This is a genomic window from Arthrobacter sp. YAF16 (genome assembly GCF_052113385.1).
Lineage (GTDB): Bacteria > Actinomycetota > Actinomycetes > Actinomycetales > Micrococcaceae > Arthrobacter.
On sequence record NZ_JBFRDC010000006.1, the window covers coordinates 57,114 to 172,456 of the forward strand.

General features: G+C 68.6%; 97 protein-coding genes and 4 tRNA genes (1 of these 101 only partly in view). 43 read left to right on the forward strand and 58 right to left on the reverse strand.

Annotated features, from left to right (window positions below; all coding sequences use genetic code 11):
* Window positions 1–22: 22 nt before the first annotated feature.
* From AB4Y91_RS12550 to AB4Y91_RS12570, 5 genes are all read left to right on the forward strand, one after another.
* Window positions 23–93 (forward strand) — tRNA-Cys (locus AB4Y91_RS12550).
* A 41-nt stretch (window positions 94–134) separates the two neighbouring features.
* Window positions 135–209, forward strand: a tRNA-Val gene (locus AB4Y91_RS12555).
* A gap of 56 nt (window positions 210–265) precedes the next feature.
* Window positions 266–338: transfer RNA gene (locus tag AB4Y91_RS12560), tRNA-Gly, on the forward strand.
* Window positions 339–388: 50 nt separating this feature from the next.
* Window positions 389–463, forward strand: a tRNA-Val gene (locus AB4Y91_RS12565).
* Window positions 464–622: 159 nt separating this feature from the next.
* The gene (locus AB4Y91_RS12570; protein ID WP_175321703.1) at window positions 623–889 is read left to right on the forward strand and encodes an antitoxin; all 267 of its coding nucleotides are present in this window, start codon (window positions 623–625) and stop codon (window positions 887–889) included.
* A 166-nt stretch (window positions 890–1,055) separates the two neighbouring features.
* Here the strand turns inward: AB4Y91_RS12570 and zapE are convergent, their stop codons facing one another.
* Complete coding sequence (gene zapE / locus AB4Y91_RS12575) at window positions 1,056–2,093, reverse strand: cell division protein ZapE (protein ID WP_441418800.1); 1,038 nt, start codon at window positions 2,091–2,093, stop codon at window positions 1,056–1,058.
* A 216-nt stretch (window positions 2,094–2,309) separates the two neighbouring features.
* Between zapE and AB4Y91_RS12580 the strand changes: the two genes are divergently transcribed.
* The 3 genes from AB4Y91_RS12580 to ybaK are packed head-to-tail and all read left to right on the forward strand — an operon-like array spanning window position 2,310 to window position 4,265.
* Complete coding sequence (locus AB4Y91_RS12580; protein ID WP_441418801.1) at window positions 2,310–3,227, forward strand: sulfurtransferase; 918 nt, start codon at window positions 2,310–2,312, stop codon at window positions 3,225–3,227.
* A 57-nt stretch (window positions 3,228–3,284) separates the two neighbouring features.
* Window positions 3,285–3,755 carry a SufE family protein gene (locus tag AB4Y91_RS12585; RefSeq protein WP_441418802.1) on the forward strand — a complete coding sequence of 157 codons (471 nt, stop codon included), beginning with the start codon at window positions 3,285–3,287 and terminating at the stop codon, window positions 3,753–3,755.
* Between the two features lie 9 nt (window positions 3,756–3,764).
* A complete protein-coding gene (gene ybaK / locus AB4Y91_RS12590) occupies window positions 3,765–4,265 on the forward strand; it encodes a Cys-tRNA(Pro) deacylase (RefSeq protein WP_441418803.1) in 501 nt (166 codons plus the stop codon).
* 20 nt (window positions 4,266–4,285) lie between these two features.
* Here ybaK and AB4Y91_RS12595 read toward each other — a convergent pair whose 3' ends face one another.
* Window positions 4,286–5,608 carry an alpha/beta hydrolase family protein gene (locus AB4Y91_RS12595; protein ID WP_441418804.1) on the reverse strand — a complete coding sequence of 441 codons (1,323 nt, stop codon included), beginning with the start codon at window positions 5,606–5,608 and terminating at the stop codon, window positions 4,286–4,288.
* Window positions 5,609–5,711: 103 nt separating this feature from the next.
* On the opposite strand from AB4Y91_RS12595, the gene AB4Y91_RS12600 reads away from it, so the two are divergent.
* From AB4Y91_RS12600 to AB4Y91_RS12640, 9 genes are all read left to right on the forward strand, one after another.
* Entirely contained in the window at window positions 5,712–6,203 is a 492-nt protein-coding gene (locus tag AB4Y91_RS12600) for a hypothetical protein (protein ID WP_441418805.1), read from the forward strand.
* Window positions 6,204–6,217: 14 nt separating this feature from the next.
* Window positions 6,218–6,760, forward strand: a complete 543-nt coding sequence (gene msrB, locus AB4Y91_RS12605; RefSeq protein ID WP_441418806.1) for a peptide-methionine (R)-S-oxide reductase MsrB — start codon at window positions 6,218–6,220, stop codon at window positions 6,758–6,760.
* A 148-nt stretch (window positions 6,761–6,908) separates the two neighbouring features.
* Window positions 6,909–8,330: a DUF6421 family protein gene (locus AB4Y91_RS12610; RefSeq protein WP_441418807.1), complete on the forward strand. Its 1,422-nt coding sequence runs from the start codon at window positions 6,909–6,911 to the stop codon at window positions 8,328–8,330.
* Complete coding sequence (locus AB4Y91_RS12615) at window positions 8,327–9,088, forward strand: SDR family oxidoreductase (RefSeq protein WP_441418808.1); 762 nt, start codon at window positions 8,327–8,329, stop codon at window positions 9,086–9,088. Before AB4Y91_RS12610 ends, AB4Y91_RS12615 begins: the two co-directional genes overlap by 4 nt.
* A gap of 35 nt (window positions 9,089–9,123) precedes the next feature.
* Window positions 9,124–10,227 (forward strand): threonine aldolase family protein, encoded by a 1,104-nt coding sequence (locus AB4Y91_RS12620; RefSeq protein WP_441418932.1) that lies wholly within the window; start codon window positions 9,124–9,126, stop codon window positions 10,225–10,227.
* A 69-nt stretch (window positions 10,228–10,296) separates the two neighbouring features.
* A complete protein-coding gene (locus AB4Y91_RS12625) occupies window positions 10,297–10,941 on the forward strand; it encodes a DUF3000 domain-containing protein (protein ID WP_441418809.1) in 645 nt (214 codons plus the stop codon).
* Between the two features lie 63 nt (window positions 10,942–11,004).
* Entirely contained in the window at window positions 11,005–12,408 is a 1,404-nt protein-coding gene (locus AB4Y91_RS12630) for an HRDC domain-containing protein (protein ID WP_441418810.1), read from the forward strand.
* A gap of 138 nt (window positions 12,409–12,546) precedes the next feature.
* Entirely contained in the window at window positions 12,547–13,818 is a 1,272-nt protein-coding gene (locus tag AB4Y91_RS12635; RefSeq protein ID WP_441418811.1) for a thiolase family protein, read from the forward strand.
* On the forward strand, window positions 13,815–15,980 hold the full coding sequence (locus tag AB4Y91_RS12640) for a 3-hydroxyacyl-CoA dehydrogenase NAD-binding domain-containing protein (protein ID WP_441418812.1): 2,166 nt from the start codon (window positions 13,815–13,817) through the stop codon (window positions 15,978–15,980). Before AB4Y91_RS12635 ends, AB4Y91_RS12640 begins: the two co-directional genes overlap by 4 nt.
* 88 nt (window positions 15,981–16,068) lie before the next feature.
* Here the strand turns inward: AB4Y91_RS12640 and AB4Y91_RS12645 are convergent, their stop codons facing one another.
* The 12 genes from AB4Y91_RS12645 to AB4Y91_RS12700 all read right to left on the reverse strand — a co-directional run bounded on the left by AB4Y91_RS12645 (window position 16,069) and on the right by AB4Y91_RS12700 (window position 31,227).
* Window positions 16,069–16,419, reverse strand: coding sequence for a VOC family protein (locus AB4Y91_RS12645; protein ID WP_441418813.1), 351 nt, complete (start codon window positions 16,417–16,419; stop codon window positions 16,069–16,071).
* Window positions 16,420–16,514: 95 nt separating this feature from the next.
* Window positions 16,515–18,095, reverse strand: coding sequence for an ABC transporter ATP-binding protein (locus AB4Y91_RS12650; protein ID WP_441418814.1), 1,581 nt, complete (start codon window positions 18,093–18,095; stop codon window positions 16,515–16,517).
* Window positions 18,071–18,823: an energy-coupling factor transporter transmembrane component T gene (locus AB4Y91_RS12655; RefSeq protein ID WP_441418815.1), complete on the reverse strand. Its 753-nt coding sequence runs from the start codon at window positions 18,821–18,823 to the stop codon at window positions 18,071–18,073. Before AB4Y91_RS12655 ends, AB4Y91_RS12650 begins: the two co-directional genes overlap by 25 nt.
* Window positions 18,824–18,826: 3 nt before the next feature.
* Window positions 18,827–19,663 (reverse strand): ECF transporter S component, encoded by an 837-nt coding sequence (locus AB4Y91_RS12660; protein WP_441418816.1) that lies wholly within the window; start codon window positions 19,661–19,663, stop codon window positions 18,827–18,829.
* Between the two features lie 124 nt (window positions 19,664–19,787).
* Complete coding sequence (locus AB4Y91_RS12665; protein WP_441418817.1) at window positions 19,788–20,804, reverse strand: nucleoside hydrolase; 1,017 nt, start codon at window positions 20,802–20,804, stop codon at window positions 19,788–19,790.
* Between the two features lie 44 nt (window positions 20,805–20,848).
* Complete coding sequence (locus AB4Y91_RS12670; protein ID WP_441418818.1) at window positions 20,849–21,826, reverse strand: aldo/keto reductase; 978 nt, start codon at window positions 21,824–21,826, stop codon at window positions 20,849–20,851.
* 54 nt (window positions 21,827–21,880) lie between these two features.
* The gene (locus tag AB4Y91_RS12675) at window positions 21,881–22,099 is read right to left on the reverse strand and encodes a hypothetical protein (protein WP_441418819.1); all 219 of its coding nucleotides are present in this window, start codon (window positions 22,097–22,099) and stop codon (window positions 21,881–21,883) included.
* Window positions 22,100–22,180: 81 nt separating this feature from the next.
* Window positions 22,181–22,738 (reverse strand): hypothetical protein, encoded by a 558-nt coding sequence (locus AB4Y91_RS12680; protein ID WP_441418820.1) that lies wholly within the window; start codon window positions 22,736–22,738, stop codon window positions 22,181–22,183.
* Window positions 22,739–22,832: 94 nt separating this feature from the next.
* Complete coding sequence (gene dxs, locus AB4Y91_RS12685) at window positions 22,833–24,806, reverse strand: 1-deoxy-D-xylulose-5-phosphate synthase (RefSeq protein ID WP_441418821.1); 1,974 nt, start codon at window positions 24,804–24,806, stop codon at window positions 22,833–22,835.
* Between the two features lie 141 nt (window positions 24,807–24,947).
* On the reverse strand, window positions 24,948–27,761 hold the full coding sequence (locus AB4Y91_RS12690; RefSeq protein WP_441418822.1) for an aconitate hydratase: 2,814 nt from the start codon (window positions 27,759–27,761) through the stop codon (window positions 24,948–24,950).
* Window positions 27,762–27,907: 146 nt separating this feature from the next.
* Window positions 27,908–29,254: a class I SAM-dependent RNA methyltransferase gene (locus AB4Y91_RS12695; protein WP_441418823.1), complete on the reverse strand. Its 1,347-nt coding sequence runs from the start codon at window positions 29,252–29,254 to the stop codon at window positions 27,908–27,910.
* Window positions 29,251–31,227, reverse strand: coding sequence for an APC family permease (locus tag AB4Y91_RS12700; RefSeq protein WP_441418824.1), 1,977 nt, complete (start codon window positions 31,225–31,227; stop codon window positions 29,251–29,253). Before AB4Y91_RS12700 ends, AB4Y91_RS12695 begins: the two co-directional genes overlap by 4 nt.
* 154 nt (window positions 31,228–31,381) lie before the next feature.
* Between AB4Y91_RS12700 and AB4Y91_RS12705 the strand changes: the two genes are divergently transcribed.
* The gene (locus AB4Y91_RS12705) at window positions 31,382–32,053 is read left to right on the forward strand and encodes a potassium channel family protein (RefSeq protein ID WP_441418825.1); all 672 of its coding nucleotides are present in this window, start codon (window positions 31,382–31,384) and stop codon (window positions 32,051–32,053) included.
* Complete coding sequence (locus AB4Y91_RS12710; RefSeq protein ID WP_441418826.1) at window positions 32,054–32,824, forward strand: potassium channel family protein; 771 nt, start codon at window positions 32,054–32,056, stop codon at window positions 32,822–32,824.
* A gap of 61 nt (window positions 32,825–32,885) precedes the next feature.
* On the opposite strand, the gene AB4Y91_RS12715 is transcribed toward AB4Y91_RS12710, so the two are convergent.
* The 4 genes from AB4Y91_RS12715 to dut all read right to left on the reverse strand — a co-directional run bounded on the left by AB4Y91_RS12715 (window position 32,886) and on the right by dut (window position 35,313).
* Window positions 32,886–33,590 (reverse strand): DUF3159 domain-containing protein, encoded by a 705-nt coding sequence (locus AB4Y91_RS12715; RefSeq protein WP_441418827.1) that lies wholly within the window; start codon window positions 33,588–33,590, stop codon window positions 32,886–32,888.
* On the reverse strand, window positions 33,587–33,994 hold the full coding sequence (locus AB4Y91_RS12720; RefSeq protein WP_441418828.1) for a hypothetical protein: 408 nt from the start codon (window positions 33,992–33,994) through the stop codon (window positions 33,587–33,589). Before AB4Y91_RS12720 ends, AB4Y91_RS12715 begins: the two co-directional genes overlap by 4 nt.
* A complete protein-coding gene (locus AB4Y91_RS12725) occupies window positions 33,987–34,703 on the reverse strand; it encodes a DUF3710 domain-containing protein (RefSeq protein WP_441418829.1) in 717 nt (238 codons plus the stop codon). Before AB4Y91_RS12725 ends, AB4Y91_RS12720 begins: the two co-directional genes overlap by 8 nt.
* A gap of 79 nt (window positions 34,704–34,782) precedes the next feature.
* On the reverse strand, window positions 34,783–35,313 hold the full coding sequence (dut, locus tag AB4Y91_RS12730) for a dUTP diphosphatase (RefSeq protein WP_441418830.1): 531 nt from the start codon (window positions 35,311–35,313) through the stop codon (window positions 34,783–34,785).
* A 120-nt stretch (window positions 35,314–35,433) separates the two neighbouring features.
* Between dut and AB4Y91_RS12735 the strand changes: the two genes are divergently transcribed.
* Entirely contained in the window at window positions 35,434–35,919 is a 486-nt protein-coding gene (locus AB4Y91_RS12735) for a DUF3093 domain-containing protein (protein WP_441418831.1), read from the forward strand.
* Between the two features lie 57 nt (window positions 35,920–35,976).
* On the opposite strand, the gene AB4Y91_RS12740 is transcribed toward AB4Y91_RS12735, so the two are convergent.
* On the reverse strand, window positions 35,977–36,276 hold the full coding sequence (locus AB4Y91_RS12740; RefSeq protein ID WP_138769577.1) for a DUF4193 domain-containing protein: 300 nt from the start codon (window positions 36,274–36,276) through the stop codon (window positions 35,977–35,979).
* 324 nt (window positions 36,277–36,600) lie between these two features.
* Between AB4Y91_RS12740 and sepH the strand changes: the two genes are divergently transcribed.
* Window positions 36,601–38,022 (forward strand): septation protein SepH, encoded by a 1,422-nt coding sequence (gene sepH / locus AB4Y91_RS12745; protein ID WP_441418832.1) that lies wholly within the window; start codon window positions 36,601–36,603, stop codon window positions 38,020–38,022.
* A 25-nt stretch (window positions 38,023–38,047) separates the two neighbouring features.
* Here the strand turns inward: sepH and AB4Y91_RS12750 are convergent, their stop codons facing one another.
* From AB4Y91_RS12750 to AB4Y91_RS12760, 3 genes are all read right to left on the reverse strand, one after another.
* Complete coding sequence (locus AB4Y91_RS12750; RefSeq protein ID WP_441418933.1) at window positions 38,048–39,253, reverse strand: alkaline phosphatase family protein; 1,206 nt, start codon at window positions 39,251–39,253, stop codon at window positions 38,048–38,050.
* Between the two features lie 79 nt (window positions 39,254–39,332).
* Window positions 39,333–40,076, reverse strand: a complete 744-nt coding sequence (locus AB4Y91_RS12755; RefSeq protein WP_441418833.1) for a DUF5998 family protein — start codon at window positions 40,074–40,076, stop codon at window positions 39,333–39,335.
* A 33-nt stretch (window positions 40,077–40,109) separates the two neighbouring features.
* Entirely contained in the window at window positions 40,110–42,857 is a 2,748-nt protein-coding gene (locus AB4Y91_RS12760; protein ID WP_441418834.1) for a bifunctional acetate--CoA ligase family protein/GNAT family N-acetyltransferase, read from the reverse strand.
* 110 nt (window positions 42,858–42,967) lie between these two features.
* Between AB4Y91_RS12760 and AB4Y91_RS12765 the strand changes: the two genes are divergently transcribed.
* The gene (locus AB4Y91_RS12765) at window positions 42,968–45,490 is read left to right on the forward strand and encodes a DNA gyrase/topoisomerase IV subunit A (RefSeq protein ID WP_441418835.1); all 2,523 of its coding nucleotides are present in this window, start codon (window positions 42,968–42,970) and stop codon (window positions 45,488–45,490) included.
* Between the two features lie 1,236 nt (window positions 45,491–46,726).
* On the opposite strand, the gene AB4Y91_RS12770 is transcribed toward AB4Y91_RS12765, so the two are convergent.
* Window positions 46,727–47,110 carry a VOC family protein gene (locus AB4Y91_RS12770; protein WP_441418836.1) on the reverse strand — a complete coding sequence of 128 codons (384 nt, stop codon included), beginning with the start codon at window positions 47,108–47,110 and terminating at the stop codon, window positions 46,727–46,729.
* Between the two features lie 64 nt (window positions 47,111–47,174).
* Between AB4Y91_RS12770 and AB4Y91_RS12775 the strand changes: the two genes are divergently transcribed.
* Window positions 47,175–47,693 carry a DinB family protein gene (locus tag AB4Y91_RS12775; RefSeq protein WP_441418837.1) on the forward strand — a complete coding sequence of 173 codons (519 nt, stop codon included), beginning with the start codon at window positions 47,175–47,177 and terminating at the stop codon, window positions 47,691–47,693.
* A 42-nt stretch (window positions 47,694–47,735) separates the two neighbouring features.
* Here the strand turns inward: AB4Y91_RS12775 and AB4Y91_RS12780 are convergent, their stop codons facing one another.
* Genes AB4Y91_RS12780 through AB4Y91_RS12795 form a run of 4 tightly spaced genes read right to left on the reverse strand, consistent with a single transcriptional unit; the run spans window position 47,736 to window position 54,944 of the window.
* Window positions 47,736–48,725, reverse strand: a complete 990-nt coding sequence (locus AB4Y91_RS12780; RefSeq protein WP_441418838.1) for a GNAT family N-acetyltransferase — start codon at window positions 48,723–48,725, stop codon at window positions 47,736–47,738.
* Window positions 48,726–48,746: 21 nt separating this feature from the next.
* Window positions 48,747–52,256 (reverse strand): thiol reductant ABC exporter subunit CydD, encoded by a 3,510-nt coding sequence (gene cydD / locus AB4Y91_RS12785; protein ID WP_441418839.1) that lies wholly within the window; start codon window positions 52,254–52,256, stop codon window positions 48,747–48,749.
* Between the two features lie 6 nt (window positions 52,257–52,262).
* Window positions 52,263–53,312: a cytochrome d ubiquinol oxidase subunit II gene (cydB, locus tag AB4Y91_RS12790; RefSeq protein ID WP_441418840.1), complete on the reverse strand. Its 1,050-nt coding sequence runs from the start codon at window positions 53,310–53,312 to the stop codon at window positions 52,263–52,265.
* A gap of 33 nt (window positions 53,313–53,345) precedes the next feature.
* Window positions 53,346–54,944, reverse strand: a complete 1,599-nt coding sequence (locus AB4Y91_RS12795; RefSeq protein WP_441418841.1) for a cytochrome ubiquinol oxidase subunit I — start codon at window positions 54,942–54,944, stop codon at window positions 53,346–53,348.
* Window positions 54,945–55,255: 311 nt separating this feature from the next.
* On the opposite strand from AB4Y91_RS12795, the gene AB4Y91_RS12800 reads away from it, so the two are divergent.
* Together AB4Y91_RS12800 and AB4Y91_RS12805 are read left to right on the forward strand one after the other, a co-directional pair.
* Window positions 55,256–55,642 carry a BlaI/MecI/CopY family transcriptional regulator gene (locus AB4Y91_RS12800; RefSeq protein WP_441418842.1) on the forward strand — a complete coding sequence of 129 codons (387 nt, stop codon included), beginning with the start codon at window positions 55,256–55,258 and terminating at the stop codon, window positions 55,640–55,642.
* Window positions 55,643–55,647: 5 nt separating this feature from the next.
* A complete protein-coding gene (locus AB4Y91_RS12805; RefSeq protein ID WP_441418843.1) occupies window positions 55,648–56,652 on the forward strand; it encodes a M56 family metallopeptidase in 1,005 nt (334 codons plus the stop codon).
* Window positions 56,653–56,707: 55 nt separating this feature from the next.
* Here AB4Y91_RS12805 and AB4Y91_RS12810 read toward each other — a convergent pair whose 3' ends face one another.
* On the reverse strand, window positions 56,708–58,816 hold the full coding sequence (locus AB4Y91_RS12810) for a DNA gyrase/topoisomerase IV subunit B (RefSeq protein WP_441418844.1): 2,109 nt from the start codon (window positions 58,814–58,816) through the stop codon (window positions 56,708–56,710).
* A 226-nt stretch (window positions 58,817–59,042) separates the two neighbouring features.
* Here AB4Y91_RS12810 and AB4Y91_RS12815 point away from each other — a divergent pair, with 226 nt between their 5' ends.
* Entirely contained in the window at window positions 59,043–59,264 is a 222-nt protein-coding gene (locus tag AB4Y91_RS12815; protein WP_441418845.1) for a DUF7455 domain-containing protein, read from the forward strand.
* A gap of 203 nt (window positions 59,265–59,467) precedes the next feature.
* Here the strand turns inward: AB4Y91_RS12815 and AB4Y91_RS12820 are convergent, their stop codons facing one another.
* The 4 genes from AB4Y91_RS12820 to AB4Y91_RS12835 form a co-directional block, all read right to left on the reverse strand.
* Complete coding sequence (locus AB4Y91_RS12820) at window positions 59,468–60,802, reverse strand: RNA polymerase sigma factor (protein ID WP_441418846.1); 1,335 nt, start codon at window positions 60,800–60,802, stop codon at window positions 59,468–59,470.
* Window positions 60,803–61,077: 275 nt separating this feature from the next.
* Window positions 61,078–62,457, reverse strand: coding sequence for a DUF4192 family protein (locus AB4Y91_RS12825; protein ID WP_441418847.1), 1,380 nt, complete (start codon window positions 62,455–62,457; stop codon window positions 61,078–61,080).
* Between the two features lie 66 nt (window positions 62,458–62,523).
* Window positions 62,524–63,855, reverse strand: a complete 1,332-nt coding sequence (locus AB4Y91_RS12830; RefSeq protein ID WP_441418848.1) for an MFS transporter — start codon at window positions 63,853–63,855, stop codon at window positions 62,524–62,526.
* 34 nt (window positions 63,856–63,889) lie between these two features.
* Window positions 63,890–64,828 (reverse strand): proteasome assembly chaperone family protein, encoded by a 939-nt coding sequence (locus AB4Y91_RS12835; RefSeq protein WP_441418849.1) that lies wholly within the window; start codon window positions 64,826–64,828, stop codon window positions 63,890–63,892.
* A 335-nt stretch (window positions 64,829–65,163) separates the two neighbouring features.
* On the opposite strand from AB4Y91_RS12835, the gene AB4Y91_RS12840 reads away from it, so the two are divergent.
* The 5 genes from AB4Y91_RS12840 (at window position 65,164) to AB4Y91_RS12860 (ending at window position 71,409) form a co-directional block, all read left to right on the forward strand.
* Complete coding sequence (locus AB4Y91_RS12840) at window positions 65,164–66,690, forward strand: leucyl aminopeptidase (protein WP_441418850.1); 1,527 nt, start codon at window positions 65,164–65,166, stop codon at window positions 66,688–66,690.
* A 311-nt stretch (window positions 66,691–67,001) separates the two neighbouring features.
* Window positions 67,002–68,387 (forward strand): dihydrolipoyl dehydrogenase, encoded by a 1,386-nt coding sequence (lpdA, locus tag AB4Y91_RS12845; protein ID WP_441418851.1) that lies wholly within the window; start codon window positions 67,002–67,004, stop codon window positions 68,385–68,387.
* Between the two features lie 126 nt (window positions 68,388–68,513).
* Window positions 68,514–70,298, forward strand: a complete 1,785-nt coding sequence (gene sucB, locus AB4Y91_RS12850) for a 2-oxoglutarate dehydrogenase, E2 component, dihydrolipoamide succinyltransferase (protein ID WP_441418852.1) — start codon at window positions 68,514–68,516, stop codon at window positions 70,296–70,298.
* Window positions 70,299–70,394: 96 nt separating this feature from the next.
* Window positions 70,395–70,745, forward strand: coding sequence for a hypothetical protein (locus tag AB4Y91_RS12855; RefSeq protein WP_441418853.1), 351 nt, complete (start codon window positions 70,395–70,397; stop codon window positions 70,743–70,745).
* 235 nt (window positions 70,746–70,980) lie between these two features.
* Entirely contained in the window at window positions 70,981–71,409 is a 429-nt protein-coding gene (locus AB4Y91_RS12860) for an OsmC family protein (RefSeq protein ID WP_441418854.1), read from the forward strand.
* A 71-nt stretch (window positions 71,410–71,480) separates the two neighbouring features.
* Here AB4Y91_RS12860 and AB4Y91_RS12865 read toward each other — a convergent pair whose 3' ends face one another.
* On the reverse strand, window positions 71,481–75,074 hold the full coding sequence (locus AB4Y91_RS12865) for a S41 family peptidase (RefSeq protein WP_441418855.1): 3,594 nt from the start codon (window positions 75,072–75,074) through the stop codon (window positions 71,481–71,483).
* Window positions 75,075–75,148: 74 nt separating this feature from the next.
* On the opposite strand from AB4Y91_RS12865, the gene AB4Y91_RS12870 reads away from it, so the two are divergent.
* Window positions 75,149–76,042 carry a TIGR01777 family oxidoreductase gene (locus AB4Y91_RS12870; protein WP_441418856.1) on the forward strand — a complete coding sequence of 298 codons (894 nt, stop codon included), beginning with the start codon at window positions 75,149–75,151 and terminating at the stop codon, window positions 76,040–76,042.
* A gap of 25 nt (window positions 76,043–76,067) precedes the next feature.
* Here AB4Y91_RS12870 and AB4Y91_RS12875 read toward each other — a convergent pair whose 3' ends face one another.
* Window positions 76,068–77,492, reverse strand: coding sequence for a serine/threonine-protein kinase (locus AB4Y91_RS12875; protein WP_441418857.1), 1,425 nt, complete (start codon window positions 77,490–77,492; stop codon window positions 76,068–76,070).
* 378 nt (window positions 77,493–77,870) lie between these two features.
* On the opposite strand from AB4Y91_RS12875, the gene lipB reads away from it, so the two are divergent.
* From lipB to AB4Y91_RS12895, 4 genes are all read left to right on the forward strand, one after another.
* Window positions 77,871–78,539 carry a lipoyl(octanoyl) transferase LipB gene (lipB, locus tag AB4Y91_RS12880; RefSeq protein WP_441418858.1) on the forward strand — a complete coding sequence of 223 codons (669 nt, stop codon included), beginning with the start codon at window positions 77,871–77,873 and terminating at the stop codon, window positions 78,537–78,539.
* Window positions 78,536–79,543, forward strand: a complete 1,008-nt coding sequence (gene lipA, locus AB4Y91_RS12885; RefSeq protein ID WP_175321644.1) for a lipoyl synthase — start codon at window positions 78,536–78,538, stop codon at window positions 79,541–79,543. Before lipB ends, lipA begins: the two co-directional genes overlap by 4 nt.
* Before the next feature lie 90 nt (window positions 79,544–79,633).
* Window positions 79,634–80,395 carry a DUF4191 domain-containing protein gene (locus AB4Y91_RS12890; RefSeq protein WP_175321643.1) on the forward strand — a complete coding sequence of 254 codons (762 nt, stop codon included), beginning with the start codon at window positions 79,634–79,636 and terminating at the stop codon, window positions 80,393–80,395.
* 168 nt (window positions 80,396–80,563) lie between these two features.
* Window positions 80,564–80,926, forward strand: a complete 363-nt coding sequence (locus tag AB4Y91_RS12895; protein WP_441418859.1) for a DUF3817 domain-containing protein — start codon at window positions 80,564–80,566, stop codon at window positions 80,924–80,926.
* Between the two features lie 160 nt (window positions 80,927–81,086).
* On the opposite strand, the gene AB4Y91_RS12900 is transcribed toward AB4Y91_RS12895, so the two are convergent.
* The gene (locus tag AB4Y91_RS12900; RefSeq protein ID WP_441418860.1) at window positions 81,087–81,524 is read right to left on the reverse strand and encodes an RDD family protein; all 438 of its coding nucleotides are present in this window, start codon (window positions 81,522–81,524) and stop codon (window positions 81,087–81,089) included.
* Window positions 81,525–81,822: 298 nt separating this feature from the next.
* Here AB4Y91_RS12900 and glnA (AB4Y91_RS12905) point away from each other — a divergent pair, with 298 nt between their 5' ends.
* The 3 genes from glnA (AB4Y91_RS12905) (at window position 81,823) to AB4Y91_RS12915 (ending at window position 84,202) form a co-directional block, all read left to right on the forward strand.
* Window positions 81,823–83,247 carry a type I glutamate--ammonia ligase gene (gene glnA, locus AB4Y91_RS12905; protein WP_138769611.1) on the forward strand — a complete coding sequence of 475 codons (1,425 nt, stop codon included), beginning with the start codon at window positions 81,823–81,825 and terminating at the stop codon, window positions 83,245–83,247.
* A 190-nt stretch (window positions 83,248–83,437) separates the two neighbouring features.
* Complete coding sequence (locus AB4Y91_RS12910; protein WP_441418861.1) at window positions 83,438–83,887, forward strand: hypothetical protein; 450 nt, start codon at window positions 83,438–83,440, stop codon at window positions 83,885–83,887.
* Window positions 83,888–83,917: 30 nt separating this feature from the next.
* The gene (locus tag AB4Y91_RS12915; RefSeq protein WP_441418862.1) at window positions 83,918–84,202 is read left to right on the forward strand and encodes a DUF6221 family protein; all 285 of its coding nucleotides are present in this window, start codon (window positions 83,918–83,920) and stop codon (window positions 84,200–84,202) included.
* A gap of 63 nt (window positions 84,203–84,265) precedes the next feature.
* On the opposite strand, the gene AB4Y91_RS12920 is transcribed toward AB4Y91_RS12915, so the two are convergent.
* From AB4Y91_RS12920 to glnA (AB4Y91_RS12940), 5 genes are all read right to left on the reverse strand, one after another.
* On the reverse strand, window positions 84,266–84,781 hold the full coding sequence (locus AB4Y91_RS12920; protein ID WP_441418863.1) for a GNAT family N-acetyltransferase: 516 nt from the start codon (window positions 84,779–84,781) through the stop codon (window positions 84,266–84,268).
* Between the two features lie 58 nt (window positions 84,782–84,839).
* Window positions 84,840–85,589 carry an amino acid ABC transporter ATP-binding protein gene (locus AB4Y91_RS12925; protein ID WP_441418864.1) on the reverse strand — a complete coding sequence of 250 codons (750 nt, stop codon included), beginning with the start codon at window positions 85,587–85,589 and terminating at the stop codon, window positions 84,840–84,842.
* The gene (locus AB4Y91_RS12930; RefSeq protein ID WP_441418934.1) at window positions 85,586–87,031 is read right to left on the reverse strand and encodes an amino acid ABC transporter substrate-binding protein/permease; all 1,446 of its coding nucleotides are present in this window, start codon (window positions 87,029–87,031) and stop codon (window positions 85,586–85,588) included. The genes AB4Y91_RS12925 and AB4Y91_RS12930 overlap by 4 nt, the downstream gene beginning before the upstream one ends.
* A gap of 186 nt (window positions 87,032–87,217) precedes the next feature.
* The gene (locus AB4Y91_RS12935) at window positions 87,218–90,229 is read right to left on the reverse strand and encodes a bifunctional [glutamine synthetase] adenylyltransferase/[glutamine synthetase]-adenylyl-L-tyrosine phosphorylase (protein WP_441418865.1); all 3,012 of its coding nucleotides are present in this window, start codon (window positions 90,227–90,229) and stop codon (window positions 87,218–87,220) included.
* Window positions 90,230–90,238: 9 nt separating this feature from the next.
* Complete coding sequence (gene glnA, locus AB4Y91_RS12940; protein WP_138769615.1) at window positions 90,239–91,579, reverse strand: type I glutamate--ammonia ligase; 1,341 nt, start codon at window positions 91,577–91,579, stop codon at window positions 90,239–90,241.
* 274 nt (window positions 91,580–91,853) lie between these two features.
* On the opposite strand from glnA (AB4Y91_RS12940), the gene panB reads away from it, so the two are divergent.
* Window positions 91,854–92,804, forward strand: a complete 951-nt coding sequence (gene panB / locus AB4Y91_RS12945) for a 3-methyl-2-oxobutanoate hydroxymethyltransferase (protein ID WP_441418866.1) — start codon at window positions 91,854–91,856, stop codon at window positions 92,802–92,804.
* Window positions 92,805–92,936: 132 nt separating this feature from the next.
* Here the strand turns inward: panB and AB4Y91_RS12950 are convergent, their stop codons facing one another.
* Window positions 92,937–93,104 carry an SPOR domain-containing protein gene (locus tag AB4Y91_RS12950; RefSeq protein ID WP_175321618.1) on the reverse strand — a complete coding sequence of 56 codons (168 nt, stop codon included), beginning with the start codon at window positions 93,102–93,104 and terminating at the stop codon, window positions 92,937–92,939.
* A gap of 98 nt (window positions 93,105–93,202) precedes the next feature.
* Between AB4Y91_RS12950 and map the strand changes: the two genes are divergently transcribed.
* Both map and ppgK read left to right on the forward strand, forming a co-directional pair.
* Window positions 93,203–94,081 (forward strand): type I methionyl aminopeptidase, encoded by an 879-nt coding sequence (gene map, locus AB4Y91_RS12955; protein ID WP_441418867.1) that lies wholly within the window; start codon window positions 93,203–93,205, stop codon window positions 94,079–94,081.
* A 66-nt stretch (window positions 94,082–94,147) separates the two neighbouring features.
* The gene (gene ppgK / locus AB4Y91_RS12960) at window positions 94,148–94,951 is read left to right on the forward strand and encodes a polyphosphate--glucose phosphotransferase (RefSeq protein WP_441418868.1); all 804 of its coding nucleotides are present in this window, start codon (window positions 94,148–94,150) and stop codon (window positions 94,949–94,951) included.
* Between the two features lie 142 nt (window positions 94,952–95,093).
* Here the strand turns inward: ppgK and nrdR are convergent, their stop codons facing one another.
* The 3 genes from nrdR to AB4Y91_RS12975 all read right to left on the reverse strand — a co-directional run bounded on the left by nrdR (window position 95,094) and on the right by AB4Y91_RS12975 (window position 97,754).
* Window positions 95,094–95,585, reverse strand: a complete 492-nt coding sequence (gene nrdR / locus AB4Y91_RS12965) for a transcriptional regulator NrdR (protein WP_175321615.1) — start codon at window positions 95,583–95,585, stop codon at window positions 95,094–95,096.
* Window positions 95,586–95,748: 163 nt separating this feature from the next.
* Window positions 95,749–97,176 carry a histidinol dehydrogenase gene (gene hisD, locus AB4Y91_RS12970; protein WP_441418869.1) on the reverse strand — a complete coding sequence of 476 codons (1,428 nt, stop codon included), beginning with the start codon at window positions 97,174–97,176 and terminating at the stop codon, window positions 95,749–95,751.
* Window positions 97,173–97,754: a hypothetical protein gene (locus AB4Y91_RS12975; protein ID WP_441418870.1), complete on the reverse strand. Its 582-nt coding sequence runs from the start codon at window positions 97,752–97,754 to the stop codon at window positions 97,173–97,175. The genes hisD and AB4Y91_RS12975 overlap by 4 nt, the downstream gene beginning before the upstream one ends.
* A gap of 206 nt (window positions 97,755–97,960) precedes the next feature.
* Here AB4Y91_RS12975 and AB4Y91_RS12980 point away from each other — a divergent pair, with 206 nt between their 5' ends.
* Entirely contained in the window at window positions 97,961–98,419 is a 459-nt protein-coding gene (locus AB4Y91_RS12980) for a flavin reductase family protein (RefSeq protein ID WP_175321743.1), read from the forward strand.
* Between the two features lie 83 nt (window positions 98,420–98,502).
* Here the strand turns inward: AB4Y91_RS12980 and dnaE are convergent, their stop codons facing one another.
* The 14 genes from dnaE to murD form a co-directional block, all read right to left on the reverse strand.
* Window positions 98,503–102,060, reverse strand: coding sequence for a DNA polymerase III subunit alpha (gene dnaE / locus AB4Y91_RS12985; protein ID WP_441418871.1), 3,558 nt, complete (start codon window positions 102,058–102,060; stop codon window positions 98,503–98,505).
* 65 nt (window positions 102,061–102,125) lie between these two features.
* Window positions 102,126–103,082: an RluA family pseudouridine synthase gene (locus tag AB4Y91_RS12990; RefSeq protein WP_441418872.1), complete on the reverse strand. Its 957-nt coding sequence runs from the start codon at window positions 103,080–103,082 to the stop codon at window positions 102,126–102,128.
* Complete coding sequence (lspA, locus tag AB4Y91_RS12995) at window positions 103,075–103,722, reverse strand: signal peptidase II (protein WP_441418873.1); 648 nt, start codon at window positions 103,720–103,722, stop codon at window positions 103,075–103,077. The genes AB4Y91_RS12990 and lspA overlap by 8 nt, the downstream gene beginning before the upstream one ends.
* A 150-nt stretch (window positions 103,723–103,872) precedes the next feature.
* The gene (locus tag AB4Y91_RS13000) at window positions 103,873–104,556 is read right to left on the reverse strand and encodes a DivIVA domain-containing protein (protein WP_441418874.1); all 684 of its coding nucleotides are present in this window, start codon (window positions 104,554–104,556) and stop codon (window positions 103,873–103,875) included.
* 150 nt (window positions 104,557–104,706) lie between these two features.
* Window positions 104,707–105,015, reverse strand: coding sequence for a YggT family protein (locus tag AB4Y91_RS13005; RefSeq protein ID WP_441418875.1), 309 nt, complete (start codon window positions 105,013–105,015; stop codon window positions 104,707–104,709).
* Window positions 105,016–105,165: 150 nt separating this feature from the next.
* A complete protein-coding gene (locus AB4Y91_RS13010; protein ID WP_175321607.1) occupies window positions 105,166–105,696 on the reverse strand; it encodes a cell division protein SepF in 531 nt (176 codons plus the stop codon).
* A 101-nt stretch (window positions 105,697–105,797) separates the two neighbouring features.
* Window positions 105,798–106,535 carry a YggS family pyridoxal phosphate-dependent enzyme gene (locus AB4Y91_RS13015; RefSeq protein WP_441418876.1) on the reverse strand — a complete coding sequence of 246 codons (738 nt, stop codon included), beginning with the start codon at window positions 106,533–106,535 and terminating at the stop codon, window positions 105,798–105,800.
* Complete coding sequence (locus tag AB4Y91_RS13020) at window positions 106,532–107,290, reverse strand: polyphenol oxidase family protein (RefSeq protein WP_441418877.1); 759 nt, start codon at window positions 107,288–107,290, stop codon at window positions 106,532–106,534. The genes AB4Y91_RS13015 and AB4Y91_RS13020 overlap by 4 nt, the downstream gene beginning before the upstream one ends.
* A 129-nt stretch (window positions 107,291–107,419) precedes the next feature.
* On the reverse strand, window positions 107,420–108,634 hold the full coding sequence (ftsZ, locus tag AB4Y91_RS13025) for a cell division protein FtsZ (protein WP_175321604.1): 1,215 nt from the start codon (window positions 108,632–108,634) through the stop codon (window positions 107,420–107,422).
* A gap of 285 nt (window positions 108,635–108,919) precedes the next feature.
* Window positions 108,920–109,822 (reverse strand): FtsQ-type POTRA domain-containing protein, encoded by a 903-nt coding sequence (locus AB4Y91_RS13030; protein ID WP_441418878.1) that lies wholly within the window; start codon window positions 109,820–109,822, stop codon window positions 108,920–108,922.
* Window positions 109,815–111,227 carry a UDP-N-acetylmuramate--L-alanine ligase gene (murC, locus tag AB4Y91_RS13035; protein WP_441418879.1) on the reverse strand — a complete coding sequence of 471 codons (1,413 nt, stop codon included), beginning with the start codon at window positions 111,225–111,227 and terminating at the stop codon, window positions 109,815–109,817. Before murC ends, AB4Y91_RS13030 begins: the two co-directional genes overlap by 8 nt.
* A 109-nt stretch (window positions 111,228–111,336) precedes the next feature.
* Complete coding sequence (gene murG, locus AB4Y91_RS13040; RefSeq protein WP_441418880.1) at window positions 111,337–112,464, reverse strand: undecaprenyldiphospho-muramoylpentapeptide beta-N-acetylglucosaminyltransferase; 1,128 nt, start codon at window positions 112,462–112,464, stop codon at window positions 111,337–111,339.
* A 6-nt stretch (window positions 112,465–112,470) separates the two neighbouring features.
* Window positions 112,471–113,985: a putative lipid II flippase FtsW gene (ftsW, locus tag AB4Y91_RS13045; RefSeq protein WP_441418881.1), complete on the reverse strand. Its 1,515-nt coding sequence runs from the start codon at window positions 113,983–113,985 to the stop codon at window positions 112,471–112,473.
* A gap of 2 nt (window positions 113,986–113,987) precedes the next feature.
* Window positions 113,988–115,343, reverse strand: the 3' portion of a protein-coding gene (murD, locus tag AB4Y91_RS13050; protein ID WP_441418882.1) for a UDP-N-acetylmuramoyl-L-alanine--D-glutamate ligase. Its footprint extends 246 nt past the window's final position; only the last 1,356 of its 1,602 coding nucleotides appear in the window; the start codon falls outside the window, past its right edge; the stop codon is at window positions 113,988–113,990.

Below are 115,343 nucleotides of genomic sequence, written 5' to 3' on the forward strand. Positions count from 1 at the left end.
TTCTTCGGAACTGTGTCTACACGGTGGGTTGGCCGAGAGGCGAGGCAGCGGCCTGCAAAGCCGTATACACGGGTTCGAATCCCGTACCCACCTCGGTGAAAACCCTGGTTTCCGGTTCCGGCCGGATGCGAAAGGGGCGATTGGCGCAGCGGTAGCGCGCTTCCCTGACACGGAAGAGGTCACTGGTTCGATCCCAGTATCGCCCACCAAAGCAAGGCAACTTGCTTGATCCAGTACCACCGGCCTGCCGGAATGGACTAAAAATGCGGACGTAGCTCAGCTGGTAGAGCACCACCTTGCCAAGGTGGATGTCGCGAGTTCGAATCTCGTCGTCCGCTCTGTCGTTTCACCAGATTCACACAACTCCACTCCGGATCCTTCCGGTTGCGGGCGATTGGCGCAGCGGTAGCGCGCTTCCCTGACACGGAAGAGGTCACTGGTTCGATCCCAGTATCGCCCACCATGAAAGCAGCTCCCCCGGAGCTGCTTTTTTCGTTCCCCTTCCCACGGCCCCGCACAGAGTCTTTCTCCTCTGGGCGTACACCCTTGGCACGTCCCCACCCGGCGGTTAGGATCGGAAGCGCTAGGAGCGATCTGGCTCCGCGACTGAAGGGAGGTGCCCGTGGGTTTACTTGACGATCTAAAGGGCAAGGCTCAGCATCTGATTGGTGGCAACGAACAGGCCATCAAGGACGGCATCGAAAAGGCGGGTGATTTCGTCGATTCGAAGACCGGCGGAAAATACGCCGACAAAGTAGATTCCGCCCAGCGAGGCGCCTCCGACTTCGTGGACAACGCGGACGGCCGGCCGGCAACGGCCCCCGTCGCAGAGCCGCACGTCGCGGGTGAGCCACCAGTCGCCGGGGAACCCCGGCAGCAGGGCCTCTGACCCAGGTACGTCAGCGAGGTGCCGGTCCCGCCGCGAGGCGGCGCCGGCACCTTTGTCGTTTAACGACCGACGCGGGGTCAGCCCCAACTGGCTCGCAGTAGTTGTCGTTTTGAGCCCWCAAAACGACAACTACTGCGAGTTAGTTGGGTTCCTACCGCGGCCGGGGCTAGGACGGCTCGTGGTTCTGGCCCTCACGGGCGAGGGCGGTGAGCCGGGACACGGCACGGAAGTACTTCTTCATGTACCCGCCGGTCATCATTTCCTCGGTGAAGAGCTGGTCGAACGGCACGCCGCTGGCCAGGATCGGCACGTCCTTGTCGTACAGCCGGTCCGCCAGGACAACGAAGCGCAGCGCCACGGCCTGTTCGGTGATGGTCTCGACGTTGCGCCACACCACGCCGTCGATCCCGTCGATCAGCTGCCGGTAGCGGCTCGGGTGCACCCCCGCCAAGTGGTTGATCAGGGTGCTGAATTCATCCTTGGCCACCGTCTGGCCGTCGAACTCCGCCTGCATATGGTGCGTAAGCTCGTCGTTGCGCAGCGGCGCTGGCGCCTTCGGCAGGCCGCGGTGGCGGTAGTCCTCGCCGTCGATCCGGACGACGTCGAACTGGTCCGCCAGGACTTGGATCTCGCGCTGGAAGTCGACGGCGGCGAAGCGGCCGTCACCGAGGGAGCCGGGCAGGGTATTTGACGTCGCGGCAAGCTTGACCCCGGCGTCGGCGAGCTCGCGCATCAGCCGGGACATCAGCACCGTGTCACCCGGATCATCAAGCTCGAACTCATCGATGCAGACCAGCTTGTAGTGGCTGAGCGCCTCCACGGTCTTGCGGAACGACAGCGCCCCCACCAGGTTGGTGTACTCCACAAAGGTGCCGAAGGCCTTGGGGCCCGGGGCCGCGTGCCAGAGCGAGGCCAGCAGGTGGGTCTTGCCGACGCCGAAGCCGCCGTCGAGGTAGATGCCCGCCCGCGAGGTGTCCTTCTTGCCGAAGAGCCGCTTGAACAGGCCGTCGCCGTCCCGGGAACCGACACCGGCGGCAAAGCTTTGCAGGGCATGCACCGCGTGCGCCTGGCTGGGCTGGGCCGGATCCGGCCGGTAGCTGGCGAAGGACACCCCGCCGAAGCGCGGCGACGGATAAAACCCGTTGAGGAGTTCATCGACGGAAACCGCCGGGGTTCTGGCGGCGAGCTGTTCGATCTGTACCAAGGTGGTCCGTTCTGCTGGTCTCGTGTCCCCAGAAAGAATACCGGCAAAGGCCGGGTTCCCTTCCGGGCGCGGGAACGGACGTGACCAAGGCCATATTTCCGCGTATGTAGGCCCGGGAAGCAATCCCGCCGGGGCGTGGTTAGTGTGGAGGCAGACCCGGCGCCGTGCACCACCCCTGGCCCGGCCTCCCAAAAGCCCCAGTGAAAGGCCCACTTCATGCCCTACCCGGTTGAGCAGAACGAGAAATTCAGCGCCTACGCCCACCCCGAACGCCTGGTTTCCACCGAGTGGCTCGCGGCGGCACTTGAAGGCGGTGCGCTCGACGGCGGCAAACTGGTGGTCGTCGAGTCGGACGAGGACGTGCTGCTGTACGAAACCGGCCACATCCCCGGCGCGGTCAAGATCGACTGGCACACCGACCTGAACGACGAGGTCACCCGCGACTACGTGGACGGTAAAGCGTTTGCCGCCCTGGCCGCCGCGAAGGGAATCTCCCGGGACAGCACCGTGGTGATCTACGGCGACAAGTCCAACTGGTGGGCCGCCTACGCGCTGTGGGTCTTCACCCTCTTCGGCCACGAGGATGTCCGGCTGCTCGACGGCGGCCGCGACAAGTGGATCGCCGAGGGACGCCCGATCACCACGGACCGGACAGTGCCTGCGACGGGCGACTACCCCGTGGTCGAGCGCAACGACGCCCCGATCCGCGCCTTCAAGGAGGACGTGCTGGCGCACTTCGGCAAGCCGCTGATCGACGTCCGCTCGGCCGAGGAGTACACCGGCCAGCGCACCCACATGCCGGCTTACCCGGAAGAAGGTGCCCTGCGCGGCGGCCACATCCCCACCGCCGCGTCCATCCCCTGGGCCCGCGCCGCAGCGGAAGACGGCACCTACCGCAGCCGCCCCGAACTCGAGGCCCTCTACCTGGGCGAGGCCGGGCTCAAGGAAGGGAACGACGTCGTTGCCTACTGCCGGATCGGTGAGCGTTCCAGCCACACCTGGTTCGCGCTGAAGTACCTCCTGGGCTTTGATACCGTCCGCAACTACGACGGGTCCTGGACCGAGTGGGGAAACGCCGTGCGTGTCCCGATCGTCAAGGGCACCGACCGTGGCACCGTTCCGGCCGGATTCTAGGGGCAGTCACCGGATCCGACCGGGACACAATCGCCGCCCGTGCGTAAGCTGGGACTGATGAATACTTCTGCCCTGCCTGCCGCCCTCGCGGAAATTGTTGACGACTTCCAAGCCCTCGAAGAAGCCGAGCGGCTCCAGCTGCTGCTCGAGTTTTCCCGGGAGCTGCCGGATCCTCCGGCGCGCCTCCAGGACCACCCGGAGCTGATGGAGCAGGTGGTGGAATGCCAGTCGCCGCTGTTCCTGACGATCGAGACGGAACCCGGCGTCGACCGCCAGTCCGGCGGCGCACCGGAGCGCGTGCGCTTGTTCTTCAAGGCTCCGCCGGAGGCCCCCACGACGCGCGGTTTCGCCGGCGTGCTGCACGAGGGCCTCGACGGGCTTAGCCCGGCGGAGATCCTGGCCGTCCCGGACGACATGCCCGAACTCCTCGGCCTCACGCGCGCCATCACTCCCCTGCGGATGCGCGGTATGACGGCGATGCTCGGCCGGATCAAGCGCAAAGTCGCCGCCCTGCCGCAGCAGGGCTGAGCCGGTCCCGTGGCCCGAAAACAGGCATCCCAGGGAACCCCTGCCACCGCGGCACTCGCGGCGGCCGGGGTTTCCTTCGTTGCGCACCCCTACAGCCATGACCCCGCCGCGGCCAGCTACGGCCTGGAGGCCGCCGAGGTACTGGGGATCGACCCCGCCCGGGTGTTCAAAACCCTGATGGTCGACGTCGACGGGCGCCTCGCCGTCGGCGTCGTGCCGGTCAGCGGCAACCTGGACCTGAAGGCGATGGCGGCGGCCCTGGGCGGCAAGAAGGCCGCGATGGCGGACCCGGCTACGGCGGAGCGCCGCACCGGCTACGTCCTCGGCGGCATCTCCCCGCTGGGACAGCGCCAGCCCTCCCCCACCGTGGTCGACGAGAGCGCGTTGGAGCTGGAAACCATCCTGGTCTCGGGCGGCCGCCGCGGCCTGGACCTGGAGCTCAGCCCGGCCGAACTGATCCGGCTGACGGGCGCCAGCACGGCCCGGATCGGCACCTCCAACCACCGCTAACGGCTCCGGCGGTGGGAGCCTTAGCCCGCGGGTGACGGCCGGGGCGCGAGCTGCTGCCGGAGCCAGGCCGTGACCAGCGACTCCCAGCGCTCCGGGTCGACGTTCCATTCCTTCGTGTGCCGTGCCGTGCTGAACGCTTCGAAGGTCACCATCTCCGGATTCTTCTCCGCCAGGTCCGCGGACGGGCCGTAGGGAACGTATTCGTCGTCGACGGAGTGCAGGATCAGCGTCGGTGTCCGTAGCTCCACGGCACGGGAGACCCAGTCCATCGCCTTGAGGTCCACGGGGGCGGCCAGGCCGGTCAGGCGGCGGCCCAGCGGGTGGCTCATCATTAACTGCCCGTAGCGTCCGACGGCGGAGGGGATCCGGTTCAGCTCGGCATGGTGCGCCAGGACATTCACCCAGTTAATCACCGGGGCGTCCAGCACCATGGCCCGGATCAGGTGGTGGTACCGGGACAAATCCGCGGTCTGCAGGCAAATCGCGCCGCCCATGGACCAGCCGAAGAGCACCACCTCGTGCGCCCCCTGCTCCAGCGCATATCCGATCGCGGCTTCGACGTCCCGCCACTCGGTGGAGCCCAGGCCGTAACGGCCATCCGCGGCCGACGGGGCCAGGCCGTCATTGCGGTAGGAGATCAGCAGGCTGGAGAGGCCCAGCTCGCGGGCCACCCGGACGGCGCGCAGGCCCTCCTGCCGCGAGGCGCCGCGCCCGTGCACCATGATCGCCCAGGTGTCCGACGTCGGCGTCCCGGCCGCCGGGGCGGCCCTGACCTGCCACGCCGGTGCCGTCCCGCCGTCGACCTCAATCTGCACCTCTTCGAACGGCAGTCCGATCGCCGCGGGGTCGGGGTGCACGGCACCGCTCCAGTAGCCGCGCCGCGCCGCGGTCAGGTCCCCGCTATAGACCGCCTCGACTTCGCGCAGCACGGTCTGCTCCGCGGGCGAGTAGGACAGGATCCGGCCGAGGCGGGCATGGCCGCTGCCACCGTCGAAAAAGAAACCGTAGACGCCCTCCACGGTGGAATCGGGGGTCGCCTTGAGGATGACCTGCAGGCCTCGGCCCTCTCGGATTACGGCCAGCACCTCCTGGTCCTCCTCGCGAACCCGGACCGGGGTGATGACACGCCGGGCGAAGTAGAGGGCCAGCGCCGAGGACCCGGCGGCGAGCAGTCCGGCTGCGGCGCTTCCGCCGATGATGCCGCCCACCGCCCACCTGGCGTTCCCCTTCAGCCCGGTGTCCAGCACGCCGGTGTCCGGGCTTCCCGCGGGCAGAGCGCGGGAACTGGATCGGGCAATCAGGGTCCGGGGCGTTGGCGGGGCGAGGCGCGGGGTGGATGCCATGGCACCATTCTTACCGAACTCCGGGCCAACCCCGGCATCCGGCGCACCAGTACCGCCGCCGGTGCGGGGGCCGGCCCCGGCGCAATACGGCTAGGCTGGGGGCATGAGCGACCCAATCGTCATCCTGACAGAAGAGCCCCTCGGCGCGGACGACCGCGTCAACATCGAAACCCTCGTGGCGGACGGTGATTCGCCGCTGGTCGTCCTGGTCCCGGCGAACACGGAGCGCCACCTGCTGGTGGACTTCCTGGAGAACCTCTCCATGCTGGAGGTCGCCAAGGCGTTCCGGGAGTTGACTGCCAAGCATCCCGATCCGGCCGTGGAACGGACGGCGGCGGCCGAAACGCTCGCCGCGTCGCTCGCCGCGCTGGGCGGAATCGGCGGAGGCGTGACCGGCGAAGTCGTCGAGGGCCGGGCCGTTGACGCCCTGGTCGCCAAGGTCAAGGAGCTGAACGCCGGGCAGGCCGTGGTGATCACCAGGCCGCACGCCGTCGCGGACACCTTCCACACCGACTGGGCCAACGAGGCGCAGGACAAGCTCGGCCTGCCGGTGCTGCATTTGTACGCCGGATCGGGATTTATCGGGGACTCCTGAGCGTTATTGAGGTCATGAGCATCTTCAGCAACAAGCCCAAAGTCGCGCCCGTCACCTCCCCCGCGTCCTCCCCCGCCCATGACGACGCCGGTTCCGCCGGCGCGCCGGCGGAACAGGTGCGGGCCGGCCAGGCGCCGGTGGAAAAGTCCGACCAGCAGTGGCGCGAGGAACTGAGCCCTGAGGAATACCAGGTCCTCCGCCAGGCCGGAACGGAACGGCCCTACACCGGAGAGTACTGGGACACCCACACCGCGGGCGTGTACCAGTGCCGGGCGTGCGGCACCGAACTCTTCACCAGCCGGGAAAAGTTCGATTCGCACTGCGGCTGGCCGTCCTTCTGGGCCCCGCTTGCGGATGGCACGGTGCGCTACATCCACGACCGGACCCTGGGGATGGAGCGGATCGAGGTGCGGTGCGCCGCCTGCGATTCGCACCTGGGCCACGTGTTCGAGGGCGAGGGCTACGGCACGCCCACGGACCAGCGCTACTGCATCAACTCGGTCTCCCTGAAGCTCGTCCCCGCGGCCGAGTCCGCCGCCTCCGGCACGGACGCCTGAGCCAGCCCCGGTCCCACTGGAGCTGGAACGCTGGGCGCAGCTACCATGCCTCAGAGTTCCTTATGCTCAGCCCATTTTTGAGTTAGAGCTTCTGTTTGCTTGCTACGCTCGCCGTAGACGTTCCCAGCAACCAGAAAGGCGACTGACGATGACCATGACCGCCCTCACCGCCCCTGCCCCGATCACTGCCGGCTCCCCGGAATGGCAGCGGCTCAAGGCTGCCGCCACCGCCCTGCAGGCCCTCCAGAGCCAGGACGGCTCCGTGCCCGATGCCGCCGACCATCAGGCGGCGGCTGGACACGTCGCCGCCATCACGGACGCCGTCTCCGCCCTGGCCCCGGCCTTCCCGCACGACGCGCGGTACCTGGAACTGCTGGCCGTAGACTTCAAGCGCTGGGCCGACGGCGGCTTCGGCGTACCCGACTTCCTCGACTCGCTGCAGGCCTTCCAGCCTCAGCAGCACCGGGTCAACGGCCTGCAGCACCTCGTGGTCTTCCCGATGTACACCCAGAACGGCAGCAGCAACCGCCTGGTCGAGGCCGTGCTGATCGAGGTCATCTGGCCCGAGTTCATTGCCGGCCTGGAAGCGGGCGAGTACTCCAACAAACTCTTCGTGCCGATCCGCTTCCTCGACTTCACCCCCGGCTACGACACCAACTCGGCAGTACTGTTCCCCGAGACCGTGGCCGTCCGTGAGACCCCCACCTTCACCTGGGGCGCCATCTTCGCCGACCGCGAGGCCGCCCGCTTCCGCCGCGTGCTGCGCGCCGCCGCCGAGATCACCTCGCTGCAGCTCCCGGAGGACGCCGCGGGACTGCTCGAAGACCAGCAGCTGACCCAGGAAACCTTTGTCATGTGGGACCTCATCCACGACCGCACCCACATGCGCGGTGACCTGCCGTTCGACCCGTTCATGATCAAGCAGCGCATGCCGTTCTTCCTGTACTCACTTGAGGAACTCCGCTGCGACCTCACCGCCTTCCGCGAGTCCGTGAAGATCGAAAAGGACGAGGAGGCGGATCCGGAAGCCCGCCGTCACGCCAAGCTGGTCCAGTACGCCGTCATCTTCGACCGCATTTTCCGCTTCGCCATCACGGGCAGCCGGGTCCGCAACTATGACGGCCTAGGCGGCCAGCTGCTCTTCGCCTGGATGCACCAGCACCACGTGCTGCACTGGACCGACAGCAAGCTCAGCATCGACTGGGACGAAGCGGCCGACGTCGTAGTGGAACTCGGCGCCCGGATCGAGGAACTGTACTGGCGCTCGATCGACCGCCCCAAGATGGCCCACTGGCTGGCCGCCTATGAGCTGATCTCCGGCACCGTCACGCCCAACCCGGCCTCGGTCTGGGCCAAGGGACCGGACGCCCTGCCGCTGGACGGGCCGCCGCGCGGCCTGACCGACCAGGTGCTCGACGACGAGTTCCCGCTCTCCATGTTCTACGAGGCGCTGGAGAAGAAGATGCGGAACGTGATCGAATCAACCGCCGGCATCACGGGGTCGACGGACGCCAACGCTGACACCAACGCTGCCGCCGGCTCCACCAGCCAGGCCATGAACGCCGGATGAGCGACGGACGCGCCCTCAACGTCCTGGTAGCCGGCGGCAGCAGCCCGTCCGGGATCGCCGTGGCCCGCGCCCTCCGGGGTGCCGGGCACACGGTGTTCACCGTTGGTTCCGATCCCGCCCGGATCGAGGCCGCCGCCGCGGAAGCCGGCGACGGCGTGGTGCCGCTGGCCTGCGACCTGGCCGATCCGGCGGCGGTCCGGGATCTCCACGCGTCGCTGACGGAGCGGGCCGGACGCGTCGACGGCGTGATCCACCTGGTGGGCGGCTGGCGCGGCGCCAAGGGCATCACCGACCAGAGCGACGAGGACTGGGCCTTCCTGGAACGCAACGCCGTCACCACGCTCCGCAACGTCAGCCGGACCTTCTACGACGACCTAGCCGCCTCGGATGCCGGGCGCCTGGCGATCGTCTCGTCCACCGCGGTGGCCAGCCCGACAGCGGCCGGCGCCAGCTACGCGGCGGCCAAAGCCGCCGCCGAGGCCTGGACCCTCGCGGTGGCCGACGGCTTCCGGCGCGCCCAGTCCGGGAAGTCCGGGAGCTCCGCGGCCTCCGGAACCGCAGCCGAACCGGTGGAGCAGCACAGCGCCGCCGTCGTCTTCGTGGTGAAGGCCCTCGTCGACGCGGCCATGCGCGCAGCCTCCCCGGAACGCAAGTTCCCGGGCTTCACCGACGTCGAGGAGCTGGCAGCGGCCGCCGTCGGGCTCTTCCGGACCCCCGCCGCGGAACTGAACGGCCGGCGCCTGCCGCTTAGCCAGTAAGCCGGCACCCCTACACTGAAAGCGTGAGCAACGAGATGACCAGCACGGTCGAAACCAACACCATTGACACTGCCCCGGCCAGCACCGCGCTGCGGCTCCATGATCCCTCCGTCCGGGGCTTCGCCTCGGACAACTACTCCGGTGTGCACCCCGAGGTGCTCGCCGCCCTGGCCGCCGCCAACGAAGGCCACCAGGTGTCCTACGGCGAGGACGATTACACGGCCCGCCTGCAGCAGCTGATGGAGCGGCACTTTGGTTCGGGCATCGAGTGCTTCCCGGTCTTCAACGGCACCGGCGCGAACGTCCTCTCGCTCCAGTCCCTGCTGCCGCGCTGGGGCGCCGTCATTTGCGCCTCCACGGCCCACATCAACATGGACGAGAACGGCGCGCCGGAACGGATCGGCGGCATCAAGCTCCTGCAGGTCCCGACGCCGGACGGCAAGCTCACCCCCGCCCTGATCGACCAGGAGGCCTGGGGCTGGGGCGACGAGCACCGCGCGCAGCCGCTGGCGGTCTCGATCACGCAGACCACCGAGCTGGGCACCTGCTACACCCCCGAGGAGGTCCGCGCCATCGCTGAGCATGTCCACTCCAAGGGCATGAAGCTGCACATGGACGGCGCCCGGCTGGCCAACGCCGCCGCCCACCTCGGGGTGCCGCTGCGCGCCTTCACCCGCGACGCGGGCGTGGACATCCTCTCCTTCGGCGGCACCAAGAACGGGCTGCTGTTCGGCGAGGTGGTGGTGGCGCTCAACCCCGACGCCGCCCACGGCCTGGTCTACCTGCGTAAAATGAACATGCAGCTGGCCTCCAAGATGCGGTTCATGTCCGCGCAGTTCATCGCCCTGCTCGAGGGCGACCTGTGGCTGCGCTCGGCCTCGCACGCCAACGCGATGGCGGCCCGGCTGCGCGCCGGCGTCGAGTCGATCCCCGGCGTCGAACTGAGCCAGAAGACCGAGTCCAACGGCGTCTTCGCCGTCCTGCCCGCCGGCGTGGCGGACCGGCTGCGGAAGTCCTTCCGGTTCTATGACTGGAACGAGGCGGCCCGCGAGGTCCGCTGGATGTGCTCCTTCGACACCACCGAGGCAGACGTTGATTCCTTTATCGCCGCGATCAAGCGCGAGCTCGCGGCCGGCTAGGTGCAAGCCGGTCCCGGCCGGGCGGCGAGCCTGCCGGGCCGGGACGGGCACCGTGCATAATCTTTCACTGTGAACCCACTCGACCAGGTTCCGGCGGATTTCCTCTTCGCCCTGGGGACGCTTCGAAAAGCACGGTGCCGCAGCGAGTTGCGCCTCGATGAGATCCCGGCCCCCGGCCGGCTCGCTCCCTACGCGGTGGCACTCGGCGCGGAAGTCGTCGTCCCCGGCGACGCCGCAGCAGGTGCGGTCCACGGCCCGGCGGCCGCCGCGCTGGCCCCGGCGTCCGGCAGCGACGACGTCGAACTCGCCACCGGCCGTTTTATCCTCCTGCATGACCCGGACGGCTCCGCGGTCTGGGACGGCGAATTCCGGATCGTCACCTACATCCGCGCCCAGCTTGAGCCGGACATGGGCAACGACGAGATGCTCGGCTCCGTCGCGTGGACCTGGCTCGTGGAGGCGCTGGAAAACCACCAAGCGGCGTACCGATCGGCCGGGGGCACCGCCACCCGGGTGCTCTCGGAAAGCTTCGGCACGCTCGCTGGCCGGCCCGGCACCATCGACATTGAACTCCGCGCTTCCTGGACACCGGCCGGCCGGGACATCACCGCCCACCTGGAAGCGTGGTCGGACATGGTCTGCACCTTTGCGGGCCTGCCGCCGCTGCCCGACGGCGTCTCCGCACTGCCGCGCCGACGCCCACGGCAGCCATGACCGGACCCCGGCGGCCGCGGCCTCGGCCTGCAACGACGGCGATGTCGGTAAACTGGAGTCATCATGACCCCTCATAATCCGGAAATCACCACCGCGGGCACAGCCCCAAGCACGGCCGCCACCACAGCCTCCAGCACCGCAGAGGCGGCTGGCGCGCCGGCCCACATCACGGTGGAAGGCTTCGACAGCCTGGTCCCCGAGGTCATCGACCTCGACGCTCCCCGCGACGGCGTCCCGCTCGTTATCGAGACCCAAGCAGGACTGGAACGCTGTGCCGCAGCCCTGGCCGCCGGCCACGGCCCGGCGGGAGTGGACGCCGAACGCGCCTCCGGATTCCGGTACGGCCAGCGCGCCTTCCTCGTCCAGATCCGCCGCGAGGGCGCGGGCACCTGGCTGATCGACCCGGAGCCCTTTGGTGACCTGCGCATCATCAATGAGGCCCTGCGCGGCGTCGAGTGGATCCTGCACGCGGCCAGCCAGGACCTCCCGTGCCTGTCCGAACTCGGCATGTGGCCGGACAAACTCTTTGACACCGAACTCGCCGCACGGCTGGCCGGACTGCCGAGGGTTGGCCTCGCCGCCGTCATCGAACAGCTGCTGGGCTTCGGCCTGGCCAAGGAACACTCGGCGGCCGACTGGTCCACCCGGCCGCTGCCGGAGCCGTGGCTGCGCTACGCCGCGCTCGACGTCGAGGTCCTCACCGAGCTCCGCGAGGAGCTGATCGAACTCCTCACCGCCGACGGCAAACTGGAGTACGCCGAGCAGGAATTCGCCTCGATCCTCGAAGCCGGCCAGGCCCCGCCGCGCGTCGACCCGTGGCGCAAGACCTCCGGGCTGCACCAGATCCGCGACCGCCGCCAGCTCGCCGCCGTGCGCGAACTCTGGCTGGAGCGCGACTCGCTGGCGCAGAAGCGCGACGTCGCCCCGGGCCGGCTTATCCCCGATTCCTCCCTCGTTGCCGCCGCCAAGGCCATGCCCAGCACCGTGCCGCAACTGCTCGGCACCAAGGGCTTCCACGGCAGGGCCGCGCAACGCGAGGCTCCGCGCTGGCTGCGCTGCATCAGCACGGCCCGCAGCCTTGAGGAACTCCCGCCGCTGCACCTGCCCACCAACGCTCCCCCGCCGCCGCGCGTCTGGGCCGACCGGGATCCGGAGGCCGCGGCACGGCTCGCCACCGCCCGGCCCAAGCTGCAGGCCCGGGCCGAGGAGCTGAACCTGCCGGTCGAAAACCTGCTCACCCCGGACTACCTCCGCCGCGTGGCATGGCGTCCTCCCGCGGAGATCAGCGAGGAAGGCATTGCCGAGGAGCTCCAGAACCTCGGCGCCCGCCAGTGGCAGATCCAGCTCACTGCTCCGCTGATCGCCGAGGCTTTCCTGAACCCGCAGCCGCTGCCGCCCAAGGAAGCCAAGCCTGCCGCGGCCTCCGTGGCCTCCCCTGCCGAAGCAGCGCCCAACGCCGTTTCCTGACGGGCCGCCCGTCACTCCTTGCCAGCTATGTTACTCATGAGTAACATAGCTAGGGATGCCGCCAGGATCACTCCTGCTTCCCGAGCCCACCGCCCGGGGGCGGAAATCCGGCACCCATGTCTCAATGAGGAGTAATACGTGAGCCAAGCCAGCAGCGCAAAGCCGACAATCGGACAAAGCAGGACCATCCGCGAGGTCGTTTTTGTTGACGGCGTCCGCACCCCGTTCGGCCGCGCCGGCGAGAAGGGCATCTACGCCGGAACCCGCGCCGATGACCTCGTGGTCAAGTGCATCCGCGAACTCATGCGCCGCAACCCGGCACTGCCGGCCGAGCGCATCGACGAGGTCGCCATCGCCGCCACAACGCAGACCGGTGACCAGGGACTGACCATCGGCCGCACCGCCGCCCTGCTGGCCGGGTTGCCGCGGACCGTTCCCGGCTTCGCGATCGACCGGATGTGCGCGGGCGCCATGACCGCCGTGACGACGACCGCCAGCGGCATCGGCTTCGGCGCTTACGACGTCGTCATTGCCGGCGGCGTGGAGCACATGGGCAACCACCCGATGGGTGCCGGCGCGGACCCCAACCCGCGCTTTATGTCCGAACGGATCGTCGACCCCGCCGCCCTGAACATGGGCAACACCGCGGAGAACCTGCACGACCGCTTCCCCGCCATCACCAAGGAACGCACGGACGCCTACGCCGTGGCCTCCCAGGACAAGCTGGCCGCGGCCTACGCCAAGGAACAGATCCAGCCGGACCTGGTCCCCGTGGCCACGATGAAGCCCGGCCAGGGCTGGACCGTCAACACCGTCGACGAACCGCCTCGCCCGGGCACCTCGGTGGAAGACCTCGCCGCGCTGCGCACCCCGTTCCGCGCGCACGGCCGCGTCACCGCCGGCAACGCCGCCGGCCTCAACGACGGCGCCACCGCGGCGCTGCTGGCCTCCGCCGACGCCGCCGAGGAGCTTGGGCTGCCGGTCAAGATGCGCCTGGTCAGCTACGCCTTCGCCGGCGTCGAACCGGAAGTCATGGGCATCGGGCCGGTCCCGGCCACTGAAAAGGCGTTGAAGAACGCCGGGCTCGGCATCGACGACATCGGCCTGTTCGAAATCAACGAGGCCTTCGCCGTCCAGGTCCTCAGCTTCCTGGACCACTTCGGCATCGCCGACGACGACCCCCGGGTGAACCGCTACGGCGGCGCGATCGCCGTCGGGCACCCGCTCGCTTCGTCCGGCGTCCGGCTGATGAACCAGCTGGCCCGCCAGTTCGAGGAAGATCCCGGGGTCCGCTTCGGCATGACCACCATGTGCATTGGCCTGGGCATGGGTGCCACCGTCATCTGGGAGAACCCGCACCACGCCGACTACGGCACCGACTACACGACCAAGACTGGAGCCGCAGCATGAGCGCCGCAGATTTCCACAAGCTTGCCGAGCTGTTTCCGAACGAGACGGTAACGCATTCCTACGTCCAGGACATTCAGCTTCCCGCCGTCAACGGCACGAGCCCCGGCACCTTCGCCCTGGTCACGCTGGACAACGGCCTGGACCATTCGAAGCCCACCACGCTGGGCCCGAACACCCTGATCGAGCTCGGCACGGTGCTCGAGGGGCTGCGGGACCGTGCCGCGCGCGGTGAGATCGTCGGCGTCGGCGTGACCGGCAAGCCGTACTTCCTGGTCGCCGGCGCGGACCTGTCCACGGTCAAGTCGGTCAGCGGCCGTGAACAGGGCCTCTGGATGGCCCAGCTCGGCCACGACGTCTACGCCACCCTGGCGAACCTCGGCGTCCCGAGCTTCGCGTTCATCAACGGCCTGGCCCTGGGCGGCGGGCTGGAGATCGCCCTGCAGTCCACCTACCGCACCGTCTCCACCGGAGCCGGCGCGCTGGCCCTGCCGGAGGCGTTCATCGGGCTGATCCCGGGATGGGGCGGGGTCTACATCCTGCCGCGGCTGATCGGCCCCGAGAACGCCGTCAAGGTGATGATCGAGAACCCGCTGAGCAACAACCGCACCCTGACGGGTCCGCAGGCCTACGACCTCGGCGTGGCGGACGCCATCTTCGAGCCGGCCGACTTCGTCGAACAGTCCGTCGCCTGGGCCTCGCAGGTGATCGCCGGCGCAGTCGTACCGGAACGCGCCAACGCCGTCGACCCCTCCGCGCCGGACGTTGCCGAACGCTGGGCCGGCGCCGTCGCGGCGGGCCGCGCGTTCGTGGAGGCCAAGACCTCCAACGCCTCCCCGGCCCCGGCCAAGGTGCTGGACGTGCTGGAGGCCAACCGCACCCTGACGCAGGCCGAATCGGCGGAGCTGGAGTGCCAGACCCTCGCGGACCTCATGCAGACCGACGAGTTCCGCTCCACGGTGTACGCCTTCCTGGACCTCGTGCAGCGCCGTTCCAAGCGCCCTGCGGGTGCCCCGGACCGCAAGCTCGCCTGCCCGGTCACGAAGATCGGCGTCGTCGGCGCAGGCCTGATGGCCAGCCAGCTCGCACTGCTGTTCGCCCGCCAGCTCAAGGTGCCCGTGGTCATGACGGACATCGACCAGGCGCGCGTGGACAAGGGCGTGGACTACGTGCACGCCGAGGTGGACAAACTGCTGGCGAAGAAGCGGATCAGCGCGGACGCGGCCAACCGGACCAAGGCCCTGGTCAGCGGCTCGGTCTCCAAGGAGGCATTCGCCGACGCCGACTTCGTCATCGAGGCAGTGTTCGAGGAACTCAGCGTCAAGAAGCAGGTGTTCAAGGAGGTCGAGGCGATCGTCTCGCCGGAGTGCATCCTGGCCACCAACACCTCCTCGCTGTCCGTCACGGCCATGGCCGAGGACCTGCAGTACCCCGAGCGCCTGGTGGGCTTCCACTTCTTCAACCCGGTGGCTGTAATGCCGCTGCTGGAGATCGTCCGCGCCCCGAAGACCGACGACGCCGTGCTGGCCACCGCGTTCGAACTGGCCAAGGGACTGAAGAAGTCCGCGGTGCTGGTCAAGGATGCGGCCGCCTTCGTGGTCAACCGGCTCCTGTTGCGGCTGATGGGCGAAGTGACCGCGGCCTTCGATGAGGGAACCCCCGCCGAGGTCGCGGACAACGCACTGCGCCCGATGGGCCTGCCCATGACGCCGTTCACGCTCGGCGCCATGGTGGGGCTGCCGGTCGCCCAGCACGTGCAGGAATCCCTGCACGACGCCTTCGGGGACCGCTTCACCGTGTCCCGGAACCTGCAGGCGCTGATCGACCACGGAGTCAGGTCCATCTGGGACCCGGCCTCGGTGAAGGCCGGCAGTCCGGTCATCCCGGCCGAGACCCTGGCCCTGATGACCTTCGGCGATTCGCCCTCGACGGCAGAGGAAGTGCTGCGCCGCACGCAGGACGCCCTCGCGGAGGAGATCGGCCTGATGCTGGCCGAAGGCGTGGTGGCCGGACCTGAGGACATCGACCTCTGCATGATCCTCGGCGCGGGCTGGCCAATGTTCCTGGGCGGCATCACTCCGTATCTGGACCGGGTGGGCGCCTCCGAGCGGGTCACCGGCAAGAAGTTCCTGGCACCCGGCGTGGCCTCCGAACCGGCAGCCTAGCAACCAAAGACGAAGGCGCCGCTGCCCCGGCCATCACGGCGCGGGCGGCGGCGCCTTCGTGCGTTCGGCCCGGGCGCGGCGGCCGCTCCTAGCACTCGCAGATCATCAGCACATTGCCGTCCGGGTCCTTGAAGTTGAACCACTGCCCGTCCCGGATCTCCGCGAGCTCGGCCCCGGTATCCTGCACGTGCAGGTGCGCGGCCTGGATGTCTGCCGTGTTGAGGTGGAACGCGGGCACGCTGAAGACCGCCTCGGAGGAGTAGATCTTGCTGTCCAGGACCAGGCCCGCACCGTTCATCGGCAGCACGTAAAGATGGCCGAAGAGGATTTCGCCGTCGGCCGGGACACCGAGCAGGCCGCAGTACCAGTCCCGAGCCTTGGCAATGTCGCTGACCGGGACGAAAACCGTTCCAATCTGGCGGGCGATGGGGTTCTTCAACGGTTCCTCCTGGTGAATCGACGGCGTGCTCCGGCACGGGAAAACTCCAAGAAATATACAGCGCCGGGCGCCAGTTGGTTCGTAACCGGCGCCCGTCAGATGTCCCGCAGGCTGCCGCCGTCGAGCGCGAGGACACGGTGGGCGCTGGCCCGGGCGTAAGCGAGGTCGTGCGTGACCAGGACGACGCCGGCGCCCCGCGCCGCTGCGGCGGCGATCGTGTGCTGCAGCCGTTCGAGCCCCTGCCGATCCAGTCCCACGGTGGGCTCATCCAGCGCGATGACGGCCGGCCTGCGGGCCAGGACCGTGGCCAGGGCAAGCAACCGCTGGCTGGAAGACGGCAGCTCGGCCGGGTGGGTCTGCGCGGCGCCGGAGAGCCCGACGGCGGCCAGTGCCTCCTGCGCCCGGCCGGCCGCCTCCGCACCGGCAAGCCGGCGCAGCCCGAAGCCGACCTCCCGCAGCGCCGTCCGTTCGAAAAGCTGGTCGCGCGGCTGCTGGAACAACATCCCGACCGAGGCGGCGATGCGGCCCGTCGGGATCCGGTCGATGCCTCGACCTTCGACGCGTACCTCGCCGGCCTGCGGCCGCAGCAGGCCGTTGAAGTGGCGCAGCAGCGTGGACTTGCCGGTGCCGTTGGGGCCGGTGATAGCGACAAGCTCCCCCGGTCGCACGGTCAGGTCCAGGTCGCGCAGCAGGGCCGCGCGGGGCACGTTCCCTGCCGGTCCCCTCGCGGATCCCCCCGCGCGCGTCTTGCCTGGCCCGTAGCCGAAGCCGATGCCTCGCAGTTCAAGGACCGGGGTCGACGCGGCGGCCCAGGTCAGGTTTTTCGGCATCCCGGCGTCCAGGCCCTCCGCCACGACGCCTGCGTCGCGGAGCGCGGCCCCGTTCCCCAGCTCGGCCGGCCGGCCTTCCGCCGTTACCGTGCCGCCGTTCAGGACGATCCAGTGCCCGGCGCTGCGGGCGAGTGCGTCAGCCGTCTGGCTCAGGAGCACCACAGCGGTGCCGGCTTCGAGCAGCCGGTTCACCAGGGTGCGGAGCCGGCTGGCACCGTCGGCGTCGAGGGACCCGAGTGGTTCGTCCAGCACCAGCACTTGCGGGTCGGCGATGACCGCGCACGCGACTGCCAGCCGGCGCAGCTCGCCGCCGGAGAGCTCTGCCGGGTCCCGCTCCAGCAGCCCGGACAGGCCGGTTTGTTCGGCGATTCGGGCCACCTGCCGGATCATCTCGGGGCGGGGCACACCCCGATTTTCCAGGCCGAAGGCCAGTTCATCCGCCACCGTAGAGCGCACCGAGGACAGCATGGCGGCGGCGTCCTGCGGCACGTATCCCACCCGGCCGGACCAGGCAGCGGGGTTGATCCGGGGGTCGCCGCTGCCGCCGTGGAATTCGAGGCGGTCCGCGCCCAGCGCCAGACTGCCGCGCAGGACACCGGAATGGCCGCCCCGAAGCCAGCCGGCGAGGAGCTTGCCGAGGGTGGTCTTGCCACTGCCGGAACCACCCAGCACGGCGGTCAGGGTTCCCGGCAGGACGGAGAGCTGCACATCCCGCAGCGCATCGCCCGCATCCCCGTGGAAGCTGAAGCTCCTGATCCGGGCAGCGGCCGCGGGCAGCGCCCCGGTGGCGGGCTGCCCGGGCTGGGCGCGTCCGTCCCCGTTCACGAGTGCACCGCCGCGGGCCATGCCGTGATGAGCCGCAGGACCACGGCGGCGGCGGCCAGCAGGAGCGCTGCGGCCCGGACGATGCGTTGCGCAGGAGGGTCCTGCAGTTGCCGGTAGCTTGTCCGTGGTCCGGTGGTGCCGAAACCCCGCGCGTCCAGGGCCTGTGCCCGGAGCCCGGCATCCTCCACCAGGCCCAAGACCAGCGGCACCGCCTGCAGCCTGGCCGCCGCCAGCCGGGACAGCAGCCCGCGCCCGACCACCAGCCCGCGCGCTTCCTGGGCCTGACGGATCTTCTCCACCCTTTCGGCCATCGCAGGGACCAGCGTGAGCGTGGACGCGAGCACGAAGCTGAACTGCGGAGGGATGCGCCGCGCGGCGAGGGCGGTCAGCAGATCCGGGACGCTGACGGTGAAGGAAAACAACAGCAGCAGCAGGACGCACGCGGCTGTCCGCGAGGCCAGCTCCAGGGCGAAGCTGAGTCCTTCGGCGGTGACCCGGGCCGGCCCCCACTGCGCCAGCACGGTGTGCCCCTCCGGGAAGAACAAGCCGTGCAGCACCAGCAGGGACAGGAACAACGGTGCGAGGATGACCCCGGCAGCCAGCAGCACCCGCACTGCGACGCCCGCGCGTGCGGCAAGCAGCACGGCGGCCACGGCCACGGCGACGGACAGCGGCCAGCTGCCGGCCGCCGTCGTAATGACCGCGGCACAGCACGCCGCGGTCAGGGCTGTGAGCGGGTGCAGGCGCATGGCCTAGGCTGCGGGATCCGCCGGGACCTTACCCGCGAGTACCCGGAAGCGGCGGACGAAGGCGAACTGGAACGTCGTGCGCCGCGGCAGGGCGTAGGCCAGCAGCGCGGCGATCGTGAAGACAATTGCCTTGTCCATCGGGTCGGAGATGAGTGCCTGCTTGGTGATCGCTGCCAGCAGTGTGTCGCCCATGGCACGGAACGCGCTGACGATGGCGCCGGTGCCCAGGCCCGCGGTTCCGCCGTAGACAAAGGCTGCGATCGGGGCGGAGACGACGCCGGCCAGGATGCCGGTAAGGAAGCCGGCCACGGGCGCGAGATAGAAGCGGCGGAACAGTCCCCCGCGGGCGGCCAGCCCGGCGAGGAACCCGATCAGGGCCGCGCCGGCGGCGAAGGGCAGCACGGTGGGGTTGAAGAAGGACCAGACAATGCTGCCGAGCACTCCGGTGGCGGCACCGGCGGCCGGCCCGGCGAGGACGGCGATCAGGACCGTGCCGATCGCGTCCAGGTAGAACGGCAGTCCGGTGCTGCCCATCAGCTGGCCGAGGACCACGTTCAGCACAATCGCCACCGGCATCAGGACCAGGGTGGAGGTGGGCAGGACGGGCAGCACGGCGACGAGCAGCAGCACCGCGCCGAGCAGGAAGCCGCCGAGGGCAACCAGGGCGGAGAAGCTTGCCGGTCCGTTGGCGATCTCGACCGGCTGGGTGAGGACGAGGAAGACGTAGGTGGCGGCGATGGCAGCGGCGCCTGCGATTTCGAGCAGCCGGCGGCGGCCGGGTGCCGTGCCGGCTCCGGTGCGGGAGCCTGCGTCGGGGAGGGTCAGGGGCTGCGGTGACATGGGAAAAGTCCTTCGGCTGGGGTTTGCAACAACCGCCTCATGTCACCTCGGCGCAGCTACCATCTTAGCGATCGGCCGGCCCTCCCGGGAACACCGGCGCCGCGGGCCCGGCCGGCGCCCGCGGCTACGGTGCGCCCAGGGAGCGTGCCAGCGCGCCCACGGAGGCAATCAGCTCGTCGAAGCACTGGCCGGGGTCGTTGCCGCTGACGATCCTGGCGTTCGGCGGCAGCCCCCACAGGCCGCGGAAGTCGGCCACCGTTGTGCCGGCCAGCAGCGGGGACTCCGTCTCGACGTCGACCGTCGCCAGCCGCGTGCTGAAGGGCGTGCGTCCGACGGCGGCGCAGGCGGCGAACGCGTCGTGCATGTGGGCGACGTAGCCCTGGTCATAGAGCCGGTGGAACTCCATGTAGAAGCGGATCGCGTCCGACAGGCACGCCACCAGCGGGCTGCTGGAGCCGCTGCGCAGTCCTTCGGGCTGCTCCGGGAGCACCAGCTCGGGTTCGGCAGCCCCCGCGGCCTCGCCGAGCCGGCGTAGGTGCTCCGGCAGCATCTCGATCCGCTCCGTGGTCTCCAGCGCGCAGACGACCGGCAGCTTGTCCTCGGGCATCCCGCGGTAGGCCGCGTAGACCTCCTTGGCGGCGTGCGGGTCCACCGCGGTGTTCCATTCCGCCGTCGGCGTCGTGTTGCCCTGGTAGTAGAAGCTGCCGCCCATGATCACCAGGCCTTTGAGCAGCCGCGGCAGTTCCGGTTCGCGGCGCAGGGCCAGGGCGAAATTGGTCAGCGGTCCGGTGATCAGGCCGGTGATCTCCCCCGGATGCGCTCTGGCCTCCTCCACCCAAACGTCCACGGCGTGCCGCGGCGAAATGGCCTGGGCGGGGGCAGGCAGCTCGGCGTAGCCGATCCCCTGCGGCCCGTGGGTCTCTTCGGTGGTGACCAGCGGGATTTCCAGCGGGACCTCGGCGCCGACGGCGACTTCGATCCCTTCCCGCCCGCACAGCTCCAGCAGGGACAGGCTGTTCAGCGCCACCTGGCGCGCCCCGACGTTGCCGGCGGTGCAGGTGATGGCCTGCAGCCGGACCTCGGGCCGGGACAGCAGGTACACGATGGCGAGGGCGTCGTCGATCCCGGTATCGACGTCCATCAGGACCAGGTGGTCGGCGTCCAGGGCGCCGGGTATTTCCGGGCTCAGAAGAGTGCGACCTTCGGCGTGCGCGGGAAGATCTCATCGAGTTCTGCCAGCTCGGCGGCGTCCGGGACCCAGGCGACCGCGGCGGCGTTCTGCCGGACCTGTTCGGGCCGGGTCGCACCGGCGATCACGCTGCTGACGGAGGGTTGGGCGGCGAGCCAGGAGAACGCGACCTGGATCTCGTTGAGCCCCCGCTCGGCGGCGAAGGCGGAGAAGGCACCCAGCTGTTTCCAGTCGGCGTCGTGGACGAGGTTGGTGCGGGTGTGGCTCAGGCGCGACCCCTCCGGCGCCTTACCTTGCGAGTACTTGCCGGTCAGCAGGCCGTTGGCCAGCGGGAAGTACGGGAGCACGCCCAGGCCGTAGGCCTCGGCGGCCGGGGTGACCTCCAGCTCGGCGCGGCGGTCCAGCAGGTTGTAGTGGTTCTGGCTGGAGATGAAGCGGGCTCCGCCGCGGGCGCGGGCCACGAATTCGGCCTCCGCGATCTGCCAGCCGGCCCGGTTGGAGTGGCCGATGTAGCGGACCTTGCCGCTGGCCACGAGCTCGTCCAGGGCGGCGAGGGTCTCGTCGATGGGTGTCAGCGGGTCCGGCGTGTGGAACTGGTAGAGGTCGATCCAGTCCGTTCCGAGCCGGCGCAGCGAGGCCTCGGCTGCCTTGATGATGTAGCGCCGGGAGCCGCGGGCGTCGAAGTCGTTGCCGTTGGTCCCGCGCATGTCCATGCCGAACTTGGTGCCGATCACGGCGTCGGCGCGGCGCGAACCGAGGGCCTTGCCCAGCATGGTTTCGCTGAGCCCGGGCTCCCGGCCGTAGGCGTCGGCGACGTCGAAGAACGTGATGCCGGCGTCCAGGGCCGCATGCACGACGGCGTCGGTCCCCTCCTGCGACTCGGTGGCGGTGTTGGCCCGGCCCAGGTTGTTGCAGCCAAGTCCCACGACGGAGACGGTTAGTCCGGAATTTCCTACGCGGCGGTATTCAGTCATGGGAATCAGCCTATAACGGCCGCGGCGGGCTCCCGGGCAGGCTCCCGGACGCTGCTACCCCGCGGGAAGCTCCAGCCCTTGCTCGTCCATGGCGTCCTGTAGTTGCGCAAGGGTGCGCGGGCAGACTCCCGGCATCCCTGCCAGCCGGCGCCGGCCCAGCAGCACCAGGTGCTCGAGGGTTTCCACCCCCGCATGGGCCAGGGACCTGCGGGCCGGCGCCGCCAGCCCGGCGGGAAGTGGAGTGCTGCCTGGTCGAGGGGATTTCCGCGTCATTGCGTTTCCTTCCAATCGCTTGCCCCCAAACTGATGTGAGCCGTGGCCGGCTCCTTACCGGTGGATATCCAGGCGTGGTGCCTAGAGCGCGAAGCTGTTGGCCGGTTTGGCCGAGTGCTTGAGCTTGAAGTCAGTGCTGCCGAACGGGGCGGCGCCGATGCTCAGCTTGGTGAAGTCCAGGTCTTCGCCCCGGATGCAGACCTTGATAGCGTTGACGGTCTTGTTGACGTCCGGGGTGAGGCAGAAGATGTTGAGCTTGGCGTCGGAGAACTCGGACCGGTCCACGACGCCGAGGCCGCGCCAGGCGAGGTGGCTGATCAGGGCGTCCTTGGCTTTTTCCTCGAGGTAGCGGTCGCGGCTGGTGCCGTCCTTGGTCTTGAGCGCGTACTGCGCCACCACCCAGAACTGCTCCTCCTCCGGGATCTCCGCGTAGCCGTCCTCAGCGCACTGCGCCGCGAAGGCCTCCATGAGCCCCTCGCCCGCGGCGGCGTCGGCAGCCGCCGTCTCCTCGGTCTTGCTCTGGTGCCCGACGACGCCGTGGTTCATCACGAACTCGTGGTACTCCTCGTCAATCCAGGCTTCCCTGAAGTGCAGGACTCCCTCTTCGTCGCGCTTGTAGACCCGGATAATGCCGCTCATGGCTGTCCCTTCGTAAACCGTCCGCGGTCAGTGCCGTCGAAGGGTGATTGCTGTGCCTTGACGGCTTGGTAAGGCTGGTCCGACGCCGGATTCCTCACAGGATCGGCAGGCTGCCGGTGCTGGGGTGCGCCTGGCCGGGCAGCGGCCGAGCGAACGGCACCTTGGTCCCGAGGACCTGCGCGACGACGTCGTGGGTGATCTGCTGGGCGGTCAGGCCGACCCGCTCCAGCACCTGGCTGCGGCTCCCGTGGTCCAGGAACTCCACCGGGAGGCCCACCTCGTTGAGGGCCGTGTCCACGCCGGCGGCCCGCATTTCCTGGCGGATCCGGGAGCCGACGCCGCCGGCCCGGACGCCGTCCTCGATGCAGATCACGAGGCGGTGGTGCGAGGCGAGGGCGATGACCGACTGGGGCACGGGAAGGACCCAGCGCGGGTCCACCACGGTGGAGCTGATGCCCTGGGCGCCGAGCCGGTTCGACACGTCCAGCGCGAGTTCGGACATGGCGCCGACGCTGACAATCAGCACGTCGTTGTCGCTGGATCCGGCCGGGCGGCGGCCCAGCACGTCGACGCCGTCGCTGAGCCGTTCGAGGGCTTCGACTTCCGCGCCGACGGTGCCCTTGGAGTAGCGGATGACGGTGGGTGCGTCTTCGACGGCCACGGCCTCGCGCAGTTCCTCGCGCAGCCGGGAGGCGTCACGCGGCGCGGCGAGGTGCAGGCCGGGGACGATCTGGACCATCGCCATGTCCCACATGCCGTGGTGGCTGGCGCCGTCGGGGCCGGTGACGCCGGCCCGGTCCAGCACCACCGTGACGCCGGCCTTGTGCAGGGCGACATCCATCAGCAGCTGGTCGAAGGCGCGGTTGAGGAAGGTCGCGTAGACGGCCACCACGGGGTGAAGCCCGCCGAAGGCCATGCCGGCGGCGGAGGTGAGGGCGTGCTGTTCGGCGATGCCGACGTCGAACACGCGCTCCGGGTGGCGGGCGGCGAACTTGTGCAGCCCGACCGGGATCAGCATGGCGCCGGTGATGCCGACGATGTCCTTGCGTTCGTCGGCGATGTCGGCGATCTCGTCGGCGAAGACGGACGTCCAGGACTTGGCCCCGCCGGCCTCGGTTGGCTCACCGGTTTCCGGGTCGATGATGCCGACGGCGTGGAACTGGTCCGCCTCGTGCGCGCGGGCCGGGGCGTAGCCGTGGCCCTTTTCGGTCATGGCGTGGACGATCACGGGGCCGGCATAGTTCTTGGCCGTGGACAGCGCGTTCTCCATGGCTTGGAGGTTGTGACCGTCCACCGGGCCGATGTACTTCATGCCGAGGTCCTCGAACATGCCCTGTGGGGCCCACCAGTCCTTGATGCCCTTCTTCATGGCATGCAGGCTCTTGTAGGTGAACTGGCCCGCCGGGCCGCCGCTCTGCAGCCGCTTCTTCCACCAGTCCAGGGCGCCCTCGTAGGCGGGGGCGGCACGGAGCGAATCGATGGTGGGGCGCAGCGAGGCGAGGTAGTCGGCGACGCCGCCGACGGTCGGGGCGTAGGAGCGGCCGTTGTCGTTCACCACGATCACGACGCGGCGCTTCTTGTCCGCGGCGATGTTGTTGATCGCTTCCCAGGCCATGCCGCCGGTCAGGGCGCCGTCACCGACGACGGCGATCACGTAGCGGTCGCCGTCGCCGGTCAGCTGCCGGGCGCGGGAGATGCCGTCGGCCCAGGACAGCGAGGAGGACGCGTGCGAGCTTTCGACGATGTCGTGCTCGGATTCTGCCCGGTCCGGGTAGCCGGACAGGCCGCCCTGCTGGCGGAGCGTGCTGAAGTCCTGGCGCCCAGTGAGGAGCTTGTGCACGTAGGACTGGTGGCCGGTGTCGAAGACGATGCTGTCGCGGGGGGAATCGAAGATCCGGTGCACCGCGATGGTGAGTTCAACGACGCCAAGGTTCGGCCCGAGGTGGCCTCCCGTCTGGGAGACGTTGCCGATCAGGAATTCCCTGACCTCGGCGGCCAGCTGGTCCAGCTGCGCCTGGGACAACTTGCTCAGGTCCTGCGGACTCCGGATGGTCTCCAAAATTCCCAACGGCCCCTCCTCCGGGTAGTAGACATGCCTTTTAACTCTAACGCCTCGGAACCGGGCCGGGTGCCGGTGGTCCCGGGAACGCGAAAGCCCCGGTCCGTCAGGGACGGGCCGGGGCTTTCGGGTGGTGTTGCCTGGCTGCCGCTAGCTAGCGGAGATCTGGCGCAGCACGTACTGCAGGATGCCGCCGTTGCGGTAGTAGTCGGCTTCACCCGGGGTATCGATGCGCAGGACCGCATCGAAGGAGGTGGTGGAGCCGTCTTCGGCCGTCGCGGTGACCGTAAGGGTCTTCGGCGTGGTGCCTTCGTTGAGCGCGGTGACGCCGGAGACCGCGAAGGTCTCCGTGCCGGTCAGGCCCAGGCTGGCGGCGTTCTGGCCGGCCGGGTACTGCAGCGGCAGGACGCCCATGCCGATCAGGTTCGAGCGGTGGATGCGCTCGTAGCTCTCGGCGATGACAGCCTTGACGCCCAGCAGTGCGGTGCCCTTGGCGGCCCAGTCACGGGACGAGCCGGAGCCGTATTCCTTGCCGGCCAGGACGACCAGCGGGGTGCCGGCGGCCTGGTAGTTCTGCGCGGCGTCGTAGACGTAGGCCTGCGGGGCGTCGGCCTGCGTGAAGTCGCGCGTGAAGCCGCCCTCGACGCCGTCGAGGAGCTGGTTCTTGATCCGGATGTTGGCGAAGGTGCCGCGGATCATGACTTCGTGGTTGCCACGGCGTGAGCCGTAGGAGTTGAAGTCCTTGCGCTCCACGCCGTTGGCCAGCAGGTACTGGCCGGCCGGGGTGTCCGACTTGAAGGAACCGGCCGGGGAGATGTGGTCCGTGGTGACCGAGTCGCCGAGCTTGAGCAGCACGCGCGCTCCGGTGATGTCCTGGACCGGCTCCGGCTTGGCCTTCATGCCCTCGAAGTACGGGGGCTTCCGGACGTAGGTGGACTTCTCATCCCAGGCGAAGGTGTCGCCGGCCGGGGTGTCGAGTGCCTTCCAGCGGTCGTCGCCGTCGAAGACGCCCTCGTAGCCACGGGCGAACATGCCCTTGTCGATCGAGGAGTCGATGACCTGCTGGACCTCGACCGGGTTCGGCCAGATGTCCTTCAGGAAGATGTCGTTGCCGGCTTCGTCCTGGCCCAGCGCGTCGTTCTCGAAGTCGAAGTCCATGGTGCCGGCCAGGGCGTACGCGATGACCAGCGGCGGGGAGGCCAGGTAGTTCATCTTGACGTCCGGGTTGATCCGGCCTTCGAAGTTGCGGTTACCGGAGAGGACTGCGGTGACGGAAAGGTCGTTGGCCTGGATGGCCTCCGAGATTTCGGCGTCGAGCGGACCGGAGTTACCGATGCAGGTCGCGCAGCCGTAGCCGACGATGTAGAAGCCCAGCTTCTCCAGGTACGGGGTCAGGCCCGACTTGTTGTAGTAGTCGGTGACGACCTTGGACCCGGGGGCCACGGAGGTCTTGACCCAGGGCTTCGAGGTGAGGCCCTTGTCCACGGCGTTGCGGGCCAGCAGGGCGGCGGCCAGCATCACGGACGGGTTGGACGTGTTGGTGCAGGAGGTGATCGAGGCGATCGACACCGCACCGTGGTCCAGCTCGAACTCGCGGCCGTCGGCGGTCTTGACGGCCACGGTCTTGGACGGGCGGCCGTTGGACTTCGGACCGTGCGCGTGCGGCGCCTGGTCCGTGAGGTGGGTCGCCGAGGCGGTGAACGACGGCGAGTCGGAAGCCGGGAAGCTTTCGTCGATCGCTTCGTCCAGGCTGCCGTCCGCGAGCTCTTCCTTCACGTAGTTGCGCAGGTCCTCGCGGAACTGTGCCTTGGACTCGGTGAGGATGATGCGGTCCTGCGGGCGCTTCGGGCCGGAGATCGACGGGACAACCGTCGACAGGTCCAGCTCAAGGTACTCGGAGAACTTGATCTCGCGGGAGGGATCGTGCCAGAGGCCCTGTTCCTTCGCGTAGGACTCCACGAGGGCCACGTTCTCGTCCGAGCGGCCGGTGAGGCGCAGGTAGTCGAGCGTGACGTCGTCGATCGGGAACATTGCGGCGGTGGAGCCGAACTCGGGGCTCATGTTGCCGATGGTGGCGCGGTTGGCCAGCGGCACAGCCGCGACGCCTTCGCCGTAGAACTCCACGAACTTGCCGACCACGCCGTGCTGGCGCAGCTGCTCGGTGATGGTGAGCACGACGTCGGTGGCGGTGGCGCCGGCCGGGATGGACCCGGTCAGCTTGAAGCCGACGACGCGGGGAATCAGCATGGAGACGGGCTGGCCGAGCATGGCAGCCTCGGCCTCGATGCCGCCGACGCCCCAGCCGAGCACGCCCAGGCCGTTGACCATGGTGGTGTGCGAGTCGGTGCCGACGCAGGTGTCCGGGTAGGCACGGACGACGCCGTCGATTTCGCGGGTCATGACGGTGCGGGCCAGGTATTCGATGTTGACCTGGTGCACGATGCCGGTTCCCGGCGGGACGACCTTGAAGTCGTCGAACGCGGTCTGGCCCCAACGCAGGAACTGGTACCGCTCACCGTTGCGCTGGTACTCGATCTCCATATTGCGCTCCAGTGCGCCGGAGTTGCCGAAGGCGTCGATCTGGACGGAGTGGTCGATGACCATTTCCGCCGGCGCCAGCGGGTTGACCCGCTTGGGGTCGCCGCCGAGTTCCTTCACAGCCTCGCGCATGGTGGCGAGGTCGACAACGCAGGGCACGCCAGTGAAGTCCTGCATGATCACGCGCGCCGGCGTGAACTGGATTTCAGTGTCGGGCTCGGCGTTGGGGTCCCAACCGGCCAGTGCTCGGACGTGATCGGCCGTGATGTTGGCGCCGTCCTCGGTCCTCAACAGGTTTTCAAGCAATACCTTGAGGCTGAACGGAAGGTTTTCTGCACCTTCAACGGAGTTCAACCGGAAAATTTCGTATTCGGTACCGGCTACATTAAGTTTGCCTTTTGAACCGAAGCTGTCCACAATGCTCATCGCAGGACTCCTCTCGCAACAGTTTCATCTTTGTCGCGCCGCAGACCCCTTGCTAGTTAGGGCAGCCTAACTAGGACATGTGTAGTGAAACTCATTTCAGGGACTGCAGTGCGCGAGGTCGGACTACTCCGCCCATCCTAGTGGCCTTAGCCCCGGGGAGTCAGTAACGCCACAGTCTCCATGTGGTGGGTGTGCGGGTACAGGTCGAAGGCACGCAGCTCCCCGAGTACCCAGCCGGCCTGCTGGAAGTAGCCCACGTCGCGGGCAAATGACGCCGGATCGCAGGAGACGTAGGCGATCGCCCGGGGACCGGCCGCGACCAGCTGGTTGACCACGGCTTTGCCGGCGCCGGCCCGGGGCGGGTCAAGTACCAGGGCGTCGAAGTTGCGCGGCTTCTGCCGCAGCACGCGCTCCACTTTCCCCTGCACGATTTCGACCTGGGATGCGCCGTGCAGGTTCTTGCGGGCATCCCGGCTGGTGCCGGGCGCCCCTTCCACGGACAGCACGGAGCCGGTGACGCCGACGGCGTCGGCGAGGGGTGCGGTGAAGAGCCCCGCGCCGGCGTAAAGGTCCGCCACGACTGCCCCGGCGGCCAGGTAGCCGCCCTCGTGCAGGAAGCCGGTCACGGCCCCCACCAGGGTGTCCGGGGCGTCGCGGTGGATCTGCCAGAAGCCGTCGCCGGTGACCCGGTACTCGTGGCCGGCCGCCGTTTCCTGCACCCAGGTGCGGCCCCGCAACTGCGTCACCTCGCCCGTGCCCGGGTCCACCCGCGCCACCGAGACGTCGTCCGGCAGTTGGGCCAGGACGGCGCTGAGCCGCTTGGCCCGGGTTCCGGCCGAGGGCACCAGGAGTACCAGCGGCCGCGACCCGTTGGCAGGAGCTGCGACGTCAATCCGTTCAATCCCCTGCAGGTCGATGTCCCAGAGTTTCAGGGCGTTGATGCCCTCGACGGCCAGCGGCATCTCACGGACCGGGAACACGGCGTCGGAGCGGTGCGCATGCATGCCGAGCTTGCCACCCGGCGTCACGGCGAAACCTGCGCGGGTGCGCCAGGCCAGGCCGGTCGCCGCGCCGGCGGCTGCCTCCCCCACGGCCTCGACCGTGACGGGCACGTCGACGCCGGCCAGGCGGTGCAGCTGCTCGGCCAGCACCTCGGATTTGAGGCTGCGCTGGCGGTCCAGCGAGATGTGGCCCAGCTCGGCGCCGCCGACGGGAGGGTGGCCGTGGGACCAGGACCGCTGCGCGTCGGCCGCGTGCCAGAAGTGCTCCACCCGGTCCGGGGAGGCCTCCAGCACCTCAACGACGTCGGCGCGCCAGAACTTGGCGGACTCGCCCTCGTCGGTCAGCCGGATCCGGACTTTCTCGCCGGGGATGCCGTGACGGACAAAGATCACGCGGCCCTCGTGCCGGGCCACGCAGTGGCCGCCGTGCGCGACGGGGCCGACGTCGACGACGAGCTCGGTGCGGGCGGGCGTCGTGGTGTCGGTGCTCATTGGATATCCTGCAGTCTCTTGGCTTCCTCGGACGATTTCAGCTGCCACGGCACGCTCGCAACCATGACGCCGGGCTCGAAGTGCAGCCGCGTCTTGATCCGCAGCGCCGTCTGGTTGTGGACCAGCTGCTCCCACCACTTGCCGACGACGTATTCGGGGATGTAGACGACGATCAGGTCGCGCGGCGAGTCGCGCCGCATGTTCTTGATGTACTCCATGATCGGCGTGACCGTTTCGCGGAACGGGCTGGCCAGCACCGTCAGCGGCACCGGGATTTCCAGTTTCTCCCAATCCGCCAGGGTCTGTTCGGTCTCCTCCGGGCTGATGTCCACCGTGATGGCGTCCAGCCGGGAGGGCCGCGAGGCACGGGCGTAGGCCAGCGCCCGGAGCACGGGCTTGCGCACGTGCGAGACGAGCAGCACGGCATGCACCCGGGTGGGCAGCGCCCTGGGCGAGGAGTCCTCGTCCACGGCGAGTTCCTTGGCCACGTTGTCGTAGTGGGCCCGGATGCTCCACATGATCAGGAACAGGATGAACATGGCCAGCAGCGCTATCCAGGCGCCCTGCTCGAACTTGGTGATCAGCACGATCACCAGGACCAGGCCGGTCATGCCGAAGCCGATCGTGTTGATGGTGCGGGACTTGACCATCCGCAGCTTGGTGGCCGGGTCCTTGGCGAGCTTCAGCTCGCGTCCCCAGTGCCGGATCATGCCGAGCTGGCTCAGCGTGAAGGAGATGAAAACGCCCACGATGTAGAGCTGGATCAGCTTGGTGACGTCGGCGTTGAACGCGATGATCAGCACCAGCGCGCCGGCGGCCAGCGCCAGCACACCGTTGCTGAACGCGAGCCGGTCCCCGCGGGTGCGGAGCTGGCGGGGCAGGTAGCCGTCCTGGGCAAGGATCGAGCCAAGGACCGGGAAGCCATTGAAGGCGGTATTGGAGGCGAACACCAGGATCACGCCGGTGGCGGCGACCACGATGTAGAAGGGGATGGAACCGGCGCCGAAGACGGTCTGTGCGATCTGGCTGATGGCCGGGTTCTGGATGTAGTCCTCGTCCACCGGCTTGCCGTTGAGCAGGAACTCCTTCGCCGGGTCCAGCACGATGTGGACCTTGGTGGCGTTGGCCAGGTAAATGATGCCGGCCAGCATGGAGGCCGCTATCACGCCGAGCAGCAGCAGCGTGGTGGCTGCGTTCTTGCTCTTGGGCTTCCGGAAGTTCGGCACGCCGTTGCTGATGGCCTCCACGCCGGTGAGGGCCGCGGCGCCGGAGGAGAACGCACGGAGCAACAGGAACGCCCCGGTGAGTCCGACCAGTCCCTCGTCGAAACCGGGGGCCGGGACGATCTGGAACTCGGCCGACGGCGCCTGGCCGAGCTGGCCGGTGGCGGCCTGGAAGACGCCGACGGCGGTCATGCCGAGGATTGAGAACATAAAGATGTAGGTGGGCACCGCGAAGACACTGCCGGCTTCGCGGATGCCGCGCAGGTTCACGAGGGCCAGGATTACGACGCCGATCGTGGCGATCGCTGCCTGCTGGCCGTGCAGCGAGGGGACGGCGGTGGTCAGGTAGGCGGCGGCCGAGGACATCGACACCGCGACGGTGAGCACGTAGTCCACCAGCAGGGCCGAGGCGACGGTGAGGCCGGCGTACTTGCCCAGGTTTTCGTTGGCGATCTCGTAGTCGCCGCCGCCGGAGGGGTAAGCGTGCACGTTCTGGCGGTAGGAGGCCACCACTGTGAGCAGCACCACCATGACGGCGAGCCCCACCCAGGGGGAAAACGCCACCGCGCTGACGCCGGCCAGCGCCAGGGTCAACAGGATTTCGTCCGGCGCGTAGGCCACCGAGGACAGCGCGTCGGAGGCGAAAATGGGGAGCGCGATCCGCTTCGGCAGCAGGGTGTGGGCCAGACGGTCGTTCCGGAAGGGCCTGCCTACCAGCACCCGCTTCACGGCATTGAAAATTGTCAGCACCAGACAAAGCTAGTCTGATTCGGACGCGATGTCATGACGGCGAAGCCTGCCTGCGGGCAGGCGCCCGGCCGCACCGCCGTCGGACCGGCTCCGGGGCCCCGGTGGCCGGTAGAGTTTTACGCAGCAACAGACACAGAAGCTTGAGGAGGCACGTGTGGCGCACTTCGTGATCATGGGTTGTGGCCGTGTCGGGGCAACCCTGGCGCACACACTGGAGGACGCCGGCCATTCGGTCGCGATCATCGACCAGGACGACCGTGCGTTCCGCCGGCTCCGGACCGGTTTCTCCGGCCGCAAGGTCACCGGCGTCGGCTTTGACCGGGAAACCCTCAAGCAGGCCGGGGTCGAGGAGGCCTACGCCTTCGCTGCCGTGTCCAGCGGCGACAACTCCAACATCCTGGCCACCCGGGTGGCCCGCGAGACGTTCCACGTTCCGCACGTCGTGGCGCGGATCTACGATCCGGGCCGCGCGGAGATCTACCAGCGCCTCGGCATCCCCACGGTCGCGGCGGTGCGCTGGAGCGCGGACCAGGTGCTCCGGCGGATCCTTCCGGAACAGCACCTCGCCGGTGATTTCCGCGACCCCTCCGGCCGGCTGGTGCTGGCCGAGGTGGACGTGGACTCCGGCTGGATCGGCCACCCGGTGTCCGCGCTTGAAAAGGCCGCCGACATCCGCGTCGCCTACCTCACGCGCTTCGGCGAGGGTATCCTCCCCGGGCCCGGAACCTCGTACCAGGACGGCGACACGGTCCACGCCATGCTCAGCGTGGACCGCACCTCCGAGGTCGCCCACATTCTTGCCAAGTCCCCCGCCAAGGAGTCCTAAGTGAAAGTTGTCATCGTCGGGGCGGGCAGCGTCGGTTCCTCGATCGCCCGTGAATTGCTGGCCCACAAACACGAGATCCTGCTGATCGACCTCAAGCCCGAGGTGATCGGCCGCAGCGGGCTGCGCGGCGCGCACTGGCTGGTCGGCGATGCCTGCGAGCTCAGCACCCTCAAGGACGCCCGGCTGGAGGACGCCGACGTCGTGGTCTCCGCGACGGGCGACGACAAGGTGAACCTTGTGGTCTCGCTGCTGGCCAAGACCGAGTTCGGTGTGGGACGGACCGTCGGCCGGGTGAACAACCCGAAGAACGACTGGATGTTCGATGATTCCTGGGGCGTCGACGTCGCGGTGAACACCCCGCAGCTGATGACAGCCCTCGTGGAAGAGGCCGTGGAGATCGGCGACCTGGTCCGCCTGCTCACCCTGCAGACCGGGGTGTCCTCGCTGGTGGAGTTCACGGTGCCGCATGATTCGCACGTGATTGGCCTGACCGTGGGCGACATCGACTGGCCGGAGGATGCGACCCTGGTGGCGATCCTGCGCGACCAGGCGCCCATCACGCCGAGCCGGGACGACGTGATCGACGGCGGCGACGAGCTGTTCTTCGTCACCACCATCGTTGCCGAGGACGGGCTGCGGGCCCTGCTCTCGGCCCCGGAGTCCGAGGTCGAGTCAGCCGGTGAACCTTCGAGCGCCGGCCAGCACCCGGTCAACGCGGACCTGCATGGCCGCGAGACCCAGCCCGCCGGCGACGACGGCTTCGACGGCTGAACCGCCCAACTGGCTCGCAGTTGTTGTCGTTTTGACCGCTCAAAACGACAACAACTGCGGGTTAGTCGGCTTCGCTCGGCTGGTCAGCCGGGGCCGGCGCGGGACGGGTGAGCAGCCAGGCGACCCACATGCCCAGGATGTACAGCGGCGCGCCCATGATGAGCCTGGTGGTGGCGAGGCCTGCGAGGCCCTGCTCCCCCATCAGGTACAGCGGGACCTGCACGATCAGGCGCAGGGCCAGGACCGAAATGATCACCCAGGTGCCGATCCGGTAGGCCTTCACCCGGGCCGGATGCTTGCGCCAGTCCAGGCCCTCGTTCCGGATGAAACCGAACAGCAGCCCGGCGAAGGGCCAGCGCACCGCGATGGAGATCGACATCGCAAGGATGTAGCCGAGGTTGGTGAAGAAGCCCAGGACGTAGAAGTCCTCGGCCTTGCCGGTCGAGTTCGCGAGCCAGGCTGATAGCCCGACGCCGACAATACCGGCCAGCGCCTGCGTCAGCGGCTTGCGCTGGATCAGCCGGGCGACGGTAAACGCCGCGGCCACCGCCAGCGCGGCGATCAGGGCCAGCGGAAGTTCACGGGTCACGGTGAAGGCGATCAGGAACACCAGCCCCGGAAGGATGCTTTCGGCGATGCCCTGGACACCGCCGGCGCTCTTGAGCACGTCGATGTTGCCGTTGCTGGTGCGGTGCAGTCCCGCCTTCGCCGCGTAGCCTTCGGCGAGCTGGGCCACCGAGGGCTGCTGGTCTTCGGGCGTGCTCATTGTTCCTCCAGGCGGGAGAGTATTTCGTAGCGCGGATTAAACATGGTGGGCAGCCCGTCCCGGACAGTGACCATGCCCTCGAGCCGTAGCTCCAGGCCGGCCTTCACGCCGGGGATGCGGCGCCGTCCCAGCCAGATCACGCGGAGCCGGTCGGCGGCCGCGGCAGGCCGCTTGCGCCGGACGCCGGGCTGGCCGGCTTGGGCGGCCTGGACCGCAGAAGCGGCCGGCCGCGCCTTGGCCGGCGGGGCGTCATGGTCGGTGACGATGGCTGTGAAAGCTGCCACCTCGCTGGCCGGGGCATAGGTCACAGATTCAATGAAGCCGCGGCACAGCACACGTCCGCGCTCGGGCAGCCCCCGCACGGGGACAGCTGCGGCAGCTTTCTTGCCGGCGGCATCAACCAATCTGGGTAGTCTCCGGTCCGCGCTCGGGTTGCTCGAACTCCGGGGCACCCTGCGGTGCCGCGACGCCGGAGTCCCGGGGAAGGCGGAGCTGAAGCAGCTCGCGCGGCGGCATGGGGCTCTCGCCCCGCACCACGACGATCTGGCGGAACAGTTCCTCGAGTCCGGCGGCGGCGTCGCGGTCCAGTGCGGCGTCTCCGCCGAGGACACCGCGGAGGAACCAGCGGGGGCCGTCGACGCCGATGAACCGAGCCACCCGATAGCCCTCGCTGCCGTCGCCGGCAGGCAGCTTGGCGACGAGCTCGATGCCGAAGTGGCCCTCAATCTCCTCAACCTGGCCGCCCTGGCTGCCCACGGACTGGCCGATCTGCTCACGGATTTCGTCCCAGAGGCCTTCGGAGCGGGGCGCGGCGAAGGCCTGCAGCTGCAGGCTCGAACCTTCCAGGTCCATGGTGACGGCCACGACGCGCTGGGTGGCTTCCTCGACCTCAAGGCGGAGCTGCAGCCCTTCGCGCGGGGCAATCAACAGGGCGCCGAGGTCGACGTAGCCGTCCTGGTTGTCGATGTCCGCGACGTCATGGGGACCGGCGCTCCGCAGGGCGCCAGCCGTGCCCTCGGCGGGCGCGCCGGCGTCAACAGCTGCGTCCTCCCGGGTGTCGCCGGTGTCCGTCAACTGCTCCTGCTTGGCTTTCCTGCCACGCCCAAAAACCATGGTGTTGTCTCCTTAGTTGTGATCCTGTGCCAGGCGCTCGGCCTCGGGACAGGGAACAGATGCGTCAAACGGGCGGGGCTCAGGCCCCGGGGGCGCCGAAACCGCCGGTGGAGCCGAAGCCGCCGGCGCCGCGGACCGAATCGCTGAGCTCCTGGACGGGCACGAACTCCGCGTACTCCACGCGCTGGATGACCATTTGTGCAATTCTATCGCCGCGGCGCAGTTCAATCGCCTCGTCGCGGTCAGTATTCAGCACAGTCACGGCGATCTCCCCGCGGTAGCCCGCGTCCACCGTGCCGGGTGCGTTCACCACGGTCAGGCCGTGCTTGGTGGCCAGGCCGGAACGGGGGTGGATCAAGGCGACAAAGCCGTCAGGAAGCGCGATGGACACCCCGGTGGGCACCAGCCGCCGCTCCCCCGGCCCGAGCACAACGTCCTCGCGGGCACGCAGGTCCGCGCCGGCGTCGCCCGGGTGGGCGTACGACGGCGGCTGCAGGCCGTCGTCGAGCATCTTCAGCTGCACCGTCAGGGTGGGGGCTCCGTAGGCCGGAAGGCCGCTGGCCGAGGGGTCTGCCGCCGGGGTATTCACGGCAGTGGTTTCTTCAGTCACAGTTCCCCACTGTAACGCCCGCGGGGAGGATAGACCTACCGCGCCGCCGCCCCCGGTGTCCGCGGGCGGCGGCCTGGCGGCCAAGGTGAAATGGCCCGGGAAAAGTGGAAAGCTGGGCTCATGCCCGAATCCAGCGCAGCCATGCCGGCCTCCAACAGCACCCCCAACGACGCCACCGTCCTGTTCAGCGAAAAGCTTTGGCCGAATTTCTGGATCTGGCTGGTGGCTGCCGGGCTGGCCGCGGCCGGCATCCTGGTGTTCGCGCCGATCAGTATGGCCGCCGGCATCACCGCCGCCGTCGTGCTCTTCACGATCCTGACGGTGTTGCTGATCGTGTCCACGCCGTCCATCACGGTGACGGCCGCAACGCTGCGCGTGGGCCGGGCGACGATTGAACGCCCTTTCGTCGGCGAGGCCACGGCCTTCCGCGGCGCGGAGGCGACGGCGGAGCGCGGCACCCGGCTCAACGGCCTCGCCTTCATGTGCATCCGCGGCTGGATCGACCCGGTGGTCCGCATCGAGATCACCGACCCCTCGGACCGCACCCCGTATTGGCTGGCGTCCACGCGGCACCCCGACGAGCTCGTCACGGCGCTGTCGCGCTAACAACCCCGGCTAACAACAGCCCGGGCCGGTCCCAGGCCGGCAGGAGGGCGGCGGCCCTTAGCCCTCGCAGTCCTTGCAGTACTTCAGGCCGTCCTTTTCGCGGGCGATCTGCGAACGGTGGCGGACCAGGAAGCAGGAGGCACAGGTGAATTCGTCTGCCTGGGCGGGCAGCACCCGGACCAGCAGCTCCTCGCCGGACAGGTCGGCGCCCGGGAGTTCGTAGCCTTCGGCGAGGTCGGTTTCGTCTTCATCGACCACCGCGGAAGGCTTGTCCGTACGCCGCGACTTCAGTTCCTCGATGGAGTCCTCGTTAAGGTCTTCCTCAGTCTTGCGCGGCGCATCGTAGTCTGTCGCCATTAGTTGTTGCTCACACTCCGCATTCGTTGGGTTGGTCCGCCTCCGCCGCACCGGCGGGGCTGGTAGCCCCCGCCCCGGTCCGGGTTCGGTTCACCGATGTCAACGCCGGACAATCGCTTTTTGTGCCCGATGTCGGGTCATTTTTGCCCAAACCCCTGCCGAGCGCCAGAGGCCAGTGGTCCGGCGGCGGCGCCGTCCGCTCCGGACGGCCCCCATCCGGCGGAAAGTCGCGGAAAATCACGGCGCGCCCTCCCTCCTAACCCGAATTGGGACCCAACGGTGGCAGAGTTTCGAATGTTAGTAATGCCAGGGTGGAGGATTTGTATGCAGGATCTACGGCTTGTAGGCGTCCACGACGACGGGGAGCATCTCCTGTTGAGTGGCACCGGCGGCGAGATGTTCCAGCTGCCGATCGATGAGGCTCTTCGGGCGGCTGCGAGCCGGACGCCGGCGAGGGCTGCTTCCGGCGGGGGCGCGGAGCCCATTGCCATGTCCCCCCGCGATATCCAGGCCAGGATCCGCAGCGGTGCGACCGCCGCGGAGGTGGCCGCTCTTTCCGGCATTCCGCTGGCCAAGGTGCAGCGGTACGAGGGCCCCGTGCTGGCCGAACGCGAGTACGTCGCCCAGCAGGCACGCAAAATCGAAGTGGCCTCCCCTTCCGCGGGTCACGACAGCTACCGTTCCTTCTTCGGCGACCAGCCAGCGACCTTGGACGACATGGTCATGCACCGGCTGCGGGCCCATGGAATCGAGCCTTCAACGGTGGAATGGGACTCCTGGCGACGCCCGGACGGCAGCTGGAACGTGGTGGCCCGTTTCGATGCACAGCCCGGCGCCCACGCCGCGATCGGTGAAGAGCCGCCGGCCATGTGGACGTTCAGCCCGGCGCGCAAGTCGTTGCAGAACGCCAACCGCTGGGCCCAGCAGCTCAGCGAACTCGAGCCGATGGACGGCCCTGTCCCGGCCCGCCGCCTCTCGGCGGTTTCGGACCGGCCCTTTGATTTCGAGACCGATGCGGAAGCCGCGGCACGCAGTGCCACGGCGCAGCTCAGCATCGTTCAGCAGCACGGAGTTCAGCAGGAGAAGGACGCCGACGGGCTGCTGGACATGCTCCGTTCCCGCCGCGGGCAGCGTCTCGGCCTGGATGAAGACGCCGACGACGCCCTGGCGCTGCTGCTGACAAACGGTGTTCCCGCCGCCCACCCGCGGCCGTCCGAGGTTCCGTCGCTGAACGAGACCGAAGACGACGTGGTGGAGGTTGAGGCGTCCCGGGAGGACGAGCCGGCAGAGGAAGCAACCCCGCCCGCGGCGTCAGCCGAACCGCATTCGATTCCCAACCCCGACGCCCTGACCCGACGCCGGGACGCCCGGCCGTCCATGCTCTCCCGCTTGAGCCTGGCGCCACGGCACCAGGACAATAGCGAAGACGACGCGCTGAAGCTTCACGACGGGGTCAGCACCGAGACCCGCGAGATCACCATCGCGGCCTCGCAGCTGCGCCCGGTACGCACCGGTCCCACGTCCAGCCCCGGACTGGATGAGCTCCTGGGCGGCGGACCGTCCCGGCGGGCGCAGAACGAGTCATTAGCGGCATCCCGCAGCGACGCCTCCCGGACCGAAGCCTCCCGGAACGAAGCCTCCCGGAACGAACGGGAGCCTGAAACGCCGGAGCGCCAGCCCTCCAAGCCCAAGCGCTCCAGTGTGCCCAGCTGGGACGAAATCGTCTTCGGCACCCGCAGCGACTAGGGTCTCCGCCCCGCCAGGGACCAAATCAGCGGCGCGGAGCTTTGTTGGCGGCCTTTCCGGCGGCCTTGGGCCCACCCGGCTTTCCTTCCGCGGCGAAGCACAGCAGCGGTATTTCGCGCTCCGCCTTGGTCAGCGAGCCGTGCTGCCCCACCACCTCCAGCGCCCTGGCCTGGACCCTGCGGGTGTCGTAGAACGCCAGCGCGTCGCGGGCAGCGATCATGATGTCGCCGATCCGCGGCCCGACCGGGCCCCGGACCTCGCCGAAGAGTCCTGCAGCCACGGCCTCTTCCCGGGTGAAGGCCCAGATCCGGTCACCGAAACGGGCCTGCCAGGCCTCCAGTAGCCGCAGCCGGCCGGCGTCGCCGGCTCCATCCTCCAGGTAGAGGTGGACCATGCGCGGCTCCCCTGCCGTGTGCCGGACGCCTGCGATGAGGTCCGGCTCGGCGGAATAGTCGATCCGCTGCGATTCCGGCACGTCGAGCATGCCGTGGTCACCGGTGACCAGTACGGTGGTGCCGGCGGGGAGGGTGGCATTGAGCCGGCGGACGGTCGCGTCGAGCTCTTCGAGCTGGTGTTCCCACTGCGGCGACTGGCAGCCGTAACGGTGCCCTGCCTTGTCCAGTTCGTGGACGTAGAAGTACATCAGCGAGCTGTCCGCCCCGGCCATGGCTTCCGCCGCGGCCGCGGTCCGGGCGTGCGAGGTGGTTCCGGCCAGGAAGCGTCCGCCCCGCAGCGCGGCCTGGGTCATGGCAGAGTCGCTGAACCGCGGCAGGGCGACAGTGCTCACGTCGACGTGCCCGGCGGCCCGCTCGAACACAGTGGGCAGGGGCTGCCAGAGCTGAGGGTCGACGCCGTCGTCCCAGTTGCCCAGCATATTGACCACCCGGTCCTGGTCCGGGTCCAGCACGTCGTAGCCGACCATCCCATGCTGCCCGGCGGCCAGCCCGGTCCCGAAACTGGCCAGCGACGCGGCCGTGGTGGAGGGGAAGGCCGCATCGAGCCACACCGGCACGGCTCCCTGGCCTGCCTGCAGCACCGACCGCAGGAACGGGGTGTGGGCGATCTTCTGCTTGAGCAGCTGCCGGCCGAGGCCATCGGCCAGGACGACGCAGACGTGCTTTGCCGAAGGGAGGTTCAGCCGGTTCTGGAAACCGGGGACGCCGAGGCTGGCCGCGGCGCTGCTGAGCACCTCCGCGATGGAACGTTCCCCATAGGCCGGGGACGCGGGCATCCCGGCGGGGCCGCCGGGAGCACGGACGGACGCCTGCGGCGAAGGCAGCGGGGACCCGGAGGCGCGGACCGGCACCATCTCAGCGCTGGTGGCCGCGGCTGAGGCGGTTTCCGAAGACGCCGGTACGCGGGCGCGGCGGAAGCGTGGGGACACCGTGCGGCGCGGGGGCCGTGGAGCCGGTGTTCACGGCCCGGAGTGCGCGGGCGAAGAGCTTCGCGTCCTGCACGGCCTGCAGGCCGTCGGCTTCGGCGCTGATCCGCAGCACGATGTCCTCCTGCGCGATCGTGCCGCTGTAGCCGTGGTCGGCTTCGCACTGCGGGTCACCGCAGCTGGCGGGGCCCATGTCGAGGCGCTGGCCGCCGGACCAGGCGATCGAGAGGGTCAGCTCACGGACCGGGTCCGAGGGCTTGTAGTCCTGCGGCTGGGCGTAGACGTAGCTGAGCACCACCGAGCGGATCTGCGTGACGGGGACGGACTCGGTGGAAACCTGGGCGACGATCTGCTCGCCGGCCTCGTCGAGCTGCTGGTCGTCCACATGGGTGATCACCAGCATGTCCTCGGTTAGCACGAGCACGGTGATGTGCCGGCGCACTTCGGCACGGTCAAAGTGGGTCTCGAGGTGGACCAGGTGGGCCACGCAGTCGCGGCCGTCCAGGGCGTCGGCGACGACGTCGGCGACCAGGCGGGGGTAGAAGCCTGCCTGCTGGAGGGCGCCGTCCAGGCTTTGGCCCTGCGCGCTGTGGTCGTGCAGGCCCTGGTGCGGGGAGCCGTGGCGGCCGGAGACGGACGCCTGGGGCTGGGATGCTGGAGGCTGGGAACTCATGGCTCCCATTTTCACAGATCGGCTGGGGACATGCTAACTGCGCATGGCCCGCCTGGCCGTGTCCGTGCGCTGGGCGGCGTTGGCAATCCGGACGTCGGCGGCCAGGATCACGGCGCCGTCGGGTCCGGCCAGCACCGGGTTGAACTCCACCAGGGCGATCTCGGGGTGGTTGTCCTTGAGCCTGGTCAGCCGGGCCGCCAGGTCCTCGAGCGCGGCTGCGTCGACGGCGGGCAGGCCCTGGTAACCGAAGAGTTTGCGCGACGCGCGGGGCGCGCGGATGAAGTCGTGCACGTCGGAGCCGGAGAGCGGCGGCACCCGGTGGGCCCAGTCATCGAGGAGGTTCACGGCGTCGCCGGCCAGCCCGAAGGACACCACCGGGCCCAGCAGCGGGTCCTCGATGGCGCGGAAGGTGCAGGCTTGCCCCACCGGGGCCATCGACTGGACCTCGAGGGACGGTGAGCCGTAGCGCTGCAGCGATCTGCGCATCTGGGCGATGTTGCGGCGCAGCGAGTCGGCGTCCTGGATGTCCAGGCGTACCCCGCCAAGGTCGAGGCGGTGCCGCAGCGCCGGGTCCGTGGTCTTCAGCGCCACCGGCCAGCCGAGCCGCTCCGCCGCGGCGACGGCGTCGTCTTCCGACTCGAAGCCCTCCGAGGGCAGCACCCGGATGCCGTAGCGGCCCAGCAGCTTCGCGGCGGACGGAGGGTCCAACCGGACCAGCTGCTCGCCACTCACGGGCCGGAGCAGCTCCTCCAGGTCCTCGTGGGCGCCCTCCGGGTCGCAGCCTTCGGGCTCCACAAACAGCCCCTGGTCGCGGACCACCCAGTGGGCGTAGCGCACCACCGCGGCGAGGGCGGCGACGGCGGCCCCGGGGTTGGAGTAGCAGGGCACCCCGGCGGCCGGTTCCGCAGCTGTGGCTTCCGCGGCGGCTCCCGCGGCCGCGGATCCCGCGCCGGCTTCGGCGGGAGCGCCGACCATGCCCTCGACGTAGATGGACGGATCAAGAAGGCCGGTGAACGCGGCAACCACAGGCTTCCCTGCGGCCGCCGAGCACTCGGCCAGCACCGCGCCGATCTTTTCGACGGTCAGCCCCCGGGCCGGCAACAGCGCGACCACGACGGCGTGCACCGAGTCGACGGTCAGGGTCTCCTGCAGGCTGCGGCGTAGTGCCGGCAGCGACCGGGACATGCCGGCGTCCAGGTCGACGTCGGCCACGATGCGCTCCACGCCGAGACCGGCCGCGGTGGCCCGGTCGGCCACCACCTTGCCGAGCGCGCTTGAGTTGCTGAACACGGCCACGCCGGGCCCCTTCGGCAGCGGCTGGCTGGAGACGATCTGGGCGACGTCCATCAGCTCTTCAATGGTCTCCACCCGGATCACGCCCGCCTGCCGCATCATGGCGTCCAGGGCCTCGGGCGGCGCCTGCGTGGTGCGCACGGCGTGGCCGGGAGGCAGGTTCAGGCCCATCGCATCGGACTTGGCCACGATCACCGGCTTGGTCCGCGCGAGCCGCCGGGCCAGCCGGGAGAACTTGCGCGGGTTGCCGATCGATTCGAGGTAGAGCCCGACGGCGGTGGTGTCGGCGTCGTCCTCCCAGAACTGCATCATGTCGTTGCCGGACACGTCGGCGCGGTTCCCGGCGGAGAGGAAGGTGGAGATGCCCACCCGGCGGCGGCTGGAGGCGGCGTAGAGCGAGACGCCGATCGCCGCGGACTGGCTGAACAGGCCGAGGCCGCCGCGGCGCGCCAGCGAGGGAGCCATCGAGGCGTTGAGGGACACGGCGGGGTTGGTGTTGACGATGCCCAGCGAGGCCGGGCCGATCACGCGCATGCCGTTGGCGCGGGCCTGGCGGACCAGGTCGCGCTGCCGGGCGAGGCCGCGTTCGCCGTCGTCCGCGTAGCCGGCGGTGGCCACCACGATCCCCTTGACCCCGGCTTCCCCGCACTCCTGGACCACCTTGGGCACCTCGTCATACGGGACCGCGATGATGGCGAGCTTGACCGGTCCGGGGACCTCGGAGAGCTTGGCGAAGGAGAGCATTCCGGCCAGTTCCAGGGCCTCGGGGTTGATCGCGTAGACCGGGCCGGTGAAGCCGCCCTCGATGATGTGTTCCAGCAGTTGGTAGCCGACGGTGCCCCATTTGCGGCTGGCACCGATGACGGCCACCGAGGACGGGGCGAGCAGTTCCTGGATGCTGCGGGCCTCGGCGCGGTGTTCGCGGGACTCCATCACGGCCCGGGACTTGTCCGTGGGGTCGATGTTGAACTCGAGGCTCACGACGCCGTCGTCGAAGTGCCGTTTGACGTCGTAACCGGCGTCGGAGAAGACCATCAGCATCTTGCGGTTCTCCGGCAGCACCTCGGCGCTGAACTTGCGGATGCCGTTTTCGCGGGCCGCGGCGGCGAGGTGTTCGAGCAGGATGGAGCCGATCCCGCGGCCCTGGTGCGCGTCGGCGATGTTGAACGCCACCTCCGCCTCTTCCGGGTCGTCGAGCCGGTCGTAGCGGCCGATGCCCATGATTTCTCCGCCGATGGTGATCACCAGGGCCACCCGGTCCTTGTAGTCGACCTCGGTGAAGCGCTTGAGTTCCTTGGCGGACAGCTTGGACTTGAAGGCGAAGAAGCGCATGTAGATCGACTTCTGCGACTGGCCCACATGGAAGGCCTGCACCGCGTCGGAGTCGGCGGGGTGGATGGGGCGCAGGTGCGCTGTCCCGCCGTCGCGCAGCACGACATCGGCTTCCCAATGTTCCGGATATACGCCGTCCGCGGGCTGATCCACCATAGGCTTAGCCTAGCCATAAACTTGAGCTGCCCGCCGTCATCGCGCCTCAACAGCCACGCAAGTCCAACGCACCATCAACTGAGTAACCCGTAGAAGGACCCACCAGCCTCATGGCACGCCGCCAAACCACGCCCCCGGCAGGGGAATCCCCGGACTTCATCGAGAACATCGTCGACATCGACGTCACTTCCGAAATGGAAGGCTCGTTCCTGGAGTACGCCTATTCGGTCATCTACTCTCGGGCCCTGCCCGACGCCCGCGACGGCCTCAAACCCGTGCAGCGGCGCATCCTGTACATGATGAGCGAGATGGGCCTGCGCCCGGACCGCGGACACGTCAAGAGCGCCCGCGTGGTAGGCGAAGTGATGGGCAAGCTGCACCCGCACGGCGACACCGCGATCTACGACGCCATGGTTCGGATGGCGCAGGACTTCTCCCTGCGGCTGCCCCTGATCGACGGCCACGGCAACTTCGGCTCGCTCGACGACGGCCCGGCCGCCCCGCGCTACACCGAGGCCCGGCTGGCGGCGGCGGCGCTGACCATGACGGACCACCTCGACGAAGACGTGGTGGACTTCGTCCCGAACTACGACAACCAGCTCACCCAGCCCGACGTGCTCCCGGCCGCCTTCCCGAACCTTCTGGTCAACGGCGCCACCGGCATCGCCGTCGGCATGGCCACCAACATGGCCCCGCACAACCTGGGTGAAGTGGTGGCGGCGGCGCGGCACCTGATCGCGCATCCGGACGCCTCGCTCGAGGACATCATGAAGTTCGTCCCGGGCCCCGACCTGCCCACCGGCGGCCGGATCGTAGGCCTGGACGGCATCCGCGACGCCTACGCCACCGGCCGCGGCTCCTTCAAGACCCGGGCCAAGGTCGACGTCGAACAGCTCTCGGCGCGCCGCACCGGCCTCGTGGTCACGGAGCTGCCGTACATGGTGGGCCCGGAGAAGGTGATCGAGAAGATCAAGGACGCGGTCAACGGCAAGAAGCTGACCGGCATCAGCGACATCGTGGACCTCACCGACCGCAAGCACGGGCTGCGGCTCGTGATCGAGCTGAAGAACGGCTTCAACCCGAACGCGGTGCTCCAGCAGCTTTACCGCTTCACGCCGATGGAGGATTCCTTCGGCATCAACAACGTCACGCTCGTCGACGGCCAGCCGCAGACCCTGGGCCTGCTGGAGCTGCTCTCCGTCTACGTGAACCACCGCATCAACGTGGTCCGCCGCCGCACCTCCTTCCGCTTGGGCAAGAAGAAGGACCGCCTGCACCTGGTCGAGGGCATGCTCATCGCGATCGTGGACATCGACGAGGTCATCCAGATCATCCGCTCCTCGGACGAGGCCGCCGCGGCCCGCACCCGGCTGATGTCCATCTACGATCTCTCCGAGATCCAGGCCAACTACATCCTGGAGCTGCGGCTCCGTCAGCTGACCAAGTACTCCCGGATCGAGCTGGAGAAGGAACAGGAGGAGCTGCGCCGCGAGATCGCGGAACTCCAGGCCATTCTGGACTCCCCCGAGCTGCTGCGCGGGCTGGTTTCCGACGAGCTCGGCGAACTCGCCGACAAGTACGGCACGCCGCGACGGACCGTGCTGCTCGAATCCGAGGCCGTCTCCCCCACGGTGGCCGCCGCCCTCGCCGCCGCACCCGGCGCCAAGGGCAAGGCCGCGCCGCTGGCCCTGGAGATCGCGGACGACCCCTGCTGGGCCATCCTCACGGCCTCCGGCCAGATCGCCCGCACGGCCAACCAGGACAGCCTCGCCGAGTCGGGCCCGCGGGCCAAGCACGACGTGTTCCGCTCCGTGGTCAGGACCTCCGCTCGCGGCGAGATTGCCGCGGTCACGTCGCAGGGCCGGATGCTGCGGCTCCAGGTGATGGACATGCCGGTGCTGCCGCCCACCTCGGGCACCCCCAACATGGCCGGCGGCGTCCCCGCCAAGGACTTCATCACGCTGCTCAAGGGCGAAACCCTCGTGGCCTTCGCGCCGCTGGATCAGGTCCTTGCGATCGGAACCGCGCAGGGCGTGGTCAAACGCGTCCAGCCGGACTACCCGTTGAACCGCGAGGACTGGGAAGTGATCGCGCTCAAGGACAAGGACACCGTGGTGGGCGTCGAGCCCGCCGCCGCCGACGACGTCGAGCTGGTCTTCGTGACGCGCCAGGCCCAGCTGTTGCACTTCAGCGCCTCCGCGGTCCGGCCGCAGGGCCGCACCGCCGGCGGTATGGCCGGGATCAAGCTGGCTGCCGGTGACCGGGTGCTGCACTTCGGCACGGCGCGCCCAGACGACGACGCCGCCGTGGTGGTCACCATCGCCGGCACCGAGGGCGCGCTGCCGGGCACCGCCCCGGGCGCCGCCAAGGTCACGGCGCTGGCGGAGTACCCGGCCAAGGGCCGCGGCACGGCCGGTGTCCGCGCGCACCGCTTCCTCAAGGGCGAGGACACCCTGCTCCTCGCCTGGGCCGGTCACGGCCCGGCGAAGGCATCCTCGCTGGCCGGGGTGGCCCGCTCGCTTCCGGGCGAGCACGGCCGCCGCGACGGCTCCGGCATTCCGCTGTCCCAGGCCATAGACGCGATCGGTCCGAGCATGGCCTGGGCCGAGGAAGAAGCGGCGCCGGAGGCCTAGGCGGGCCGTCAGACCGGGCGTCCGGTGCCGTGCGGGCCGGCGCAAGCTTCCAGGTCCACTCTTTCGCCACGAATGGCCGCTAACTTGCCCGGCTTAGCGGCCATTTCTGGCAAACGGCCGGGCGCAATCAGTTGCGAACCCGCATTGTGGCGGAGCCAGCCCGCGGGGACCATGGTGGCACCCGAGTTCTCGACTTCGAGGTGAGGTGCCACTGCCGGCAGTGGCTGCAAAAGTAGGCACCGGTTGGCGACTTTCGTCCCCGCGTCGAAGCGATTCTTTGGATGGCACGAAGGGCCAGCTCCGCAGACCCGAGTGTTGGATAGGGAATTTTCGAGCAAACGGACATTGGTGTAGGTCCTGAATTGCGGCGAACTCGGCACGCTCTATGTCGTGCCCGGTTCGAGGGTGCACACCCCTATCGATGTTTGGCCCACGGCTGGAACAGAAGGCTAATATCCTTCAGGTTCCACTTGCGTGAATCCTACCCCCGCCTGGATTCGACCGTAAGGACACACTGGATGAGGCAACGGGACAACTTGTCAGTATGTCCCTATTGAACGCTGCGCCCTGCATTCCGTACTGGACCGTGGGGCCCGCGGGCGATTGCGTGTGGCAAGTCCACCCCGTGAGGCAAGTTGTGGGCAGTGTGCAATAGTGTTCCCCTAAAACAACATTCCGGGGGGCGAATGGCACGGAAAATGATCTTGTTTCTGACCTGCGTGATTCTTTCCGTTGCTTGGTACTTAGCTGTAGGCGCGTTTGACCGACTTATCATGTCTCACGATCATCAGACATTCTCGCAGTACTGCTATTCCGAGCATCTGCCTGCCGACACGGTGCACAACCCCGAGGGATTCCCGTCTGCGCCCGGAGGAACTTACGAGTTCGTCCCGCTCGGAGTGGAGTGCACTTTCGTCATGGTCGATGGAACGATAGCTGACTCCTTTTACGTCAGGTACTACCCGATGGTTCTTGCGGTCATCCCTGGGACCGCAACCTTGATTTGGGGCGCTCGAATCGCCTGGATTCACCTCCACCCACGCAGAGCACAGGTCGGCAGTCAGACATAGCTCGGACCTAGGCACAGTGAAGTGCATGATGCTCCATCGACAAAAAACTCCGAGCATGGATGGACGCTAGCTGTGCTGCTCAGGGTGTCCCTGTTCGGGTGACTGATCCCCGCGACTGACCCCGGGCCGCCGCCATGAGCGGCCAACCGGGGTCATCTGGCGGGTCCTACATCCCCGAGTTGATGTTTAGAATGTTGCCTTCGCTGTCCAGGAACCATGCAGCGGTGCTGCCGTCCGGCAGCGTGGCGATGCCGTCTTCGGTCTTCAGGCCCGGGAAGTCGTAGTCCTCGAAGACGACCCCCGCCGCGCGGAGCTCGGCGACGGTGGCCGGCACATCGGGGACCATCCATCCCATCTGGGTATTCTTGGCCGAACCGGCGTTTTGCGTCTGGTACACCAGGAATCTGCTGCCGGCGCCGCACGTGTACATCAGGTTGTCCTCGGCATCCGGGTTATCCGGTTCGAGTCCGAGTTTGTCGCGGTAGAAACCCCGCGCACGGGCGAGGTCCGCGGCCGGCAGGACGGCGCCGACCGGGTGGTCTTTGAGCATGGCTATGTTCCTTTCCAGGCCCTTCCCCCGGAACGCATCCTACTCCTTCGCCTAGACTGCAGACATGCCTATCGTGCCCGATCAAAAAGACTGGACCTGGGTGCTGTCACGGCCGTGCCCCGAGTGCGGTTTCGACATCTCCGCCTGCACCCCCGCCACGGCGCCGGGACGGGTCGCCAGCATGCTGCCGCGCTGGCGCGCCGTGCTGCGGCGCCCGGACGCCGCAGTGCGCCCGGATGAGGACACCTGGTCTCCGTTGGAGTACGCCTGCCACGTCCGGGACGTGTTCACGCTTTTCGACCACCGCCTCGACCTCATGCTCACTGAGGATGACGCGCGCTTCGAGGACTGGGACCAGGACCGGACAGCCGTCGAGCAGGACTACGCCGACTCCGATCCGGCCGAGGTGAGTGCCGCCCTGACGGCCGAGGGCGAGCAGATCGCTGCGTCCTTTGGCCGCGTCCCGGAGCGGGACTGGGACCGCAAAGGCACCCGCAGCAACGGCTCGGAGTTCACGGTCCTGACGTTCGCACAGTACTTCCTGCACGACGTCGTGCACCACCTCCACGATGTGGATGGATAGCGCGTGGATGGATAGCCGGGATGGCTAGCGCAGCGTGAATGCCTACAGCTCCTTGTCCCAGGCCATGCAGCGGTTGACCGCGACGTACCCCATCTTCGTGTAGAGCGCCAGCGCCCCGGTGGGGTTCTCCGCGTCGACGTCGAGCGAGGCCTTGTCCATTCCTGCTGCGGCGAAGCGGCGCATGGCATCAGCCAGCAGGGCTTGGGCAATCCCCCGGCCCCGGAACTCCGGGCGCACCCCAAGCAGGTCCGTGTAGCCCTCCTTGAAGCCCCGGTCCGCGGCGCTGTCGGCGTCATGGCTGGCGATCTGGTAGCCGGCCACGCGGCCGCTGGCCGTCTCGACGACGACGCCGCTCAGGTCCGGCCGCGCCTGCGGATCGTTCACCACGAATCCCCAGGCTTCCTCGTCCCGGGGCTCGCTGCCCCAGTGGTCCCGGAAGGCCTCGTTGTGGGCCAGCCGCACGGCCTCATGCAGGCCGGGCCCGAAGTCCACGAGTTCCAGCCCGTCGTCGAGCTCCGGCTCCGGGAAGTCCGCAGCCAGCGGCCGGTGCATCTCGTTGTAGTAGCGGACAATTCGGTAGCCGCGGCCCTCGAAGAGTGATGCCTGATGGATGTGCTGTTGTTCCATGTGGAGGCGCAGCCTCGGAGCGGCGGCGCCGGCATCCTCGGCGAACCGCTGCAGCGTTCGGGACTCCAGCCAGCCCAGGAGCCCGGTTCCGATCCCTTTGCCCTGCCACTCGGGGTCCACGCAGCCGAAGCCGACGGCCTTGTCTCCGGCCGGGTTTTTCGTCAGCCTGGCATAGGCCCGCGCAACTCCCCGGCTGTCGAAGCCGAGAATGCTGTTCGCGGGCACGGGGTTTGTCCGGGATTCCAGGATCTGCGCCAGGTCCTCGCGCCGCTCAAACCAGACGGGCCGCTCGACGGCCGCAGTACGGGCAATCAGGGCGGTCCAGTCGTCCAGCTCCGCGGCGCCGGCCGGCCGCCACGAAAGTCGGGGATCCAGGCTGGTCTGCGGGTCGGTGCGTCCGGTCATGGCTACAGGCTAACGGCGGCCCTACCCCCGCGCCAGCAGCCGCTCCGGCTGTGGCGACCCTGCCCGGTCCAGGTCCAGGTTCTGGTCCCGGTCCAGGTCCAGTCGGTTATCCTCAGGGCTGATGTCCTCCGGGTTGTGCGTCACCAGGACCACCGTGCGGCCGGCCAGCCCGCGGCGCAGCTCGGCCAGCATTTCGCGGCCGGCTTCCGCGTCCAGGTGGGCCGTGGGTTCGTCGAGCAGGATCACATCGGCTCCGGTCAGCAGTGTGCGGGCCACCGCCAGGCGTTGGCGCTCGCCGCCGCTGAGGAACGCGCCACCGGGGCCGATGGGGGTGTCCAGGCCCCGGTCGAGCCGCTGCAGCAGCGGTTCCAGGCCGACGGCGGACAGCGCATCGGAAAGTTGCAGGTCGAGCCCGGTGGCCGCGCCTGTTGCTCCGTCCGTGGGACGATCGCCCTCGGGCAGCCCCAGCATCAGGTTGCCGCGGATGGTCGAGTCGAAGAGGTGCGCCTCCTGCGGGCACCAGGCCGCGCGTCCGGTCAGGAAGAGCTGGCCGTCCGCGGGCGGGAGGAAGCCGAGCATGACGGCCAGCAGGGTGGACTTTCCGGAACCGGAGGCGCCGGTCACGGCGAGCCAGCGGCCCGGTTCGGCGCTGGCGGTCAGCCCGGTGAAGACCTCCGTGCCGCCCGGCCACGCCGCCGCCAGGTGGTCCAGTTCCAGGCCGGGACGTCCGCCGGGCCGCGCCGGTACCGGCACTGGTCCGCCGGATCCTTCGGGCGTCTCCGCAGCCAGGACTCCGGACGCTGCGATGCGCCGCAGCACCGAGCGCAGCGCCGGATACTGCCGCACCGCCGTCGTGATCGCCGAATACGGTTCCACGAGGGCCAGCTGCAGCAGCACGACGACGGCGACGGTCGCCGGCTCGGCGGCGCCGCTGAGGGCAAGCGGGGCGGCCAGCACCGCGCTGGCCAGCGCGGCGGCCCCGCAGGCCAGCACCGTCAGCGCCTGCCCGAGTCCCTCGGCCAGGGCCGAACGCTGCGACGCGGCAGTCGCCTCCCGGTCGGCACGGTGGATATCGGCAAGGACCGGGGCGCCCACACCGTTGGCATGGAGTTCGGCGCGGGCATCCAGCGCCGCGGCAACCCGCCGCAGCACCCCGGACCGCAGCTGCTGCTCGGTTCCGGCGGACATCCGGTCCGCGAGCAGTGCCAGGGCCGGCGAGGCCGCGAGACTGACGACGGCGGCGGCAACCACGGCCGGGAGCGCTGCCGGGAGCAGCAGCCCGACGCCCGTGACCGCGGCCGCGCCCACGGCCACGGCGGTCAGCGGCGGCAGCACGACGCGCGGCAGCAGCTCGCGGACGGTGTCGACGTCGTCCACCACGGCCCCCAGGACGTTGCCGCCCTGCAGAAGTCGCCGCAGCGACAGCGCCCGACGGCTCAGAGACTCCCACAGCCGGCCGCGGAGCCGCGTCAGCGCCCTGAAGATCGCGTCGTGCAGGAGCAGCCGTTCGGTGTACCGCAGGGCGGCTCGGCCGACGCCGAAGAAGCGCACCCCCACGATTGCGGTGAGCAGGTACAGGATGGGCGGCTGCTCGCTGGCGCGGATGATGAGCCAGCCGGAGAGCCCGGACAGGGCGACGGCGAACAGCGCGGCCAGGACCCCGACCGCGCCGGCGGCGGTAAACTTCCCGGCCACCGGCGCAAGCAGCCGGCGCAGCTGGGCGGCAGCAGTTCCAAAGCGCGCAGCTCCGGCGGCCGACGTTGCGGCCTCGGCAGGAGTGCCGGCGTCGCCGGGATTGCCGGCGTCGAAGGCGGCCGCGTCGGCTAATGCCGGCGGGAGGTCTTGCGCGTCCGGGGCGCGGTCTCGGCTGGCCAAGGGCGGCGCCACGGCCGCGGCGACGGCGCCTCCGGCACGCCCCCCGACGGTCACCAGCCGGTCCGCGAGTTCGCGGGTCTGCCGGTCGTGGGCCACCAGCAGCACCGTGGCCTTCCCGCGCAGTCCGGAAATAGTGCGGCTGACCGCATCGGCGGACGCCCGGTCCAGGTGCGCGGTGGGCTCGTCCAGCAGCAGCACCGTAGCGCCGGCCGCGATCCGGGCCAGCCCGCGGGCCACGGCCACCCGGCGCAACTCCCCCGGGCTGAGCTCGGCGGGATGCTTCGCGGCGAGGTGTTCCGCGGCGCAGGCGGCGAGGCAGCGCCTGGCTTCGGCAATGTCCTCGGTGCTGGCCTGCGCCGGGGACCGGTCCGGGCCGGCACCGAGGTATAGCAGGACCTCCGCAAGGACTGTGGGTTCCACCATCACGGGGTGCTGCGGCACCCAGGCGAGGTCCGCCGTCGCGAACCCCTCCAGCCGTCCGGTGACCTCAGTCCCGGTGCCGGAGCCGATGGTGCCGGCCAGGACGCCCAGGACGGTGCTCTTTCCGGCGCCGCTGCGGCCGTCGAGGGCCGTGATCCCGCCGGGGGCGGCGGTGAAGCTCAGCGGTCCGACGGCGGCCTCCGCGCGGCCGGCGTAGCGCACGGTCAGCCCGCGGACCGTGACGGCCGGCGGAACGGGAGCGACTCCGTCCCGGCGGACCGCGGCGGGGACGAGCGGTGCGGCCTGGACGGCGTCGAGGACCTCCGTGGTGTCGGCGAGCGCGGCGCGTCCTTCGTCGCTGGCGTGGTGGGCGGTGCCGAGTTCGCGCAGCGGAAGGTAGCAGTCGGGGGCCAGGATCAGGGCCAGCAGCCCGGCCTCGAGCGCCATGTCCCCGTGCACCAGCCGGACACCGATGAAAACGGCCACCACGGCGACGGAGATCGTGGCGATGAGCTCCAGCGCCAGGGCGGAGAGGAAGGCGGTGCGCAAGGTCCCCATGGTCTTGGAGCGGTAGTCCTCCGAGATGTCCTCGAGGGCCTTGAGCTGGGCGGCCGCACGGCCCAGGCCCACCAGCACGGGCAGGCCCTTGGCGAGTTCCAGCATGTGGCCGGAGAGCCGGGACAGGGCCGACTGGGCTTCCCGCACCCGGTCCTCGGTGTAGCGGCCGATCAGGACCATGAACAGCGGCACGAGCGGAACGGTCAGGACGATCACCACGGCGCTGATCCAGTCCGCGAAGAGGATCCTGGCCCCAAGCAGCAGCGGGATGGCGGCGCAGTTCACCAGGGCGGGCAGGAACTGGGTGTAGTAGTTATCCAGGGCATCCAGCCCCCGCGTCGCCAGGATCGCGAGTCCGCCGTCGGCCGGACCGGCGGTGCGGGTCCCGGTATGCAGGGCCCGGTCCAGGAGCTCTGAGCGCAGCTCCTCTTTGACCCCCAGTGCGGCGCGGCGGGCTGCCACCGCCTGCGCCCACACGGTGAGCGAGCGCAGCATTACCCCGGCCATTCCCCAGCCGAGCTGTTCCGACCAAGCGGGGTTGTGCGCCATCAGGCCGGCCAGCATGCCGGCGACCGCCTGGCCCATCAGCACCAGCGACAGCGCTTTGAGGGCAGCCAGCAACCCGAGCAGGTAGAGCGCGGAGCGGGTGGCGGGGCCCGCGGGGAACTGCGGTCTCATCGGCGGCTAGTCCTTCGGCGCCAGGGCCTTGGCGGCAATCGCGGGCAGGAAACTGTGCGCTTCCGGGATGTGGGCGGCGCTCACCCGGCGCCGGAACACCCAGTAGGTCCAGGCCTGGTAGGCGAGGACGAGCGGCAGCCCGATGCAGGCCACGATGGTCATCAGGCCCAGGGTGTAGTCCGAGGAGGAGGCGTTGGCGACCGTCAGGCTGAAGTCCGGGTTGAGGGTCGAGGGCAGCACCACCGGGAAGGCCGCGCCGAAAATCGAGGCGCTGCCGAGCAGCAGGAAGACGCCCAGCGACAGGAAGGCCCTGCCTTCGGCGCCGCCACGGGCGAAGTTCCAGGCCAGGGCGGCCGCCACGACGGCGGCGACGACGGCGGCCACGGTCCAGGCCTTGCCGCTTTGGAACTGCAGCACGATCGCCCAGCCGGCGATCGGCAGGAGCAGCACCGGCAGCAGCCGGACGAACCACTGCCGTGCGCGGTGCCGGACGTCGCCGTCGGTCTTCAACGCCAGGAACGCCAGCGCGTGCAGCAGGGAGAAGCCGACGACGGCGAGTCCGCCCAGCACGGCGTAAGCGCTGAACCAGGCGAACGGGCCGCCCTCGCGGTCACCGTTGGCGTTCAGCGGCAGTCCCGTGGTGGTCAGCGCCAGAGCCGCGCCGACCCCGAAGGCGGCGACCAGGGAGCCCAGCGCGATGGCCCAGTCCCAGCGGGCACGCCACTGCGGGGTGTCCACCTTGCCGCGGTATTCGAAGGCCACGGCGCGGAAGATCAGCGCGACCAGGACCAGCAGCAGCGGCAGGTACAGGGCGGAGAAGAGGGAGGCGTACCAGAGCGGGAAGGCCGCGAAGGTGGCGCCGCCGGCGGTGAGCAGCCACACCTCGTTGCCGTCCCAGACCGGGCCGATGGTGTTGAGCAGCACCCGGCGTTCGGTGTTGTTCCGGGCGAAGCCCTTCATGAGCATGCCGACTCCGAGGTCGAAGCCCTCCAGGAATAGATAGCCCGTCCACAGCAGCGCGATGGCAATGAACCAGATGGTGGGTAGCAGTTCCATGCTGAATTTCCTCTGCTTCTTGTTCGGAGGGCGTTAGTAGGCGAAGGCCAGGACGTCGTCGGCCCCGGGTTTGCCGGGCGTGCCGCCGGGCGGGGTCTTGTCCTCGTTTTCGTCCGCCAGGGCGTGGGCCAGCTCGGGCATCGCGGAGACCACACCGCCGCGGATGTACTTCACCAATAGCTTCACCTCCACCACCAGCAGCACCGCGTACACGGCCGTCAGCACCACCAGCGAGGTCAGCAGCTCGCCGGCGGAGACGCCCGGGGACACCGCCGCGGCGGTGAACATGAAGACCTGGTCGATCCCGCTGGGATCCGGGTTGGGGGCAACCACGAAGGGCTGGCGGCCCATTTCGGTGAAGATCCAGCCGGCGGCGTTGGCGCCGAAGGGGGCCAGGATGCCGAACACGGCGAGCCGCATCAGGCCGCGGGAGGCCGGGACGGTGCCCTTGCGGGTGATCCAGAGTGCCACGAGGGCTGCGAGGGCTGCGACGCCGCCGAAGCCGATCATCATCCGGAACCCCCAGTAGGTGACTTCCATGACCGGGACGTACTGGATTTCCTGGCCGGCGCGGTCACCGTAGATCGGGTTGTCCGGCAGGTGTGTGCCGTAGTCGGCCTTGTACTGCTCCAGCAGGCTGTTGACGCCCTTCACCTCGGTGGTGAAGTCGCCCTTGGCCAGGAAGGACAGGATGCCAGGGACCTCGATCACGGCGACGACGTCGTCGCAGTTCTTGGAGCCGACGTTGCCGACGCTCAGGATGGAGAAGCCGGTGCCGTCGTGGCAGGCCGCCTCGGCAGCGGCCATCTTCATGGGCTGCTGCTCAAACATGAGCTTGCCCTGCAGGTCGCCCGTGATGGCGGTGCCCGCGAAGGAGATCATCGCGACGACGGCGCCGATCCGCAGCGAGCGGATCCAGACGGCGTGGTCCGCGCGGTCCCGGCCCGGGATCTCCGACTCCCCGGGGATCACCTTGCCGTTGGCTCCCACGGTGTCGATGCCGTCGTGGCGGCGGCGCCACAGGTGGTACCACGCGATGCCGAGGAGGAAGGCCCCGGCGACGGCGAGGGCGCCGAAAAGGGTGTGCGGCACGGCCACGAGCGCCGTGTTGTTGGTGAAGACGGCCCAGGCGTCGGTCATTACCGGACGCCCGTCAATCATCTCGACGCCCACCGGGTGCTGCATCCAGCTGTTGGCCACAATGATGAAGTAGGCGGAGAAGACCGAGCCGATGACGGCGATCCAGAGGCAGGCCAGGTGGACGCCGCGCTTGAGCTGCTTCCAGCCGAAGATCCAGAGGCCCAGGAAAGTGGATTCCACGAAGAAGGCCAGCAGCGCCTCCATGGCGAGCGGCGCCCCAAAGACGTCCCCGACGAAGCGGCTGTACTCGCTCCACGCCATGCCGAACTGGAACTCCTGCACGATGCCGGTGGCCACGCCCATGATGAAGTTGATCAGGAAGAGCTTGCCCCAGAACTTGGTCATCCGGAGGTACTCGGGCCGGCCGGTGCGGTACCAGAGGGTCTGGATCACCGCCACCACCAGCCCCAGGCCGATCGTGAGCGGCACCATCATGAAGTGGTAGACGGTGGTGATGCCGAATTGCCAGCGTGCGATTTCCAAGGCGTCCAAGGCAGTCCCTTTGGCTAGGTTCCCGAGAGATTTCTACGTCGTGTAGAACTGATACTTCTACAGAGTGTAGAACAAGTTCACACCCTCCCGCACCCCAGCGTGGCACGGCGTGCCCTGCCCCGCAATGGATCGGCGCGGGCAGCGGGCGCCGGGCCGCCCCGCCCCGGCGCCGCAGGCGACACGCCGCGGCGGCCCTGTTCTACCTCATGTAGAAACTGGGCGGAAAACGCGGTAAATTTAAAGCTGAAGTATCCGGCAAACCACCCGGGCGGGACCACCGCCCAAGGCGGCACTCAAGAAGGACGTACGGAATGGCAAGTCTCGGCGAACTGGAACGGGCAGTGATGGACCTGCTCTGGGCAGGCCAGGAGGCTGCGACCGCGAACACCCTGCGGGACCTGCTCGCGCAGAGCACGCAGGCGGCGGGCGGCTCTGCCGGTCACGAGGGCAAGGACCTGGCCGTCACCACCGTGTTGACCGTCCTGTCCCGGCTTGAGCGGAAGGGCCTGGTGGAGCGGGAACGCGGCACCCGCCCGCACCGTTACCAGGCCGTCTCCAGCCGCGCGGACCACACCGCGGAACTGATGCATGAGGTGCTCGGCTCCGCCCCCGACCGGGAGGCCGTGCTGGCCCGCTTCATTGGTTCCGTGTCCGCGACCGAAGCTGAAACGCTGCGCAAACTGCTGGACCACAGCTAACACCGGTGTTCTGGACCTCATACTTTCTGGCGGTCCTGGCGATAGTTCTGGCGTGGCCGGTACCTATCCTGCTTTCGCGTGCCCAATGGCCGGCCCGCTCCCCTTTTACGGCCATGCTGCTCTGGCAGGCAATCGCCCTCGCCGGCGGCCTGTCGATGATCGGGGCCATGCTTGTCTACGGCCTGGAGCCGGTCGGGGACAACCTCCTGGCCGGCCTCCGCTCGCTGGCCGGCATGGTCCTGCGCAACGAGCCGACCACGGCGCTGGGCTTCTGGCATATCTTCGCCCTCTCGGCAGCGGCCCTGTTAAGCGCCCATCTGGTCTTCACCCTGCTGCTCACCTATTACAAGATCCAGCGCCAGCGGCGGCGGCACCGCGAGCTGCTCGCGCTGCTCGCTTCCCCCTCGACGGACGGCGCCCGGACCATGGTGATCAGCCATGACTCCCCCGTGGCCTACTGCCTGCCGGGCGGCGCCCGCTCCGTCACGGTGCTCTCCGATGGACTGATGGCGGCACTGGAGCCGGACGAACTGCGTGCGGTCCTGATCCACGAGAACGCCCACCTGAGCCAACGACACCATCTGCTGCTGTGGGCGTTCGCGGCCTGGCGGCAGGCGCTGCCCTGGCTGCCGACCACCCGGCTCGCGCAGGAGGCCGTCAACTCGCTGATCGAGATGCTCGCCGACGACGTTGCCCTGAAGACCGAAAGCAAGGCCACCCTGATCAAGGCGATCGCGATCGTGGCGAGCGGTTCCGCCGGCCCTGGCAACGCCACGGCGGCGCCGGCGGCCCGGATGGCGTTCGGCGACGCCGGCACCGAGGCCGACGCCGGCCAGCCCGGAGCCACCGGAGGTGCCGGTTCGGCGGTGACCACGGCCTCGCGGGTCAGCCGGCTGCTCTCCCCGCAGCCGCCGCTGCCGGAGGTCCTTCGCTACGCCGTGCTGGGCGCCTGCCTGCTGCTGCTGGCGGTGCCCACGGCGCTGCTGATCGTGCCGGGCCTGCTCGGCTGAACCGGATTCCCTGCCGGCACGCGGTTGCCCGGCGCGCGGGTCGGGTTGCGCCCGCTCAGGCGTCGATGCGTTCGCGGTCCAGGCTCGCCGCCCCGGCGATGATGAAGTCCTTGCGCGGCGCGACTTCGGAGCCCATCAGCAGGTCGAAGGTCTCCTCGGCCTGCTTCGCGTTTTCGATCCCGACCTTGCGCAGGGTGCGGTGCCGCGGGTCCATCGTGGTCTCCGCGAGCTGCTCGGCGTCCATTTCGCCCAGGCCCTTGTAGCGCTGGATCGGTTCCTTGTAGCGCTTGCCTTCCTTGGCCAGGCGGGCGAGCAGCACGTGCAGCTCCGCCTCCGAGTACGTGTAGATCATCTCGTTGGCCTTCTGGCCGGCGTTGATGACTTCCACCCGGTGCAGCGGCGGCACGGCGGCGAAGACGCGGCCTTCATCGATCATCGGGCGCATGTAGCGGAAGAACAGCGTCAGCAGCAGGGTCCGGATGTGGGCGCCGTCGACGTCGGCATCGGTCATCAGGATGACCTTGCCGTAACGCGCGGCGCCGATATCGAAGCTGCGGCCGGAACCGGCGCCGACGACCTGGATCAGGGCGGCGCATTCGGCGTTGGAGAGCATGTCCCCCACCGAGGCCTTCTGCACGTTCAGGATCTTGCCGCGGATCGGCAGCAGCGCCTGGAAGTCCGAGGAACGCGCCAGCTTGGCGGTGCCAAGGGCGGAGTCACCTTCGACGATGAACAGTTCGGAGCGTCCGACGTCGTCCGTCCGGCAGTCCGCCAGCTTGGTGGGCATCGAGGAGGTCTCCAGCGCGTTCTTGCGCCGCTGCGTCTCCTTGTGGACGCGGGCAGAGATGCGCGACTTCATCTCGCTGACGACCTTTTCCAGCAGCAGCGCTGACTGGGCCTTGTCGTTGCGGTTGGACGAGGTGAGCTTGGCGTTGATCTCCTGCTCCACCACCTTGGCCACGATGGCGCGGACCGCCGAGGTGCCGAGGATCTCCTTGGTCTGGCCCTCGAACTGAGGCTCGGCGAGGCGGACCGTCAGCACGGCCGTGAGCCCGGCGAAGATGTCGTCCTTTTCGATCTTGTCGTTGCCAGCCTTGAGCTTGCGGGCATTGCTTTCCACGGCCTTGCGGAACGTCTTGAGCAGGGCCTGTTCGAAGCCGGACTGGTGCGTTCCGCCCTTGGGGGTGGAGATGATGTTCACGAAGCTGCGCACGGTGCTGTCGTAGCCGATGCCCCAGCGCAGGGCGACGTCAACCTCACAGTCGCGCTCCACTTCGGCGAGCTGGCTGTGGCCGCGCTCGTCCAAGACGGGGACTGTTTCCTTGAACTTGCCGGCGCCGTGCAGGCGCCAGACGTCGGTGACGGCCGGATCGGCGGCGAGGAACTCGACGAACTCGGAGAGGCCGCCGTCGTGGTGGAAGATCTCCTCGTGCGGACCGAACTCCCCGGGGGTGCCGGCGACCTTGCGTTCGTCCCGGACGGTGAGCTTCAGCCCGGGCACCAGGAAGGACGTTTGCCGGGCGCGGGCGGCGAGCTCGTCGTAGGAGAACTTCGCGTCCGGGGTGAAGATCTGGCGGTCGGCCCAGTAGCGGATCCGGGTGCCGGTGACACCGCGTTTGGCCTTGCCAACGACGTCGAGCACGGAGCCGTCGACGAAGGGCTCGAACACGGCGGCCGGATCCGGCTTGGTGCCCGGGTCCTTGAACCGGCCTGGCTCGCCGCGGCGGAAGGACATTTTGTAGGTTTTGCCGCCGCGGTCCACTTCGACGTCCAGGCGGGAGGACAGGGCGTTCACGACCGAGGCGCCGACGCCGTGCAGGCCGCCTGAGGCCGTGTAGGAACCGCCGCCGAACTTGCCACCGGCGTGCAGCTTGGTGAAGACCACCTCGACGCCGGTGAGCCCGGTCTTGGGCTCGACGTCGATCGGGATGCCGCGGCCGTCGTCATGGATCTCCACCGAATTGTCGGCGTGCAGGATGATCTTGATGTCGTGGCCGAAGCCGGCGAGGGCTTCGTCGACGGAGTTGTCAATGATCTCCCAGAGGCAGTGCATGAGACCGCGGGAGTCCGTGGAGCCGATGTACATACCCGGGCGCTTGCGGACGGCCTCGAGGCCTTCCAGCACGGACAGATGCCGGGCGGTGTAGTCAGAACTTGGTGCCACGGGTCGGAAACTCCTTCAGGGATGGAACGCAGAGACGCTCTTCCTAGGTTAGTCGGCCCGGCGCCGGACTCAGGGTTGCCACTCCCCGAAGAGACAACACGGCCGTCAAGATCCTGCCGCTGTTACTGAGCCGTGATACGCGGACAGCGAAAGTGCCCCATCCTTGCCATGGAACGGCAGCGAATGCTGGTTATATAGATGTATCGATCTACCAAGGAGGCCGAACATGACAACAGCAGTAGCGGACCGCACACTCACCACCGTTGACCGGTGTGACCGTTGCGGAGCTCAGGCATACGTCCGGGTTGTTCTCGGCGCCTCCGGCGGTGAACTGCTCTTCTGCGGTCACCACGCCCGTGCCGTGGAAGCGAACCTTCGTCCGCTCAGCTCCGACTGGCACGACGAGACGGGCCGCCTCCACGAGAAGGCACCGGTTCCGGTCGACTAGACGTCCCACAGTGATCCCGATTGGGATCCGCCCGAAGGACCCCTCCCACGCGGAGGGGTCCTTCTGCTTTAACTTCCTGGACTGGGACAACGGCCCAAGCCGCTGTTTAAGCAGGAAACGCGGGGCCACGTCCCGCCCGTGATCCGTAGATCAAAGGCGGACGTGGCCCCGCGTTATCGGAACCGGCGTTTGCTCCGAGCCGCTTAGTCCAGGTAGTCGCGCAGGACCTGCGAGCGGGAGGGGTGGCGCAGCTTGGACATCGTCTTCGATTCGATCTGGCGGATGCGTTCGCGCGTCACGCCGTAGACCTTTCCGATTTCGTCTAAAGTCTTCGGCTGTCCGTCGGTCAGCCCGAAGCGCATCGCCACGACCCCGGCCTCACGCTCGGAGAGGGTATCCAGAACCGAGTGCAGCTGTTCCTGCAGCAGGGTGAAGCTGACGGCGTCGGCCGGAACCACGGCTTCGGAGTCCTCGATCAGGTCGCCGAATTCGGAGTCGCCGTCCTCGCCAAGCGGGGTGTGCAGCGAGATCGGTTCGCGGCCGTACTTCTGGACTTCGACGACCTTTTCGGGGGTCATGTCCAGCTCGAGGGCCAGCTCTTCCGGGGTGGGTTCGCGGCCGAGGTCCTGCAGCATCTGGCGCTGGACGCGGGCCAGCTTGTTGATGACTTCCACCATGTGCACCGGAATACGGATGGTGCGGGCCTGGTCGGCCATGGCGCGGGTGATCGCCTGGCGGATCCACCAGGTGGCGTAGGTGGAGAACTTGAAGCCCTTGGTGTAGTCGAACTTTTCGACCGCACGGATCAGGCCCAGGTTTCCTTCCTGGATCAGGTCCAGGAACAGCATGCCGCGGCCGGTGTAGCGCTTAGCCAGCGAGACCACGAGGCGGAGGTTGGCCTCCAACAGGTGGTTCTTGGCGCGCTTGCCGTCGTGGATCACGTACTCGAGCTCGCGCTTGAGCTTGGGGTCCATGGAGCCGTCGTCCGCCGCGATCTTCTCCTCGGCGAACAGCCCGGCCTCGATCCGCAGGGCCAGGTCGACTTCCTGCTCGGCGTTCAGCAGGGCAACCTTGCCGATCTGCTTCAGGTAGTCCTTGACGGGGTCGGCGGTGGCGCCCGCTGACATGACCTGCTGCACGGGGGCGTCATCGTCGTCGGCGTCGGAGTAGACGAAGCCGGAGCCGGTGGCGGCTACCGCTGCCTTGCCGGCTACCTCTTCGCCGTCTTCACCGAGCTCGACGGCATCCGGGGTCACTTCATCCAGGTCCTCTTCGACCTCGACGTCGTCGGAGTCCTCGTCCCGGGACTTACTGGCGGCTTCGGCCGCGGCTTTGGCGCCGGGCTTGGGCCCGCGCTTCTTGGGCTCAGGCTTGGCGACAGCCGAGGCGGTGTCATCACCCGCTGCGGAGGCGGCGTCTTTTGCGGCCTTGTTGGCTGCACGCGTGGCGGCACGCTTTGCGTTTGCCGCCGCCTTCTTCTCCTCGGGGGACAATACGGCCTGGTCGGCGGGTTCCTTCTTCGCGGAAGACGGGGTCACAGAAAACCTTTCTAGCGGCGGTCTGTGGAATCACCATACGGGCAACACCACTATGACCCTGTCAAGTCCGTGTTTCACATCAGGCGCAATCACGTCCAGCAGAGCCACTTAGTAGAACTGCCGGGGCGACCGTAATGTTCCCTGTTTCCAAGGTTCGCTACACGCACTCGATACACGGACCCAACCGGGTCTCGCCAACCATTGTCTCACGATTTTCCGGAACGGGACCTCGGAGCGCACGCGTCGACACAATGTTGCGGCCCGGGCGCCGAGGCTCAGGCCGCATCCGGATCGAACTTCTGCCAGGCCGCCTCCCGCCGGCGGGCCCAGCCGCACAGCGTGCCGCGGCGGCCCAGCTCGGCCAGCAGCTCCGCCAGCCGGTAGCCCGGCTGCTCCGCTCCGGCCGCGGTGAAGAGCGCATCGGCGAACGATCCCCGGCCCCGGCACCATTCGATCCAGCCCCGCGCTGTAAGGGCCGCAGCCCGCGCTTCGCCGCCGCCGCAGTTGCCGAGCTGACGGAGGACCCGGTCGAGTTCGGCCAGCCGGCCCCAGTCGGGCGCCGGCGGCGCGAGGCCAAGGAGGACGTCCCCGTAGCCCGGGGTCTCGGCGGCTGCTGCCCCGGCCGGACCGGCTTCCTCTGGATTCCCGGCACTCTCGGCAACCGGGAGGCCGTCGAGCCCGGGCAGCGCGGCCGGGTTGCCCGGGCCGCCGTCGAACATGCCGAACTCCTCGGCACCGGCCTCGGCGGCGTCGCGCCCGGCGGCGGCCATGACGAGGACCGCGTCGCGCCACGCCGCGACGCGCAGCGAGGCGCGCAGGTAGCCGGCGAGCCCGGCCGGCAGGACGGCCTCGCGGGCCTTGGCCGCCCTTGCTGACTGGCTACCGCCGGCGTCGAACACGCGCTGCCACACGTCCAGCACTGCACCGAACTGCGCCCGGTCCCGCCACCGGCCCGAGAACTCCCGCGCCCAGCCCTCCTCGGCTTCCAGCACGGCCGGTTCGCCCAGCTCGGGCAGCGCGGCGGGCGCGGACCTCCCCGGGGCCGCGCCGACGCTGCTGCCGCGGAAGACCAGCTCCGCATTGAGCCGGCTGTTCCGGATCTCCTCGATCGGCCGGCCGGGCGGGGCGCAGCACGAGGGGTCTGCGCAGAAGGCGTTGCGCCAGTACCGCTCCCCGACCAGCCACGCGTCGCGCACCGGCAGCCCGGCTCTGCCGAGGGTGCGCTCCAGTTCGCGCAGCAGCCGGGCCAGCACGGCGGGATCCAAGGCAAGATCCGGGGCGGGATCAACAGCGGGATCCGCACCGGGCTCCCCCGCAGCGCTGTCGGTCGCATCGTCGGTCGCATCGTCGGTCGCATCGTCGACTGGATCGCCGGCCTCGGCGTCCGCCGGCGCGCCGGTGAAAAAGGCAAGCAGCGTGCCGTCGGCCGCGTCGTCGGACTCCAGGTAGTCGCGGACGGTCCGGGCGAAGGCCGCCAGCCCGGGGCCGCGGCAGCGCGAAGCGTCCGGGAGGTCGACTCGCAGCGTCGCCCCAAGCCGTTTTCCCTGCATGGTCATGGCAACGAGGCTGTTGGCTGGCCAATAGCCCAGCGAATGCGGAATGAACCCGAGGATGTCCTCGGGGCCGGTGATTTTCAGGTGGTCGGGAGCTGTCATAAGTCCAGCTTCGCCCGCGCCCGCGGCGGGCGTCAGCCGGGGAGTTTCCTTATGTGGACAAGTCCGTCAGGGCGTACGGCGGCGTTCCGCGACGAGCCGGCGCTGCTGGGCCAGGGCCTTGAGCAGCGGAGGCACGATGACGCCCTGCGCGGCCATCTGACGGCGCACCTTCCGCCGGGTGATGAGGATGGCTGCGGCGCCCACCGCCAGCAGCAGGAACTGCACGCTCAGCGCGATCCGGAAGGCGCCGAGGCTGTACAGCCCGCCCGGTGAGGCGCCGGCCAGGTGCAGCGCGTCCAGGGCCAGCCCGATCAGGTAGATGGACAGCAGAGCGGCGATGAAGCCGCCGACATTGACAATTCCGGTGGCCGTCCCGATCCGGTGCGCCGGGTTGAAGGTCCGGGCAAAGTCGAAACCGATCATCGAACCGGGCCCGCCGATCGCCAGGACCACCACCAGGCCGGCCAGCAGCCACAGCGGCGAACGGCCAGGCTGGAGCAGCACCGCGGCCCAGGCTGCCGCCGTGGCCCCGGAGATCAGCAGCACCATGGTGGACCGGCGCAGCGGGTGGCGGGCCACGAAGCTGCCCATCAGCGGCCCGGCGGCGATCGCGGCTGCCACGTAGAGGGCCATCAGCGCTGATACGGTGCCGGCCTCCAGCCCCTGGGCCGAGATCAGGAACGGGTAGCCCCAGGTCATGGCGAAAACGGTGCCGCTGAACTGCACGGTGAAGTGGCTCCACAGCCCCAGCCGGGTGCCCGGCTGCTTCCACGCCCGGGAGAGTGAAACGCCGGTGGCGCGCAGGCCCTGCGACGGCTCCGGCGCGGGGTGTCCGGGCGGCAGGTCCTGCAGCAGCAGCACCGTCAGCACGACGGCGAGCCCGGACATGCCGGCCAGGGTCAGGAACGCCGGGGTCCAGCCGGCCGAGTGCAGGATCATCGCGAACGGCACCACGGAAAAGAGCTGGCCGAGCTGGCCGGACATGCCGGTCAGCTGGGTCAGCAGCGGCACCCGGGACGGGGCAAACCACAGCGGGATCAGCCGGATCACGGAGATAAAGGTCATGGCATCGCCCGCGCCCACGAGCACGCGGCCCAGGACGCCGCCCGGGATGCTGTCCGCGAACGCGAGCTGGAGCTGGCCCAGGCCCATCAGCAGGGCGCCGCCGGCGATCATGGCCCGGGACCCGAAGCGGTCCACCAGGACGCCGACCGGGATCTGCAGGCCCGCGTAGACCAGCAGCTGCAGCACGGTGAAGAAGGAGATTTCGGCGGCGCTGGCATGGAACCGGGCCGTGGCTTCCAGCCCGACGACACCGAAGGAGGTGCGCTGGCTGACCGCCACCAGGTATGCGAAGATCCCGATAATCCAGATCAGCCAAGCGCGGGGGGAGGTCACTCCCCCATTATGCCCCGGACGTCATAAATAGTATTTATTCGCCGGGTTCTTTACGGGCGAGGTAGGCCTCGACGGCGGCGCCCAGCGCGTCGGCGTTCGGGATCTGGTCGTTCTCGTCGGCGAGCAGCGACCGGCGCACGGTTCCCTCCGCCTTCTCGTCGTACCGTGTCTCCAGCCGGGAGACGACCTGCTGGACCTCTTCGGAGGCATTGATTTGTTCGGCAATCTGCCGGCCGACTTCCCGGCCCGCCTCGCGGAGGCGGTCCGTGGGAAGCATCAGCGAGGTGGCCGCACCCAGGTACTCCAGTCCCGCGACGGCGGCCGTCGGGTATTCGGCCTCGGCCAGATAGTGCGGGACATGGATCACGTAGCCGGCGATGTTCCGGCCTGCCTCGACGAGGCGCAGTTCAAGGATGTGGCCGACGGCGGCAGGAACCTCGACGGTGGGCTTCCAGACCGAGATCCCCTCGATCAGCTCCGGCCGGTTGCCGTGCACGGTGACACCGACCGGCCGGGTGTGCGGCACCGGCATCGGGATGGAGTGGATCCAGGCCGCCAGGTTGACGTCCAGTTCCTCCACGATCCCCACGACGGCGCGGGCGAACCGTTCCCACTGCAGGTCCGGCTCGAACCCGGCCAGCAGCAGGAAGGGGTTCCCCAGCCCGTCGATCAGCCGGTACAGGGCCAGACGCGGCGCCTGGTAGTCCTGCAGGTGGTCCTCGACGAAGCTCACCTGCGGGCGCCGGGAGCGGTAGTCGATCAGCTGGTCGGCGTCGAACTCGGCGACGAGTTCGGAGTCGAGGGTGTCGAGCAGTTCCGTGGTGATCTGGCTCACCACATGCCCGGCGTCGGCGAAACCGGTGAAGCCCATAAGCAGGTTCAGCCCGTGCAGTTCGGGGCTGCGGAACAGCGCGTCATCACGGACGTAGAGCGTTTCAGGGTCCAGCAAGGAGCCGGAAATCCGTTCCATCACGACATGTTCCTTTCGCAGTAGCAGGTGGGCGGCAGCAGCCGCCGTGGCGGACCGTCGGGTCGATGCGCAGACAAGGCCCGCGCGCAGACGGTTCCCGAAGTGCCGATACCAGCTACAACGCGCCGTCGGCCGGGGGAATTCCTGCCCCGACTGTGTGCCAGCTCTCATTAAATTGAACTCCGGCGCCGGGGAGAGACTACGATCGGAACTGGCCTTATAGACGGCCTTGCAGACACCCGGTTACGTGCAGTGCCGACGGTGGCTCAGGTACCCATGGCAGGGCGCCGAACATGCAGTTCCTGCCGAAAAATCACAGAGAATTGAGGACTGTCCTCGTGGTCAAGAATACCGAAGTCAAACTCAGTGCGATCGCCGGAGACTTGAAGAAGTCCCCGTCCGACGCCCTAGTCGTGGGCGTGGGACAGGGCACCGACGGCCCCGTGCTGCTGGACAACCCGCTAACGGCCAAGGCGGCCGAGGCGCTGGCCGAGTCACTGGGCGTTCTTGGCCTTACCGGTGCCGCCGACCAGGCGCACCGCCTCCCCGGCCTGCCGGAAGCTGGAGCTTCCGTCCTGGTCCTCGCGGGCGTCGGCAAGGTTTCCGCGGGCACCCCGCTCTCCGAGGAGGCACTGCGCCGCGCGGCCGGCTCGGCCGTCCGCCAGCTCGCCGGCGTCGCCACTGTGACCCTCGCGCTCCCGACGCCGGACCTTGCCGCCGTCGCGGCTGTCGCCGAAGGTGCCGCGATGGGCGCCTACTCCTTCAACGAGTACCGCTCCACCAAGGACGGCCTCAAGGATCCGGTCAAGAGTGTCCGCATCCTCACCGACTTCGCCGCGGACAAGGCGCTGGCACCGGTGCTGGAGCGCGCCGCCCTGATCGGCAAGGCCGTCAACGCCACCCGCTCGCTGGTCAACCAGCCGCCGAGCCACCTCTACCCCGAAACGTTTGCCGACGCCGCCAAGGAACTGGCCAAGGGCTTGCCGGTCAAGGTGACCGTCTGGGACGAGAAGCGCCTTGAGAAGGACGGCTTCGGCGGCATCCTCGGCGTCGGCAAGGGTTCCACCCGCCAGCCGCGCCTGGTCAAGGTCGAATACGCCCCCGCCAAGGCCACCGCCAAGATCGCGCTGGTGGGCAAGGGCATCACCTTCGACACCGGCGGAATCTCGCTCAAGCCGCACCTCGGCATGGGCGACATGAAGTCCGACATGGCCGGCGCCGCCGTCGTGCTGAACACCGTCCTGGCCCTCGCGGAACTGGGCCTGCCGGTCAAGGCGACCGCCTGGCTGTGCATCGCGGAGAACATGCCTTCCGGCGCCGCGCAGCGTCCCGCCGACGTGCTGACCATCTTCGGCGGCAAGACCGTCGAGGTCCTGAACACCGACGCCGAGGGCCGCCTGGTCATGGCCGACGGCATCGTCGCCGCCAGCCAGGAGTACCCGGACGCGATCATCGACGTCGCGACCCTCACCGGCGCCCAGCTGATCGCCCTCGGCGACCGCACCGCCGGCGTTATGGGCTCGGACTCCGTCACCGGCGCGCTCAAGGCCGCGGCGGACCGCGCCGGCGAACTGGTCTGGCCGATGCCGCTGCCCGAAGAGCTGCGTCCCAGCCTGGACTCGCAGGTCGCGGACATCGCCAACATCGGCGAACGCCACGGCGGCATGATGACGGCCGCGGTGTTCCTGCGCGAGTTCGTCGGCAAGGGCAAGGACGGCGAGCAGATCCCGTGGGCCCACATCGACATCGCCGGACCGTCCTTCAACAACGGCAGCCCCTACGGCTACAACCACAAGCAGGGCACCGGCAGCACCGTGCGCACCTTGGTGGCCTACGTCGAGGACATCCTCGCCAAAGCCGTCTGAGCGGGGCCGCCGGCGGGCGTCCGGAACCGCCGGTCCTGAAGCACTGTCCGTTCACGCGGCCTTGCGGCCACGGGGCTGATACCCCGGCCACAGGGCCGCGTGACACTGGACACAAGCGCTCCACAAACGCCATGGCAAGGTGGAGCATGTATTAGTGGTTCGCTAAGGTGAACCGTAGTTTCACAGCAATTAGCTTCATAGAAGCAATTCCAAACGAAAGGGAACCGGCCTGCTGGCATAATCACGGCAGACAGTTCCAAGACCAGATGATGCGTACTCTCGTGTCATCGTTCACGCGAGGGAGCGTTTTAGTGGCCGATCAGGCAACTGCGCAAGAATTCGACATCCTGGTACTCGGCGGCGGCAGCGGCGGCTACGCAACTGCGCTCCGCGCCGTCCAGCTCGGCCTTACCGTCGGACTCATCGAAAAGGGAAAGCTCGGCGGCACCTGCCTGCACAACGGCTGCATCCCCACCAAGGCCCTGCTGCACTCCGCGGAACTGGCCGACCACGCCCGTGACTCCGCCAAGTACGGTGTCAACGTGACCCTGGACGGCATCGACATCAACGCCGTCAACGCCTACAAGGACGGCATCATTGCCGGCAAGTTCAAGGGTCTCCAGGGCCTCATCAAGGGCAAGAAGGGCATCACCGTCATCGAGGGTGAGGGCAAGCTCCAGGGCTCCGACACCGTCGTCGTGAACGGCACCGCGTACAAGGGCAAGAACATCGTCCTCGCGACCGGCTCCTACTCCCGCACGCTGCCCGGCCTCGAAATCGGCGGCAAGGTCATCACCTCCGACGAAGCCCTCACCATGGACTTCATCCCCAAGAGCGCCATCATCCTCGGCGGCGGCGTGATCGGCGTCGAGTTCGCTTCCGTCTGGAAGTCCTTCGGGGTCGACGTCACCATCATCGAAGGCCTGCCCTCCCTCGTCCCGAACGAGGACGCGACCATCGTCAAGGCGTTCGAGCGTGCGTTCAAGAAGCGCGGCATCAAGTTCTCCACCGGCACCTTCTTCCAGGGCGTCGAGCAGAACGACGACGGCGTCAAGGTCACCCTCGTCGACGGCAAGACCTTCGAAGCGGACCTCATGCTGGTCGCCGTCGGCCGCGGCCCGGTCACCGCCAACCTTGGTTACGAAGAAGCCGGTCTGACGATCGACCGCGGCTTCGTCATCACCAACGAGCGCCTGCACACCGGCGTCGGCAACATCTACGCCGTGGGCGACATCGTCCCGGGCGTCCAGCTCGCGCACCGCGGCTACCAGCAGGGCATCTTTGTGGCCGAGGAAATCGCCGGCCTCAAGCCGGTTGTCGTTGAGGACGTCAACATCCCCAAGGTCACCTACTCCGAGCCGGAGATCGCCACCGTCGGCTACACCGAGAAGGCCGCCAAGGCCAAGTTCGGCGACGACCAGGTCGAAACCCAGGAATACAACCTCGCCGGCAACGGCAAGAGCTCCATCCTGGGCACGTCCGGCCTGGTCAAGCTGGTCCGCCAGAAGGACGGCCCCGTCGTCGGCGTCCACATGATCGGCGCCCGTATGGGCGAGCAGATCGGCGAGGCCCAGCTGATCGTGAACTGGGAAGCCTACCCGGAGGACGTGGCCCAGCTGGTCCACGCCCACCCGACGCAGAACGAGTCCCTGGGCGAAGCCCACCTCGCCCTCGCCGGCAAGCCCCTGCACGGCTAGCAGTTCCGCCCGCAGCACCGCAAGAACTCCGTGTTTAGTGCACCCGGCCCGAAAAACCGGGTGCACTAAGCTCGAACAAGGCAGCAACCATCCGCACTAAAGATCAATAAGGAGAACGGGGACGACATGTCTGAATCCGTTAACTTGCCCGCCCTCGGTGAGAGCGTCACCGAAGGAACCGTCACCCGCTGGCTCAAGCAGGTCGGTGACCGGGTAGAGGTGGACGAGCCCCTGCTCGAAGTTTCCACCGACAAAGTAGACACCGAGATCCCCTCTCCGATCGCCGGCGTGATCGAGGAAATCCTCGTCGCCGAAGACGAGACCGCTGAAGTCGGAGCACCTCTGGTCCGCATCGGCGACGGCTCCGGCTCCGCCGAGGCTGCCGCTCCGGCCGCCGAGGAAGCGCCGGCCGAATCGCCGTCCGCTGCCGAGGCCCCGGCCCCCGAAGCCGAAACCCCCGCCCCGGCCGCCGAGGCTGCCGCTCCGGCACCCGCCGCGGAGGCCGCGCCGGCCGGCGAAGGCCACGAAGTCACGCTCCCCGCCCTGGGCGAGAGCGTCACCGAAGGTACCGTCACCCGATGGCTCAAGAGCATCGGTGACACTGTCGAAGTGGACGAGCCGCTGCTGGAAGTTTCCACGGACAAGGTCGACACCGAGATCCCGTCTCCGGTCGCCGGCACGCTGCAGGAAATCCGCGTTGCCGAGGATGAAACGGCCGAGGTCGGCTCCGTCCTCGCCGTGATCGGCTCCGGCGCTGCCGCGCCGGCCGCTGCTCCGGCTCCGGAGGCTCCCAAGCAGGAGGCGCCGAAGCAGGAAGCTCCCAAGCAGGAGGCCCCGGCTCCGGCCGCGGCTCCCAAGCAGGAAGCCCCCGCGGCACCCGCTCCGGCCGCCGCTCCCCAGCAGGAAGCCCCCAAGCAGGAGGCCCCGAAGCAGGCAGCTGCCCCCGCCGCAGCTGCGACTCCTGCCGAGTCCGGCTACGTCACTCCCCTGGTCCGCAAGCTCGCCAACCAGCAGGGCGTGGACATCTCCTCGCTGACCGGCACCGGCGTCGGTGGCCGGATCCGCAAGCAGGACGTGCTGGCCGCAGCCGAGGCCAAGGCCGCCCCGGCGGCCGCAGCTTCCGCGCCGGCCGCGTCGTCCGCAGCCCCGGCAGCAGCGTCCCCTGCAGCATCTGCTGAGGCCTCGTCGCTGCGCGGCACCGTGCAGAAGGCCCCGCGGATCCGCCAGGTCATCGCCCGCCGCATGCGCGAGTCGCTGGACATCTCCACCCAGCTGACCCAGGTGCACGAGGTGGACATGACCAAGGTCGCCAAGCTGCGGGCCAAGGCCAAGAACTCCTTCCAGGCGCAGAACGGCTCCAAGCTGACCTTCCTGCCCTTCATTGCCAAGGCCGTCGCCGAGGCCCTGAAGCAGCACCCGAAGGTCAACGCCTCCTACGACGAGGACAAGCAGGAGATCACCTACCACAACGCCGAGCACCTGGCGATTGCGGTGGACACCGACAAGGGCCTGCTGGTTCCGGTCATCGCCGACGCCGGCAACCTGAACCTGGCCGGCCTGGCCGGCAAGATCGCCGACGTCGCGGACCGCACCCGCAACGGCAAGATCGGCCCGGACGAGCTCTCCGGCGGAACCTTCAGCATCACCAACATCGGTTCCGTGGGCGCCCTCTTCGACACCCCGATCATCAACCAGCCGCAGGTGGCCATCCTCGGCACCGGCGCGATCGTCAAGCGCGCCGTCGTGGTCTCCGATGAGAACGGCGACGACTCGATCGCCATCCGTTCGATGATGTACCTGTCGCTGACGTACGACCACCGCCTGGTGGACGGCGCCGACGCAGGACGCTTCCTGCAGACGCTGAAGGCACGCCTTGAAGAAGGCGCGTTCGAAGCAGACCTCGGCCTCTAGCAGCCAGCTCATCCATCTGGGTGAGAGAAGGGCACCTCCCCGCAAGGGAAGGTGCCCTTCGCTCTTTATGGACACTTTGTCGCTAAGCTAGGTCCCATGAACATCGTCTATAACATCATGGTCTTCCTGCACATCATCGGCGCCGCCATGATCGTGGGTATCTGGATCGCCCAGATGAAGAACCCCACCGTGCACCCGCGCCAGTTCGACGGCGCCGCCCTCCAGCTCATCACCGGCATTGTCATGATGGGGCTCATCCCGGCCTTGAACATGGACGCCAACTACGCCAAGCTCGGCCTCAAACTGGTGATCGCCCTCGCCGTGGCCGTGCTCGCGTTCATCGGCAGCCGCAAGTACAAGAAGGACGAGCCGGTCAGCAGGGGCCTCGCCCACAGCGTTGGCGGCCTGGCGCTGCTTAACGTCGCCATCGCCACCCTCTGGCAGTAGGCACCCGACCGCAGCGACGGCGGCGTACCCCCAACCGGGGTGCGCCGCCGTCGTCGTTAACCCGTTCCTCCCGGCGGGACAGCGGCTGGGCTTTATCCCTGCCGCCCCGCCATGTCGAGGCAATTCTCTGACAGCGGACACCGGGTGCGGCGACCGGACCGAGTCCCTAGGATGGGACACGGCAGGATCCGCTTACCTGGCCGGATCGCTGACTCAACGACGCTGAGGAGTGGACATGGCAACAACACGCACCGCACACACTGTATGGAACGGCGACCTGATGTCGGGGGCGGGCAACACCAGCCTCGACAGCTCCGGGCTCGGCAACTTCGACGTCACCTGGAAGGCCCGCGCCGAAGCGGCCGAGGGGAAGACCAGCCCGGAAGAACTGATCGCCGCCGCGCACTCCGCATGCTTCTCGATGGCATTCAGCCACGCCCTGGCGCAGGCCGGCCACACGCCGGAGGAAGTCAACACCAAGGCCGACGTCACGTTCGAACCCGGCACCGGCATCACCGGCAGCCACCTCACCCTGAACGCCCGGGTGCCCGGCATCTCCGAGGAGGAGTTCCAGCGCATCGCCGAGGACGCCAAGACCGGCTGCCCGGTCTCGGCTGCCCTGACGGGCATCAAGATCACCCTGGACGCCACCCTGGCCGCCTAGCAGCCGGCAACCGCAGATACACGAAGGCCCCCGCCCCGGATTGTCCGGAGCGGGGGCCTTCGCCGTGTGCGCTAGTTGCCCTGCCGGCGGGCCGGCAGCGGGGCGGGCCGCACCGTGCGGTAGCCCTCGCGGAGCGGCGGGCGGTCGGTGGGAAGCTCCTGGATCATTTCCTTGAGCGCGCCGATGCCGTATTCGAGCTGCGGGTCCGTGCCGGCCGCATAGGCGTGCGGCGGGAAGGAGACCTCGATGTCGGGGGCAACACCGTAGTTTTCTACGCCCCAGCCCACGCCGCCGGTGAACCAGGTGGCGTAGCGCGGCTGGGTGACCCCGGTGCCGTCCGCCAGGGCGAACCGGTTGTCGATACCGACGACGCCGCCCCAGGTCCGGGTGCCGATGACCGGTCCGATCCCGCGCAGCTTGGAGACCTGGGTGATGATGTCGCCGTCGGAGCCGGCAAACTCATCGGTGAGGATGATGACCGGGCCGCGCGGTGCGTGGTGCGGATAGGTGCGCGGACGCTCGCCGCGGGGCATGCTCCAGCCGGTCACCTTGCGGCCGATCAGCTCCGCGACGAGCTGCGAGGTGTGGCCACCGCGGTTGCGGCGGACATCCACGATCAGGCCGTCGAGGGAGGTCTCGGTATCCAGGTCGCGGTGCAGCTGCGCCCAGCCGTTGGCCATCATGTCCGGTATGTGCAGGTAACCGAAGGTGCCCTGCGAGGCTTCCCGCACGGTGCGGCGGTTGGACGCGACCCATTCCTGGTAGCGCAGCCGTTCCTCGTCCTTGACCGGCACGACGGCGACGCGGCGCTGCTCCCCTGCCCGGGCGCCGTGGCCGGCACCGTTGCGCAGGGTCAGTTCCACGGCGCGGCCGGCGGCTCCGGCCAGCTGCACGGCCGGCGTCAGCGACGCCGAGAGTTCGACGCCGTCGATTGCCAGCAACACATCCCCGGGCCGCGCGTCCACGCCCGGCCGGGTCAGCGGCGAGGTGGCCAGCGGGTCCGAAGATTCCCCGGCCAGGATGCGGGTGATTTCCCAGCCCTCGCCGGTGAACGCGAGGTCGGCGCCGAGGCGGCCCTGGCCGTTGCTGCCGTTCTCCGTCACCAGGGCGGGGCGGACGTAGGCGTGGGAGGTTCCCAGCTCGCCGTGAAGTTCCCAGAGCAGGTCCACGAGGTCATCGTGGGAGCCGAGCCGGTCCACGATCGGCCGGTAGCGGGCGTGCACCGAATCCCAGTCCTGGCCGGCCATGTCCGCGGTCCAGAAGAAGTCGCGCTGCAGGCGCCAGGCCTCGTCGAAGGCCTGGCCCCACACACTGACCGGGTCAAGCCGGACCCGGATGCGGTTCAGATCCACCTTGACCAGTTGGCCGGATTCCTCGTCGGCCTTCGATGCCGCGGGCGAGACACGGATCTGCTTGTCCTGGACCAGGACGACCTTTTCGCCGTCGCCGGTGAGCCGGTAGCTGTCCAGCGCGTCGACGATCGTGGTGGCTCGGCGCTTGGCGAGGTCGAAGCGGACCAGGCTCGGGGCGGCGTTCTTGTCCTCCAGGCTGGCCCGGCCGTCGCCGGTCACGCCGGCCAGCTCGTGGTCGAGCCAGAGCAGCGCGCCCGCGGTGGCGGCTAGGTCCGAGTAGTTGCCCTGCGGGACCGGGACGCTGATGACGCGGTGCGCCAGGCCCTCGGCGTCGACCCTGACCGGCGCGGCGGTTTTGGCTGCGTCTCCGGCACCGCTTTCGGCGGCGGCCCCGTCCCGGGAATCCTCCGAGTCTTCGGGGAGTGCGACGCTCGGCCCGAACGGGGACGGTGTGTCGGCTGCCAGGGCCACGAGGTAGGGCTTGATCGGACTCGGGAAGGACAGGTCGAAGGAGTGCCCGTCGTACACCGGGTCGAAGCTGCGGTTGGACAGGAAGGCCAGGAATTTGCCGTCCGGGGTGAACGCCGGCGACTCGTCCCGGAAGCGGCCGTCGGTGACGTCGATGATCGCAGGCTTATCCGCCCCGGCCGCGGCGGGCGTTGCCGTTCCTGCCCGATCGATCCGGGCCAGCCGCAGCCGGGTCCTGGAGCCGAAGGAGGTGACCGGCTCGGCCCAGCCCAGCCACGCCGAGTCCGGAGACCAGCTGAAGCCGTCGATGCTGCCCTCGCCGATGCTGCTCAGCAGCGACAGGGCGCCGGTGCGGGTGTCTGCGAGGAAGATATCGCCGAAGGAGGTGCCGACGGCGATCCAGTTGCCGTCCGGGCTTGCCTCCATCGCGCTGGCCCGGCTGGGCTTCGGGAAGTCGATCCGGGTCGGTCGACCGCTGTCGGCTTGCTCCGGCGCGGAGCCGCCACCCGAAGAGGCGCTGCCGGAGGCGGCATCCGCGACCACCACCGGCACGGCCTCGGCAGCGGCGACGACGGCGGTCGCCGGCGCGGCGTCGGGGCGGGTGAGGGCGGCAGCGGAGACTGGCCGCGGCAGCGGAGTCCCGCCGTCGGCGTCCTGCCCGGCCTCCGCGGCGGCGGCCGGTGCGGGGGCCTGCACCTGGTTGCCGGATGCTTGGCCGCCGGATGCGTGGTTGCCGGATCCGTGGCCGCCGTGCACGGGCGCGGCGATGGGCTTGAGGTAGAGCGCCTCGGCGCCCTCGTGGTCCGCGATGTAGGCGATCCGGCCGGCACCGAAGGGGCGCGGCAGTCGTGCCCGGACACCCGGAGTCGCCTCGAGGATGCGCGACGGACCGTCCTTGTGCCGCAGCCAGTGCAGGGTGCCGTGGGCTTCCACAGCGCTGGAGTCGCCGGTGTGGTCCGGGATGACGTCACCGAGGTGGCGGGAGGGCTTCAGCGCCGACGAGCGCCGGGCCTGCGAAGCGGAGCCGAGCGTGACGTCGAGCTTGACCGCGTCGGCGTCGAGACCGGCCAGCAGCCAGAGTTCGCCTGCGGACTCAAAGACCACCCGTTCACCGTCGGTGGCCGCGTGCCGCACGTAGAAGTCCTCGTGGTCCGTGTGGCGGCGGAGGTCCGTGCCGTTGGGCAGCACGGAATACAGGTTGCCGTAGCCCTCGTGGTCGGAGAGGAAGGCGATCCGGCCCTGGACCCACATCGGGTCGGTGAGGTTGCCGTCAAGTTCGGGCGCGAGCCGCTCGAATTCGCCGTTGCCGTCCGCGTCGATCCACAACTTCCCGGCGGCGCCGCCCCGGTACCGCTTCCACCAGGCCGGTTCACGGGAGAGCACACTGGCCAGCACCACGGGCCGTTCATCCCCGACGACGGTGCCGTAGGCCACGGACTCGACCGGTCCGTAGGGCAGCTCCTCGGCCCAGCCGCCGTCGACGGGCAGGCTGTAGGCGTGCGTGAGGCGGCTGTCCGCCTGCCGGAAGGCGCTCGTGACCACCACGTCGCCGTCCGGGGTGAAGCCCTTGACCTTGGTGGAGCTGTGGCCGAAGTAACTGAGCTGGCGGTACCCGCCGCCATCGACGTCCGCCGTGACAACCTCCGGGGCGGTCCCCTGGACGACCGTCCAGACCAGGCGCTTTCCGTCGGGGGTGAACCGCGGGTTGCGGGCCGGCAGCTGCAGCGAGGAGACCCGCCAGGCGCGGCCTCCGTCGAGGGGCGCGATCCAGACGTCGTCCTCGGCCACGAAGGTGACCAGATCGCCATGCAGATGCGGGAAACGGAGGTAGCTCGAAGAGGTCATCGTTCGATCATAGTCAAAACCTCCCCTAGCCCCGGGGAGGTTTCCCTGCCGTGCCGGGCATGGTGAGATGGATCATGCGAATCCTTGTAGCAGGCGCCTCCGGGCTGATCGGAACCGCCCTTTCCAGCACGTTGCGCGACAGCGGGCACGAGGTCGCGAGCCTGGTCCGGCGCCCGCCCGCCTCGCCCGGCGAGTTCCAGTGGGATCCCGCCGCGGGCCGCATCGACGACACGGCCCTCAAGGGTGCGGACGCGGTGATCAACCTCTCCGGTGCCGGGATCGGCGACCGGCCGTGGACGCGGGGCCGGATCAACGAGCTCAGCGCCTCGCGGCTGGGCCCGACGCGGACCCTGACCGCGGCGATGGGCCGGATGGACAACCCGCCGCCGGTCTTCCTGAGCCAGTCCGCCTCCGGTTACTACGGAAATGCCGGTCAGGCGGTGCTGCGCGAGAACGCGCCGGCCGGCAGCGGCGTGCTGGCCCGGATCTGCGCCGACTGGGAGGCCGCGGCCCAGGAGGCGCCGGCCGGGGTCCGCGTTGTTACCGCGCGCACCGGCGTCGTCCTGAGCCGCAGCGGCGGCGCCCTCGGCCGGCTCCTGCCGCTGCTGCGCCTGGGCGTGGGCGGCCCGCTGGGTAACGGCCGGCAGTACTGGCCGTGGATCACGCTTCCGGACGTGGCCGGCGCTTTCAACTTCCTGCTCACCGCGCCGCTGGCCGGACCGGTGAACGTCTGCGCCCCGGAGAGCGCGGACGTGAATTCGTTGATCTCCCGGCTGGCCGAATCACTCCACCGGCCGGCTCTGTTGCGGGTGCCGGCGCCCGTACTGCGCCTCGTGATGGGCCAACTGGCCAATGAATTGCTGCTCGCCAGCCAGCGGATGGAACCGGCTGCCCTGGCCGGCGCCGGGTTCCAGTGGCAGCACCCCTCGCTGGCCCAGGCCGCGGCCTGGGTGGCGGCCCGCGGCTGACCGGGCGGCGCCGGAGGCGCCCGTCCTAGTCCCCGGCGGCGCGGAGGACCTCCTGGATCCGCCATTTGCCGTCCACCGGCACCAGCACCAGGCGAAGCCGCTGTTGCGGGACGGCCGCCGCCTCGGCCACCACCGTCCCCGCGGCGTCGCGCTCCCGGTACGACGGCGAGGCCACGCTGAGCGACACCACGGCCCGCGCGGCTGTGCTCTCCGGCTGCCGCTTGACCAGGCTCAGGCGGGCTTCGAAGCCGTCGAGGACGTGGCCGGACACCGCCAGCCGGGAGCCGACGCCGGCGTCTGCTGCCGCGGCAGGGGACGCGGGCGCATTGACCTGTTCCAGAAGCCCGAGGTTCCCCGTGCTCAAGGCGTAGGAACGGAGGCCAGCGAGGCCGCGCACCGCGTCTTCGGGCCGTGGCGCGGCGAGCAGCTTCTGCAGAGCGGCCGGCACGGCTCCGGCCGCCGCGACCTGCGGATCGGTGGCAGCCCCGGTCACCGGTACCGCTGCCGGTCCGGACAGCGGCCGGACCTCAGGGGCCCATTCCCCCACCGCCAGCCTCCCGGCGAGCAGCAACGTCCCGAAGACGCCTGCCGCCGTGAAGAGCACCGCCGTCACGAGGACCGCCAGGCCACGCCGAACGCTCACGCGCCTAATTCCCGGCCGAGCTCCCGGCTGGCGGCGCACCGGCATGGACGCATGCCGCGCACTTGGTCCGACCGGGGGGTGCAGCGCCACCCGGCGCCGCCAGCGCCACAGCCGCGACGCCCGCCTTTCCCGCGCGCCGGCCGGAAGGGAGCGCCGGGTCAGCAGTTGGGGCAGCACGGTCGAATGCACCGACACGGAAAGATCCACGGGCGCCGCCGGGGCGCCGCGGAAAATCGCCTCGGCCAGCTCCGCGGCCGACGGCCGCCGGCGTCGGTCACTGCACAGTCCCGCCTCGAGCGCGTCCGCGAGCTCCGCCGGAACGGCGGGAACCAGCAGCGGCAGCGGCGGACGCTGGGGTTCCGGCTCCGGCGCCCGGCCGGTGAGGCAAAACCAGCCCAGCGCCGCCACGGAGTAGACATCCCTTTCAGGCTGGAGCCCGGCCCGGACGGCATCCACCGGGGCCGGGTCACGGAACCCGTCCGTGCCGGCGCCGGAGGCATCCTGCGGCTCCGCCAGCATCCGCCCCACCCCGAGGTCGGCCAGCAGCGGCTTTCCCTGCGCAGTGAACAGCACGTTGCCCGGTGAGACGTCGCCATGGGTAAATCCGTTCCGGTGCAGGTACGCCAGCGCCTGGGCGATCGGGGTCAGCACCGTGACGGTCTCCCCCGGCGCCAGGCTGCCCCGGGCCCCAAGGAGTTCGGCCAGCGAGCCGCCGGCGGCGTAGTCGAGCACAAGCCCCAGCCCGGGGGCCGCCGCTGGTCCCATAAGCCACCCGCACCACGGCATGCGCCTTGACGAGGTGCTCATGGTCAAGGGCGGAGAGGATCCGCATCTCACGCCGCACGGCTTCCTCGGCATCCACCGCCCGTCGTCGTTCCCGCTGCGGCTCTCCTGCTGGACCGACGGCGTTGAAGCACTTCAGCGCCACGTCACGCCGCGTCACCTGGTCAGTGGCGAGCCAGACGGCGGCGCTGCCGCCGCGGCCCAGCAGCCGCCCGACGTCGTATCCGGAAACCTCCGGAGTCAGGGCGGGATCGGAAGCGGAAGCAGGGGACGCGGACCGTTCGTAATCATCCATGGTTTAGGAATAGCGGATCTTCGACTTCCCTGCAGGAGTTATCCACAGGCATGAGAGCTTCACCACAGAATCGGTGGGCGCGACAGCCGAGGACTAAGCTGGATGCCATGACTCTTGAGTTCTCCCAGCTGGGTCTCGCTCCTGAATTCGTCGACTACACCCGCGGCTGGGATATCCAGCGCGAACTCCACGAGAAAGTCGTCGCCGGAACCGCACCCAGCACCGTTCTGCTGCTCGAACATTCCCCGGTCTACACCGCAGGTAAACGCACCGAGGACCACGAACGCCCCTTCGACGGGACCCCCGTGGTGCCCGTGGACCGCGGCGGCAAACTGACCTGGCATGGCCCGGGCCAGCTGGTGGGCTATCCCATCATCAAGCTGAAGAACCCGGCCGGCATCCGAGACTACGTCGAACGGCTCGAAGCCGTCATCATCGCTGTCCTGGCCGACTACGGCATCGACGCCGTCCGGATCAAGGGCCGTGCCGGCGTCTGGATCGAGCAGGACGAGAAGGGCCCGGCGCGCAAAATTGCCGCGATCGGCATCCGGGTCCACGAGGGCGTCACCATGCACGGCTTCGCCATCAACTGCAACAATGACCTCGCCCCCTACGGCCAGATCATCGCCTGCGGCATCACCGACGCCGGCGTCACCACGATCGCGCAGGAGACCGGCCGGGATGTCGCCCCGGCAGACCTCGTGTCGCGGATCACCGAGGAACTGCGCAACAATGAAGAAGCCCTAGTTGCAACCCACGAAGGAGCTCTACTGTGACACTGGCACCAGAAGGCCGGAAGATGCTGCGTATTGAGCAGCGCAATGCGGCCACCCCGGTGGAACGGAAGCCCGAGTGGATCAAGGCCAAGGTCCAGATGGGCCCGGAGTTCGTCCAGCTCAAGAACCTCGTCAAGAAGGAAGGCCTCCACACCGTCTGTGAAGAGGCCGGCTGCCCCAACATCTTCGAATGCTGGGAAGACAAGGAAGCGACCTTCCTGATCGGCGGCTCCGAGTGCACCCGGCGCTGCGACTTCTGCCAGATCGACACCGGCAAGCCCTCCCCCGTGGACATGTTCGAGCCCACCAAGGTGGCCCGCTCGGTCCAGTCCATGCAGCTGCGCTACGCCACCGTCACCGGAGTGGCCCGCGACGACCTCGCCGACGAGGGCGTCTGGCTCTACGCCGAGACGGTCCGCAAGATCCACGAGCTGAACCCGGGCACCGGCGTCGAACTCCTGATCCCCGATTTCTCCGGCAAGCCCGAGCACATCGAGGCGATCTGCGACTCCAAGCCCGAGGTGTTCGCGCACAACGTCGAGACTGTCCCCCGGATCTTCAAGCGGATCCGTCCCGCGTTCCGTTACGAGCGGTCCCTGGACGTCATAACGCAGGGCCGCAAGCTGGGCATGGTCACGAAATCCAACCTGATCCTGGGCATGGGAGAGACCCGCGAGGAGATCTCCGAGGCACTGCGCGACCTGCACGAGGCCGGCTGCGACCTGATCACCATTACCCAGTACCTGCGCCCGTCCGAACGCCACCTTCCGGTAGACCGCTGGGTCAAGCCGCAGGAGTTTGTGGACCTGCAGCAGGAGGCCGACGAGATCGGTTTCCTCGGCGTGATGAGCGGCCCGCTGGTGCGTTCCTCCTACCGTGCCGGCCGGCTCTGGGCCACCGCGATGCGCAAGAAGGGCTGGGAAATCCCGGCCGAGCTGGCGCACATCGAAAGCTCCGGCAGCACCCGCCAGGAAGCCAGTTCGCTGCTCGCGGCGCACTCCTGACAGACACCGCACACCATTGCCGCCCAGGGCCGGCACCGGAGCAATCCGGTGTCCGGCCCTGAGCCGTGCATCACGTAGAATTAAGGCACTATGGCGAATTTCCCTGACTCCAGCACGTCCACTTCTTCAGCCGATGAGCCGAAGCGTGGCCTTTTTTCCCGCAAGCCCAAGGAAGCCAAGGCCAAGAAGCCGAGCCGGCTGAAGCAGATCAGGGAAGTCTTCCAGATGACCCGCCGCCACGATCCGATGGTCCCGTGGCTCATGCTGCTGGCGTTCCTCGGCGTCGTCGCGGTCAGCTTCCTCGTCGGGTTCCTGCTGGATAACTGGATCACGGGCCTGATCATCGGCATTCCGCTGGGCATCCTGGCCGCCACCCTGATCCTGTCCCGCCGCGCCGAGCGCGCCGCGTTCGCCCAGATTGAGAACCAGCCGGGGGCCTCGGGCGCCGCACTGGGCACCCTGCGCCGCGGCTGGATCACCGAGGACCAGCCGGTCGCCGTCAACCCGCGCACCCAGGACGCCGTCTTCCGCGCCATCGGACGCCCCGGCGTCGTACTGGTCAGCGAAGGCCCCAGCCACCGGGTCAAGCCACTGCTCGACGGCGAACGCAAGCGCCTCGCCCGCATCCTGCCCAACGTCACCATCCACGTGATCGAGAGCGGCCGGGGCGAGGGCCAGGTGCCGATCAGCCAGGTCGCCAAGAAGATGGGCAAGATGAAGAACGAACTGACCAAGACCGAGGTCAGCACCGTTTCGAAGCGCATCTCCTCGCTCGGCAACCGCCTGCCGATCCCCAAGGGAATCGACCCCTACAAGGCCCGCCCCGACCGCAAGGCGGCCCGCGGCCGCTAGGGACGCCCGTTGGCCACAGCTTTCCCGGGGCGCCCCGGTTGCCGGCATCTTGCCGGGAGCCGGGGCGGTCCACTTTAACCCCTGCGTTATCCCTTACGACCGACCGTACGACGCCGGGCGCCGGCCTCAGCGCGCGGCACCGCCACAACCGAATCCGGAGACTGCCCCATGAAATTTCCCGCCAGGACCGCCGTGATCAGGATCTTCCGGATCCTGGCCGTCGCCGAAGCCTTCAGCTGGGCAGCACTGCTGGTGGGAATGTTCCTCAAGTGGGTGCTCCGGACCACCGAACTGGGCGTCGAACTGGCGGGGCCGGTCCACGGGGCGTTCTTCATCGGCTACGGCTTGTCCGCCCTGGCGCTGTGGCGGCTGCAGCGCTGGCCGTTCCGGGTGGCGCTGTTCGCAGGGCTCTCCGCGGTCCTGCCGTTCACCACCATCTGGTTCGAACGCTGGGCCGGCGGGCGCGGCTATCTGGCGGAAGGTCCGCACGGAGTCACATCGATCCCGGCCGAGGAAACAACCCGGGTCTAGAGTCAGCAGGGTCCGGTGGGATCACCTTGCGGCACCACGCCCGTCCATTCACCACAAACGGCCGCTTAGTCGGGTGCCATAGCGGCCATTTCCGGCAATTCGCAGCCGCTTTCGGCACAGAACAGCGGCGGATTCGTCCCCGACGCCCAACCCGCAGCGGCTACATCCGGACGAGCACCGTGTTCATGGCCTTGTCGTGCAGGCCGCGGTGGTCCGGGTCGAAGATGACGGCGGGAATCACCAGGCAAAGCAGCACGCTCCGGACCAGGGCCGGGAGCGGACCCGCCGGACCGCCGCCAAGCCGGATGACGTGGATCCCCATGATCCGGTGCCCGATGCTGTAGCCCAGGGTTCCGACCAGCAGGGCCTGTTCGACGGCGAACACCGCCAGCGTGGCCCAGGAGTTCCCGCCAAAAGCGAAGTTGCTGATCAACAGGGCGATCCCCCAGTCGATGCAGATGGCCAGGATCCGCCGGCCCGCGCGGGCAATCGAGCCGGGGCCGGACTCGGGCAGGCCCAGCCGCTCCCCCGGATACTTGGAGATGCCGGACGTGTCCGGTCCGCTGAGCCACGAGCCTATGTCTTTACGATCAACCACCCCCCAAGCCTATCGGCTCCCGGGCGGCCCTCGGGGGTGTTCACCATCTGGACGCTGGGCGGTCACAGAGCGGACCCGGATAGGCCACACTGTGGACAGCGACTAGCTTTAACACGTCAGCGCATTCTGTAACCTGCCCGAAACAAAGCGGACACCGCGGGGAAATCCCGTGTCCTTAGGGTGGTAACAGTTGCTAGCGGCACCGTAGGCGGGGTGAAAACTGCGTTTTCCCCGACGTCGGACTGCGCTGGACCACACGGCCTCACGGCCAGATCTTTCATATGCGTAAGGAGCATAGATGTTCAAGACTGCGGACGAAGTCCTCAAGTTCATCAAAGACGAAGACATCAAATTCGTTGATATCCGCTTCACCGACCTCCCGGGCGTTCAGCAGCACTTCAACGTCCCCGCCAAGAGTGTTGACGCGGACTTCTTCGTCAACGGCCAGCTTTTCGACGGATCGTCGATTCGCGGTTTCCAGGGCATCGCCGAGTCGGACATGCAGCTCATCCCGGACGTCACGACGGCGTTCGTTGACACCTTCCGCATCGAGAAGACCCTCGCGCTGAACTTCTCCATCGTGAACCCGCGCACGGGCGACCCGTACCACCGCGATCCCCGCGGCGTGGCCGAGAAGGCCGAGGCCTACCTGGCCTCCACCGGCATTGCCGACACCGCGTTCTTCGCCCCCGAGGCCGAGTTCTTCGTCTTCGACAATGTTCAGTACCAGTCCTCCCCGCAGGGCAGCTTCTACAAGATCGACTCCGAGGAAGCCCACTGGAACACTGGCCGCGAAGAAGAAGGCGGAAACCTCGGTTACAAGACCCCCGTCAAGGGCGGTTACTTCCCGGTCTCCCCGACCGACAAGCAGGCCGACCTGCGCGACGCCATGTGCATCGCGCTGGATGAGGCCGGCCTTGAGGTCGAGCGCAGCCACCACGAGGTCGGTTCCGCCGGCCAGGCTGAGATCAACTACAAGTTCACCACCCTGACCCACGCGGCCGATGACCTGCAGAAGTTCAAGTACGTCATCAAGAACACCGCCGATGCCTGGGGCAAGTCGGTTACCTTCATGCCGAAGCCGGTCTTCGGTGACAACGGCTCGGGCATGCACTGCCACCAGTCGCTGTGGAACGGCGGCGAGCCGCTCTTCTACGACGAGAAGGGCTACGCGGGCCTGTCCGACACCGCCCGCTGGTACATCGGCGGCCTGCTGAAGCACTCCTCCGCCGTCCTGGCCTTCACCAACCCGACGGTGAACTCCTACCGCCGCCTGGTCAAGGGCTTCGAAGCTCCGGTCAACATGGTGTACTCGCAGGGCAACCGCTCCGCCGGTATCCGCATCCCGATCACGGGCTCGAACCCGAAGGCCAAGCGCATCGAGTTCCGCGCTCCGGACCCCTCCTCCAACCCGTACCTGGCCTTCGCGGCCCAGCTGATGGCCGGTATTGACGGCATCCGCAACCGCATCGAACCGCCGGCGCCGATCGACAAGGACCTCTACGAGCTCCCCGCCGAGGAAGCCAAGGACATCCCCAAGGCCCCGGGCACGCTCGAGGAAGCCCTGGAAGCCCTGGCCGAGGACAACGAGTTCCTGCAGGCCGGCGGCGTCTTCACCCAGGACCTGATCGACACCTGGATCGAGTACAAGTACGAGAACGAGATCCGCCCGCTCTCGCTGCGCCCGAACCCGTACGAGTTCGAGCTCTACTACGGCGTCTAGCCCGCAGACAAAAGGCCGGTCCGGAGGTTCGCGAAACCTCTGGGCCGGCCTTTTTTGTGTCATGTGCCGCTTAGCCGGGCTGTCCAGGCCGGGGTCAAGCCGCTTTGTGCCGCACCCGGAGATAATTAGCCGTCCGTCTCCGCCAATTCGAGGCTACGCTTGGTCCCAGGAACTACATCGAGGAGCGGTGATGTCCCGGTTCCGAAGCTTTATACGCCAACACCTCGTGGCCGACGACCCGGCACCCGGCTACTCCCGCCTGGACCGCCGCGATGGCCTCGGGGAATCGGCGGCGGTTGCGGCAACGCCGGGCGAGCCAGCAGGATCCCCGACGGCGCCCACCCCCGCACCCGCCCCGGCAGACTCCCCGGACGCGGCTCTCGCCGCAATTGAGGAAAGACTCACGGCAGACGAGAACGAATTTGTCGGCGGCGTGGCCGACCAGTCCGCCCGGGACAGGCGCTACCTGCTAGCCCTCGTTGAGGAGCGGCGGACCGTGATTGAGCGGGTGGAGGAATTGGCTGCGCACCTGGACCGCCTCGCTCCCCATGACCGGCACTACTCCCGGCTCATCCGGGCAGCCCTCACCTCAGCGGATGACAACCGGCCCGACGGCGGCGAAACCTCCCACCCGGCGTAGTGGCGTGGCACAATCCGTGGTGTGGATATTGTGGAGTTTCTAGAAGCTCGAATCGATGAAGAAGAAGCAGAGCTCCGGCACGCCCCCGTTCCGGACCACTCGGCGTCTCCCCCGCTCGCCGCGCCAATGCGCGCCGAGTGTGCCCAGAAGCGGGAGATCCTGGCGCGCTGGAAGCGGGCCTCGGCGGACCTCTTCGACAGCACGGACGCCCAGGGCGAACTGGCCATGGCCCGCCGCGCCATGCTCAACATCCTCGCCGCAGGTTACGAGGACCACCCGGATTTCGACCCGGAGTGGGCCGCGACCCACGAATGAGTGCGGCGCGTTCCGCACGTAACATCACAATCAGCAGCCCGGGCGGACTGTCTCGTGGGCCGTTCAAAACCCCCGGTACATGATCCGCTGCGGGCCGGCGTCGCCGCCCAGGTATTGCCCGCGGTCCTCGAATCCGGCCTTGCGGTAGGCGGCCTGACCCGCCGGGTTGGCCTCGTTGACGGACAGGACGACGCCGCGCTGCTCCCCGCCCAGCGCGGACGTGAGCCTGGCGGCTTCACGCACGGCCGCGGCTGCCGCGGCCGCACCGAATCCCCTGCCCTGCTGCCGCCGGTCCACGAGGAAACCGCGCAGCAGCCAGGCGGAATCGTCGTCGGCCCAGCCGGCGGCGCGTGCGGCCCCGGCCTGCAGGGTTGCCACGCCGACGGCCGAGCCGTTGGAATCCATGACATAGGGAAAGCGGCTACCCTCTTCGAGTCCCATCAGCATCATCCGCAGCGGATCCCCGACGAACTTCCGTTGCCCCTCGCCCAGCTCCAGTCCGGCGACCTCCCCGAGCTTGATGGCCCGGGCGTCGTCGTCGAGGTTCTTCAAGGCGATCAGCCACACGTGTTCAGACATATCAGAAGCGTATCCAAAGCCGGGCTGCCCCGCCGTCGGGCAGCCCGGCGGACAACGCCTAGAGGACCTTGGAGAGGAATTCCCGGGTCCGCGGCTGCTGCGGGTTGCCGAACAACTCCTCCGGAGCGCCCTGCTCGCAGATGACGCCGTCGGCCATGAACAGCACCCGGTCGGCCACTTCACGGGCGAAGCCCATCTCGTGGGTGACCAGCACCATCGTCATGCCCTCGCGGGCAAGGTCCTTGATCACCTGCAGCACCTCGCCGACCATTTCCGGGTCCAGCGCGGACGTGGCCTCGTCGAAGAGCATGATGTCCGGGTTCATCGCCAGCGCCCGGGCGATCGCCACGCGCTGCTTCTGGCCGCCGGAGAGCGACGCCGGACGGGCATCGGCCTTCTCGGCGAGACCAACGCGCTCCAGCAGTTTCAGGGCGTTGGCCCGGGCTTCGTCCTTGCCCTGTTTCTTCGACTCCACCGGTGCCAGCATGATGTTCTCGATCACGGACATGTGCGGGAACAGGTTGAAGTGTTGGAAGACCATGCCGATGTGCCGGCGCACCTCGTTGATGTCCACCTTGGGGTCGGTCACGTCGAAACCGTCCACCGTGACGTGGCCGGCGGTGATGTCCTCCAGCTTGTTCAGGCAGCGCAGGAAAGTGGATTTGCCGGAGCCGGAGGGCCCGATCACGCAGACCACCTCGCCTTCGGCAACCTCCGCGTTGATGCCCTTGAGGACTTCATTGGCGCCGAAGGACTTCTTCAGCTCCCGGACGGAAATCTTGCTGGGTGCAGTGACTGCCGTGCTCATTTGTTGAACCTCTTATCCGCAACGTTGGCCAGCTTGGTCAGCAGCATGATCACCACGAAGTACAGGACCGCGACGATCAGCAGGGTTTCGGTGATCCGGAAGTTCCCGGCGTAGATCTGCTGGCCCTGGTAAAGCAGTTCGGCGAAGCCGATGGCGAGCAGCAGCGAGCTGTCCTTGAGCATGATGATGAGCTGGTTGATCAGGGACGGCGTCATGATCTTGAACGCCTGCGGGACCACGACTTTCTGCATGGATTTCGCGTAGCCCAGGCCCAGGCTGCGGCTGGCTTCGAGCTGGCCCGGGTCCACGGACTGGATGGAGCCCCGGACGATTTCGGTGATGTAGGCGCCGGCGTTGAGGCTGAGGGTCAGCACGCCGGCCACCCAGATGTCGATCGGCTGGCCGGTCAGCTGCGGGATGCCGAAGTAGAAGAAGAAGGCCCAGACCAGCAGCGGGGTCCCGCGGAAGATGCTGACGAAGGTGGTGGCGATCCCGCGCAGCAGCGCGCTCGTGGAGATCTTCATGAACCCCATGAAAAGGCCGATCAGCATGGCCAGGGCGAAGGAAATCGCGGTGACCAGGACGGTGTTCCCGAGGCCCTTCATCAGGGCGGGGAAGCTGTTGGCCAGCAGCTCCCAGAAGCTGGACTGGGCGGCCTGCGTGGGGTCCTTGAGGTACTTGTCCAGGATTTCCTGGTACTTGCCGCTGGACTTCAGCTCCGCCAACCCGGTGTTGAACGCCTTCAGCAGTTCCGGGTTCTTGCCCTTGTTGACGGCAAAACCGTAGGAGCCGCCCTTTTCCTTCTCGGACACGGCCTTGAGGCCGTTGTTCTGGCTGATCCCGTAGGCCAGCACCGGGTAGTCATCGAAGACTGCGACGGCGTTGCCGGACTTCACGAGTTCGTACATGGTGGCGGACTGGTCCAGGGACTTGACCGTGAAGCCGTACTTGCCGGCGATCGACTTGGCGAACGTCTCGCCCTCGCTGCCGGTCTTGGCGGTGACCGTCTTGCCCTTGAGGTCCTCGTAGCCCTCGATGTCCTTGTTGGACTTGGCGACGGCCATCTGGACGCCCGATTCGAAGTACGGGTCGGAGAAGTCGTAGATCTGCTTGCGGGGTTCCGTGATCGACATGCCGGCGATCACGCCGTCGACCTGGTTGGAGGACAGCGCCTGCAGGGCCGCGTTGAAGCCGAGCGACTTGATCTCGACGGCGAATCCCTGGCTCTTGGCGATCTCACGGATGATGTCCATGTCGATTCCGGTCAGTTCACCGCCGGCGTCACGGAATTCGAAGGGGGCGAACGTGGTGTCCGTGCCGATGACGAAGGTCTTTCCGGAAAGGCTCGACGGCGCGGCGGCCGGCTGGGCCCGATCGACGGACTGGTGCGCTGCGGGTGCGGCCGCGGGGGCCGCGGCGGCACCTGAGGCACCGAAGAGCATGGCGGCGAAGGCCAGCAACGCTCCGACGACCGTGGCCGTCCGCGGCCGGGCGGCCCCGGTCTGCTGGAGTCTGGGCAAGTTAAACAACCCCTAGGTAAGTGCGGCAGCCGGTCCGGAGGACCGGCAAAGTACCCCTCGAGGCTACCCGCATTTGACCGACGGCGAGGCAGATGTCGGCCCGGCCGCCTACTGGCCGTAGAAGACGCGCTCGAAGACGGCCCGTGCCCGCCGGCTGAGCCGCAGGTAGTCCTCCTCAAGCTCGGCGGCGTTGCCGTGGCCGTAGCCGCACCAGCGGGCCACGGCTTCCAGGTCGCGGCGCGAGGACGGCAGCACGTCCGAGGCGCGTCCGGTCCAGATCACGTTGGCGGAGCGGATCCGGCTCGCCAGCCGCCAGGCCCGCAGCAGCAGCACCACTTCCCCGGCCTCCAGCAGCTCCAGGCTGGCGGCTGCTTCGAGGGCCTGGACGGTGGAAGTCGTCCGCAGCTCCGGATGCCTGCCGGCATGCCGCAGCTGCAGCAGCTGCGCGAGCCATTCGACGTCGCTCAGGCCGCCGCGGCCCAGTTTCAGGTGCCGGGCCGGGTCCGCGCCGCGTGGCAGACGTTCGGACTCCATGCGGGCCTTGACCCGCCTGACCTCACGGACATCCTGCTCCGCAACGGTCTCCGGGTAGCGGATGGGATCGATCAGCGCTACGAAATCGGCGGCAAGTTCGTCGTCGCCGGCCATCGGCCGGGCACGCAGCAGCGCCTGGGCCTCCCAGATGAGGGACCAGCGGCGGTAGTACTCGGCGTAGGACTCCAGCGAACGCACCATCGGTCCGCTCTTGCCCTCCGGGCGCAGGTCCGCGTCCACCATCAGCACGCGTTCGGCGAGGATGGCAGGTTTGAGCGGCTGGGTCAGCAGGCTGGAGAGCTTGCCGACAATCCGGGCTGCCTGCTGTTGCGCCTCGTCCTCCGGCACGCCGGGCAGGCCGCGGTGCACATACATGACGTCGGCGTCCGAGCCGTAGCCGATCTCGCGGCCGCCCTGACGCCCCATCGCCACCACCATCACCCGGGTTTTGAGTGGTTCCCCGGCGGCAACGACCGTCTCGGCCACCCGCAGGGCGCCGAGGACGGCGGCCCGGTCGGTATCGGCCAGGGCCGCGCCCACCTGGTCCTGGTCCAGCAGTCCGGCGCTGTCCGCGATGGCGATGCGCAGGATCTCCCGGCGTCTGATCAGCCGGATCAGGCGCATGGCGCTTTCCGGGTCCGAGTGCCGGGACATCTTGGAGGTGATCTCCAGCCACTGCGCCTCGTAGCTGAGCGGCGCCAGGTCCTTGTCCGAGCCGAGCCAGGCCACGGACTCTGGCGAGACCTCCAGCAGGTCCGAGATGAGCCGGGAATTGGAGAGCACATGGCACAGCCGCTCGGCCGCCGCCGTCGAGTCCCGCAGCAGGCCGAGGTACCAGTGCGTGGTGCCGAGCGCCTCGCTGACCCGGCGGAAGGCCAGCAGCCCGCCGTCGGGGTCCACGCCCTCGGCGAGCCAGCCGAGCAGGATCGGCAGCAGCTGGCGCTGCAGCGCGGCGCGCCGGCTCACGCCGCCGGTGAGCGCCTCGATGTGCCGCATGGCGCCGGGAGGATCGAGGTAGCCGAGCGCGGCGAGCCGGCCTTGCGCGGCTTCGGGCGTGAGCTTGGCCTCCTCGCTGCTCAGCGCGGCCGCGGTGTTGAGCAGCGGCCGGTAAAAGATGCGTTCATGCAGTTCCCGCACGGAACGCTTGGTCTGGCGCCAGGCCTTGAGCAGCGCGTCCGGGTGCGGACGTTCGTTGGAGAACGGGCCCAGCACCGCCTTGGCGAGGGAGCGCAGCGACGCTTCCTTGACCGGCATCAGGTGGGTGCGGCGCAGCTGGAAGAGCTGGATCCGGTGCTCGAGCAGGCGCAGGTACCGATAGTCGCGGTCGAATTCCTTGGCGTCGGAGCGTCCGATGTAGCCGCCGGCGGAAAGCGCAGCGATGGCCGAGGTGGTGTCCCGGCAGCGCAGGGTTTCGTCGGATTTGCCGTGCACCAGCTGGAGCAGCTGGACGGTGAATTCGACGTCGCGCAGCCCGCCGCGGCCCAGTTTGATCTGCCGCTGCTCCTCCTCGGCCGGGATGTGCTCGGTGACCCGGCGGCGCATCGAACGGACCGACTCGACGAACCCTTCGCGGCCCGCGGAGGACCAGATCAGCGGCGCGACGGCGGCCTCGTAGCGGGCGCCGAGCCCGGCGTCGCCGGCGATGGTGCGGGCCTTGAGTAGGGCCTGGAATTCCCAGCTTTCGGCCCAGCGCGCGTAGTAGCTCTCGTGCGAGGCCAAGGTGCGCACCAGGGGCCCGGACTTGCCCTCCGGCCGGAGGTTGGCGTCGACCTCCCAGAGCCCCGGCTCCCGGCCGGTGGACATGATGGCCCGTGAAATCCCCGAGGCCAGGGCGGTGCCGATGGTGTTCGCCCGCGAGTCCTCCAGGGCGCCGGCGTCGATCACATAGATGACGTCGACGTCGGAGATGTAGTTCAGTTCGCGGGCGCCGCACTTGCCCATCCCGATCACGGCCAGACCGATGTCGGCCACGTCCGCTGCGCTGAACTGCTCCGCCGCCTCGGCCCGGGACACGGCCAGGGCTGCCTCGATCGCGGCGCCGGCCAGGTCAGCCAGTTCGGCCCCGACGGCGGGCATGAAGTCCAGCGGATCGGCGGCGCAAAGGTCTTTGATGGCGAGCTCCACGAGCCCCCGCCGGTACGCCGTGCGGAGGGCCTCGTACCCTTCCTGCCCGGTCACGGCCGCGACCGGACGGGCGGCCTTCGGGTCGGCGCGGACCGACTGCAGCAGCCGGGTGCGCAACCCGGCGGCGTCGGCTGCCTGCGGCTCGGGGCTGGCCGTCGTGTCGAAGGCGTCCAGGTGCTCGGGGTGCCGGATGAGGAACTCGCCCAGCGCCTCGGAAGCGCCGAGCACCCGGTAGAGCGGCTCGCTGCGGTCCGGCTCGGCCGCGGCCAGGTCCCGCAGCTTCGGGTGTTTCTCGATCAGCCGGACCAGGGACTGCAGAGCCGTGTCCGGGTTGGCGGCCAGCTGCAGCCCGGCAAACAGGGCATCCTCGTCCAGGCCCGCCAGCTCCGGGGCGGCCAGGAACCGCTCGCCCTTGTCCAGGTCGTTGAAACCCGCGGCGATGAGGCGCCGTGCCAGGCTCACCGCGGCCGCCTAAAGGATGGCCAGGTTGCGCTGCAGCTCGTAGGGCGTCACCTGGAGGCGGTAGTCCTGCCACTCGGCCCGCTTGTTGCGCAGGAAGTGCTCGAAGACCTGCTCGCCCAGGATCTGCGGCATGAGCTCAGAATCCTCCATGGTCCGGATCGCGTCGTGCAGGCTGGCCGGCAGCGGATCGTGGCCCATGGCACGGCGCTCGGCCGAGCTCAGCGACCAGATGTCGTCCTCGGCGGCGGCGGGCAGCTGGTAGCCCTCTTCGATGCCCTTCAGCCCGGCACCAAGCAGCACGGCGTAGGCGAGGTAAGGGTTGGCGGCCGAGTCGATGCCGCGGTATTCGATCCGCGCGGACTGGCCCTTGCCGGGCTTGTACAGCGGAACCCGGACCAGGGCCGAGCGGTTGTTGTGGCCCCAGCTCAGGTAGCTGGGCGCTTCTCCCCCGCCCCAGAGGCGCTTGTAGGAGTTCACGAACTGGTTGGTCACGGCGGTGAATTCGGGGGCGTGCTTGAGGATGCCGGCGATGAACTGCCGGGCCGTTTCGGAGAGCTGGAATTCCGCCCCGGCTTCGTAGAAGGCGTTGGTGTCGCCCTCGAACAGCGAGAAGTGCGTGTGCATGCCGGAGCCCGGGTGCGCGGTGAACGGCTTGGGCATGAAGGTCGCGTAGGTCCCCTGCTGCAGCGCGACCTCCTTGATCACGGTGCGGAAGGTCATGATGTTGTCCGCGGTCTGCAGGGCGTCCGCGTAGCGCAGGTCGATCTCGTTCTGCCCCGGGCCGGCCTCGTGGTGGCTGAACTCGACCGAGATGCCCACCGACTCCAGCATGGTCACGGCGGTCCGCCGGAAGTCCTGCGCCACGCCCCCGGGAACGTGGTCGAAGTAGCCGCCCTCGTCCACCGGAACCGGTGCGCCGTCCGGGCCCGGCTGCTGGGACTTGAGCAGGTAGAACTCGATTTCGGGGTGGGTGTAGCAGGTGAAGCCCATGTCCGCGGCCTTCGCGAGGTTGCGCTTGAGGACGTTGCGCGGATCCGCTGCGGAGGGCTCGCCGTCGGGCGTCAGGATGTCGCAGAACATCCGCGAGGTCGCTTCCGTCTCACCGCGCCACGGCAGGATTTGGAAGGTGGAGGGGTCCGGCTGGGCCAACATGTCGGATTCGAAGACGCGGGCCAGGCCCTCGATCGAGGACCCGTCGAAGCCCAGGCCCTCCTCGAAGGCGCCTTCAACTTCGGCCGGGGCGAGGGCCACAGACTTCAGCGATCCCACGACGTCGGTGAACCACAAGCGCACAAAGCGCACGTCACGCTCTTCGATCGTCCGCAGGACAAACTCTTGCTGGCGGTCCATGGTGCCTCTTTCCGGGTCTACGTCCGTGCCCCGGACCCGTCCCGACTACTCGTCCTGGCTGGCGCCCGCAGCTGCTCTCGAATCACTCTACTAAGCATTCCCGGGGATTGCTGGCGTAGCGCACCGGCGTAACACACCGTTAACACAACGGCCGCCGAACCGCCGCTTGGGTGTCCCTCCTGAGGTGCCCGGACGCCCCGTTTGTGACGGCTATCACCGAGCCGGCGGGGCCGCCCGGTAGCTAGGACGCCGGGTATCGCACTACGCTCGTGGCATGGCCCCCAGCAACAGCCCCGATTCCAGCACGTCCGCAGAACTCGCTGCCCCCTACGGCAATGGCCCCGCAACGGGCGCGGCCGGCGCAGGCCAGGAGCCGGCGCCGGACAGCGCCGCCAAAGACAGCGCCGCCAAAGACACTGCCGCCAAACCCGCCGGCCGCATCCGCACGCACCACCTGCGCCAGGCCAAGCTCAACGGTGAGCGCTTCGCCATGCTGACGGCTTACGACCAGTACACCGCCGAGATCTTCGATGCGGCCGGCATCGAGGTGCTGCTGGTCGGAGATTCGGCCTCCAATAATGTCTTCGGCAATGAAACGAGCCTGCCCGTCACCGTGGACGAGCTGATCCCGCTGTGCCGCGCGGTAACCCGTTCCGCGCGGCGCGCCCTCGTGGTGGCCGACCTGCCTTTCGGCAGCTACGAGGTCTCCGCCCAGCAGGCAGTGGCGACGGGCGTGCGTTTCCTCAAGGAAGGACTCGCGCACGCGGTCAAGATCGAGGGCGGCAAGTTCTATGCCGAGACCGTCCGGGCCATGGTCCAGGCCGGCATCCCCGTGATGGCGCACATCGGCTTCACGCCGCAGAGCGAGCACGCCCTCGGCGGCTACCGGGTCCAGGGCCGCGGCGACGACGCCCAGCGGCTGATCGACGACGCCGTCGCCCTGGCCGACGCCGGCGCGTTCTGTGTGCTGATGGAAATGGTTCCGGCGCCGACGGCGGCCGCCGTGGACGCCGCCGTCGAGGTCCCCACGATCGGCATCGGCGCCGGCAACGCGACCACCGGCCAGGTGCTGGTGTGGCAGGACATGGCCGGGCTGCGCGGCGGAAAGATGGCCAAGTTCGTCAAGCAGTACGCGGATCTGCGGACCACCCTCAGCGACGCCGCGAAGGCCTACGGCGACGACGTCCGATCAGGCCACTTCCCCGGCCCGGAACATTCCTTCTAACCGCAAAGCAACGGGTTCCAGCAGGGGCCGGAGCGGCCGGCACAGCGCTTCAACTTCCACTGCGCCGCGAGCGTGGACTTGCCGGAGCCGGGCAACCCGTGGACCAGGAGGACAACGGGAGCCGGCACGCCGTTACGCGTCGTCGTCGCCCTTTTCCCAGGCCTCGTTGCGGGCCTTGACCTTTTCGAGGGCGTGTTCGGCTTCCTCGCGGGTCTTGTAGGGGCCGATCAGCTGGCTCCAGTCGGACATGGCGTCTTCCTCGATCTCGTGGGTGTTGACGTTGTACCAGTATTCGGTCATCGGGGCTCCTTCTGCGTGTGCCTGGTTCCGGCTGTTTTTCCGGATGCATTTTCCGCTGTATTTTCCGGGCTGCGCCCGGGGGCTTATAGAATCAATCTATGCCTTCCCTCACCTCGACTGCACCCATCGGCACCCTTGTCCCGGGAACAGTCAGCCCGCAGCTTGCCGTGCCGGCGTCCATACCGCGCCCTGAATACGTCGGCAAGCCTGCTCCGGCCAAGTTCACGGGCTCAGAGGTCAAGTCAGCCGAGACCATCGAGAAGATCCGGATCGCCTCACGGATTGCCGCCCAGGCCATCGTGGAGGTCGGCAAGCACATCGTCCCCGGCGTCACCACCGACCAGCTGGACAAGGTGGGGCACGAATTCCTGCTCGACCACAACGCCTACCCGTCCACCCTCGGCTACCGTGGTTTCCCCAAGTCCCTGTGCTCCTCGCTCAACGAAGTGATCTGCCACGGCATCCCGGACAGCACCGTGGTCCAGGACGGCGACATCCTGAACATCGACATCACGGCCTTCATCGGCGGCGTGCATGGCGACACCAATTACACCTTCCTCGTGGGCGACGTCGACGAGGAGTCCAGGCTGCTGGTCGAACGCACCGAAGAGTCCCTGCGCCGCGCCATCCGCGCCGTGGCCCCGGGCCGCGAAATCAACGTGATCGGCCGGACCATCGAGTCCTACGCCAAGCGATTCGGCTACGGCGTAGTCCGGGACTTCACCGGGCACGGCGTCGGTGAGGCCTTCCACACCGGGCTGATCATCCCGCACTACGATGCCGCCCCGGCCTACAACACCGTCATGGAGGCCGGCATGGTCTTCACGATCGAGCCGATGCTCACGCTGGGCACGGTCGAATGGGACATGTGGGCCGATGACTGGACGGTGGTGACGCGCGACCACAAACGGACCGCACAGTTCGAGCACACCCTGCTGGTCACGGAGTCCGGCGCCGAAGTCCTGACCCTGCCCTGATCCCCGCACCGCCTTTCAAAAATCAACAACAAGACCCACCCCGCCCCTGCCACGAACGGAACAACATTGGCCAAGAAGGACGAGAAGTCGAAGAAGAACGCACCGCTGATCGGCATCGACATCGGTGGCACCGGCATCAAGGGCGGAATCGTTGATCTGAAGAAGGGCAAGCTCGTCGGCGACCGGCTCCGCGTGCCCACCCCGCAGCCGTCCACTCCGGAGGCCGTTGCCGAAGTCGTGGCGCAGGTGGTAGCGGAGCTGTCCAAGCGTCCCGACGCCCCCGCAGCCGACTCTCCGGTCGGCGTGACCTTCCCTGGCATCATCCAGCACGGCGTGGTCCACTCGACGGCGAACGTCGACAACTCCTGGCTGAACCTGGACATCGATGCCCTGCTCACCGCACGGCTCGGCCGCCCGGTCGAGGTCATCAACGACGCCGACGCCGCCGGCCTGGCCGAGGCCCGCTACGGTGCCGGCGAAGGCATCTCCGGCACCGTCCTGGTGATCACCCTCGGCACCGGCATCGGCTCCGCCTTCATCTTCGACGGCAAGCTCGTCCCCAACGCCGAACTGGGCCACTTGGAAATCGACGGTTTCGACGCCGAGAGCAAGGCCTCCGCCGTCGCCCGTGAGCGCGACGGCCTGAGCTGGGCCGAATACAGCGTGCTGCTGCAGCGCTACTTCTCCCACGTCGAGTTCCTCTTCTCCCCGGAACTGTTCATCGTGGGCGGCGGTATCTCCAAGCGGGCCGACGAATACCTGCCGCACATGTCGTTGCGCACGCCGATCGTTCCGGCCGAGCTGAAGAACGACGCCGGCATCGTGGGCGCGGCCATCGAGGTCGCCCTCACGCACAAGCTGGCCAAGTAGTCCCGGACGCACAACAACCCAACTGACTGGCACTAAGTGTCGTTTTGAACGCTCAAAGCGACAACAACTGCGAGTCAGTTGGGTTGGAGCCGGTGGTGGCCACGGCTTCCCCTCCGCTGCCACCACCGGAACTTGGTTGAGCCTAGAGCGGGCTCTTCTGCGAGCTCTTGCCTTCCAGCCCCTTGGACTCGGCCTCATGGCGGAGCAGGGCGATGGCGGACTCGAAGTCTTCCAGCGATTCGAAGGCCTGGTACACACTCGCAAAGCGCAGGTAGGCCACCTCATCGAGGCGCTGCAGGGGGTTGAGGATCGCGAGGCCCACCTCATGGGCATCTATCTCGGCTGCGCCGGAGGCCCGGATGGTCTCCTCGACTTCCTGGGCCAGCATGGCGAGGTCGTCTTCGGTGACGGGGCGGCCCTGGCAGGCCTTACGAACGCCGTTGATGACCTTGCTGCGGCTGAACGGCTCGCCGACGCCGGAGCGCTTGATCACGGTCAGGCTAGTGGTTTCCACCGTGGTGAACCGGCGTCCGCATTCGGGGCACTGCCGGCGGCGCCTAATGGCGGAGCCGTCGTCGGCGATGCGGCTGTCCACCACGCGCGAATCAGGGTTACGACAGAACGGGCAATACACGTCGGTTCCTCCCCTGTCGCAAGCTGGATCCCTGTAGAGAGCCGAGGCACCACGTTTGGTGCTTCCGGGATCAGTTTACGACTAGATGTTGCTGAATAACAAGCCTGTAATTACTACATGTTGTGGTTGGGCGCTGTTCCGGCGGGACTGCCCGCCAGCCGCCCTAACTGCTGGCCGAGAACCGTGCGGTGACTGCTTCGCCGTGAGCAGGCAGGTCCTCCGCGCCGGAGAGGCTGACGATGTGCCTGCTGACCTCCTCCAGCGCGCTCCGGCTGTAGTTGATCACCTGGATGGCGCGCAGGAACGTGGTCACGTTGAGCCCGGAGGAGAACGCGGCCGTTCCGCTGGTGGGCAGCACGTGGTTGGAACCGGCGCAGTAGTCGCCCAGGCTGACCGGGCTGTAGTCCCCCACGAAGATGGCGCCGGCGTTGCGGATCCGGGCGGCGACGCCGGCGGCGTCCGCGGTCATGATTTCGAGGTGTTCAGCCGCGTAGGCGTCGCAGGCAGCGATGCCCTGCTCAAGGTCCTCGACCAGCACGACGCCGGACTGCGGACCGGACAGGGCCTGCCGGACCCGGGCGCTGTGCTTGGTCGCGGCGGCCTGGAGTTCGAGCTCGCGGCGGACGGCGGCGGCGAGTTCCTCGGAGTCGGTGATCAGCACGGAAGCGGCCTGCGGGTCGTGCTCGGCCTGGCTGATCAGGTCGGCCGCGACGAGGCCCGGGCGCGCGGTGGCGTCGGCCAGGATGGCGATTTCGGTGGTGCCGGCCTCCGAGTCGATTCCCACCACACCCTTCACAAGCCGCTTGGCGGTGGCCACGAAGATGTTTCCGGGTCCGGTGACGACATCGACCGGGTCGATACCGGCGTCGATGCCGGCGGCAGCGCCGGTCCCGGTCCCGGCTCCGGTCCCGGTTCCCGTTCCGGTTCCACCGGGGATGCCGTAGGCGAACGCTGCAATGGCCTGGGCGCCGCCGATCGCATAGACCTCCTCAATGCCCAGCAGGCACGCCGCCGCCAGGATCGTGGGGTGCGGGAGGCCGCCGAAGTCCTTTTGCGGCGGCGAGGCCAGGGCAATGGATTCCACGCCTGCTGCCAGCGCCGGGACCACGTTCATGATGACCGAGGAGGGGTAGACCGCCAGACCGCCGGGGACGTAGAGCCCGACCCGGGCCACCGGGACCCAGTTCTGGCTGACCACGGCACCTTCGCCGAGTTCGACGTCGGTGTCGGCCGGACGCTGAGCGTCAGCGAAGCGGCGTGCCCGGCGGATGGACTCCTCCAGGGCGGCGCGCACTGCGGGGTCCAGGCCGTCCAGGGCTGCCTTGAGGGCTTCGGCGGGAACCCGCGGGTGGGCTTGTTCGACGCCGTCGAAGTTCAGCGCCAGCTCGCTCAGCGCCTCGAAGCCGCGCGTCCGGACCGACGAAATAATGTCCAGGACCTTTTGCTCCGCGTCGGCCACGGTGCCGTGCTGCGCCCGCGGAACGGCGGCGCGGAGCCCGGCGAGGGACAACCGCTGCCCGCGCACGTCCACGGTGCGGAAGTTGAGGGCGGAGGGAGCGGAGGGCACAGGGCTGTCAGCAGTTGGAGTCACTCGTCCATTTTACGCTCCGGCGCGGTGCCCCCGGACGCCGGCTTGGGCTCCGATGAGCCAAACACTGTGGAGAGGAAGATCGCGAGGGCGATGGCGGCAGGCCAGATGACCAGCATGGCGTAGGCCCGGAGCGAGAAGGCGATGCTGGCGCTGGCAGAAGTATCCACCGGAGCGCTCCACCAGGTTCCGGCGAGCACGCCGGTCCCCCAGGCCAGCAGGGCCCCAACGGCACCCGCGGCGACGGCCAGGACCACCGTCGCGGTTCCCAGCCGGGCGGGCCGGTTGCCGGCAATGAAGATCCCGGACAGGCAGCCGGCCAGCAGGAACAGCCCGGCCAGGACAAGGTCCCGCGGCAGCCACGTTTCGGGGTTGCTGCCGGCGGCCAATGCCGGGTCCCGGGTAATGAGGTTCAGCCCGGTCGGCGCCAGCAGCCACCACAACAGTCCCACCGGAACACCTGCAGCGGCGATCACGGCCAGCCCCGTCCACGGCACGGACGCGCCCGGCCGGCCGGGCGCGGCAGGCCAGGGTCCGCCGTCGTGGTCGTGAACGGGCACGTGCACCGCAGGTTGTGTCATGCAACAAACCTTAACAAAGGATCCGGCGGCGCCGGACATTACGCCGCCGCACGGGACGTGACGCCCGGAACCCTCCCGGGCGCCGGCCGAATACCGCAGGCGGCGCCCGCAGGAATACGCTGGCAGTGAGCACCAGTCGCAGAACAGCAGGGAGATGACCCACCGTGGCCTCAGCCGAAGAAGCCTTCGAAGGAACGTTTAAGGAAATGTTCCGCCGCCATGCGGCCGGAGTCGCCATCATCACCGTGAACTACGACGGCGTCCCTTACGGTTTCACCGCAACTTCGGTGGCGTCCCTATCGGCCAAGCCGCCCCGGTTCACCTTCAACATGGCGCGGACCTCCCGCTCCTGGCCCGCCGTCGCGAATTCCGGCTACATCGGCGTGCACATGCTGGGGTTGGGCAATCAGCAGCTCGCCGACCGCTTCGCCCGTTCCCGGGACCGCTTCGAGGGCGACCATTGGGAGCTCGGGCCCCATGAGGTCCCCATCCTCAAGGATGTCTCCGGCTGGCTGATCGGCAAGATCCAGATGCGGCTCTCTTTCGAAAACAACGCGGTAGTGGTCGTCGAGGTGGTCGACGGCGCGATCGGCGGCGAGGGCGCGCCGCTGCTCTACCACGGCGGCAGCTACGGCCAGCCGGTGCCGCTCGACTACGAAATCTAGGCCGCCCGCGGGCCGTTTCGACGGTTCCCTGCCGCCAGGACGCTTAGCGGCGTCGAGCCAGCAGGGAACCGTCGAAACGGGGGTCAGCTGTCCAGGCAGGTCGGGCCGAGCAGCACCTTCAGGTCGCCGAACAGGGACGGGCTGGGGTTGACGCGCAGATGCACGGGCAGGCCCATGACCTCCACCCGGGAATCGCCGTGCAGGTGCAGGCGCACCTCCGATTTGCCCCGGTGGGTCCTGAGGACTTCACCGAGTTCGTTGACAACGGCCTCGGTGGCCTTGTGCGTCGGCATGGTGATCACCAGCGGCCCGTCCAGGCCTTCGCTGAGGTCCGGCACCGAGAGTTCCATGCAGTTCAGGGCCACCGCGCCGTCGTCGCGGCGCTGCAGCCGGCCCTTGACGACGACGATCAGGTCCTCGGCCAAAACCGAGGCGATCGGTCCGTAGACCTGGCCGAAGAACATCACTTCCACAGAGCCGCCGAGGTCCTCGATCTCGGCGCGCGCGTAGGCGTTGCCGCTGGCCTTGGCGATCCGGCGGCTGAGCGAGGTGATCATGCCCGCGATGGTGATGATCGCGCCGTCGTGCGGTCCGTCCTCGGCGATGATCGAGGTGATCGACTGGTCCGCGTGCTGGCTGAGCAGCCCCTCGAGGCCCTGCAGCGGGTGGTCCGAGACGTAGAGTCCGAGCATGTCGCGTTCGAAGGAGAGCTTGTCCTTCTTCTCCCACTCGGGCAGTTCGGGGATCTCGATGCTCAGCGAGGACTCCGACTCGGTGTCATCGATGCCGGCGAACAGGTCGAACTGTCCGATCGCCTCGTTGCGCTTGAGCGTGATGACCGAGTCGATGGCTTCTTCGTGGATCATGGCCAGGGCACGGCGGTGGTGGCCGAGCGAGTCGAAGGCGCCGGCCTTGATCAGGGATTCGATGGTGCGCTTGTTGCAGACCACCGCCGGGACCTTCATCAGGTAGTCCTTGAAGGAGGTGTAGGCGCCTTCGCGTTCGCGGGCGGCCACCATCGCGTCGACGGCGTTGGCGCCGACGTTGCGGATGGCTCCCATGCCGAAGCGGATGTCGTTGCCGACCGGGGTGAAGTTGAGCGCTGACTCGTTGACGTCCGGCGGCAGCACGGTGATGCCCATGCGGCGGCATTCGTTGAGGTAGATCGCCGATTTGTCCTTGTCGTCGCCGACGGAGGTGAGCAGGGCCGCCATGTATTCCGGCGCGTAGTGAGCCTTCAGGTACGCGGTCCAGTAGGAGATCACGCCGTACGCGGCGGAGTGCGCCTTGTTGAAGGCGTAGTCGGAGAAGGGCAGCAGGATGTCCCAGAGGGTCTTGACCGCGGCCATCGAGTAGCCGTTGTCCTGCATGCCCTGGGAGAAGCCGGCGAACTGCTTGTCCAGCTCGGACTTCTTCTTCTTGCCCATGGCGCGGCGCAGGATATCGGCCTGGCCCAGGGTGTAGCCGGCGAGCTTCTGCGCCACCGCCATGACCTGCTCCTGGTACACGATCAGGCCGTAGGTGCCGCCGAGGATCTCGGCGAGCGGCTCCTCGAGCTCGGGGTGGATCGGGATGACGTCCTGGATCTTGTTCTTGCGCAGCGCGTAGTCGGTGTGCGCGTTGGCGCCCATCGGTCCCGGGCGGTACAGCGCCAGCACGGCGGAGATGTCTTCGAAGTTGTCAGGCTTCATCAGCTTGAGCAGGGAGCGCATGGGGCCGCCGTCGAGCTGGAAGACGCCCAGGGTGTCGCCGCGGGCCAGCAGCTCGTAGGAGGCGGCATCGTCCAGGGCGAGGGATTCGAGGTCCAGGTCCACGCCGCGGTTCATTTTGATGTTTTCCAGTGCGTCGGAAATGATCGTCAGGTTCCGCAGCCCGAGGAAGTCCATCTTGATCAGGCCGAGGCCCTCGGAGGTCGGGTAGTCGAACTGCGTGATGACCTGGCCGTCCTGGAAGCGGCGCATGATCGGGATGACGTCGATGATGGGGTCCGAGGACATGATGACGCCGGCGGCGTGGACACCCCACTGCCGCTTCAGGCCCTCGATGCCGAGCGCGGTCTCGAAGACCTTCGCGGCTTCCGGGTCCGTGCTGATCAGCTGCCGGAAGTCCCCGGCCTCACCGTAGCGCTTGGCCTCGGGGTTCTGGATGTCGGCCAGCGGAATGTCCTTGGCCATCACGGCGGGCGGCAGCGCCTTCGTGAGCTGCTCGCCCATGCTGAACGGGTAGCCCAGCACGCGGGAGGAATCCTTGAGGGCCTGTTTGGTCTTGATCGTGCCGTAGGTGACGATCATGGCGACGCGTTCGTCGCCGTACTTGCGAGTCACATAGTCGATTACTTCGGAGCGGCGCCGGTCATCGAAGTCGACGTCGAAGTCGGGCATGGAGACGCGGTCCGGGTTCAGGAAGCGCTCGAAGATCAGGCCGTGGTGCAGCGGGTCCAGGTCGGTGATGCGCATGGCGTAGGCCACCATGGAGCCGGCACCGGAGCCACGGCCGGGGCCCACCCGGATGCCGTTGTTCTTGGCCCAGTTGATGAAGTCGGCCACCACCAGGAAGTAGCCCGGGAAACCCATCGAGGTGATGACTTCGAGCTCGTAGTCGGCCTGCTGGCGGACCTTGTCCGGGATGCCCTGGGGGTAGCGGTAGTGGAGGCCCTTGTCCACTTCCTTGACCAGCCAGGACGTCTCGTCCTCCCCTTCGGGGCAGGGGAAGCGGGGCATGTAGTTGGCGCCGGTATTGAACGACACTTCGCAGCGTTCGGCGATCAGCAGCGTGTTGTCGCAGGCGTCGGGGTGGTCGCGGAACAGTTCCCGCATTTCCTGCGGCGACTTCAGGTAGTAGCCGCTGCCGGAGAAGGCGAAGCGTGAACCGCCGTTGTCATACGTGGGCTCCAGCAGGGTGGAGCCGGACTGGATGGCAAGCAGGGCTTCGTGCGCCTTGGCGTCGTGCTCGTGCGTGTAGTGCAGGTCGTTCGTGGCCACCAGCGGGAGGTTCAGCTCCTTGGCCAGCCGCAGCAGGTCCCCGGTGACGCGCCGCTCGATGTCCAGGCCGTGGTCCATGAGTTCGCAGAAGTAGTTCTCGGCGCCGAAGATGTCGCGGAACTCGGCCGCGGCCTCGAGGGCTTCCCGGTACTGCCCGAGCCGGAGCCGCGTCTGGACTTCGCCGGACGGGCAGCCGGTGGTCGCGATCAGGCCCTCGGAATAGGTATTCAGCAGCTCGCGGTCCAGCCGCGGCCACTTGCCGAAGACGGAGTCCAGGGAGGCGATCGAGGAGGCACGGAACAGGTTCCGCATGCCGACGTTGTTGTAGCTCAGCAGCGTCATGTGCGTGTAGGCGCCACCGCCGGAGATGTCGTCCTTGCGCTGGTTCTCTTCGCCCCAGCGCACGCGGGTCTTGTCCGTGCGCGCGGTCCCCGGCGTGACATAGGCCTCGACACCGATGATCGGCTTGATGCCCTTGTCGGTGGCCCGCTTCCAGAAGTCGAACGCCCCGAAGAGGTAGCCATGGTCGGTGGTGGCCAGGGCGGGCATGCCCAACCGCTCGGTCTCATCAAAGAGTTCCCCGAGGCGCGCCGCGCCGTCCAACATGGAGTACTCGGTGTGGTTGTGGAGGTGGACGAACGAGTTGTTGCTGGAAGTCACCGAATCATTCTAGTGCCGGGCAGCGACACCCACGTGCCCGGCGCGGCGGTAGGTGCGGACCTCCGCTAGGCGTTGCCGGACTCCAGTACCTCGAGGGCATACTTCAGGTCCTGCGGGTACTCGCTGGTCACGGTGACCCGCTCCCCGGTCCGGGGGTGGTCGAAGGACAGCTGCCGGGCATGCAGCCACTGCCGGGTCAGGCCCAGGGTGGCCGCGAGCCGGGGGTCAGCCCCATAAGTCCGGTCCCCGGCGCAGGGGTGGCGCAGCGCCGCGAAGTGCACCCGGATCTGGTGGGTGCGGCCGGTTTCCAGGTGCACCTCCACGAGCGAGGCCTTGCCGAAGGCTTCCAGCACCTCGTAGTGGGTGATCGAGTCGCGCCCGTCCTCGATCACGGCGAAGCGCCAGTCGTGGCCGGGGTGGCGGCCGATGGGCGCGTCGATGGTGCCGGCCAGCGGGTCCGGCAGGCCCTGGACGACGGCGTGGTAGACCTTGTCCACGGTGCGCTCCTTGAAGGCCCGCTTGAGTGCCGTATAGGCGTTCTCTGTCTTGGCGACCACCATGACCCCGGAGGTGCCGACGTCGAGCCGGTGCACGATCCCGGCGCGTTCCGGCGAGCCGGAGGTGGAGATCCGATAACCGGCGCCGGCGAGGCCGCCGACGACCGTCGGCCCGACCCAGCCGGGCGACGGGTGCGCTGCCACACCAACGGGTTTATCGACGACGACGAACTCGTCGTCGTCCAGCAGGATTTTTAGGCCTTCCACAACTTCCTCCACAACTTCCAGCGGTTCCCGGCGCTCCGGCACAACGACGTCGAGCTCGCCGCCGGCGCTGAGCTTGAGGGACTTCCCCACGGCTTTGCCATGGCTGCTGACGTTGCCCTCCGCGATCAGCGTGGCCGCCTGCGACCGGGAGATCTCCATCAGCTTCGCCAGCCCGGCGTCCACCCGGACGCCGGCCAGCTCCGCCGGGACGGTGAAGTGCCGGCGTTCCGGCGCATTGGCCGGGCCGGGCTCAGACATTGTGTTCCCGTCCGTTTTCTTCCAGCACAGCCGGCCGGCCGGCGCTGCTGTCCCGGCGCGGGTTCAGCCGTGAGCCGTCAAGCGCCACACCGCGCAGCGTCAGCAGGCAGATGATGACGACCGAGGACACCACGGCGGAATCGGCGATGTTGAAGATCGCGAAGTTGGGCAGCTGGATGAAGTCCACCACATGGCCCATCGCGAACGAAGGTTCGCGGAACAGCCGGTCGGTGAGGTTGCCCAGCGCGCCGCCCAGCAGCAGCCCCAGCGCCAGCGCCCACCAGGCGGAGCCGAGCTTGCGCAGCTGCAGCAGGATCGCGATGGAGACCGCCGCCATGATGATCGTGAAGACCCACGTGACGTTCTCACCGATCGAGAACGCGGCACCGGAGTTGCGGATGTAGTACCAATGCAGCAGAGGCGGCAGCACCGGGATCCGTTCCCCCTCGGTCATGGTCGACGTGACCCAGAGTTTGGTCAGCTGGTCGAACACGTAGGCGAACACCGCGAATCCGGCGAAAAGGGTGAGCAGCAGGGCGCGGCGCGGTTTGCGCGCCGGCGCCACTGCGGCGTCCGCGGACGGCGCGGGCTGGGCGGCGTCCGCGGGCTGGGCGGCGTCTGGGGTTGGTGCGTCAGTCATAGTGCTTTCGTTCCGGTGCCGGGGGTGGCTGGGGGCTTGCTGCTTGCGCGTGCAGGCACCCGAAGGAGGCCGCGAAGGCGGCGGTTAATGCCAAAAGCCGGTGGCCGAGGAGTCCTCAGCCACCGGCTTTCAGAATACTTGTAAAACGTCCTAGTTGGCTTCGACCTCGGGGGCCGCAACCGAACCACGGGCGTCCAGGTCACGCAGCTGGCCTTCGATGTAGGCCTTCAGACGGGACCGGTAGTCGCGCTCGAAGCCGCGGAGCTGCTCGACCTTGCGTTCCAGCACGGAGCGCTGCTGCTCGAGGGCACCCAGGATCTTGCGGGACTTTTCCTGCGCGTCGTTGACGAGGCTGCTGGCTTCGATCTGCGCTTCGGCGATGATCTTGTCACGCTGCTGTTCGCCGTCGGCGACGTGCTTGTCGTGCATCTGCTGCGCCATGGCCAGCAGGCCGGCAGCGGACTCGGCGGACGCGGTGGCGGCGACGGGGGCCGGGGCTGCTGCCGGAGCGGGAGCCTTCTCAGCTTCCTTCTTCTTGGCGGCGGCGGCTTCGGCGGCCTTTGCCTCGGCTTCTGCCTTGGCGCGGTCTTCCTTCTCGGCCTTGACAGCTGCCGGCACCTTCTCCACGACGGGAGCGCCAGCAGCGGAGCTGGCGGCCGTGCCGGAACCGGCTTCGGCGAGCTTCTTGCGCAGCTCGTCGTTCTCCTGGTTCAGGCGTCGCAGTTCAACGACGATCTCGTCCAGGAAGTCATCAACTTCGTCCTGGTCGTAGCCTTCGCGGAACTTGGTCGGCTGAAAGCGCTTGTTGACAACGTCTTCTGGCGTCAAAGCCATCTGGTCACCTCGTTGGTCTAGTTAGTCAGTAGGCCTTCCGGCCGTCAAAACTACGGTACCTAAATATGGTCTGGTTCCTCTAATTCAACACCGCAGTGTCAAACCGGAGTTTTTATCTTTTGTGGCAAGCGGACCGGGTCCGTTGCCGGATTACGTGGCGATCGGCTGCGCGTAGGTGAAGTACCTTGCGAAGCCCATGGCCACGGAGACGGCCAGGAAGAGCACCAGGAACGCCAGGTCCAGCGAGATTCCGCCGAGCCGCAGCGGCGGGAGGATCCGGCCAAGCAGTTTGAGGGGCTTGTCTGTGATTGAGTACACAGTGTGGGCGGTGACAAGCGCCACGCCGCGCGGACGCCAACTGCGGGCGAACATCTGAACCCAGTCGAAGATCAGGCGGATGATCAGGGCGACAAAAAAGAGCAGCAGTGCGATATAGACAAGTCCGAAAACAATTCCCATGAGTTAACTCATATCTCCATGATCATTCCGGATACCGCAGTGTCCTGACAGTGGTTGCGCATCCATTCCAACACGTCTATTCCAACACGGAAACCTCAGCACGGATGCCAGGCAGGTACCCCTGCCTGGCATCCGAACGGGAATCCTGGGCTAGCTCTGGTTGAAGAAGGCGGCCTGCGTCTCGCTGACCTTCTTGTCGTCACCGATCACTTCGACGTACGACGGCGAGAGCAGGAACACCTTGTTGGTCACTCGCTCGATGCTGCCGCGCAGGCCGAACACCAGACCTGCGGAGAAATCGACGAGGCGCTTCGCGTCCGCCTCCCCCATGTCGGTGACGTTCATGATGACGGGGATGCCGTCACGGAAGCTTTCACCGATGAGCTTGGCGTCGTTGTAGGACCGCGGGTGGATCGTGGTGATCTGCCGGAGGCCGGTGGTCTCTTCGCGGCTGGCGGCCGCTCGCTTGATGGGTGTCACGGGTGCGCGGTATTCCTCTTCAGCGGCGTAGGGCTCTTCCCTGGGGGCTTCGCGGACGGGTGCCGGCGCGCGGCGCTCTTCGCGGTCGTGCTCCATGGAATCGTCCTCATCCTTGTGCGGTGTGTGATGCTCGGACTCGTAGTGTTCGTCGCCATCAGCGAGCCCAAGATAGATCATTGTCTTGCGCAGACCGCCAGCCATGGTCGACTCCTAATCGTGTCCGTATGGGGGCCGCTTAGTGACTCGACAGTTCTGGAGTCACTTCATTGGAATCCCCGCCATTACCTTCCAATACGTTGAACCTACCGCAAGGCCGGGCGCGGACCGAGAATATCGGAGCCTATTCGAAGGTGTGTCGCCCCGAACCGGATGGCCGCTTCGAGGTCCTGGCTCATTCCGGCGGAGATGGCCGTGGCCTGCGGATGGTCAGCGCGCAGCCGAGCGGAGATTTCCGCCAGCTTTTCGAACGCCCCCTCGGGCGCCGCACCCAGCGGCGCCACGGCCATCACGCCGGCCAGCCGGAGTCCGGCCGCCGCGGAGAGCTGTTCGCCCAGGGCCGGGACGTCCGAGGCCAATGCGCCGCCACGGTGGCCGTCGGCGTCCTCGTCCAGGCTGACCTGGATGAAGCACTCGAGGTCCCCGCGGCCGGTTCGATCCTGCTCCGCGCGTACCGCCTTGGCCAGGGCGTCGACGAGTTGCGGCCGGTCCACGGAATGCACGGCGTGGGCGTACTTCACGACGGATTTGGCTTTGTTGCTTTGCAGCTGGCCGATGAAGTGCCAGCGCAGTTGCAATTCCTGCAGCCGGGCCGCCTTGTCCGCTGCTTCCTGGTCGCGGTTTTCGCCGACGTCGGTGACGCCGAGGGCGGCGAGCCGCGCGACATCCTCGGCCGGGTGGAATTTGGTCACCACGATCAGCTGCGGCGCGGCGTCCCTTCCGGCGTCGGCCGCCGCGGCGTTGATCCGTTGCCGCACGGCGTCGAGCCGTTCGCGGAGCTGATCGAGGCGCGGATCTCCTGCCGCTGCCGCCGGCACGGTCATTTGGCTACTCCGGCAGCTTCGTCGCCGGTCCAGACCAGGCCCGCAAACCGGCCCGTGCGGCTGTTGCGCCGGTAGGAGTACAGGCCCTCGTCCTCGCGGGTGCAGCCGCCGGAGTATTCGACGGCGACCCCCTCGGCTTCGAGCTGGCTGCGGACCCCGGCCGGCAGGTCCAGCCCCGGGGTGCCCTGGGCGGTCGTGCACCAGGCCGCCGGGACGATTGCCGCGACGTCCGCGCGCATGGCTTCCGGAACCTCATAGCAGTTCCCGCAGATGGAAGGGCCGATCCAGGCACCGATGTCCGCGGCTCCCAGAGCACGCATCCGCGCCACCGCGGCCGGCACCACACCGGCGGCCAGGCCCGGCCTTCCGGCATGTACGACGCCGAGCACCGGCTCCGCGGGGCCGCCCTCTCCCACCAGCACGATCGGCACGCAGTCGGCCACCATGACCGCCAGCGGCTCCCCGGTGGAGACCATGGCGTCGGCGGTTGGCGCATCGGCGGTGGCCGCATCGGCGTGCGCTGGGCCGGAGGCCAGGGCAGTGCCGGCGCTGGAGATGAGGGCCACCTCGCTGCCGTGGACCTGGTTCATGAACCGGAAGCGGCGTGAGCCGAGCCCGGCGGCCCGCTCGAGCATTTCCCGGCGCCGGCGCACCGCGGCCGGGTTGTCCCCGACATGGAGCGCCAGGTTGCCCGCCGCAACGTTGGTGAAGGCCGCCCAGACACCGGGCCGCACCTCAGCTCGCCAGGAGAACACTCAGCACACCGCCACTTCAGGAACCGGAAACATTGAAAAACCCATACCAAACACCGTAACCCCGCCAAAGCACCATGGCACCGCCGGAGGCAGTGCCATGGTGCTGATTGCTGCTTCTTGGACCGATGCCTACTTCAGGAAGTCAGGCACATCCAGGTCGTCCGAGTGGCGGCCGGAGAGATCCGGTTCGACGACGGAGGGCAGGTCCACATCAAAGCCCGAGTCGGCCGGCACGGCCGAGGGGCGCTGCTGGCCCCAGTTGCTGAGCCCGGACGCACCGACGCCGGCGTGCAGCGGCTGGACCGGCGCGGAAGCGGGCGCCTGGGCCGGAGCCGGGGCGGGAGCGGCAGGGCGGGCCGGAGCGGGCTGGGACTGGTCCATCGACGGCGAGGTGGCCTTGACGTCGTCGAACCCGGCCGCGATGACGGTCACGCGGGCTTCGTCGCCGAGGGCGTCGTCGATCACGGCGCCGAAGATGATGTTGGCCTCCGGGTGGGCCACTTCCTGCACCAGGCGGGCTGCCTCGTTGATTTCGAACAGGCCCAGGTCCGATCCGCCTTGGATGGAGAGCAGGACGCCGTGGGCGCCGTCGATGGAGGCCTCCAGCAGCGGCGAGGCGATGGCCAGCTCGGCAGCCTTGACGGCGCGGTCTTCGCCGCGGGCCGAACCGATGCCCATGAGCGCGGAACCGGCACCCTGCATCACGGACTTGACGTCCGCGAAGTCAAGGTTGATCAGGCCCGGGGTGGTGATCAGGTCGGTGATGCCTTGGACACCGGAGAGCAGGACCTGGTCGGCGGAGCGGAAGGCGTCCAGCACAGAGACGTTACGGTCGCTGATGGAGAGCAGCCGGTCGTTCGGAATGACGATCAGGGTGTCGACCTCGTCGCGCAGGGCGTCGATGCCGGCTTCGGCGGAGCCGGCGCGGCGTCGGCCCTCGAAGGTGAACGGACGGGTGACGACGCCGATGGTCAGCGCGCCGAGGGAGCGTGCGATGCGGGCCACGACGGGTGCGCCGCCGGTGCCGGTGCCGCCGCCTTCGCCGGCGGTCACGAAGACCATGTCGGCGCCACGGATGACCTCTTCGATCTCGTCGGCGTGGTCCTCTGCTGCCTGCCTGCCGACCTCAGGATTCGCACCGGCTCCCAGGCCGCGGGTCAGTTCGCGTCCGACGTCGAGCTTGACGTCTGCATCGGACATCAACAGCGCCTGCGCGTCCGTGTTGATGGCGATGAATTCGACGCCGCGAAGACCGACCTCGATCATGCGGTTGACTGCGTTCACGCCACCGCCGCCGATGCCGACGACCTTGATGACGGCCAAGTAATTCTGCGGAGCTGCCACGTTACGTGTCCCTTGTTCGTGTTCTATTGCGAAAACTGATGGAGTCGAGCTTGAGGCTTTGAACCTTAACCTTCCAGTTGAAGGTTATAGTTATGTCAAGTAACTCATGTCTGTGACGCTATTTCCTATCCAGAGGACATTCAATAACCGGCTCCGCGTGTCGCGGTAATACCGGGGAAATGCCGTCCGTTTCTGCTTTTTTGCTGCCTGGTGGCTGCGCCGGGTCCCGGCGGATGCACCATTTCCACTATCGCCCGCGCACGGCGCGATGTAAGTGATGGAGAGCTATCGGGTGACCGGGTGCCGGGGCACGCTGACGTCGTAGATTGCCACTGGGTTTTTGGGATCCGCGGGCGCCTTCAGCAGGGCCGTGAGCACCCTGGCTTTCAGCTCCTTCTCCCCCGCGTTGCCCCAGACGATCGTCTGGCCGTCCACGAGTTTGAGTTCCACGGCGTCCACGGACTTGGCCGAGGCATCGGAGAGCCGGGCCAGGACGTCCGGCGGGAGCGCCCCGAGAACCCCGGTGATGGCGTGGAACAGGTCCTTGGGCAGCGCGCCTCGGCCACTTTCGATGACCGGAAGCTTTATCGAAGCCGGGTCCTTGGCCTTTCCGAGCTGCACGCCGTCGACGTCGACCAGCTGGTACACCTCGGCCTGCTTGACCAGAGCCACCGGGACGCGCTCGGTGATTCGGACCTGAAGCGTGGACGGCGGCCGGGCCTGGGTGGTGACGGCTTTGACCTGGACCAGGGGCTGCAACAGCCCGCTCACTTCCTCATCGCTGATCTGTGTCAGGGGCTTGCCCTGAAGCGGCGCCAGGGCGGCCTTGACCTGTTGCGTGCTGAGGATCCGGTTGCCCTCCACGGTGACGGTGTGAACGGCAAGCCACGGCGAGTACACGGCCGCTGCCACGATCCCTGCGATGAGCACCGCAATTGCGGCCACCGTCGTGAGGATGATCCGGCGCCGCCGTTTGGCCTTCGGTTCGGGAAAGGCGAGCACATTGCCGCGCCGAGGCTGCGGCGTGCCGGCCCCGGCCGGGTCTCCGGCTGGGGCCGTGCCGGCGGAAGAGGTGCCTGCGTGGTCCGCCTTGGACGCCGAGATGACGTCCTCCTGCCCTGCCGCCGGCCGGCCGGAGGCAGACCCGCGCGGGCCGGTGGGGTAAGGGGGCCGGCGCGTGCTAGCCACCGGGCGCCTCGACCGTCAACGCCTCGACGATGAGCGGGCCGTAAGCAGTGACGTCGCCCGCGCCGGCCGTGAGGACGATGTCCCCCGGAGCCGCGGCCTCGAGCACAGCCTTGACAGCCTCGTCGCCGGGGCCCACCAGCCGTCCGCCCCGGCCGAGGTGGTCCGCGATCAGCTGGCTGGTAACGCCGGGAATGGGATCTTCCCGGGCCGGGTAGATCTCCAGCACCAGCGCGGTGTCAGCGGCGTTGAGGGCCTCCGCGAACTCGAGCGCGAACTCCCGGGTCCGGGAGAACAGGTGGGGCTGGAAGAGGACGTGGACCCGGTGTTCGCCGGCCACCGAGCGAGCCGCGGCGAGGGCCGCCCGGACCTCAGTGGGATGGTGGGCGTAGTCGTCGTAGACGCGCACGCCGCGGCCCGCGCCCTTGAATTCGAAGCGGCGTGAGGCGCCGGAGAAGTTGGCCAGCGCGCCGGCGGCGGTTTCCGGGGCGATACCGAGTTCGAGCGCCACCGCGAAGGCCGCGGCGGCGTTCAGCGCGTTGTGCCGGCCGGGCACTTGGAGTTCGACGGCAAAGCGGCCTGCGGGCGTCGAGATCCAGACGTCGCCCGGTCCGCCGTCGTGCAGCCTCACGTCGGCGTCCGCCGCGGTGCCGTAGAGGAGCACGCGGGTGTTGCCCCGGTCCCGGGTGCGCAGCGCGAGGGCGCGGGCGCCGTCGTCGTCGGCACAGGCCACCAGCAGGCCGTCAGCGGGCAGCAGCTCGGTGAAGCGGTCGAAGGAGGCATAGACGGCCTCCGCCGTGCCGTAGTAATCCAGGTGGTCCGGCTCGACGTTGGTCACGACCGCGATCTGCGGGCGGTAGTTCAGGAACGAACCGTCCGATTCATCTGCTTCCGCGACGAAGACCGGGGAGGTTCCGGTGGCCGCGTTGACCCCCAGGGCGGGGACGTTGGCGCCGATGGCGAAGGACGGGTCCAGCCCGGCGCCCTGCAGGAGCACCGTGATCATCGACGTCGTGGTGGACTTGCCGTGCGTGCCGGCGACCGTGACGGCCGTGTCCTGCGCCATCGTCGCGGCCAGGGCCTCGGAGCGGTGCAGCACTGGCAGCCCGGCGGCGCGGGCGGCGGCCAGCTCGGGGTTGTCCGGGCGGATGGCCGAACCGGCGACGACGGTCTGCGCGTCGCCCAGGTTTGCCGGGTCATAGCCGACGGCGATCCGCGCGCCGGCCGCGGCGAGTTCGGCCATCACCGGCAGGTCTTTGGCGTCGGAGCCGCTCACCGGCACGCCGCGGGCCACCATGATGCGCGCGACGGCGGACATCCCCACGCCGCCGATGCCGATGAAGTGCACGCGCCCCAGGGAGTCCTGGGTGCGGACCGCCGGCGGGGTGCCGTTCTGGGCCTGGGTCATTGCTCTACCGCTTCCTGCCTGCTGTTCAAAGTGCTCGGTCGTTCAAAGTGCTCGGTCGTTCAAAGTGCTCGGTCGTTCAAAGCTGCTGTTCCGGCCGGTTCTGTCCTGGTCACGGAGTTGCGGCGGTGCTGGCCGGGGACTGCGCGGCTTCGAGGACCAGGGCGGCCATCCGCCGGTCTGCGTCCCGGATGCCGAGCTGTTCCGCGGCGGCGGCCATCCGGTCCAGCCGGGCGGGCTCACGCAGCAGCGGGATGATGTGGCCGGCGACCCAGTCGGCGTCGAAGGCGCTGTCTTCGACCAGGAGCGCGGCGTCCGCGTCGACCAGGCCGGCGGCGTTCAGGGCCTGCTCGCCGTTCCCGATCGGAAGCGGGACGAAAACGGCCGGGACGCCGACGGCGGCGACCTCGCAGACGGTTGCGGCGCCGGAGCGCCCCAGCAGCAAGTCGGCGGCGGCGTAGGCCAGTTCCATGCCGTCGACGTACTCCACCTGGCGGTAGCCGGGCGCGGCCAGCAGCTTGCCCTGGGCATCATGGACGGTCTTGCCCCGCCCGGTGATGTGCAGGGTCTGGATGCCGGCCTCGGCCAGGGCCGTGACAGAGGCGGCGACGGCGCGGTTGATGCTCTGCGCGCCGGAGGAGCCGCCGGTGACGATCAGGGTGGGCTTGTCCTGTTCCAGGCCGAGGGCCGTGCGTGCGGCCTCGCGGGCCGCCGTCCGGTCCAGGCCCGAGATTTCGCGCCGCATCGGCATGCCGACGTGCCGCGCCCCGCGCAGCCGGGTCGCGGCGAAAGCTACGGCCACATGCCGGCTGAGCCGGGCACCGACGCGGTTGGCGAGCCCGGGCCGGGTGTTGGCCTCGTGCACCACAATCGGAATCTTGCGGCGCCACGCGGCAAGGTACAGCGGCGTGCAGACGTAGCCGCCGACGCCAACGAGGACGTCTGCCCTGGCTTCGTCGAGGATGGCGCCGGCCTGCCGCACGGCGCCGGCGAGCTTGCCGGGGAGCCGCAGCAGTTCGATCGAAGGTTTGCGTGGAAACGGAACCCGGCTCACCGTGGCGAGCTCCAGCCCCGCGGCCGGGACCAGGCGGGCTTCCATGCCGCCGGGGGTGCCGACGGCGAGGAGTTGCGCCTCGGGCCGGACCTCTAGGATGGCGTTGGCGATGGCCAGCAGCGGGCTGATATGCCCGGCAGTGCCGCCGCCGGCGAGGACGACGGACAGGGACGACTTGGTGTTCATGGTGGGCTAGGTACGCTTCCGTGCGGGATTCTTGGGGGCGGGGGTCCTGGTGCCGGGCTTCCGGCCGGGCGAGCTGGCTGTAATCGGTCCGGCGGCCGGCCTGGCAGCCGGGGCCTTGGCAGACGCCGCCGCGGCCGGACGCCTGGCAGCGCTCCTGGCCCCCGCCCGCTTGCGGAGTACTTTGGCGAAGCCCGCAGGCCCGAACTTGAGCATCCCCTTCGGCTGCATGTTCGGCTCCATCTGGGCCCGGGCCAACGACAACACTACGCCGATGGCACATAGCGACATCAGCAGGGCCGAGCCGCCGTAGGAGATAAACGGCAGCGGTACGCCAATAACGGGGAGCAAGCCGGTGACCACTGCCATGTTGACGGTGGCCTGGCCCAGCAGCCACACCATAATCGCGCCGGCGAGGACGCGGTGGAACAAATCCTGCTGGGCCACCACGACGCGGTAGATGGCCGTGCCCAGGACCGCGAACAGGACCAGGACCACGACGGTGCCGATCAGGCCAAGCTCTTCGCCGATGATGGCGAAAATGAAGTCGTTGTGGGCCTCCGGGATCCAGCTGTACTTCTGCCGGCTCTGGCCCAGTCCGACGCCGAACCAGCCGCCGGAGGCCAGGGCGTAGAGGCCGTTGGTGGACTGGTAGTTTACGTCCGAGCCGTCCGCGCAGGTCTGTCCTGTCCAGGACAGGATGCGGCAAACCCGGTTGGGGCTGGTGATGGCGAGCACCACCGTGCCCACGGCCAGGACCACACCGGCGATGCCGAAGAGGTACAGCCGCACCCCGGCGAAGTACAGGGCGGCGGCCGTGATCATCATGACGATCATGGCCGTGCCGAGGTCGTTGCCCAGCAGGATCAGGCCGATCACCGCGGCCGCCCCCGGGAGCACCACGGGAATCAGGGCGTGCTTGGCCTGGTGGAGGAGCTTGGCCTTGGCGTGCAGCACCGTGGCCATCCAGAGCGCCAGCGCCAGTTTGGCCGCCTCGGAAGGCTGGAAGGTGATACCGCCGACTTCGATCCAGTTCTGGTTGCCCAGCGCGCTGCGGCCCACCAGGAGCACCAGGACCAGCAGGACGAGCGCCCCGAGGATGGCGAACCAGGCGATGCGTTTGAGCCACACCACGTTCACACGGGACAGGACGAACATGACGAAGACGCCGATGGCCGCGAAAAGCCCCTGCTTCAGGGCTGCGGAGTAGGGCGACTCCCCTGCCGCGATCGCCTCCACGCTCGACGCGGAGAGCACCATCATGATGCCGATCGCGGTCAGCGCGAGGGTGGAGCCGAGGATGAGGTAGTACGTGGAACCGTTCCGGGACTTGCCGGTGCCTTCCAGTGCCGACCAGAAGCCGCGGTACCAGCCCCGGACCCGGGCTGCGGGTGTTGGAACCGGTCCGGCGGCCGCGGCTCTTGTGCTCGCCGTCCGAACGGGTGTCCTGGCTGTATTGCTGCTTGGTTTACTGCCTGGGGCGGCCGTCCGCGCCGCGGCGGGACGGGTGGGCGTGCTGACCATTGCTACTCCTCGGTGGTCTGAGCCTGCCCTTCCACGAGCTCGCGGACAGCTTCGATGAAGGCGTCGCCACGGTGAGCATAGGAAGAGAACTGATCCATGGATGCAGCTGCCGGGGCCAGAAGCACAGTGTCCCCCGAGGTGGCCAGCTGTGCCGCCGACGCGACGGCCCGTGCCATCACGGTCTCGCCGTAAATTGGCGAGGGGCCTGCGTCGGCGTGGGCCGTTTCGGCAGTCTGCACGTTTTCAGTGTCACCCTTGGCCTGGCCGATCACGGGGACATCCGGCGCGTGTCGCTGGAGCGAGGCCAGCAGGCCGGACGAGTCCGTGCCGATCAGCACCACAGCCTTGAGCCGGGCGGCGTTGTCCCGGACCAGTGAGTCGTAATTCACACCCTTGGACAGGCCGCCGGCGATCCACACCACGTTCTGGAAAGCGGACAGTGAGGCGGCCGCGGCGTGCGGGTTCGTGGCCTTGGAGTCGTTGATCCAAAGCACGCCTTCGTGGCGGGCGACCGGCTGGATGCGGTGGTCCCCCGGCAGGTAGTTCTGCAGCCCCTGGCGAACGGCGGACGGCTCCACCCCGTAGGCGCGCACGAGGGCGGCCGCGGCGAGGGCGTTGGCAACCATGTGCCGGGGCGCCACGGGTCCGAGGTCGGACATTGCCGCCAGTTCGGCGGCGCTGTCCTTGCGCTCGGGAATGAAGGCGCGGTCCACGAGCAGGCCTTCGACGACGCCGACCATGCTGATCGCCGGGGTGACGGTTGTGAAGCCCACCGCGCGGCAACCCTCGACGACGTCGGCGTCTTCCACCATGCGCTCGGTTTCAATCTGCTCGGCGTTGTAGATGCACGCCTTCTGTGTGCGCTCGTAGACCTTGGCCTTGTCCGCCAGGTAGGAGTCGTAGGAGCCGTGCCAGTCCACGTGGTCTTCGGCGACGTTCAGGCACACGCTGGCGACCGGCGACACGGAGTGGCTCCAGTGCAGCTGGAAGCTCGAGAGTTCGACGGCGAAGACGTCGTAGTCCACCGGGTCGCGGAGGGCGTCCAGGATCGGCGTGCCGACGTTGCCGACCGCGATCGCCTTGAGTCCGGCGGCCTGCAGCATCGATTCGGTCAGGCCGACGGTCGTGGTCTTGCCGTTGGTGCCGGTGATGGTGAGCCAGTCGGCCGTCTTGCGGCCCTCGCGTTCCCGGACCCGCCAGGCGAGTTCGACGTCGCCCCAGATCGGGATGTGTGCCCGTGCGGCGGCGGCCAGCAGGGACTGGTCGGGCCGCCAGCCGGGCGAGGTAACGATCAGTTCGGGCTTCTCGCCGTCGACCCTGGGCACCGACGCGACGGCGTCGTCGCCGAGCAGTACGTC

Coding starts and splice junctions, on each gene's coding strand:
- AB4Y91_RS12580 (WP_441418801.1), top strand. CDS start 2,310: ATGCCCTACCCGGTTGAGCAGAACGAGAAATTCAGCGCCTACGCCCAC.
- AB4Y91_RS12585 (WP_441418802.1), top strand. CDS start 3,285: ATGAATACTTCTGCCCTGCCTGCCGCCCTCGCGGAAATTGTTGACGAC.
- AB4Y91_RS12595 (WP_441418804.1), bottom strand. CDS start 5,608: ATGGCATCCACCCCGCGCCTCGCCCCGCCAACGCCCCGGACCCTGATT.
- AB4Y91_RS12600 (WP_441418805.1), top strand. CDS start 5,712: ATGAGCGACCCAATCGTCATCCTGACAGAAGAGCCCCTCGGCGCGGAC.
- msrB (WP_441418806.1), top strand. CDS start 6,218: ATGAGCATCTTCAGCAACAAGCCCAAAGTCGCGCCCGTCACCTCCCCC.
- AB4Y91_RS12610 (WP_441418807.1), top strand. CDS start 6,909: ATGACCATGACCGCCCTCACCGCCCCTGCCCCGATCACTGCCGGCTCC.
- AB4Y91_RS12615 (WP_441418808.1), top strand. CDS start 8,327: ATGAGCGACGGACGCGCCCTCAACGTCCTGGTAGCCGGCGGCAGCAGC.
- AB4Y91_RS12620 (WP_441418932.1), top strand. CDS start 9,124: ATGACCAGCACGGTCGAAACCAACACCATTGACACTGCCCCGGCCAGC.
- AB4Y91_RS12630 (WP_441418810.1), top strand. CDS start 11,005: ATGACCCCTCATAATCCGGAAATCACCACCGCGGGCACAGCCCCAAGC.
- AB4Y91_RS12640 (WP_441418812.1), top strand. CDS start 13,815: ATGAGCGCCGCAGATTTCCACAAGCTTGCCGAGCTGTTTCCGAACGAG.
- AB4Y91_RS12650 (WP_441418814.1), bottom strand. CDS start 18,095: ATGGCCCGCGGCGGTGCACTCGTGAACGGGGACGGACGCGCCCAGCCC.
- AB4Y91_RS12655 (WP_441418815.1), bottom strand. CDS start 18,823: ATGCGCCTGCACCCGCTCACAGCCCTGACCGCGGCGTGCTGTGCCGCG.
- AB4Y91_RS12660 (WP_441418816.1), bottom strand. CDS start 19,663: ATGTCACCGCAGCCCCTGACCCTCCCCGACGCAGGCTCCCGCACCGGA.
- AB4Y91_RS12665 (WP_441418817.1), bottom strand. CDS start 20,804: ATGGACGTCGATACCGGGATCGACGACGCCCTCGCCATCGTGTACCTG.
- AB4Y91_RS12670 (WP_441418818.1), bottom strand. CDS start 21,826: ATGACTGAATACCGCCGCGTAGGAAATTCCGGACTAACCGTCTCCGTC.
- AB4Y91_RS12675 (WP_441418819.1), bottom strand. CDS start 22,099: ATGACGCGGAAATCCCCTCGACCAGGCAGCACTCCACTTCCCGCCGGG.
- AB4Y91_RS12680 (WP_441418820.1), bottom strand. CDS start 22,738: ATGAGCGGCATTATCCGGGTCTACAAGCGCGACGAAGAGGGAGTCCTG.
- AB4Y91_RS12690 (WP_441418822.1), bottom strand. CDS start 27,761: ATGAGCATTGTGGACAGCTTCGGTTCAAAAGGCAAACTTAATGTAGCC.
- AB4Y91_RS12695 (WP_441418823.1), bottom strand. CDS start 29,254: ATGAGCACCGACACCACGACGCCCGCCCGCACCGAGCTCGTCGTCGAC.
- AB4Y91_RS12715 (WP_441418827.1), bottom strand. CDS start 33,590: ATGAGCACGCCCGAAGACCAGCAGCCCTCGGTGGCCCAGCTCGCCGAA.
- AB4Y91_RS12725 (WP_441418829.1), bottom strand. CDS start 34,703: ATGGTTTTTGGGCGTGGCAGGAAAGCCAAGCAGGAGCAGTTGACGGAC.
- AB4Y91_RS12735 (WP_441418831.1), top strand. CDS start 35,434: ATGCCCGAATCCAGCGCAGCCATGCCGGCCTCCAACAGCACCCCCAAC.
- AB4Y91_RS12740 (WP_138769577.1), bottom strand. CDS start 36,276: ATGGCGACAGACTACGATGCGCCGCGCAAGACTGAGGAAGACCTTAAC.
- sepH (WP_441418832.1), top strand. CDS start 36,601: ATGCAGGATCTACGGCTTGTAGGCGTCCACGACGACGGGGAGCATCTC.
- AB4Y91_RS12750 (WP_441418933.1), bottom strand. CDS start 39,253: ATGCCCGCGTCCCCGGCCTATGGGGAACGTTCCATCGCGGAGGTGCTC.
- AB4Y91_RS12755 (WP_441418833.1), bottom strand. CDS start 40,076: ATGAGTTCCCAGCCTCCAGCATCCCAGCCCCAGGCGTCCGTCTCCGGC.
- AB4Y91_RS12760 (WP_441418834.1), bottom strand. CDS start 42,857: ATGGTGGATCAGCCCGCGGACGGCGTATATCCGGAACATTGGGAAGCC.
- AB4Y91_RS12765 (WP_441418835.1), top strand. CDS start 42,968: ATGGCACGCCGCCAAACCACGCCCCCGGCAGGGGAATCCCCGGACTTC.
- AB4Y91_RS12770 (WP_441418836.1), bottom strand. CDS start 47,110: ATGCTCAAAGACCACCCGGTCGGCGCCGTCCTGCCGGCCGCGGACCTC.
- AB4Y91_RS12775 (WP_441418837.1), top strand. CDS start 47,175: ATGCCTATCGTGCCCGATCAAAAAGACTGGACCTGGGTGCTGTCACGG.
- AB4Y91_RS12780 (WP_441418838.1), bottom strand. CDS start 48,725: ATGACCGGACGCACCGACCCGCAGACCAGCCTGGATCCCCGACTTTCG.
- cydD (WP_441418839.1), bottom strand. CDS start 52,256: ATGAGACCGCAGTTCCCCGCGGGCCCCGCCACCCGCTCCGCGCTCTAC.
- cydB (WP_441418840.1), bottom strand. CDS start 53,312: ATGGAACTGCTACCCACCATCTGGTTCATTGCCATCGCGCTGCTGTGG.
- AB4Y91_RS12800 (WP_441418842.1), top strand. CDS start 55,256: ATGGCAAGTCTCGGCGAACTGGAACGGGCAGTGATGGACCTGCTCTGG.
- AB4Y91_RS12815 (WP_441418845.1), top strand. CDS start 59,043: ATGACAACAGCAGTAGCGGACCGCACACTCACCACCGTTGACCGGTGT.
- AB4Y91_RS12825 (WP_441418847.1), bottom strand. CDS start 62,457: ATGACAGCTCCCGACCACCTGAAAATCACCGGCCCCGAGGACATCCTC.
- sucB (WP_441418852.1), top strand. CDS start 68,514: ATGTCTGAATCCGTTAACTTGCCCGCCCTCGGTGAGAGCGTCACCGAA.
- AB4Y91_RS12855 (WP_441418853.1), top strand. CDS start 70,395: ATGAACATCGTCTATAACATCATGGTCTTCCTGCACATCATCGGCGCC.
- AB4Y91_RS12860 (WP_441418854.1), top strand. CDS start 70,981: ATGGCAACAACACGCACCGCACACACTGTATGGAACGGCGACCTGATG.
- AB4Y91_RS12865 (WP_441418855.1), bottom strand. CDS start 75,074: ATGACCTCTTCGAGCTACCTCCGTTTCCCGCATCTGCATGGCGATCTG.
- AB4Y91_RS12870 (WP_441418856.1), top strand. CDS start 75,149: ATGCGAATCCTTGTAGCAGGCGCCTCCGGGCTGATCGGAACCGCCCTT.
- AB4Y91_RS12875 (WP_441418857.1), bottom strand. CDS start 77,492: ATGAGCACCTCGTCAAGGCGCATGCCGTGGTGCGGGTGGCTTATGGGA.
- lipB (WP_441418858.1), top strand. CDS start 77,871: ATGACTCTTGAGTTCTCCCAGCTGGGTCTCGCTCCTGAATTCGTCGAC.
- AB4Y91_RS12890 (WP_175321643.1), top strand. CDS start 79,634: ATGGCGAATTTCCCTGACTCCAGCACGTCCACTTCTTCAGCCGATGAG.
- AB4Y91_RS12895 (WP_441418859.1), top strand. CDS start 80,564: ATGAAATTTCCCGCCAGGACCGCCGTGATCAGGATCTTCCGGATCCTG.
- glnA (WP_138769611.1), top strand. CDS start 81,823: ATGTTCAAGACTGCGGACGAAGTCCTCAAGTTCATCAAAGACGAAGAC.
- AB4Y91_RS12910 (WP_441418861.1), top strand. CDS start 83,438: ATGTCCCGGTTCCGAAGCTTTATACGCCAACACCTCGTGGCCGACGAC.
- AB4Y91_RS12920 (WP_441418863.1), bottom strand. CDS start 84,781: ATGTCTGAACACGTGTGGCTGATCGCCTTGAAGAACCTCGACGACGAC.
- AB4Y91_RS12925 (WP_441418864.1), bottom strand. CDS start 85,589: ATGAGCACGGCAGTCACTGCACCCAGCAAGATTTCCGTCCGGGAGCTG.
- AB4Y91_RS12930 (WP_441418934.1), bottom strand. CDS start 87,031: ATGCTCTTCGGTGCCTCAGGTGCCGCCGCGGCCCCCGCGGCCGCACCC.
- glnA (WP_138769615.1), bottom strand. CDS start 91,579: ATGGACCGCCAGCAAGAGTTTGTCCTGCGGACGATCGAAGAGCGTGAC.
- panB (WP_441418866.1), top strand. CDS start 91,854: ATGGCCCCCAGCAACAGCCCCGATTCCAGCACGTCCGCAGAACTCGCT.
- AB4Y91_RS12950 (WP_175321618.1), bottom strand. CDS start 93,104: ATGACCGAATACTGGTACAACGTCAACACCCACGAGATCGAGGAAGAC.
- map (WP_441418867.1), top strand. CDS start 93,203: ATGCCTTCCCTCACCTCGACTGCACCCATCGGCACCCTTGTCCCGGGA.
- AB4Y91_RS12975 (WP_441418870.1), bottom strand. CDS start 97,754: ATGACACAACCTGCGGTGCACGTGCCCGTTCACGACCACGACGGCGGA.
- AB4Y91_RS12980 (WP_175321743.1), top strand. CDS start 97,961: ATGTTCCGCCGCCATGCGGCCGGAGTCGCCATCATCACCGTGAACTAC.
- AB4Y91_RS12990 (WP_441418872.1), bottom strand. CDS start 103,082: ATGTCTGAGCCCGGCCCGGCCAATGCGCCGGAACGCCGGCACTTCACC.
- lspA (WP_441418873.1), bottom strand. CDS start 103,722: ATGACTGACGCACCAACCCCAGACGCCGCCCAGCCCGCGGACGCCGCC.
- AB4Y91_RS13000 (WP_441418874.1), bottom strand. CDS start 104,556: ATGGCTTTGACGCCAGAAGACGTTGTCAACAAGCGCTTTCAGCCGACC.
- AB4Y91_RS13005 (WP_441418875.1), bottom strand. CDS start 105,015: ATGGGAATTGTTTTCGGACTTGTCTATATCGCACTGCTGCTCTTTTTT.
- AB4Y91_RS13010 (WP_175321607.1), bottom strand. CDS start 105,696: ATGGCTGGCGGTCTGCGCAAGACAATGATCTATCTTGGGCTCGCTGAT.
- AB4Y91_RS13015 (WP_441418876.1), bottom strand. CDS start 106,535: ATGACCGTGCCGGCGGCAGCGGCAGGAGATCCGCGCCTCGATCAGCTC.
- murC (WP_441418879.1), bottom strand. CDS start 111,227: ATGACCCAGGCCCAGAACGGCACCCCGCCGGCGGTCCGCACCCAGGAC.
- murG (WP_441418880.1), bottom strand. CDS start 112,464: ATGAACACCAAGTCGTCCCTGTCCGTCGTCCTCGCCGGCGGCGGCACT.
- ftsW (WP_441418881.1), bottom strand. CDS start 113,985: ATGGTCAGCACGCCCACCCGTCCCGCCGCGGCGCGGACGGCCGCCCCA.